At 56.6% G+C, this 115,343-nt stretch carries 108 protein-coding genes, 2 pseudogenes and 1 riboswitch (2 of these 111 only partly in view); of the genes and pseudogenes, 35 read left to right on the forward strand and 75 right to left on the reverse strand.

The genetic code is table 11. The features are described from left to right. The 37 genes from ACEPLT_RS13150 to ACEPLT_RS13330 form a co-directional block, all read right to left on the reverse strand. On the reverse strand, positions 1–3,210 hold the 5' portion of the coding sequence (locus ACEPLT_RS13150; RefSeq protein ID WP_232927519.1) for an RHS repeat-associated core domain-containing protein. It extends 1,224 nt beyond the left edge of the window; 3,210 of the gene's 4,434 nt are visible here — the first part of the coding sequence; the start codon lies at positions 3,208–3,210; its stop codon lies beyond the left edge, outside the window. 3 nt (positions 3,211–3,213) lie between these two features. Beyond that, entirely contained in the window at positions 3,214–3,654 is a 441-nt protein-coding gene (locus ACEPLT_RS13155; protein ID WP_232927518.1) for a DcrB-related protein, read from the reverse strand. A 75-nt stretch (positions 3,655–3,729) separates the two neighbouring features. Beyond that, entirely contained in the window at positions 3,730–4,806 is a 1,077-nt protein-coding gene (locus ACEPLT_RS13160; RefSeq protein WP_232927517.1) for a hypothetical protein, read from the reverse strand. 3 nt (positions 4,807–4,809) lie between these two features. Then, the gene (locus tag ACEPLT_RS13165; RefSeq protein WP_224162624.1) at positions 4,810–5,364 is read right to left on the reverse strand and encodes a hypothetical protein; all 555 of its coding nucleotides are present in this window, start codon (positions 5,362–5,364) and stop codon (positions 4,810–4,812) included. Between the two features lie 75 nt (positions 5,365–5,439). After that, a complete protein-coding gene (locus ACEPLT_RS13170) occupies positions 5,440–5,937 on the reverse strand; it encodes a hypothetical protein (RefSeq protein WP_232927516.1) in 498 nt (165 codons plus the stop codon). Further along, complete coding sequence (locus tag ACEPLT_RS13175; protein ID WP_447088265.1) at positions 5,930–7,852, reverse strand: type VI secretion system Vgr family protein; 1,923 nt, start codon at positions 7,850–7,852, stop codon at positions 5,930–5,932. The genes ACEPLT_RS13170 and ACEPLT_RS13175 overlap by 8 nt, the downstream gene beginning before the upstream one ends. 59 nt (positions 7,853–7,911) lie before the next feature. Further along, positions 7,912–8,346, reverse strand: a complete 435-nt coding sequence (locus ACEPLT_RS13180) for a hypothetical protein (RefSeq protein WP_023325462.1) — start codon at positions 8,344–8,346, stop codon at positions 7,912–7,914. Positions 8,347–8,451: 105 nt separating this feature from the next. Next, entirely contained in the window at positions 8,452–8,805 is a 354-nt protein-coding gene (locus ACEPLT_RS13185) for an immunity protein Tsi6 family protein (protein ID WP_045410452.1), read from the reverse strand. Positions 8,806–9,056: 251 nt separating this feature from the next. Beyond that, positions 9,057–10,157 carry an ADP-ribosylarginine hydrolase Tri1 gene (tri1, locus tag ACEPLT_RS13190; protein ID WP_047721884.1) on the reverse strand — a complete coding sequence of 367 codons (1,101 nt, stop codon included), beginning with the start codon at positions 10,155–10,157 and terminating at the stop codon, positions 9,057–9,059. 36 nt (positions 10,158–10,193) lie between these two features. Beyond that, positions 10,194–10,574 (reverse strand): immunity protein Tsi6 family protein, encoded by a 381-nt coding sequence (locus tag ACEPLT_RS13195; protein WP_008503524.1) that lies wholly within the window; start codon positions 10,572–10,574, stop codon positions 10,194–10,196. Continuing rightward, entirely contained in the window at positions 10,567–11,829 is a 1,263-nt protein-coding gene (locus ACEPLT_RS13200) for a polymorphic toxin type 46 domain-containing protein (RefSeq protein WP_008503525.1), read from the reverse strand. The genes ACEPLT_RS13195 and ACEPLT_RS13200 overlap by 8 nt, the downstream gene beginning before the upstream one ends. A gap of 2 nt (positions 11,830–11,831) precedes the next feature. Next, positions 11,832–12,626: a DcrB-related protein gene (locus tag ACEPLT_RS13205; RefSeq protein ID WP_008503526.1), complete on the reverse strand. Its 795-nt coding sequence runs from the start codon at positions 12,624–12,626 to the stop codon at positions 11,832–11,834. A gap of 11 nt (positions 12,627–12,637) precedes the next feature. Further along, positions 12,638–14,566 carry a type VI secretion system Vgr family protein gene (locus ACEPLT_RS13210; protein WP_447088266.1) on the reverse strand — a complete coding sequence of 643 codons (1,929 nt, stop codon included), beginning with the start codon at positions 14,564–14,566 and terminating at the stop codon, positions 12,638–12,640. Positions 14,567–14,631: 65 nt separating this feature from the next. After that, positions 14,632–15,042, reverse strand: coding sequence for a hypothetical protein (locus tag ACEPLT_RS13215; RefSeq protein WP_223825724.1), 411 nt, complete (start codon positions 15,040–15,042; stop codon positions 14,632–14,634). Positions 15,043–15,275: 233 nt separating this feature from the next. Beyond that, on the reverse strand, positions 15,276–16,694 hold the full coding sequence (locus ACEPLT_RS13220) for a serine/threonine protein kinase (protein ID WP_232927514.1): 1,419 nt from the start codon (positions 16,692–16,694) through the stop codon (positions 15,276–15,278). 24 nt (positions 16,695–16,718) lie between these two features. Then, entirely contained in the window at positions 16,719–19,334 is a 2,616-nt protein-coding gene (gene tssH / locus ACEPLT_RS13225) for a type VI secretion system ATPase TssH (protein WP_232927512.1), read from the reverse strand. A gap of 38 nt (positions 19,335–19,372) precedes the next feature. Then, positions 19,373–20,416 (reverse strand): type VI secretion system baseplate subunit TssG, encoded by a 1,044-nt coding sequence (gene tssG / locus ACEPLT_RS13230; protein WP_070533150.1) that lies wholly within the window; start codon positions 20,414–20,416, stop codon positions 19,373–19,375. Then, the gene (gene tssF / locus ACEPLT_RS13235; RefSeq protein WP_070533152.1) at positions 20,413–22,284 is read right to left on the reverse strand and encodes a type VI secretion system baseplate subunit TssF; all 1,872 of its coding nucleotides are present in this window, start codon (positions 22,282–22,284) and stop codon (positions 20,413–20,415) included. Before tssF ends, tssG begins: the two co-directional genes overlap by 4 nt. 2 nt (positions 22,285–22,286) lie before the next feature. Next, positions 22,287–22,850: a type VI secretion system baseplate subunit TssE gene (tssE, locus tag ACEPLT_RS13240; protein WP_024909842.1), complete on the reverse strand. Its 564-nt coding sequence runs from the start codon at positions 22,848–22,850 to the stop codon at positions 22,287–22,289. After that, positions 22,843–23,655: a type VI secretion system accessory protein TagJ gene (locus ACEPLT_RS13245; protein ID WP_070533154.1), complete on the reverse strand. Its 813-nt coding sequence runs from the start codon at positions 23,653–23,655 to the stop codon at positions 22,843–22,845. The genes tssE and ACEPLT_RS13245 overlap by 8 nt, the downstream gene beginning before the upstream one ends. 9 nt (positions 23,656–23,664) lie before the next feature. Further along, complete coding sequence (locus ACEPLT_RS13250) at positions 23,665–24,663, reverse strand: hypothetical protein (protein ID WP_232927509.1); 999 nt, start codon at positions 24,661–24,663, stop codon at positions 23,665–23,667. A 16-nt stretch (positions 24,664–24,679) separates the two neighbouring features. Further along, positions 24,680–25,477 carry a PP2C family protein-serine/threonine phosphatase gene (locus ACEPLT_RS13255; protein WP_232927508.1) on the reverse strand — a complete coding sequence of 266 codons (798 nt, stop codon included), beginning with the start codon at positions 25,475–25,477 and terminating at the stop codon, positions 24,680–24,682. After that, positions 25,474–27,234, reverse strand: a complete 1,761-nt coding sequence (gene tagH / locus ACEPLT_RS13260) for a type VI secretion system-associated FHA domain protein TagH (protein WP_008502638.1) — start codon at positions 27,232–27,234, stop codon at positions 25,474–25,476. Before tagH ends, ACEPLT_RS13255 begins: the two co-directional genes overlap by 4 nt. Positions 27,235–27,316: 82 nt before the next feature. Continuing rightward, positions 27,317–27,724 (reverse strand): putative T6SS immunity periplasmic lipoprotein, encoded by a 408-nt coding sequence (locus ACEPLT_RS13265; RefSeq protein ID WP_023344386.1) that lies wholly within the window; start codon positions 27,722–27,724, stop codon positions 27,317–27,319. A 67-nt stretch (positions 27,725–27,791) separates the two neighbouring features. Beyond that, positions 27,792–28,274, reverse strand: a complete 483-nt coding sequence (locus ACEPLT_RS13270; RefSeq protein ID WP_008502640.1) for an Hcp family type VI secretion system effector — start codon at positions 28,272–28,274, stop codon at positions 27,792–27,794. Positions 28,275–28,454: 180 nt separating this feature from the next. Further along, positions 28,455–28,904, reverse strand: coding sequence for a T6SS amidase immunity protein Tai4 family protein (locus ACEPLT_RS13275; RefSeq protein ID WP_232927506.1), 450 nt, complete (start codon positions 28,902–28,904; stop codon positions 28,455–28,457). After that, on the reverse strand, positions 28,889–29,383 hold the full coding sequence (locus ACEPLT_RS13280; protein WP_021240383.1) for a T6SS effector amidase Tae4 family protein: 495 nt from the start codon (positions 29,381–29,383) through the stop codon (positions 28,889–28,891). Before ACEPLT_RS13280 ends, ACEPLT_RS13275 begins: the two co-directional genes overlap by 16 nt. Further along, positions 29,380–29,811, reverse strand: coding sequence for a Rap1a/Tai family immunity protein (locus tag ACEPLT_RS13285; protein WP_232927505.1), 432 nt, complete (start codon positions 29,809–29,811; stop codon positions 29,380–29,382). Before ACEPLT_RS13285 ends, ACEPLT_RS13280 begins: the two co-directional genes overlap by 4 nt. 79 nt (positions 29,812–29,890) lie before the next feature. Next, positions 29,891–31,390 carry a type VI secretion system contractile sheath large subunit gene (gene tssC / locus ACEPLT_RS13290; protein ID WP_021240385.1) on the reverse strand — a complete coding sequence of 500 codons (1,500 nt, stop codon included), beginning with the start codon at positions 31,388–31,390 and terminating at the stop codon, positions 29,891–29,893. Between the two features lie 3 nt (positions 31,391–31,393). Further along, positions 31,394–31,918 carry a type VI secretion system contractile sheath small subunit gene (gene tssB / locus ACEPLT_RS13295; RefSeq protein ID WP_008502644.1) on the reverse strand — a complete coding sequence of 175 codons (525 nt, stop codon included), beginning with the start codon at positions 31,916–31,918 and terminating at the stop codon, positions 31,394–31,396. 75 nt (positions 31,919–31,993) lie between these two features. Then, complete coding sequence (gene tssA / locus ACEPLT_RS13300) at positions 31,994–33,010, reverse strand: type VI secretion system protein TssA (protein ID WP_021240386.1); 1,017 nt, start codon at positions 33,008–33,010, stop codon at positions 31,994–31,996. A gap of 11 nt (positions 33,011–33,021) precedes the next feature. Further along, positions 33,022–33,738 carry a type VI secretion system-associated protein TagF gene (gene tagF / locus ACEPLT_RS13305; protein WP_008502646.1) on the reverse strand — a complete coding sequence of 239 codons (717 nt, stop codon included), beginning with the start codon at positions 33,736–33,738 and terminating at the stop codon, positions 33,022–33,024. 16 nt (positions 33,739–33,754) lie between these two features. Beyond that, complete coding sequence (gene tssM, locus ACEPLT_RS13310) at positions 33,755–37,375, reverse strand: type VI secretion system membrane subunit TssM (protein ID WP_232927503.1); 3,621 nt, start codon at positions 37,373–37,375, stop codon at positions 33,755–33,757. 3 nt (positions 37,376–37,378) lie between these two features. Next, entirely contained in the window at positions 37,379–38,617 is a 1,239-nt protein-coding gene (locus tag ACEPLT_RS13315; protein WP_447088267.1) for a DotU family type VI secretion system protein, read from the reverse strand. Between the two features lie 17 nt (positions 38,618–38,634). Continuing rightward, positions 38,635–39,978: a type VI secretion system baseplate subunit TssK gene (gene tssK / locus ACEPLT_RS13320; RefSeq protein WP_032675004.1), complete on the reverse strand. Its 1,344-nt coding sequence runs from the start codon at positions 39,976–39,978 to the stop codon at positions 38,635–38,637. A gap of 28 nt (positions 39,979–40,006) precedes the next feature. After that, positions 40,007–40,510 carry a type VI secretion system lipoprotein TssJ gene (gene tssJ, locus ACEPLT_RS13325; protein WP_023344389.1) on the reverse strand — a complete coding sequence of 168 codons (504 nt, stop codon included), beginning with the start codon at positions 40,508–40,510 and terminating at the stop codon, positions 40,007–40,009. Positions 40,511–40,533: 23 nt separating this feature from the next. Beyond that, positions 40,534–41,028: a hypothetical protein gene (locus ACEPLT_RS13330; protein WP_023293804.1), complete on the reverse strand. Its 495-nt coding sequence runs from the start codon at positions 41,026–41,028 to the stop codon at positions 40,534–40,536. Positions 41,029–42,032: 1,004 nt separating this feature from the next. Between ACEPLT_RS13330 and ACEPLT_RS13335 the strand changes: the two genes are divergently transcribed. Both ACEPLT_RS13335 and ACEPLT_RS13340 read left to right on the forward strand, forming a co-directional pair. After that, positions 42,033–44,321, forward strand: coding sequence for an FdhF/YdeP family oxidoreductase (locus ACEPLT_RS13335; RefSeq protein WP_032675005.1), 2,289 nt, complete (start codon positions 42,033–42,035; stop codon positions 44,319–44,321). A gap of 22 nt (positions 44,322–44,343) precedes the next feature. Further along, positions 44,344–45,240, forward strand: a complete 897-nt coding sequence (locus ACEPLT_RS13340; RefSeq protein WP_032675006.1) for a LysR family transcriptional regulator — start codon at positions 44,344–44,346, stop codon at positions 45,238–45,240. Here the strand turns inward: ACEPLT_RS13340 and ACEPLT_RS13345 are convergent. Both ACEPLT_RS13345 and ACEPLT_RS13350 read right to left on the reverse strand, forming a co-directional pair. Continuing rightward, positions 45,219–45,977 (reverse strand): phosphate/phosphite/phosphonate ABC transporter substrate-binding protein, encoded by a 759-nt coding sequence (locus tag ACEPLT_RS13345; RefSeq protein ID WP_196351748.1) that lies wholly within the window; start codon positions 45,975–45,977, stop codon positions 45,219–45,221. The genes ACEPLT_RS13340 and ACEPLT_RS13345 overlap by 22 nt on opposite strands. After that, positions 45,970–46,941 (reverse strand): fatty acid desaturase, encoded by a 972-nt coding sequence (locus tag ACEPLT_RS13350; protein WP_032675008.1) that lies wholly within the window; start codon positions 46,939–46,941, stop codon positions 45,970–45,972. Before ACEPLT_RS13350 ends, ACEPLT_RS13345 begins: the two co-directional genes overlap by 8 nt. Positions 46,942–47,090: 149 nt before the next feature. On the opposite strand from ACEPLT_RS13350, the gene ACEPLT_RS13355 reads away from it, so the two are divergent. After that, a complete protein-coding gene (locus ACEPLT_RS13355; RefSeq protein WP_032675009.1) occupies positions 47,091–48,071 on the forward strand; it encodes a GlxA family transcriptional regulator in 981 nt (326 codons plus the stop codon). Between the two features lie 79 nt (positions 48,072–48,150). Further along, complete coding sequence (gene gap / locus ACEPLT_RS13360) at positions 48,151–49,161, forward strand: type I glyceraldehyde-3-phosphate dehydrogenase (RefSeq protein ID WP_063621966.1); 1,011 nt, start codon at positions 48,151–48,153, stop codon at positions 49,159–49,161. Positions 49,162–49,202: 41 nt separating this feature from the next. On the opposite strand, the gene ACEPLT_RS13365 is transcribed toward gap, so the two are convergent. Further along, positions 49,203–50,390: an MFS transporter gene (locus ACEPLT_RS13365; protein ID WP_032675011.1), complete on the reverse strand. Its 1,188-nt coding sequence runs from the start codon at positions 50,388–50,390 to the stop codon at positions 49,203–49,205. 115 nt (positions 50,391–50,505) lie between these two features. On the opposite strand from ACEPLT_RS13365, the gene ACEPLT_RS13370 reads away from it, so the two are divergent. Together ACEPLT_RS13370 and ACEPLT_RS13375 are read left to right on the forward strand one after the other, a co-directional pair. Next, positions 50,506–51,462: an AraC family transcriptional regulator gene (locus tag ACEPLT_RS13370; RefSeq protein WP_008502659.1), complete on the forward strand. Its 957-nt coding sequence runs from the start codon at positions 50,506–50,508 to the stop codon at positions 51,460–51,462. Positions 51,463–51,564: 102 nt separating this feature from the next. Next, the gene (locus ACEPLT_RS13375) at positions 51,565–53,250 is read left to right on the forward strand and encodes an alpha,alpha-trehalase (RefSeq protein WP_032675012.1); all 1,686 of its coding nucleotides are present in this window, start codon (positions 51,565–51,567) and stop codon (positions 53,248–53,250) included. Between the two features lie 64 nt (positions 53,251–53,314). Here ACEPLT_RS13375 and ACEPLT_RS13380 read toward each other — a convergent pair whose 3' ends face one another. Together ACEPLT_RS13380 and ACEPLT_RS13385 are read right to left on the reverse strand one after the other, a co-directional pair. After that, positions 53,315–55,417, reverse strand: coding sequence for a TonB-dependent siderophore receptor (locus ACEPLT_RS13380; protein ID WP_032675013.1), 2,103 nt, complete (start codon positions 55,415–55,417; stop codon positions 53,315–53,317). A 112-nt stretch (positions 55,418–55,529) separates the two neighbouring features. Continuing rightward, on the reverse strand, positions 55,530–55,784 hold the full coding sequence (locus tag ACEPLT_RS13385) for a GlsB/YeaQ/YmgE family stress response membrane protein (RefSeq protein WP_023293926.1): 255 nt from the start codon (positions 55,782–55,784) through the stop codon (positions 55,530–55,532). Positions 55,785–55,992: 208 nt separating this feature from the next. Here ACEPLT_RS13385 and ycgR point away from each other — a divergent pair, with 208 nt between their 5' ends. Continuing rightward, positions 55,993–56,724 carry a flagellar brake protein YcgR gene (gene ycgR / locus ACEPLT_RS13390; RefSeq protein WP_008502663.1) on the forward strand — a complete coding sequence of 244 codons (732 nt, stop codon included), beginning with the start codon at positions 55,993–55,995 and terminating at the stop codon, positions 56,722–56,724. A 38-nt stretch (positions 56,725–56,762) separates the two neighbouring features. Here ycgR and emtA read toward each other — a convergent pair whose 3' ends face one another. Next, a complete protein-coding gene (gene emtA, locus ACEPLT_RS13395; RefSeq protein ID WP_008502664.1) occupies positions 56,763–57,374 on the reverse strand; it encodes a membrane-bound lytic murein transglycosylase EmtA in 612 nt (203 codons plus the stop codon). Between the two features lie 107 nt (positions 57,375–57,481). On the opposite strand from emtA, the gene ldcA reads away from it, so the two are divergent. Further along, entirely contained in the window at positions 57,482–58,396 is a 915-nt protein-coding gene (gene ldcA, locus ACEPLT_RS13400; protein ID WP_032675015.1) for a muramoyltetrapeptide carboxypeptidase, read from the forward strand. A gap of 97 nt (positions 58,397–58,493) precedes the next feature. After that, the gene (locus ACEPLT_RS13405) at positions 58,494–60,227 is read left to right on the forward strand and encodes a potassium/proton antiporter (protein ID WP_032675016.1); all 1,734 of its coding nucleotides are present in this window, start codon (positions 58,494–58,496) and stop codon (positions 60,225–60,227) included. On the opposite strand, the pseudogene ACEPLT_RS13410 reads toward ACEPLT_RS13405, so the two are convergent. The 3 genes and pseudogenes from ACEPLT_RS13410 to ACEPLT_RS13420 all read right to left on the reverse strand — a co-directional run. After that, positions 60,162–60,362, reverse strand: a pseudogene (locus ACEPLT_RS13410) (hypothetical protein); the annotation flags it as partial. The gene ACEPLT_RS13405 and the pseudogene ACEPLT_RS13410 overlap by 66 nt on opposite strands. After that, complete coding sequence (gene dadX, locus ACEPLT_RS13415; protein ID WP_008500515.1) at positions 60,323–61,393, reverse strand: catabolic alanine racemase DadX; 1,071 nt, start codon at positions 61,391–61,393, stop codon at positions 60,323–60,325. The pseudogene ACEPLT_RS13410 and the gene dadX, both read right to left, overlap by 40 nt. A gap of 9 nt (positions 61,394–61,402) precedes the next feature. Beyond that, the gene (locus tag ACEPLT_RS13420; protein WP_021240402.1) at positions 61,403–62,701 is read right to left on the reverse strand and encodes a D-amino acid dehydrogenase; all 1,299 of its coding nucleotides are present in this window, start codon (positions 62,699–62,701) and stop codon (positions 61,403–61,405) included. A 321-nt stretch (positions 62,702–63,022) separates the two neighbouring features. Between ACEPLT_RS13420 and ACEPLT_RS13425 the strand changes: the two genes are divergently transcribed. Beyond that, on the forward strand, positions 63,023–64,555 hold the full coding sequence (locus ACEPLT_RS13425) for a SpoVR family protein (RefSeq protein WP_023293929.1): 1,533 nt from the start codon (positions 63,023–63,025) through the stop codon (positions 64,553–64,555). Positions 64,556–64,664: 109 nt separating this feature from the next. Here the strand turns inward: ACEPLT_RS13425 and fadR are convergent, their stop codons facing one another. Beyond that, entirely contained in the window at positions 64,665–65,384 is a 720-nt protein-coding gene (gene fadR / locus ACEPLT_RS13430) for a fatty acid metabolism transcriptional regulator FadR (protein WP_008500512.1), read from the reverse strand. A 201-nt stretch (positions 65,385–65,585) separates the two neighbouring features. Here fadR and nhaB point away from each other — a divergent pair, with 201 nt between their 5' ends. Continuing rightward, entirely contained in the window at positions 65,586–67,124 is a 1,539-nt protein-coding gene (gene nhaB / locus ACEPLT_RS13435; RefSeq protein ID WP_023293930.1) for a Na(+)/H(+) antiporter NhaB, read from the forward strand. Between the two features lie 143 nt (positions 67,125–67,267). Beyond that, entirely contained in the window at positions 67,268–67,798 is a 531-nt protein-coding gene (dsbB, locus tag ACEPLT_RS13440) for a disulfide bond formation protein DsbB (protein WP_028015880.1), read from the forward strand. 115 nt (positions 67,799–67,913) lie between these two features. Here the strand turns inward: dsbB and ACEPLT_RS13445 are convergent, their stop codons facing one another. The 3 genes from ACEPLT_RS13445 to ACEPLT_RS13455 form a co-directional block, all read right to left on the reverse strand. After that, positions 67,914–68,354 carry a YcgN family cysteine cluster protein gene (locus ACEPLT_RS13445; RefSeq protein ID WP_008500509.1) on the reverse strand — a complete coding sequence of 147 codons (441 nt, stop codon included), beginning with the start codon at positions 68,352–68,354 and terminating at the stop codon, positions 67,914–67,916. 93 nt (positions 68,355–68,447) lie between these two features. Continuing rightward, a complete protein-coding gene (locus ACEPLT_RS13450) occupies positions 68,448–69,107 on the reverse strand; it encodes a fumarylacetoacetate hydrolase family protein (RefSeq protein ID WP_021240407.1) in 660 nt (219 codons plus the stop codon). Positions 69,108–69,154: 47 nt separating this feature from the next. After that, positions 69,155–69,430: a YcgL domain-containing protein gene (locus ACEPLT_RS13455; RefSeq protein ID WP_008500507.1), complete on the reverse strand. Its 276-nt coding sequence runs from the start codon at positions 69,428–69,430 to the stop codon at positions 69,155–69,157. A gap of 123 nt (positions 69,431–69,553) precedes the next feature. On the opposite strand from ACEPLT_RS13455, the gene minC reads away from it, so the two are divergent. Genes minC through minE form a run of 3 tightly spaced genes read left to right on the forward strand, consistent with a single transcriptional unit; the run spans position 69,554 to position 71,370 of the window. Then, entirely contained in the window at positions 69,554–70,261 is a 708-nt protein-coding gene (gene minC, locus ACEPLT_RS13460) for a septum site-determining protein MinC (protein WP_008500506.1), read from the forward strand. Positions 70,262–70,284: 23 nt separating this feature from the next. Further along, entirely contained in the window at positions 70,285–71,097 is an 813-nt protein-coding gene (gene minD / locus ACEPLT_RS13465) for a septum site-determining protein MinD (protein WP_008500505.1), read from the forward strand. Positions 71,098–71,100: 3 nt separating this feature from the next. Continuing rightward, the gene (gene minE, locus ACEPLT_RS13470) at positions 71,101–71,370 is read left to right on the forward strand and encodes a cell division topological specificity factor MinE (RefSeq protein WP_008500504.1); all 270 of its coding nucleotides are present in this window, start codon (positions 71,101–71,103) and stop codon (positions 71,368–71,370) included. A gap of 73 nt (positions 71,371–71,443) precedes the next feature. On the opposite strand, the gene rnd is transcribed toward minE, so the two are convergent. From rnd to ACEPLT_RS13495, 5 genes are all read right to left on the reverse strand, one after another. Further along, a complete protein-coding gene (gene rnd, locus ACEPLT_RS13475) occupies positions 71,444–72,559 on the reverse strand; it encodes a ribonuclease D (protein ID WP_126325547.1) in 1,116 nt (371 codons plus the stop codon). Positions 72,560–72,642: 83 nt separating this feature from the next. Then, positions 72,643–74,328 carry a long-chain-fatty-acid--CoA ligase FadD gene (gene fadD, locus ACEPLT_RS13480; protein ID WP_232927501.1) on the reverse strand — a complete coding sequence of 562 codons (1,686 nt, stop codon included), beginning with the start codon at positions 74,326–74,328 and terminating at the stop codon, positions 72,643–72,645. 203 nt (positions 74,329–74,531) lie between these two features. After that, positions 74,532–75,113 (reverse strand): Slp family lipoprotein, encoded by a 582-nt coding sequence (locus ACEPLT_RS13485; RefSeq protein ID WP_023293933.1) that lies wholly within the window; start codon positions 75,111–75,113, stop codon positions 74,532–74,534. 37 nt (positions 75,114–75,150) lie between these two features. After that, positions 75,151–75,846, reverse strand: a complete 696-nt coding sequence (gene tsaB / locus ACEPLT_RS13490; RefSeq protein ID WP_008500500.1) for a tRNA (adenosine(37)-N6)-threonylcarbamoyltransferase complex dimerization subunit type 1 TsaB — start codon at positions 75,844–75,846, stop codon at positions 75,151–75,153. Positions 75,847–75,912: 66 nt separating this feature from the next. Next, on the reverse strand, positions 75,913–77,823 hold the full coding sequence (locus ACEPLT_RS13495; RefSeq protein WP_023325496.1) for an ATP-dependent DNA helicase: 1,911 nt from the start codon (positions 77,821–77,823) through the stop codon (positions 75,913–75,915). 133 nt (positions 77,824–77,956) lie between these two features. Between ACEPLT_RS13495 and ACEPLT_RS13500 the strand changes: the two genes are divergently transcribed. Then, positions 77,957–78,301, forward strand: a complete 345-nt coding sequence (locus ACEPLT_RS13500) for a RidA family protein (RefSeq protein WP_008500498.1) — start codon at positions 77,957–77,959, stop codon at positions 78,299–78,301. Between the two features lie 6 nt (positions 78,302–78,307). On the opposite strand, the gene ACEPLT_RS13505 is transcribed toward ACEPLT_RS13500, so the two are convergent. Then, entirely contained in the window at positions 78,308–78,490 is a 183-nt protein-coding gene (locus tag ACEPLT_RS13505; RefSeq protein ID WP_008500497.1) for a YoaH family protein, read from the reverse strand. A gap of 61 nt (positions 78,491–78,551) precedes the next feature. Here ACEPLT_RS13505 and pabB point away from each other — a divergent pair, with 61 nt between their 5' ends. From pabB to ACEPLT_RS13525, 4 genes are all read left to right on the forward strand, one after another. Further along, on the forward strand, positions 78,552–79,877 hold the full coding sequence (gene pabB, locus ACEPLT_RS13510; RefSeq protein ID WP_032675020.1) for an aminodeoxychorismate synthase component 1: 1,326 nt from the start codon (positions 78,552–78,554) through the stop codon (positions 79,875–79,877). A gap of 6 nt (positions 79,878–79,883) precedes the next feature. Next, positions 79,884–80,462 carry a CoA pyrophosphatase gene (locus tag ACEPLT_RS13515; RefSeq protein WP_032675022.1) on the forward strand — a complete coding sequence of 193 codons (579 nt, stop codon included), beginning with the start codon at positions 79,884–79,886 and terminating at the stop codon, positions 80,460–80,462. Positions 80,463–80,647: 185 nt separating this feature from the next. Further along, positions 80,648–82,012 carry an L-serine ammonia-lyase gene (sdaA, locus tag ACEPLT_RS13520; protein WP_032675023.1) on the forward strand — a complete coding sequence of 455 codons (1,365 nt, stop codon included), beginning with the start codon at positions 80,648–80,650 and terminating at the stop codon, positions 82,010–82,012. A gap of 130 nt (positions 82,013–82,142) precedes the next feature. Next, positions 82,143–83,741 (forward strand): EAL domain-containing protein, encoded by a 1,599-nt coding sequence (locus ACEPLT_RS13525; RefSeq protein ID WP_032675024.1) that lies wholly within the window; start codon positions 82,143–82,145, stop codon positions 83,739–83,741. A gap of 6 nt (positions 83,742–83,747) precedes the next feature. On the opposite strand, the gene yoaE is transcribed toward ACEPLT_RS13525, so the two are convergent. Together yoaE and ACEPLT_RS13535 are read right to left on the reverse strand one after the other, a co-directional pair. Next, positions 83,748–85,307: a CNNM family cation transport protein YoaE gene (gene yoaE / locus ACEPLT_RS13530; protein WP_008500492.1), complete on the reverse strand. Its 1,560-nt coding sequence runs from the start codon at positions 85,305–85,307 to the stop codon at positions 83,748–83,750. After that, positions 85,295–85,504, reverse strand: a complete 210-nt coding sequence (locus tag ACEPLT_RS13535) for a protein YoaL (RefSeq protein WP_071530947.1) — start codon at positions 85,502–85,504, stop codon at positions 85,295–85,297. The genes yoaE and ACEPLT_RS13535 overlap by 13 nt, the downstream gene beginning before the upstream one ends. Positions 85,505–85,768: 264 nt before the next feature. Between ACEPLT_RS13535 and manX the strand changes: the two genes are divergently transcribed. The 5 genes from manX (at position 85,769) to mntP (ending at position 89,924) form a co-directional block, all read left to right on the forward strand. Further along, positions 85,769–86,734 carry a PTS mannose transporter subunit IIAB gene (manX, locus tag ACEPLT_RS13540; RefSeq protein ID WP_008500491.1) on the forward strand — a complete coding sequence of 322 codons (966 nt, stop codon included), beginning with the start codon at positions 85,769–85,771 and terminating at the stop codon, positions 86,732–86,734. 46 nt (positions 86,735–86,780) lie between these two features. Next, positions 86,781–87,581, forward strand: coding sequence for a PTS mannose transporter subunit IIC (gene manY, locus ACEPLT_RS13545; RefSeq protein ID WP_008500490.1), 801 nt, complete (start codon positions 86,781–86,783; stop codon positions 87,579–87,581). Positions 87,582–87,593: 12 nt separating this feature from the next. After that, entirely contained in the window at positions 87,594–88,445 is an 852-nt protein-coding gene (locus ACEPLT_RS13550; protein WP_006810994.1) for a PTS mannose transporter subunit IID, read from the forward strand. Positions 88,446–88,500: 55 nt separating this feature from the next. Beyond that, positions 88,501–88,959 carry a DUF986 family protein gene (locus ACEPLT_RS13555; protein WP_021240416.1) on the forward strand — a complete coding sequence of 153 codons (459 nt, stop codon included), beginning with the start codon at positions 88,501–88,503 and terminating at the stop codon, positions 88,957–88,959. A 198-nt stretch (positions 88,960–89,157) separates the two neighbouring features. Beyond that, positions 89,158–89,348, forward strand: a riboswitch (yybP-ykoY riboswitch). Between the two features lie 9 nt (positions 89,349–89,357). Further along, a complete protein-coding gene (gene mntP, locus ACEPLT_RS13560; RefSeq protein ID WP_023293941.1) occupies positions 89,358–89,924 on the forward strand; it encodes a manganese efflux pump MntP in 567 nt (188 codons plus the stop codon). Here mntP and rlmA read toward each other — a convergent pair. The 7 genes and pseudogenes from rlmA to mgrB all read right to left on the reverse strand — a co-directional run bounded on the left by rlmA (position 89,921) and on the right by mgrB (position 95,155). Next, the gene (gene rlmA / locus ACEPLT_RS13565; RefSeq protein ID WP_032675027.1) at positions 89,921–90,736 is read right to left on the reverse strand and encodes a 23S rRNA (guanine(745)-N(1))-methyltransferase; all 816 of its coding nucleotides are present in this window, start codon (positions 90,734–90,736) and stop codon (positions 89,921–89,923) included. The two genes, mntP and rlmA, sit on opposite strands and share 4 nt — an antisense overlap. A 65-nt stretch (positions 90,737–90,801) precedes the next feature. Beyond that, positions 90,802–92,520 (reverse strand): peptidoglycan glycosyltransferase FtsI, encoded by a 1,719-nt coding sequence (gene ftsI, locus ACEPLT_RS13570; protein ID WP_032675028.1) that lies wholly within the window; start codon positions 92,518–92,520, stop codon positions 90,802–90,804. 219 nt (positions 92,521–92,739) lie between these two features. Beyond that, positions 92,740–92,949, reverse strand: a complete 210-nt coding sequence (cspE, locus tag ACEPLT_RS13575) for a transcription antiterminator/RNA stability regulator CspE (protein WP_001062678.1) — start codon at positions 92,947–92,949, stop codon at positions 92,740–92,742. A 13-nt stretch (positions 92,950–92,962) separates the two neighbouring features. After that, positions 92,963–93,107 (reverse strand): annotated as a pseudogene (locus ACEPLT_RS13580) (DUF2627 domain-containing protein). A 525-nt stretch (positions 93,108–93,632) separates the two neighbouring features. Continuing rightward, positions 93,633–94,622 (reverse strand): MBL fold metallo-hydrolase, encoded by a 990-nt coding sequence (locus tag ACEPLT_RS13585; protein ID WP_074165698.1) that lies wholly within the window; start codon positions 94,620–94,622, stop codon positions 93,633–93,635. A gap of 24 nt (positions 94,623–94,646) precedes the next feature. Continuing rightward, on the reverse strand, positions 94,647–94,937 hold the full coding sequence (locus ACEPLT_RS13590) for a YebO family protein (RefSeq protein WP_008500484.1): 291 nt from the start codon (positions 94,935–94,937) through the stop codon (positions 94,647–94,649). 74 nt (positions 94,938–95,011) lie between these two features. Beyond that, the gene (gene mgrB, locus ACEPLT_RS13595) at positions 95,012–95,155 is read right to left on the reverse strand and encodes a PhoP/PhoQ regulator MgrB (RefSeq protein WP_006175995.1); all 144 of its coding nucleotides are present in this window, start codon (positions 95,153–95,155) and stop codon (positions 95,012–95,014) included. Between the two features lie 159 nt (positions 95,156–95,314). Between mgrB and ACEPLT_RS13600 the strand changes: the two genes are divergently transcribed. Next, on the forward strand, positions 95,315–95,554 hold the full coding sequence (locus ACEPLT_RS13600) for a YobH family protein (RefSeq protein WP_008500483.1): 240 nt from the start codon (positions 95,315–95,317) through the stop codon (positions 95,552–95,554). 66 nt (positions 95,555–95,620) lie between these two features. Here ACEPLT_RS13600 and kdgR read toward each other — a convergent pair whose 3' ends face one another. Beyond that, positions 95,621–96,412, reverse strand: a complete 792-nt coding sequence (kdgR, locus tag ACEPLT_RS13605; protein WP_008500482.1) for a DNA-binding transcriptional regulator KdgR — start codon at positions 96,410–96,412, stop codon at positions 95,621–95,623. Positions 96,413–96,590: 178 nt separating this feature from the next. On the opposite strand from kdgR, the gene ACEPLT_RS13610 reads away from it, so the two are divergent. Continuing rightward, positions 96,591–97,964 (forward strand): MFS transporter, encoded by a 1,374-nt coding sequence (locus ACEPLT_RS13610; RefSeq protein WP_032675029.1) that lies wholly within the window; start codon positions 96,591–96,593, stop codon positions 97,962–97,964. A 50-nt stretch (positions 97,965–98,014) separates the two neighbouring features. On the opposite strand, the gene htpX is transcribed toward ACEPLT_RS13610, so the two are convergent. The 4 genes from htpX to ACEPLT_RS13630 form a co-directional block, all read right to left on the reverse strand. Next, the gene (htpX, locus tag ACEPLT_RS13615) at positions 98,015–98,896 is read right to left on the reverse strand and encodes a protease HtpX (RefSeq protein WP_447088268.1); all 882 of its coding nucleotides are present in this window, start codon (positions 98,894–98,896) and stop codon (positions 98,015–98,017) included. Positions 98,897–99,089: 193 nt separating this feature from the next. Beyond that, positions 99,090–101,138 carry a carboxy terminal-processing peptidase gene (prc, locus tag ACEPLT_RS13620; protein WP_008500478.1) on the reverse strand — a complete coding sequence of 683 codons (2,049 nt, stop codon included), beginning with the start codon at positions 101,136–101,138 and terminating at the stop codon, positions 99,090–99,092. A gap of 19 nt (positions 101,139–101,157) precedes the next feature. Continuing rightward, positions 101,158–101,844, reverse strand: a complete 687-nt coding sequence (gene proQ, locus ACEPLT_RS13625) for an RNA chaperone ProQ (RefSeq protein ID WP_014884292.1) — start codon at positions 101,842–101,844, stop codon at positions 101,158–101,160. A 96-nt stretch (positions 101,845–101,940) separates the two neighbouring features. Next, positions 101,941–102,438: a GAF domain-containing protein gene (locus ACEPLT_RS13630; RefSeq protein WP_008500476.1), complete on the reverse strand. Its 498-nt coding sequence runs from the start codon at positions 102,436–102,438 to the stop codon at positions 101,941–101,943. 132 nt (positions 102,439–102,570) lie between these two features. Here ACEPLT_RS13630 and yebS point away from each other — a divergent pair, with 132 nt between their 5' ends. From yebS to ACEPLT_RS13650, 4 genes are all read left to right on the forward strand, one after another. Beyond that, positions 102,571–103,854 (forward strand): membrane integrity lipid transport subunit YebS, encoded by a 1,284-nt coding sequence (yebS, locus tag ACEPLT_RS13635; protein ID WP_021240425.1) that lies wholly within the window; start codon positions 102,571–102,573, stop codon positions 103,852–103,854. Then, positions 103,823–106,456 (forward strand): PqiB family protein, encoded by a 2,634-nt coding sequence (locus ACEPLT_RS13640; protein WP_023325508.1) that lies wholly within the window; start codon positions 103,823–103,825, stop codon positions 106,454–106,456. Before yebS ends, ACEPLT_RS13640 begins: the two co-directional genes overlap by 32 nt. A 77-nt stretch (positions 106,457–106,533) precedes the next feature. Next, positions 106,534–107,976: a 16S rRNA (cytosine(1407)-C(5))-methyltransferase RsmF gene (gene rsmF / locus ACEPLT_RS13645; protein WP_232928637.1), complete on the forward strand. Its 1,443-nt coding sequence runs from the start codon at positions 106,534–106,536 to the stop codon at positions 107,974–107,976. A 107-nt stretch (positions 107,977–108,083) separates the two neighbouring features. Next, the gene (locus ACEPLT_RS13650; RefSeq protein ID WP_008500472.1) at positions 108,084–108,323 is read left to right on the forward strand and encodes a YebV family protein; all 240 of its coding nucleotides are present in this window, start codon (positions 108,084–108,086) and stop codon (positions 108,321–108,323) included. Between the two features lie 34 nt (positions 108,324–108,357). Here ACEPLT_RS13650 and pphA read toward each other — a convergent pair whose 3' ends face one another. Then, entirely contained in the window at positions 108,358–109,002 is a 645-nt protein-coding gene (gene pphA, locus ACEPLT_RS13655; RefSeq protein ID WP_232928639.1) for a protein-serine/threonine phosphatase, read from the reverse strand. Between the two features lie 166 nt (positions 109,003–109,168). On the opposite strand from pphA, the gene ACEPLT_RS13660 reads away from it, so the two are divergent. Next, positions 109,169–110,110: a VirK/YbjX family protein gene (locus ACEPLT_RS13660; RefSeq protein WP_021240429.1), complete on the forward strand. Its 942-nt coding sequence runs from the start codon at positions 109,169–109,171 to the stop codon at positions 110,108–110,110. Between the two features lie 405 nt (positions 110,111–110,515). Here ACEPLT_RS13660 and ACEPLT_RS13665 read toward each other — a convergent pair whose 3' ends face one another. Genes ACEPLT_RS13665 through yobA form a run of 3 tightly spaced genes read right to left on the reverse strand, consistent with a single transcriptional unit; the run spans position 110,516 to position 112,113 of the window. Next, positions 110,516–110,854 (reverse strand): YebY family protein, encoded by a 339-nt coding sequence (locus ACEPLT_RS13665; RefSeq protein WP_008500468.1) that lies wholly within the window; start codon positions 110,852–110,854, stop codon positions 110,516–110,518. A 16-nt stretch (positions 110,855–110,870) separates the two neighbouring features. Continuing rightward, positions 110,871–111,740 (reverse strand): copper homeostasis membrane protein CopD, encoded by an 870-nt coding sequence (copD, locus tag ACEPLT_RS13670; RefSeq protein ID WP_008500467.1) that lies wholly within the window; start codon positions 111,738–111,740, stop codon positions 110,871–110,873. Between the two features lies 1 nt (position 111,741). Continuing rightward, positions 111,742–112,113 (reverse strand): CopC domain-containing protein YobA, encoded by a 372-nt coding sequence (gene yobA, locus ACEPLT_RS13675; protein WP_008500466.1) that lies wholly within the window; start codon positions 112,111–112,113, stop codon positions 111,742–111,744. 137 nt (positions 112,114–112,250) lie between these two features. On the opposite strand from yobA, the gene ACEPLT_RS13680 reads away from it, so the two are divergent. The 3 genes from ACEPLT_RS13680 (at position 112,251) to exoX (ending at position 113,929) form a co-directional block, all read left to right on the forward strand. Continuing rightward, positions 112,251–112,481, forward strand: coding sequence for a DNA polymerase III subunit theta (locus tag ACEPLT_RS13680; protein ID WP_008500465.1), 231 nt, complete (start codon positions 112,251–112,253; stop codon positions 112,479–112,481). Positions 112,482–112,591: 110 nt separating this feature from the next. Next, a complete protein-coding gene (locus tag ACEPLT_RS13685; RefSeq protein WP_008500464.1) occupies positions 112,592–113,242 on the forward strand; it encodes a carbon-nitrogen hydrolase family protein in 651 nt (216 codons plus the stop codon). Positions 113,243–113,266: 24 nt separating this feature from the next. After that, entirely contained in the window at positions 113,267–113,929 is a 663-nt protein-coding gene (gene exoX / locus ACEPLT_RS13690) for an exodeoxyribonuclease X (RefSeq protein WP_232928641.1), read from the forward strand. Here exoX and ptrB read toward each other — a convergent pair. After that, positions 113,926–115,343, reverse strand: the 3' portion of a protein-coding gene (gene ptrB, locus ACEPLT_RS13695; RefSeq protein WP_232928643.1) for an oligopeptidase B. 643 nt of this gene lie beyond the right edge of the window; the window shows 1,418 of its 2,061 coding nt (coding positions 644–2,061); its start codon lies beyond the right edge, outside the window; it ends in the stop codon at positions 113,926–113,928. The two genes, exoX and ptrB, sit on opposite strands and share 4 nt — an antisense overlap.

The following is a 115,343-nucleotide window of genomic DNA, read 5'->3' on the forward strand; positions in this document are numbered from 1 at the left end:
AGGCAGCGTGCCGTCCTGAACGAGCAGGCGCCCGGCGCTGTCGTACTGCCAGCGGTACCAGCTGAACGGGTTATCGTCCCGCTCTTCGCGCACCAGGTTATTGCGGTAGTCATAATCCCAGCGGCGGGACCAGCGGCGCGGCGACGGGCGCTGGGCATTGCCGGTAAAGACGTCCCGGCGGTGCAGTCGGCCGAGGCGGTCGTATTCGCTGCGGGTGATCAACAGCCCCTGGGTGCGGCTGGTCTCGCGGTGAAGCTCGTCGCGGGTAAAGTCGGAAACCGAGAGCTTATCAAGAGCAATGCTGAGCAGATGCCCGCTGCCGTAGTAGAACTGCTTCAGCTCGCGACCATCGGGCAGCGTGACGGAGGTGCGGTTGCCCAGCGCGTCATACTCCCACGCCAGCTCGCCGTGCTCGCCCGCTTCGCGCGTGACGCGACCGAGTGCGTCATACTCAAAGGCAAGCTCCTGCTCTGCCTCGGTGGTCCACGCGTCGGCTGAAAGCGCAGGATGCAGCCCAATCCGGCTTAATAGCCCGGACGGCGTGTAATGGTAGCGGGTCTGCCCTTCCGGCGTGGTGCGGGCGACCAGCTGGCCGCTCGCGCTCCAGGCGAAGGCGTGGGTGATGGCCTCCGGATGGCCGGCGGCAAAGGTGCGCGCAATCGTGCGCCCGGAGGCATCATAGCGATACTGCGAGGCCACGCCATCGAGCCCCACCTCTTCCAGCAGCAGCGAGTCTGGCCCCCAGCGGAACTGATACGCTTCGCCGTTCTCGTTTTCCAGGGCAATCAGACGCCCGCGGCTGTCCCAGCGGCGTCGCACTTCTTCACCCTGCGTATTACGGGTGGCGGTTAAACGCCCCGCCTCGTCGTATCTGAACTCACTTTCTTTCCCGTCAGCACCCGCATGCTTCACCGGCAGGCCACGTTCGTTCCATTTGAGCGATTCCGTCCAGCCTTCCGGGCGATCGAGCTGCACCGGACGCCCTGCGGCGTCGTAGCGGTAGCGCGTCTCTTCACCGTCGGCGCCAGTCTCAGCCACCAGCCAGCCCAGCGGATGATAGCGATAGCGGGTAATACGCCCGGAACAGTCCGTCGAACGGACAATCTGCCCGGCCTCGTTGTACTCCTGGTAGCGGCTGTTGCCAGCGGCATCGACCTCTTCCACGACCTGGCCAAACTCGTCCCGGCGCAGCTGCGTCGTCTGCCCCATCGGGTCCACCACGCGCTTCAGCCCGTGATGTTCGTCGTACCAGAACCGGGTGGCGCTGCCGTCGGCTTCGATAATGGCCGCGGGAAGCGCGCGGTGCTCCAGCCAGGTGGTGGTGCGGGTATTGCCGTCGGCATCGGTCTCCTGCACCCGGTTGCCCATCTCGTCGTAGACGAAGGTGACGGCGTTGCCGAGCGGATCGATGCGACGCGTGAGAAGCTCGTTATCATCCCACTCGTAGCGCCAGTTTTCACCGCGCTCGTCTACGTAGCGGACAATCAGATTCTGCACGTTCCAGTAGTGGCGGCGCGTCTGACCATCGTAGTGCTCGACGGTCGTCAGCCCGGCGGCTAAATCATAGCTAAAGCGGCAGCCGTCGCCGGTGCTGGTGCGGTTTTCCACCACGCGCCAGTGGTCGAATTTTTGCCAGCGGTATTCGCTCTCCAGCCCGCCCGGCATCCGGTGCCAGACCATCAGGCCGTGGTCGTTGTAACGGTATTCACGCGTCACCACGCCGGAGGCATCCGTCGCGCTCGCCAGCTGGCCGCGCGCATCGTAGCCCCACTGCATCAGCGGCCAGGTTTGGTTGCCGTCGAAATGGCTGGCAGCGGTAACGCGCTGCGGGAATCGTTCATCTTCATAGCGCAGGGAGACGTCGATGGCCCGCGGCTCATCATGGATACCAACCAGCCTGCCGTGTTCGTCCCACGCCGTCAGCAGCGCATTGCCGTACTCGTCGCTGAGGGAGGCCAGACGCAGGATTGAGGGGTTCGCCCGGGTGGGTTTATACAGACGCCACACCGCGCCGTCATCGTCGGCAATCGCCACGTCGCCGCTCTCATTGCGGCGGATAATGATGCCTTCGCTGATGCTGTAAAACGCGCGGTCGACAGGCGGCAGTTCAAAGCTCAGCTCGCGCCCGGTTTCATCGAACCAGGTCGCATTGTTATCTTCCAGCGAGAGATAGCTGTCAAAGGTCGTTGCCCAGCCCAGGCCGAACAGCCCTTCGCGGGTGGTCAGGCTGTTGTAGCTGCGCTGCCAGCGAAGCGGGAAGCGCCCCGGCAGCGAGAAGTCGAGCTCGTCGTCGTCGTTCAGCACCTTCACGCCGGTGGCGGCATGGACCGGATGCGAGGAGCCAAACACGGCGTTGACCGCCATATCCGCCAGCATCCCGCCACCGGCCGCCGCTAGCGCGCAGGGCATGTTTTTCAGGATCTTGCCCGGACGCCCGCGCAGCAGGGAGAGCGCAATCATCCCCAGCGCCAGACCCGGCGTTTTACCGCTTTTGATATCGCGGACCGTAAGCGTGTCCCCGCCGATGATCACGTTCGGGGAGACGTCGTCGGAAACGGTGCCTTCGCAGGTGGTGCGATCTTTCGCACGCACCGCGGGCTGCCCGTTGATAAAGACGCTTTTGGAGCCTTCCGCCAGATACTGCGGCCCGGAGTGCTTTTCACACGCCACCTTGTCCTCTTCCAGCGGCGAGGTTCCCGCGGCGGCTGAGGCCACGCTCGGCTGCCACATTTCGCTGCCAAACTGTCCGGCGGCGGAAAGCAGCATGCCCGCATAATCGGCAAAGCTGCCCGGCGACTGCGGCTCAGGGGACGGGGTATCGGCGGGCGTGAGCGTGCCTGCCGCGCGGGCGGCGGGGATTGCGTTGGTCAGAACGTTATTTGAACCGGTGGTGATTTTACCCGCAGGCGACGGCGGGAAAAGCGCATTGCCTAACCCTTCCGCGGCGTTGCTGATATCGTCGGTGATCCCCGCCACGTTCGCCAGCACGCCGCCAACGATGCCGCTTAACAGACAGCTGGACCCAATCGCCGCCACGCCCGCTGCGGCGGCTCCGGCACCGAGGAGTGGCGCGGCGGCCGTAGCCGCCAGCCCCACTGCCGCACCGATCACCGCATAGGCGGCACCTTCCGCCACAATGCTGGTGATATCAGCAAAAATGCTGGAGTGAATAATCTCGTCGCCCTTACGGGCCGCGTTGTTATCGCTCATGCCTTACACATTCCGGTTGTCGTTTAGCGTCAAACTCTGCTTAAGCGCGCTCCAGCGCACCTCGTCCTCTTCGGTAAAGGCTCTTAATGCCGAGAGGGTAAAAATCATCAATACCGGTTTGCCCGGCGTCTGCACGGCCAGCTGTTTTTGCCACAGGCGCTGTCCGTTACGGTCAAAGGTGGTCTCGACTTCCAGTCCGCTAATTTTTCCGTCAGGCCCGGCGTTTACGCTCCGGAATTCGCTCTGGGCAATTTCGCCCATCTGTGGACGCAACACATCCCACTGGCGGTGAAACTCTTGTTCGTAGTCGCTGCCATCGGGAATCACGCCGCGGCTGACCACCACGGACAGCCCGCTTTCGTCATCGCGAATAATGTTCATGCTGTTATCCTGCCAGGCAGCAGGAAAAAGGGAAAATGAACCTTCCTGGAGGGTGTATTTCATAAGTGAACTCGGGATGATTAATATTGAGAGAAACAAAAAGGCCAATCCATGTTGGCCCTTTGGCTGGCTGTTTTATTATTTACGCCATTGACCTGATTGTTCGACTAAAACATGGCTGCCTTTGCTGACAACCAATTTCACGGGTGCATACGTCACGGTATAAGCGATCTCGCCATTCTTGTAGGTTGAGCCGATTATTTTACCTGCGGGGTCGTGTAATGTTTTCCCCTTTAAGGAGATCGTACTGTTATCGCTTTTGCGCACGCCGAGATAAACCATCTGGTCACATTCACCCTCGAAACGCCCGCACTTGTTTATCAGAGAAATAGTGAACTTTTCGGTGTCCAGTTTTCTGGTTTCAGCGTGATGAACCGAAGCGGCTTTGCGTAACGTATAACGCAGCGGAGCATAATCATTTCCTTTTTGCGGAGGCGTTACCAGACGCCATTCCATTTCACTCTCTTTTATTTCCAGAACAGCCCGTCCGCCTGCGCCGCCAAACGATGAGTTGAACTCTACGTTCGCACGGTTTCCCGCGACCGTACCGCTAAGATTATGCTCATCATCTTCCGGGCAGTCGATGCGGTTTCCTCTCCGGGAGATATAGCAATAAGACCCGGTGATACGGTTGCCTGATTCAGCTAACTGCAGGGTTAACGTCGAGTCATTGCCAACCCCGCCTGCCCAAACCCCGTCAAACGCAGGTCTCGATTGGCTGTTCGCTGCAAACTGCATCGTATTGAACCTGGCGGCCCATTGCTGAATATCGGCATTAATCGGCTGACTATTATCAGATGACTGGTAATGGATAACGTTTGATTCTGGAACCACCCAGGCCGCGAAGATTTTGCCGTCAGGATTGATAACCAGCGCTGAGGCATTTTCCTGGTAGAGATCCTTTAGCCAGCCCTCAACAAACAATCCTCCACCTGGAGTGGTATGCGGTTCACCGAAGACATCAAAGTTATCAATAAAGGCCTGGTAATGATTTCCCAGCGTTTTCCTGAGAATGTCTGTCACTTCGCTATCATTAACGATGCGACTTACCGTATTGAGCTTATTGTATTGCGATAATTCAAGTGCCGTGGAGGTTTCAACGACGCCAGCCAATAAAGCCGCGCACAATGCGGATGCTAAAAGTTTATTGGACATAATTTACTCTGAAGAACCATTATCGTAATTCATTGTTATTTTCACAACGTTGCCGCCCTTCATCTCAAAAGAGAGTACTTTTTTACCCAACGCATAGGAAACCCACTGGGTCCCGGAATCATTTTCAACAAGGCCATTGCCGTATGCGTTGTTCAGCTCTCTGGTTGTTGAACCCACATGGACACCCCGCGGCGTTGCGAAGTCTTCGGCAGTCAGCGTAATCTGCGACACGATATAATCATCAACGCTTCGTTCAGCTTTATCCCACCAGAGATTGGAACTGAATATTTCTAACCCAGCCCTTTGATGCTGGTAGAATTTATAGTTCGTTCCGTCAAAAGGAACCTCACCGACAAAGTTGCCTTCCCACGGCACATCAATTTTACCGGCACTATCAGGAGACCATCGGTCGCCCAATGCGACAGGCTGGTCTTTGATCTGCACAGAAAAATCCCGTTTTGTCAGAACGGGAGGCATCACCTGAGCCAAAACCACATTGCTGCCGAGACAGGTAAACATCAGGGCAGAAAAAAGAAATGTCGGCGTGTGTTTTTTCACGTTAATCGTCATTTATTGAATGTGTATTGCTATTATCATCCAGAAGAAACCGCCAGGACATGAGTGCAGTATTTCTTAGTCTGCGCTAATGACGACTGAACCCAGACAGTGAGGATTTTTCACGGTGAAACTGAAGCTCACCTTTTGTCCATTCATATCTTTTCGGGCTGTATAGCTGGTCACTTCGTTCTCCGAACGGCCGCGCGGATAATCAGTTAACCTCAGCTGCGGATAGCGCTTTTTAATGGTATCAAGCGTTATGCATTGACCTGAGGAAGGTGAAAAATTCAGTAAAGGCGCCATGCCGTCGTTTTGTTTGCTTAAACGTAACCCAATTGCGGTTATGTTCGTTCCATCAGCGAGTTTGATATCGTCGGCATTGTAGAAATTGATATATTCATTTTGCCTGGTCATCTTAAACGATAACGGCGCATTACTAAGGGTTGTAACGGATAACGTCTTAAGCGATGCGCTCATCCCGGAAATAAACATCCAAAGATCCTTTTTCTGAGCGTCTCCTTCAGCCATTCCCGTCGTTAATAATGCGATAAGTACCGCACCGGCCTTACTCATCTTTTGGCGTAAATTTCGCCTGCACCGCCGCATCAATATCCCCTTTATGCCCCGATCCCGGCGCCGTCGTGCCCGGCTTGGTTCCCGACGTGTTCAGATGAAGCTTACCGCCCGTGGTGATATAACCATCCCCTTCGACAAAGAAGTTAAACTCTTTGCCGATCAGGTTAATCTTGCCGTTAGCATTCAGCTCAATGGCACTCTCACCGGAGACCAGCCGCAGCTTCGTCCCGGAAGCAATGACGTACTGCTCCACCGCCGCATCCAGCTTGCCTTTCCCCGTCAGGATCTCGGTGCCACCTTTCACGGCCTGAGTCTGATTCGCTTCCACGCGATGCAGTTCATTTTTCTTCACGTAATGGCTGCGCGCTCCGCCGACGCTGTGCGTTTCATCATTTTTAACGCTGGTGTCCATGTTGCGCTCGGCCTGGATCCATACCTGCTCTGCGCCAGCCTTGTCCTCAAACCGCAGGGCGTTGGCATTGTCCACGGAACCGTCTTTTGTGCGGCTCATAAAGCCCATCTGCGTCGCCGCAGCCGGCAGCGCCCACGGCGGCATGCTCGCGTCGTTGTACACGCGCCCGGTAATAATCGGCCGGTCCGGGTCGCCGTTGATAAAGTCCACCACCACCTCATCGCCCACGCGCGGGATCTGCACCCCGCCGTAGCCCTGGCCCGCCCACGCGCTCGACACGCGCACCCAGCAGGAGCTGGTGTCATCGCCTTTCGCCAGACGGTCCCAGTGGAACTTCACCTTCACGCGACCGTATTTGTCCGTCCAGATACTCTCGCCCTTCGGCCCCACCACTTTCGCCGTCTGCGGGCCGTAGGTGCGCGGCCACGCCGTGGTCTGCGCCGGACGGTAGGCCACCGCCGACGGGATGACCGTAAAATCGGTCCGGTGAATGGTCTCCCCCTCGCCGCTGGCATAGCGGTTCTCTTCGAGGTGGTAACCCGCGGCAGTGACCAGATACTCTCCGTTGTCGCTGAAGAACGGCGCGTTGGTTAAGGTGAAGGTGTGCCCGGGCGCAATCCCCGCCGCCGTGGCGGTGGCCTGAATCTGCTGGTGCTCAACCTGCCAGCGCTCCTGACGGATACGGGCATAGAACTCCCCGTGCCCCTTGTCCACAAAGCGCCCCGGCCAGTCGTACACGTCAATGCTGCCCGGCGTCGGCGACGCCGGGTTCTGCTGGGCCTGGAACAACCACGCGTTCGGCTTGCGGAAGTCATAGTCGTCGAGGCTGTAAATCCCCGGCGTCACGCTGTCCTCCAGCGCCCACTGGCTGATGCCCTCTTCATCCGTACTGCCGCCGGACGGCGTCTGGTGGTAAGGAATAACCTCATAGCCGCTGAACGGCTGGTACTGCGTGGCGGCGTCGGTGAGCACCAGGGTGTGCTTGTCCGCCTCATGGCGGAAGTGATACGCAATCCCCTCCAGCTCCATCAGACGGCTGATGAAGTCCAGGCTCGACTCCTGATACTGCACGCAGTAGTCCCACACCCGGTAGCTGCCGGTGAGTTTGTCCTCAACGTTGACCTGATGCTCACCCAGCAGGGTTTTCACAATCTGCGGCACCGTCTGGCCCTGGAAAATACGCAGGTTACGGTCGCGCTTCATTGGCCACAGGTCCGGCTCCACCGTCAGCTGGTACACCGCATAGCGGGTCCCCGTCAGCTCAACGGCGCTGACCGCCACGCGGGTAATCTTGCCGTTAATATAGCGGGACGTCAGCAGGCTCTGCGTCGGGATGGTCACGGTGACCGGCTGGCCCAGCAGCTTACTGCGGTCAATGCGCGCGTCCGTGCCGAGCGCGGTCAGCGTCAGCGCGAACGACTCGGACATCGCCTCGCGGCCCGTCAGTTTCCAGAACAGAAGCCCCTCCACCGGGAGCTGAACGGTAATTCGGTTGAGCATAATCTTTATTCCACTATGGACTAATCTCGGTGTTCATTGAGATATTTTTTAAATCGTGCTTATTTAAGCCATAAACCTGAAAACATAAGGACGCTCCCCAGGGAAACTACGCTTTTAGCAACGATAAGTAGGCAAGGCGCAACGACGCGTGTTATAGACGATATTGCTTCATAATTTTCAGCATTGTATTTTTTGTGCCCTCCTGTAATCCCGGAAAAGATCGTGCAGAGCAGCACAACGGTAACTTTTAGTCCCCATACGCACAGGAAAGACATGGAAAAGATAATCGAATAGTGTTTCGCCGTTGCGACGGAGAATAATGACATTGACTGAGCGAGCCATTTCAACGTAAAACCAATAACAACCGTAACCACTAGCACCAGAACGAACATCAACCCAGCAAGGAACCATTGTTTTTTACTGAATAAGTCTTTTCCATTCCAGATATAAACCAAAGTGATGAAAATGAAAAATATACAACCAATCCATTTCACCTTTCATTCTCCACTATTTTTATTTGTGACCATACAAACAGTAAAACAAATCAACCAGGACCTGGATGTTCACATCTTATCAGATATAAAAACAAAAAAAATTAATCAATTGCGATATCTTTTTTGTCTTTTCAAATACTCCAAATCTTGTTCATGCGGAAGAATAATCTTTAATCCTTGTCCCATCTGCGAAGCTATATAATTAGCATTAGATAAATGTTCAGCAAGTTCGGCATCTGTTGTATCAAATTCTTTGGACGCGAGTGCTCCTAAGTTCAATGCATGTAATTTACTTTTATCTTTTTCAGCACCGATTAAAAGAGATTTAATATAATCCAACTGACACTTCACCATAACATATAGTGAAAAATCAGGTTTTATTTCCAATCGTTGATTGATTATATCAATGGCATCATTAATGTAATCCAGACCGGTATAGCTTTCTTTATTCTTGTGCAATCTTACACCGATTTCATCTTGAAAAATACTCTATCCTTCCATCTTTTTGCTGGCGAGGTCGTTTTTTAACCGAAAATATAGGGTGCGAGAAAACAACATTACCTAATAGTTGTATTTTATTGCTGAGCAATTCAATATATTTTCAGTGCTGGCTAGGTGAGTTTTTTCTCACATATAACTTCACATTAACACAACATTTTCTGTTCAACTGAATGGCACGCTACAATAGCCGTGCCATAGGAATTATTCGATTATAATAAATTGTCCTCAGGTGCTCTATCGAATAACTCACCTGCCATTGTGGCGATACGTTCGTGTTGCACGAGTTTATCTTTCCAGTCCTGCGGAATACCGGAATAACCATATAATGCCCCCGCGATTTGACCCGCCGTCGCTGCAACGCTGTCAGCATCATCGGCAAGGTTAGCTGCCAGTAGAATGGCATCACGGAAATTATCAGTATTCCATACGGACCACATCGCGGCCTCAAGCGTATCGATAACATAACCACTTGAACGAATCTGATCGCGAGTTTTTTGCTTATACTCACCCGCGTTGATTATCATTACACGTGGCTGAAGCGGCATGACGTGCGGAGAAAAAACAAAAGCTTTATTGCTACCGTTAATCATATGCACAAGCAAATGACTTAAATACTGTGTACTATTTATTGCTTCCGCGGCACCGTGTGTTGCGATACTTTGTTTTTTAGCTTCATAAAACGCTTTGCTTAATGATTTTCTAAAAAAAATAGAGACAGGTGCTTGCCTGATAATGGAAGCATTACCTGCAGTTTCTGGTGCTGTATTACCGATCCACCCAGGACCAACAGTTAAATATTGCTCTAAAGCAAACCGAGTTGTATTTCCTATATCAAAACAGATGCCATTTGAACTGTTATAACCATGCCGATGCCATTCCAGAAGCTTATTCCTGAAGCATATAGTATCAGCATCACCTTTCTCAAGAAGCGTTTCCGCAAGACATAATGCCATGGATGTATCATCCGTCCATTCACCTGCGCGGAGTCGAAATGGCCCACCACCTATCATATCTTTGACATGTGCTTTGTCACGAGGTAAAAATTCGAGCGTCGTACCTACAGCATCTCCAACAGCAAGACCTATAAGCGCACCGACAGCACGATCCCGTGATTCCGCGAGTGAGATGTTACATTGTGGTGTTAAGTCCCATTGTTTTTGTGCATCGCAATCAAAAGATGATTCTAATAGTTTATCATTATATTTATACTGCATCTTCTGCTGGACTGAAAGACTGCTAACAGGTAAGTACTTACGATATATATCTACATATTTTAACAATACATTCAAATTAGCATGTAAGTCTATCACCATTCACCCATAATAAAATATTTTTAATATCAAACCCTAAAATTCACCAGGATATTTCATTTTAAGATTATGTTGTTTCATTTTGTAATTGGCATCAACCTCATGCGGCAGTCTAACCTTTAACCCTCGGCGGATTTGATCCACAATAAACCAGGCATCCGACAACCTTTCAAAAAACAACTCATCAGAATTATCAAACTCCTTTGCTGCATACATACCGAAAGTCATTTTCCATAATTTTGCTTTATCCTTTTCCTTGCCTTCGATTAAATCCCGTAGAAATATTAATTGTTGTACAATAGAATCGTACATTTGTAAAAGTGGGGAGTGGGGGTTGAGATGTTTTACCTCAGCATATCTCTTTTCTGCTAAAGTTAATGCTTTTTCAACATAATTTAGAGCTGTCATGTTATTCATTATATGGAGTCCAAATATCACGCTTAGTGGTAAACCATTGTATCCCACCGCCTTCTGTCTGGAAAGGTTTGTCTGGTACAGACCAGGTGTCCAAGGCTGGTGTGGCACTACTTCGAAGCATCTCAACTTTTTGTTGCGCTTGATAAGCTTTTACTTCTTTAGGAACAATTAACCCCGTATCCCTGACCTGTCCCTCTGGGTTAATGCCTAGTTTTGTGGCAGGGGTCGATTCGTCAAGAGAATACCAGTTTCCTTGCCAATTCCCTGGGGATTGATTCTGATAAGCTATTTTGCCTTTATTGATTGTTTCAATTGTCACTCTCTGTTCAAGATCTATACCGCTGCGATAAGCTGGTATTTTACTTTCTTCAACACCCTGAGAACGCATAAAATCATCAACAATTTTTTGATTTGCACGGATATTAATATCTCTATTAAGATCGCCCGTGCGTCCAAATTTTTCATTAAGTTCAGCTCTTCGGGCCGAAATATTTGGCTTAACCGGTTCGAGAACAGGCTTACCAGCCCGCCACGCATCAAACCTTGCCCCGCCTTTCATGCCAGCCCCGCCGCCAATAACCGAGCCGATCAGCATCCCCCATTTCTGACCGTCGCTACCTTCGCCAAACAGCATTCCCCCCGCATAACTACCGACTGTCCCACCGCCCATCGCACCGAGGGTACTCAGAAGTGCGATTGCCGGACTGGCCAGCACCGCCATGGCTCCGGCACCAACGGCGAGCATCGTCCAGTTCACCCATTCCGGGATTTCAGGACTTATTTCATCGGTCTGAACTTTGCTTCCACCGATAATAACATTACGCGATCCCTGACTAATCTCAGCGCTGCATGTCAATTTATCGCCTGTGCGAGAGGCGGGAAAGTTGTTGATGTAAACTTTTATCGAACCTTCCGCAACCCGTTGCAGGCTACCGCTGTGCTCATCACACTCTCCGGCTGACAGGTGAGCGCGGATCGCCTTTCGGCTGTTGATAAAAACATTGGGTGAACCTTCTTTTAGCGTACCGGTAGTATGGCGTGGAGCCCATGACATACTGCCGAGGAGCTCACCCAACCCACCCGCAGCGCATGCCCCAGCCGCAACGGCAGAAACAGCAACCAGCGCGGTCCCTCCGGTGACGACAACGGCAGCTGCGCCCAGAATGGCCCCGCCCACCAATCCTGCAATCATCCAGCCTTTTGAGGCTGTATGTGCAATCTCATCATCTACGCGAGCAGCCTGACATTCGGACATGGCTATTCGGCTCGCTGTGCCATCAGATACTTACGGATCCGGTCGGCTGTATCAAGCGGGTCAGAACCAGACACCTGGCGGCATACGGAAAGCTGTGAAAGTAGGTGATGTGATTTGTCTGCGAAAGTCGTCCACAGCGCGTAACGAAGGGGTTGGCTCCCCGGAACGGGTGCAATACTGAGTGGTTTACCCTGTTTTTCAAAAAGCAAATATTGCCCCTCTTTCGCCCGCTGAAGCGAAAGATGTCCATACAGTTCCTGAATGTTTTCAAAGACACTCAATTCCTTACTCTCACTATCAAGCGCAAAAAATGGCCCCTGGCTGTCGGCAGCGAGCATTTCTCTAGTTTCAGTCTGAGCCGGTTTGTGGAACTTAATACTGCGGATAATTTCCTGATATTGATTATGATAATAATCGCTAAACTCGCCCGGGCAAGTACCGATATAACACACCATCTTTTGGCCGCCAGGATGGTCACCGAGCAAAATAACGGTCTGCCTCTGGAAAATGATCGCATTATCATTTTTGAATTGATAAAAAAGCTCAACCGCCGGGAGACCATCAACAGAGGTCATCTGCGAGGATTCGAGACGAAAGTCGGGCACCGTAATTTCCAGTTCACGTACCAAACGAGTTGCCGCATCATGGACTTTATCTTCGTTTTTAGCACTCGCACGAGAAACAACAAAAGTAAACTCGCTGGCTCCGTTATCACTCAGGGTAAATAAATTCATGGTTCTGTCTTTAAATACATCGGGTAAGGCAAGGGATGCTTCCTGAAGAATATATTCAGCCATTCGGGTTACTCTTACTTATTGCCATTAATAACAAAAAAACTATCCACTTCCTGCTGGATTTCACCCTGAAGGGATGCGCCAGGCGGATCGATGACATTTTGTCCATCATCAGGGTTCAAATGTAATTCGCCAGAAAGCGTATTAATTTGCGCATTCTGTTTCGCAGTAAAGTTAAAGTTATTACCAATGATATGGACGCTGCCGTCTTTTGATAGCTCGATGGCGCTTTCACCACATTCCAGTCTCAGCGTATTTCCTGCGGAAAGTATAAAATTATTAACGACTTTATCGTTTCGACTGTTCCCCGTCAGGCATACCACATCGCCTTTAATCCCTGATTTCTGATTTTTCGCTACCCGTAAGGTTTCATCTTCGCCAACAAACTGGGTTCGATTTTTTTCAGTAGAATGTGTTTCGTCGTTTTTGACGTTAATATCAAGATTGCGCTCGGCCTGGATCCATACCTGCTCTGCGCCCGCTTTATCCTCAAACCGCAGGGCGTTGGCATTGTCCACGGAACCGTCTTTCGTGCGGCTCATAAAACCCATCTGCGTCGCCGCAGCCGGCAGCGCCCACGGCGGCATGCTCGCGTCGTTGTACACGCGCCCGGTAATGATCGGACGGTCCGGGTCGCCGTTGATAAAGTCCACCACCACCTCATCGCCCACGCGCGGGATCTGCACCCCGCCGTAGCCCTGGCCCGCCCACGCGCTCGACACGCGCACCCAGCAGGAGCTGGTGTCATCGCCTTTCGCCAGACGGTCCCAGTGGAACTTCACCTTCACGCGACCGTATTTGTCCGTCCAGATACTCTCGCCCTTCGGCCCTACCACTTTCGCCGTCTGCGGGCCGTAGGTGCGCGGCCACGCCGTGGTCTGCGCCGGACGGTAGGCCACCGCCGACGGGATGACCGTAAAATCGGTACGGTGAATGGTCTCCCCCTCGCCGCTGGCATAGCGGTTCTCTTCGAGGTGGTAACCCGCGGCAGTGACCAGATACTCTCCGTTGTCGCTGAAGAACGGCGCGTTGGTTAAGGTGAAGGTGTGCCCGGGCGCAATCCCCGCCGCCGTGGCGGTGGCCTGAATCTGCTGGTGCTCAACCTGCCAGCGCTCCTGACGGATACGGGCATAGAACTCCCCGTGCCCTTTGTCCACAAAGCGCCCCGGCCAGTCGTACACGTCGATGCTGCCCGGCTTCGGCGATGCCGGGTTCTGCTGGGCCTGGAACAGCCACGCGTTCGGCTTGCGGAAGTCATAGTCGTCGAGGCTGTAAATCCCCGGCGTCACGCTGTCCTCCAGCGCCCACTGGCTGATGCCCTCTTCATCCGTACTGCCGCCGGACGGCGTCTGGTGGTAAGGAATAACCTCATAGCCGCTGAACGGCTGGTATTGCGTGGCGGCATCGGTCAGCACCAGGGTGTGCTTGTCCGCCTCATGGCGGAAGTGATACGCAATCCCCTCCAGCTCCATCAGGCGGCTGATGAAGTCCAGGCTCGACTCCTGATACTGCACGCAGTAGTCCCACACCCGGTAGCTGCCGGTGAGTTTGTCCTCAACGTTGACCTGATGCTCACCCAGCAGGGTTTTCACAATCTGCGGCACCGTCTGGCCCTGGAAAATACGCAGGTTACGGTCGCGCTTCATCGGCCACAGGTCCGGCTCCACCGTCAGCTGGTACACCGCATAGCGGGTGCCCGTCAGCTCAACGGCGCTGACCGCCACCCGGGTAATCTTGCCGTTTATATAGCGGGACGTCAGCAGATTCTGCGTCGGGATAGCCACCGTGACCGGCTGGCCCAGCAGCTTACTGCGGTCAATGCGCGCGTCCGTGCCGAGCACGGTCAGCGTCAGCGCGAACGACTCGGACATCGCCTCGCGGCCCGTCAGTTTCCAGAACAGAAGCCCCTCCACCGGGAGCTGAACGGTAATTCGGTTGAGCATAATCTTTATTCCATCTAGCTTATGCGATGCAGATAAGAGGTTCTGCATCTGTGATAAAGCGTCATTCAAGAAAGGGGCTTTTCCCTCTTGATCATCCAAAAAACAAGAGAGTAGATTTTCAGTGACTCTGATGTGACAAATAAACCTACATTCAACCAGATGTTTGAAAAATCAAACATACTTACTAAAAGAGGGAACAATGAGACCGAACATCTGAATGAAATCAAGCGAAATAATTCCTGAGCGAGTGCAAGTTTAACCGCTCCGATCTTTCGCTTGAAGAATAAACAGGCCGAAGTACACAAAGAGAGTAATAAAAGTAAGTCAAGCACAAAAAAAAGCATGACCAAAATGCTGAAACCATCACCTGCATAATAATGCAACGAATCACTAAACGCTTTTGCGTCAGAAATGAATGGAATTCTGTGCTGGCGAACTGAATTCACGCAATAAAGCAATATTGCGAGAAGATCCATACTTCCCCAGAAATACCATAGATGGCTATTTAAATGAGCGAGGTTGTTTTGTGTACGCCCGATATTATTATTTACAAAAATGGGGAGGCACATGTTGGCTTCAACTCAACTCTCCAGATTAGGGTTAAATTCAAAACGCATAAACAGGAGAGACAACCTTCTCACATTCCTTTGGATGTGAAGCCTCTGGCTTCGAAGATTGTACACTTCCATAGTATCTCCTGTTTATATTCCTACGGATTCACCAGCCAGGTGCCCGGCTTGGCAATATCCAGCGTCTGGCCACGCGTTCTTCCGTTGCCCTGCAGTTCAATCTTCGCCTCACCGGCTGGCAGCTTGAGCGATGCATAGCCGTTGGTTCCCGGGCGCAGCGCTTTTGGCTCGCCGTTTACTTTCAGCGTTTCGCCGTCGAGGATGCGGATATAGACCAACGCAACAGGGCTCGCGACAGGCGGTGGCGTCTGCTGTGCCGTCGCCGGTTCGCTTACCTTTGTCGTTTCTGGCTTCACATCTGGCGTGTTCGCGGCGGTTTCGGTTGGACGCGTCTCTGCCGGTGCCTGCGCAGCCTGCTCAGGCGCATCGTTACCGCCGCTGAACAGCATCGCGCCAGCGACAACGCCGACCAGCACGCCTGCGGCAACCATGCCCGGGATCCTGTAGCGACGCCAGTCGAGCAGCGACGCCGGTTTTTCGTCTTCCACCGGTACCAGCATCGTGCCGGGCTTTTTCGCCGTCAGCACGTCGTTAATCCCGGCGACCGGCATCTCTATCAGCGCGGCGAACTCATCGATGGACTGTGGACGGTCCTCCATGTGCAGCGCCAGCGCGCGGTCAATGGCCTGCAGCAGCGGAATGGAATAGCCCTGCGGCATGATTTCCACCAGCGGTTTGCAGGTATCCTGAATAGAACGCACCACGCTGACCGGCGGCGGAGAACCCACAATCAGGGTACGCAGCACGGCGCCGAGGGCGTAAATGTCCGTCCACGGGCCCTGCTCGCTTTCGTTGTCATCGGTGTACTGCTCAATCGGCGCAAAGCCCGGACGCAGCATGGTTTCCGTTTCGTCGGAAAGGTTACCAATGGTGCGGCGCGCGGAGCCGAAATCGAGCAGCACCGGCAGGCCGTTATCCTGGATCTGGATGTTATCCAGAGAGATGTCGCGGTGCAGGTAGCCTTCGTCGTGGATGGTCTTGATCGCGCCAAACAGCATCGGCAGCGTGCGGCGGATCCAGGCTTCGTTGATCAGCTCCGGCTTTTCTTCACGCAGGCGCGAAAGCGTGGTGCCGCTGTAAAACAGCGTCCCCATGTAGGCCGTGTCGTTTTGCACCCAGAAGCGCAGGACGTGCAGCAGGTTCGGGTGGTTAAAGCGCGCCAGCAGACGCGCTTCCTGAATGAAGCTGTTCAGGCCCGCGGAGAACGCTTTGCCAAAGCGCTCGCTGCGGAGCACCAGGGTCATGTCGTCGCCGCGTACGGCGAGCGAGGAAGGCATAAATTCTTTGATAGCGATAGTGCGTTCGAGCTGGTGATCCCACGCGCGATAGACAATGCCAAAACCGCCGCCGCCGATCACCTCTTTGATTTCAAACTCGTTGAAGCGGTACCCGACCGGGAGCGCGTTTGGGACAGTCCGATTGTTATCATTATCCGTCATCTTTTACAGTTCTCTTGATGATTATTACGCGGCAAACTGACAGTGAAACTCGCCCTGCTCGCAGGTGACGTGCAGACGTCGGTACTGTTCGTCGCTGCGGCTGGCGGTAAGTAAGATCTGGCTCATCTGAGGCAGCAGGGTGTTGGTCAGAATAGCATCCACCATGCGGCCGCCGGACTCCACCTCGGTGCAGCGCTGAACAATCTGTTCCACCACGCTGTCGTCAAACTCAGAAATAATGCTGTGATTCTCCTCCAGACGACGCTGAATACGCTTAAGCTGCAGGCGAACAATCTGCCCCAGCATCTCGTCGCTGAGCGGGTAGTACGGCACCACCAGCAGGCGGCCCAGCAGCGCCGGTGGGAACACCTCCAGCAGCGGCTGGCGCAGCGCGCCGCTTAAGGCCTCAGGCTCCGGCATGAGGTCCGGATCGGCGCACATGGCGCTAATCAGCTCGGTGCCGACGTTGGAGGTCAGAATAATAATGGTGTTGCGGAAATCAATGTGGCGCCCCTCGCCGTCTTCCATCCAGCCTTTGTCGAAGACCTGGAAGAAGATCTCGTGGACGTCCGGGTGCGCTTTCTCAATTTCGTCCAGCAGCACGACGCTGTATGGGCGGCGGCGGACGGCCTCGGTTAATACCCCGCCTTCACCATACCCTACGTACCCCGGAGGCGCACCTTTTAAGGTGGAGACGGTGTGCGCTTCCTGGAACTCGCTCATGTTGATGGTAATGACGTTCTGCTCGCCGCCGTACAGAGATTCGGCGAGCGCCAGCGCGGTTTCGGTTTTACCAACGCCGGACGGGCCGCACAGCATAAAGACGCCCACCGGCTTGTTCGGGTCGTCCAGCTTCGCCCGCGAAGTTTTCACGCGGCGGGCAATCAGGTCCAGACCGTGACGCTGGCCGATAACGCGCTGGTTCAGCGTGTCGGCAAGGTTGAGTACCGCGTCGATCTCGTTTTTCACCATCCGGCCCAGCGGGATCCCGGTCCAGTCAGAGACCACCGCAGCAACCACGTTTTCATCCACCGCGGCAAAGAGCAGCGGCTCGTCACCCTGTAAGGCGTTCAGCGCTAGCTGCTGTTCCGCCAGCTGGCCGCGCAGCTCGGCGGTATCTTCTTCGCCCGCCGCGAACAGCGCGGCGCGCAGGCGGATAATCTCCTGCACCAGGCTGCGCTCTTCTTCCCAGCGCCGGGACAGGGCTTCGCGTTTTGTCTCATACGCGTCTCGTTCGGCGCGTAATGCCGTGACGCGATCGGCATCACCGGCCCCCACGCGCGCTTCGCGTTCGGCAATCTCAATTTCCACATCCAGCGCGGCAAGATGGCGCAAGCAGTCTTCCAGCTGCGCAGGCGGTGCGCTCTGGCTGACCGCGACGCGGGCGCAGGCGGTGTCGAGCAGGGCCACGGCTTTGTCCGGCAGCTGACGCGCCGGAATGTAGCGATGAGACAGCTTCACCGCCGCGCTGACCGCTTCGTCGAGCAGCAACACCTGGTGATGCGTCTCCAGCGGCGACACGGTGCTGCGCAGCATCAGAATGGCTTTCGCTTCGTCCGGCTCGTGCACCTGCACCGTCTGGAAACGACGGGTCAGCGCCGGATCTTTCTCAATGTACTTTTTGTATTCTGCCCAGGTGGTGGCGCCGATGGTGCGCAGCTGGCCGCGCGCCAGGGCTGGCTTCAGCAGGTTCGCCGCATCGCCGGTCCCCTGCTGGCCGCCTGCGCCAATCAGGGTGTGGATCTCATCGATAAACAAAATGATCGGCGTGACGCTGGACTGGACTTCGTTAATGAGCGCCTGCAGACGGGCTTCAAACTCGCCTTTCATGCCTGCACCGGCCTGCAGCATACCGATATCCAGCAGCCACAGCTGAATGTTCTGCAGCGGCTCCGGCACGTCGCCGTCGGCGATACGCAGCGCCAACCCTTCCACCACCGCCGTTTTCCCGACTCCGGCTTCCCCGGTCAGCAGCGGGTTGTTCTGACGACGGCGCATCAGGATATCGACCATCTGGCGGATCTCCTCGTCGCGCCCGACGACCGGGTCAATCTTCCCTTCCCGGGCGCGGGCGGTCAGGTCCTGGCCATACTGGGCCAGCGTCCCCTGAGCAGCCGGTACTGCACCCGCCGGTGCGTCGACAGCGGCAGCGGCCTGCTGCGTCTCTTTGCTGTTGGCGCAGATGGTATCGAACTGCTCAATCAGCACCTCGACGTTAAGGCGGGTGAACTGCGCCGAAATGCTTTTCAGCACGTTGGCCAGGTTCCAGGTTTTGAGTATGCCGATCAGCAAATGGCCGCCGCGAATGCGGCTGACGCCAAACTTCAGCGAGCCGAAGACCCAGGCGCGCTCCACGGCGCTGTCGATATGCTCGGAGAGATCGGAAACGGAACTCGCCCCGCGCGGAAGCACATCCAGCGCGGCAATGATATCGCGCGTCAGCTGCTGCTCGTCGAGGGCAAAGTGGCGGATGACCTGCTGCAGATCGCCATCCTGCTGCTGCATCAGCTGATGCAGCCAGTGCACCAGCTCAACATAGGGGTTGCCGCGCAGCTTGCAGAACGCAGTGGCGCTTTCCAGAGAGGTAAATAACAGCGTATCCAGTTTGCCGAAAAGCACGGCACGGCTAATTTCTGACATGTTAGTTTCCATTAACAATGATTCGGTATACGGAAGGATTACCGCTCTGCGCGATACACCAGATCGCCGCGCGGGACAGGCTGCGGCTGAAGGCCCAGCCAGGTGTTATAGCCTAATCGCCCATGACTGCCGAGCGTGGCGCCCTGCACCGCGTCTGCGCGCAGGATCACCCGCGTTTCCCATTCAAACTCCACGCCGGCGTACTGACGCACCCAGTCGCGCAGCTCGGTGACCCACGCTTCACCCGGCAGAAAGCGGTTGTACTCCTCCGCGCTCAGCGGGCCAATCTCGATGCGAAACTTATGCTGCACGTCGCGGACGGCGACGCCGAGAAAGGCGGACTCACCCATGCGCGGCATGCGGCGTCCTTCCCCAAGCTGCGCCTGCTCGCGCGTGGAGAGCGGCATCCACTGCGGCACGTTGCTGACCAGTTTGACCGGCGCCTTAAAATAGCTGCGCAGGATCTTCTCCAGCCCCTCCGGATCCCGCCCGTGACGGGTCAGGTGCCCGGCGTGGGTAAAGCGCGCGTGTGAGCTCAGGCTGCCGTTGTCCATCTGACCCGGCTGGCCCATACCAATCAGCGACGCCAGATAGCCCTCAAAGCGCTTGTTATCGGCACGGTCCAGCGAGACGGTGGGCTGCGCATCCGCCCAGGCGCGGTAAAACAGCAGCGCCAGACGATGGTGGAACAGATCGGCAAACGCGCTCAGGCTGGTGTCCTGATGATGATAAATACGCTCGCGGGCGTACTCGGTCATGTGGACCGGCAGCGGGCCGTTCGGGCCAAACAGGCCGAAACTGAGGATAGAGACCTCATGCAGCCCGCTCTCTTCCCGCTGACGCACCCTGGCCAGCGTCGACGGGGCAAAACTCATCGACGGCTGCTGGCCGATGCGCAGCGGTTCAAATTTTGGCAGCGGCGCGCGGCCCAGCGGATAGCGCTCGCCGCCCTGGGCATCAATGCGCCTTAACAGCTGAAACAGATCGTAGCGCCAGGGCGTCTCACAAACGCCGTGCCAGAACGCATCCGGCAGCTTCGTCAGGCGATGCACGCGCAGCGGTGCAGTGGCGGCGTCACTCATATCAGCGCCCTTTTACCCATGCGCGGCGCCCAGTAGCCAATCTCGCCGCGCTGCTGACTTTTCAGGGTGAACTCGGTGAAGCTGTTGATAGAGACCAGACGGGCAAAGAGGCGCTCCATCACGCTGCCGAAGAGCCACGGACTGGCCCCCGAAAAGGCTCGCTCATCCACCGTCAGGGTAATGCCGATCCCGCGGGCGAACACCACCGGGCCGGGTTCAGGCACGCGGCGGTGAACCGGCTCCAGCACGCAGTGGCGAACGCCCTCCACCTGACGCGCCACGGGCGTTTCGGCCAGGTTGGCGTACAGCCCTAACAGCTGGCGCAGCGCGGCAGCCCCCTCCTCATTGTCACTGTCCATCAGGCTGAGGTAGTTCATCTGCAGCTGGCTGATAAGCCGCCAGGTGCTGAACCCTTCTGCCAGCGCCGGACGCGGCGGCGTCGGCCCTTTACGCAGGGTGAGGGATTTCACCGGCATGGAGTCAGCCATAATGAACTCCCCGAGCTCCTGCTGCAGCATCAGCGGCAGGTCACGGCTGGTGCAGAGCACCTCCGCAGAGATATAGCGCAGATTTTCCTGCCACGGCGCGTGCTGTTCATCCACCAGCGAGACGAAGACCTCCGAGCCGATATAGCCGGTACGGGTGCCGTAGCGCAGCGCGTGCTCGGACAGCACGCGCTGCTCGCGTCGCAGGGAAAAATAGGCCCCGTAGTTGCCCGCATCGCCGCTCCAGGTGCTCCAGAACGGACGAAACGTCTGGTCATCACGCTGGCCGTCCGCGCTGCCATAGATTTTTTTTACCGCGTAGATTTCATAATCCAGCGGACGGATGTTATCGACCACCAGATGGTATTCATGCTGACCGTCATTTAGCTTCTGCCGCGCCGCAACTTTCGGGAACAGGTTGATGACCGGCGTGCAGTGCAGCGCCAGATGGCTGGCATCGACCACGCGCTCCAGCTGTTCATCCGACTTATCCAGCAGGATGAAGATGTCGAAGGCTTTTTCACCTTCACAGCGCTGGATGAGCGTGCTCAGGCCGCTGAGGCTAATGAAGCGGAAACGGGCCGGAAACGCGAAATACTCCTGCAGCAGGCGATAGCCGTCAAAGTTACGCAGATCGTCCGGCAGCAGCGCCTGGTCAGGCTCAAATCCCTCCTGGCGCAGCGCATCCGTTGCCAGCAGCTGCCGCTGCGGCTGCGGGCTGACCGTCTGACAGACGATCCCGGCGTGGTGCTCCATCACCAGCTCCAGCAGCTTCAGCGCCTCGATATCCGGACCGGCGAGGAAAAACTCAAGACGGTCAAAATCCAGGTGCCCGAGATGTTGCGGGCCGTCGCAGGCGATGCGGATCCGCAGGGCGCTGCCGATCCCCCGCTGGCTCAAACCCAGCTGTGCGAGCGGCAAATCGGCGGGGACTCCGCCCAGCTCGACCTTGTCGATTTTCAGCGGCAGCAGGTTGACCTCGTGCGCCGTGGTATAGCTGCAGGTCACGCCGGTTTTTTTCAGCGCCAGGCTGTCCATCATGGTGCCGCGCGGCACGATGAAGCCCTTGCTCAGGTCGCCCCGGCTGCTGTCGGGCTGAATCTCCGCAATCGCCATCGACGGCGTGGGCGCAAGATAGTTTGGCGCAATCATCTCCAGCAGACGCTGGGAGAAGCGCGGAAACTCCGCGTCCATTTTCATCTGCACGCGGGAGGTCAGGAAGGCGAACCCTTCCATCAGACGTTCGGTATATGGGTCCGCCACGTCGATGCCGCGCATGCCCAGCCGTCCGGCGACTTTCGGGTAGCGTTCGGCAAACTCGGCCCCCATTTCGCGCAGGTAGGCCAGCTCACGGTTGTAGTATTCGAGCAGTTTACTTTCCATGATTACCCCGCATCTTTCAGTTCAAAATGGCCGTTTTCCAGATCGACATCGGTGCGAAACAGAAACTCCAGCGGGTACGGCACGCACCATAAACGCCCTTTGATCTCGATGGAGAGCACGTTGTGCAGATCCAGCGAGGAGGTATCCGACACGCAGCGGACCTGCAGCCCCTGCGGCAAAATGCGTGGTTCAAAATTGATGATGGCCTCGGTGAGCTTGCGCTGAATGTCGTGCCATTCGATGTCCGACATTCTTTTCCCGGCCAGGGGCGCGACGCCGAAGTTAACCACCGAGCGGCTCACGTGCGGTAGCGCGCTTAAATCGCCGGAGGCATCGTGGTTGATGGTATTAAACAGCCACTGCAAATCGCGCAGCACATTGCGGCGCAGGGCGGCGTGGGTGATCAGATTGCTGTTGGCCGACTCACGCTTTTTTTCCGGGTCGTTATCAGTGAGGCGATCGAGCAGCGAGGGCTGCATTTTGTCGCGCGCCCCCACCTTCTCCTGCTTGCTGCGGGCTTGCCAGCCGCTGCGCAGCAGATCGCCTTCGCCAGCGGGATTACTCATCGGCTCCATCCGTCGCAAACGTCACGAGGCTTAAGGACAGCAGCGGGCTTTCGCTTTGCTCGCTCAGCCAGGCCTTCTGGCCCTGGCCTTCATAGAGCGTGCCGTCAGTATCGAGCGGGTGCCAGTCGGTGGTCCGCCCCAGTTTGACCGCATCGGAAGCATCGGCGGCAAACGGGTAACGCGCCGGGATCTGGCACACCTGCTCCGTCCCGTCCGTCAGGCGCACCAGCGCGTGACGCCAGACCAGGTCGGTCACGCTGGCAGGTGCCTGGAAACGGATCTCCGCGATAGCGTTAAACGGCAGCCAGAAATAGCGGCCGTTGACGATGGTTTCGCATACCGGGCCGAGACGGGCATCGCCGTCCATCAGCCAGTCAAAAGCCTGCGTCTCCTCGTTTTCGAGGGTAATCTGGCCGGGGGTGGCCTGCGCCTGTTCAAGGGCTTCCAGACGCAGCGCCTGCGCGCGCTCACCCTCCTCGCTCAGCGCCGCCGCAAGGGTGGTTAGCCACGGCCACTGGGTTTCAGGCATCGCCGGACGCGCCTGTCCCGCCATCACCTGCGCGCGCTGCAGCTCGCCCTGAATGGACTGCTCCAGCAGCGTGACGGTGGGTTTCGCCTGCGGCTTCAGCGCCAGCCAGCTTTTCAGCTGGGTCAGTGCGCGCGTCCAGTTGCCGCTCAGGGTTAAAAACTGCACGAACGCGGCGCGGAGGTCGGCATCCGCCGGACGAGATTTGATGTCTGCTTCCAGACGCGCGAGCGCGTCGTTGAGCGACTCACCCGCCAGGTGTTGATAGAGCGTATTCATCGCCATTCCTTAATTTGCCGCGCGCCATGCGCCAACGGCCGGATCGCGCAGCTGAGGACGCAGGGTGTCAATCAGCACGATATTCAGCGGGGTGCCGGGTGCCACCCAGGCGCTCCAGGTTTTTTTCACCGCCGCGATACGCGCCTGCAGTTTTGCATCGTCGCTGGCGGTTTCACGGGAGATCTCCACCGCGACGGTGCCGTTGCTCTTCCAGCTGTTCAGGGCGCTGTCGTAAGGCAGGATCATCCAGCTCTGGTCGCTGTTTGGGGTGCTGAATACCATGCGCTCTTTGTTGACGGAGGTGATCAGCGCGTTTTCCGGGTCGGCGCTCTGATTCAGCCCGGTGACCGGGAAGCCATGAATATACGTTACCGCCATCTCTTTCTGCCCGCCGTTGCGGGACTGCGACACAACGGTGTGTCCGCTCAGCCAACTGCCGTTGCCGCAGCGGGTGGTGTCAGAATCCGGAATGAAAAGCGCCGGTGCAGAGGCGCCCCCTTCCCAGAAGGTGCGCAGGTGGCAGCCGTCCTGCAGGGTAAACTCCTGCCACGGCGTACGGTCGGCGGCAACGGTGCGGGAAGCCACGTTCTGATCGGGCGGCAGTAACGCGCCGCTGGCTGGGGTGGCGGTGACGGTCGTAGCAGGCGCGGCCTGCTCCTGTTTCACCACCAGCGCCCAGTCCTGCGCTTTGCCTGCCGTGCCCTGTGCCAGCGTGGTACCCGCCGGATCGTTGAGCGTCCAGCTGAGTTTATTGACTTTGCTGCACTGGTGTTCCAGCAGCGCGCCAAGACGCGGCACAAAGTTCTCCAGCACGGAGACGTCTTTCTTGCCGTTCGCCACAATGCGCAGCGCCACCTCAGGCTTACACCAGCTCTGCGGCGTGTTGTCTTTGATGTTGTCGATCCAGATATCCAGCTTCTGCGCAGGAGACTGCACGATGCGGAAATTTTCAGCCTGCGCGGTAGAGGTCGCCGCCAGAAGTGCCAAACCCGATAGCCAAAGTTTCATATCGTTCCTTGTGTGTCTAATCAGTTCCGCAGGGAAGAAATTGTGCTGCGTCAGAGAGGGTGTGCAGCAAAGTGGTGTCCTGAGGGTTGCCCATCCATACCGCCAGGGCAGTATAGTTATCCTGGGCATTCCCCTCCTGCTCGCCATTCTTTTGAATGATTTGGTTCATTAAGGTCAGCCACTCCTGCGGCGTATTCACCATATGCAGCGACTGCTTCATTTGCTCTTCGCTGACGCCGTGCCAGAACCCGTCGGTGCAGAGTAAAAAGGCATCACCGTCTTCAACCTGCACCACGTCGCTATAGCTCGCTTCCGGCCCGCCGTTTTCAATTCCCAGCGCCAGATAGAGCAAATTGCTGTTCAGGTTGTCGGTCTGGTGCCCGGCATCTTTCATCTGCTGCACCAGGCTGTGGTCGGTGGTCACATGCCACAGCCATCCCCGGCGGAACAGGTACAGGCGGCTGTCTCCGGCATGGGCCCAGTAGGCCAGCCCGTAATCACGGTCAATGAACAGGCTAACCAGCGTCGTGCCCATCCGGCGATAGTCCTGAACGGCCTGCTGTTCGTTGAGAATAGTGCGATTCGCCGTCTGCACGTAGTCGCGAATATGCTGCGCATTAAGATGTTTGTCGCCATCAAAGCGGGAGATAATGCTGTTGCGGGCCAGCGCGGCGGCCACTTCGCCGCCCGGCAGCCCCGCGATGCCGTCGCAGACGACAAAGCAGGCTGAACGTTCCCCAATGGTTTCTCCCGTCTGATCCTGGTTGCTGGCGCGCGTCCCCTGGCGGGAGAGAGAAGCCGTTGCGATATTCATTTGTCTTCCGATCCGCTCTGTGAGTCTTTGTACTGATTGACCTCCATGTCATACGCATGAAGGAAGGCCTCGCCGAACAGGGTGTGGAAGTCGTCCTCAATCTCGCCCGCCGTCTCGCCATAGCTGCGAACAAAGTAGTCCCACAGGGCGGCTTTGCGGCTGCCCGGCAGCGCCAGACGCGAGGTCATGCCGTTCTGCTTCGCCTGCTCTTCCAGCTGTTCCGGGTTAAAGGACTGCAGCATCGCGGCAATAATGGCGCGGATGCCGGAGATCATGCCCAGCTGGTGCGCCTGCAGGTCGATCAGCGCGTCGCGCACGGATTTGGTTGGCGGCATAAAGCCCGGCATCGGGGTGCCGAACATCTGGATTAACACGGTTTTGCCGGTCGGCAACAGCTTGAACGGGTTGTTGGCATCGTCCAGCACCATGGTCATGTCGGCTTTTACGCCGCGCTTGAGAATGGAGCGCGAGGAGAGCAGCGCCACGGTCCCCTGAGAGAACATGCCGAGGATCTGCCCCAGCTGACGCATATTTTCACGGTCAAACTGCGGAACGGGCTGCATTTCGCTGAGTCCCATCCCCTCCAGCAGCGCCTCCAGCAGCTCGCCCTGCAGCACTTCGCCCTTCTCACCGCTGTTTGCCGTGGCGGCTGGGGCGGCGGCGTTATTGACCGGATCGATGCGCAGGCGGCCCTTCGGGGCCTGAGCGCTGCTGCGCGCAACGGCCTGTGGCGTCGGCATCGTGAAGCCAGCGTAATCCGGTCGCGCGGGTTCTTCTTCAGCACGCGGTTCCTCCTGCGGCTCAGGGGCGAACAGCGGAGAATCGGCCAGCGCGTCCTCTTCCTGCTCAGGTTCCGGCACGGGGGCTGGCTTCTCGTTAATCACGTCATCCGGATGGGTTAACGGCGCGCCGCCCATCAGCCCGAGCGGGTCGTCATTACGCGCGGCTGGCGCGCTGGACTTACCGCCAAACAGGGCCAGCGGATCGAGCTCATCCGTCCCCTCTTCGTTCGGGGCTGGCTGGGTCTCAACCGGTGGCACCAGCGTGGAAGGCGTAACGTCGTCAAAAATGCTCTCTTTTTTAAACAGCGCTTCGTCGCTGAACAGCGAGTCCGGATCGACATGCTTACGTTCGAGCGTGGGATCGCTGTCGTTGAACATCGCCAGCGGATCTTCGGCGTTACGCTCCGGGGCTGCAGGCTGGGAGAACGGATCGTGCGATGCCGCAGGCTGCGGTTTTGTACGGTTGCTGGAGATGCTGTCGGAGATGGAAAACTCCTGCATCAGGCTATCCCAGATCTCCGTTGGCACGGCGGTCGGCTCGGCTTTTCCACGGGGTGCGGCACTCGCCGGTTTCGGCTGCTGCGCAGGCGCAGGAGCCACGGTCGGACGCGCCTGCTGGTGCAGGCTGGCCGCCATGCGGCTCACGGGCTGGGTATCGTGGATCAGCTCGGTCACTTCGATACGGTAGTCATCAATACCGAGAATGTCGCCATCCTGCAGCTCAACCTGGCGTCCTCGCTCCAGCGGAATGTCATTTAATACCACGCGGGTAACGCTGCCACGGTTGGTGACGCGGCATTCGCCCTGAGCGTCCACGTGAACAATGGCCTGCAGACGAGAGATGGTGCGGTCATTGTCCGGCAATACCAGATTGTTATCCGTACCGCGCCCAATGGTGCCGCCCGGGGCGTAAAAATCACAGCTGCTTTGCGGCGGCTGATGACCGGGTTTCGTAGAAATAATCGTGAATCGCATGGCGTATTCCTGCTGGTATGATTAGCGCTCAAACGCTGCCGCTCTCGGGGCGAGAACGGCGGCGTTTGGGTGATAACACATTCTATTCGGTCTGAGAGATCGTAAATTGGCCCGAAGCATTTTCTTCCAGAGTGAATCGCGCGGCATAACGAACAGAATCGTTTTTAGCCGACACTGTCTGTGCCACATCATATTCTCCGGTTTGCCACGCGATACCACGCCACTGGTTGCACTGCTGAGTATTTAACGTCACTACAGGGCTATATGTTGACGGCGGCGATATCGTTTTCCATTCATTTCCCGCTCGTTTCATAATGGTGGGTGAATGGCTGGTGACCGGCGCTTCTAACCCGGAATTAGCAGGGATAGCAAAGCAGGGTTCATTATTTTTCAGCGTTACCGAAAGCGACTGATATTGTTCTGGATGAGACAAACAGGCGCTGACCATTAACGTGACTGCAAACACACCGAATAACTTTTGCATAATCATGCCCGCCAATCCTGAGGGCTCTTGAGGTTGATAATGACCGGGGAAAACTCCCCGGCCACATGCGCAATTACGCTTCTTTGTTCTCTTTGATGTTCCAGCCAGCGCTGCTTTCAGCACCTTTACCACCCGACGTGGTCTGCTCCCAGTACTGCTGTTTCACTTTCGCAGCCTGGAATGCATAGGTCACACCAACGGTATCGCCGTTGTCAGCACCGGTATACTGCACAGAGGTCACCAGCACATCTTCCAGCGTGATGCGGGAGTATTCCACCTGCTGGCCGCCCGCTTTACAAACGGACAGCTCAACTTTGGTCAGGTGTTTACCGCTGGCGCAGTGTTTCAGGATAGCGGTGGTGGATTTGTCGATCAGCGCGTTAACGTGCAGGTCGTTAAAGTTAACTTTACCGGCACCGCCGCCACCGCCAACGCTCATATTACCTGGCTGGGAAGCGCCCCAGGAGAAGGAGGTAATATCAGTCCAGCCGGTGTGGTTAGAATCTTTAGATTCGCCCGTAACACCCTCGACCTTCAGAAACATATCAATAGCCATAATATCTACTCTTCGTGGATGAACAATATTGCTTTCGAAAAAGCACTTATATGGCAAACAGGAAAGCATGGGGCTGAATAAAACCGTCCATATTTTACCTCTGCCTCACATCAAATGACCCGTGTCATTTGACAGTCTTACATTCCCCCGGAATAAATGGAAAGAATGTGAAGTCTTTTACTATTGTGGATTATCCTGAATCCAGGTGCGGTCAGGATTTCCGATGATTAATTGAGGAACAAGTTTATTAAGTTCGTTACTATGATAAAGACGCAGACAATTTAACGTGACACCTTTTACGTCGGGCTTTCGCTCAGCATGAAACCCGTTAATGTGATCTTTATATTTTCCAATGAGCGCATCCATTTTCTCAGTGCCATTTTCAGCATCAAAAGGTATCCACTCAATGAATGCACTCGCAATGCGAGCGGCGTCAGCAGAAAACTGGCTGCCTTTATCTGCCACCTGCGCAAGGCAGCGCGCAAGGACAAAATCTTTAACTACCTGCCGGTATGTTTGCTGCTGATAAAAATCAACGTATGGGTTATCGCCGCGAGCAGAAAAACATAAGCAAGCGAGCAAAAGAAATGCTGTCTTTAGCTGCCTGGATGAAATTATTTTAATTCCCAAAACCAGATTTCCTGACAGTACGGAAAGCAATCGGAGTTACATATAAACGAATTATTACTCAGAGGCTCGATAAGGTCGATATGACCACCGCCATACCCATCAATTTTATTGAAGAAAACAACGCCTTTTCGGCCCAACATCGATCGCGCACCCGCCTCGCGATCGGTAAAGATTTCTGCCTTGCCAAACACATGTGATTTATAAAGTTGATCTGCAAGTAATTTTGCGCCGGGTTCGATTGTTTTTCCTTTATAGGGGCCCGACTTTATGGGTAAACGCCCTGTGAATTCAACATTACATTTTAACAATGCCAGACTCATTCTTACCGCACAGGTATTTTCGTATGCCGGTTGCTGCTTGATAATCGTTGAATAATCATAGCCAATTTCTGAGAAGACCTGTTCACCCGAGGCAAAACCCGCACGGGTATGATTTGAAGAGTAATGCTGACGTTTTAGTTGTTCGTATAATGGTCTCATTTATCACTCTCCTTTTTGCACGGGCGTAATTCTTTCATTCCGTCAATGATGATTTTTGAAGCGCGTTCCTCGCCTTGCTGTTTCGATAAGTTCGCAAAACGAGAATAGAGAAACTCATGTAGCGTATTTGGCAAAAAAGGCCTGCCCTTGCACCATGCCGTGCCCTCAGACGCGTCGACTACGCCGAGAAGATACATATTTGCCTTGATGCGTTCACGTTCATTCGTTTTCGACAGCCAGGCTTTAGCGAAACGATCTGCACTCAAATTTAAATCGTATCCCGTTAACAACGTCGGATCGCGTTGGAAGTTTGATGTGTCATCCTGAGGCAACGCTTCAGCTTGAGGGTATTTATAATTTCCGACGTCCGCGCTTGCCAGAGTAGAAACTGCCAGCAAACTGGTTGCGATCAAAAGTCTATGTTTCACCGTATATCCTTATTCACTGACAGAAATAAGTTAAGCTTTTACGCACAAATGGCCGGCCCCTGCGGGCCGGCAATTATTATCACGCGTCTTTCGTCTTCAGCGACGGCAGTTTAGATACCAGGCGCAGAGAAACGGTCAGACCTTCCAGCTGGTAGTGCGGACGCAGGAAGAACTTCGCGGCGTAGTAGCCCGGGTTGTCCTCAATCTCCTGCACCTGCACTTCCGCAGCCGCCAGCGGTTTGCGGGACTTGGTCTCCTGGGAGGAGTTCGCCGGGTCACCGTCGACGTAGTTCATGACCCAGTCGTTCAGCCAGCGTTCCATCTCTTCGCGCTCACGGAAGGAGCCGATTTTGTCGCGCACGATGCACTTCAGGTAGTGAGCAAAACGGCAGCAGGCGAACAGGTACGGCAGACGTGATGCCAGGCGCGCGTTAGCGGTCGCATCCGGATCGTGGTACTCCGCCGGTTTTTGCAGGGACTGCGCGCCGATGAAGGCGGCAAAGTCGGAGTTTTTGCGGTGAACCAGCGGCATAAAGCCGTTTTTCGCCAGCTCGGCTTCACGACGATCGCTGATGGCAATCTCGGTCGGGCACTTCATGTCCACGCCGCCGTCATCGCTCGGGAAGGTGTGGCACGGCAGGTTTTCCACCGCCCCGCCGGACTCCACGCCGCGAATCGAGGTGCACCAGCCGTACTCTTTGAAAGAGCGGTTGATGTTGGCGGCCATCGCGTACGCGGCGTTCGCCCACGAGTAGCTGTTGTGGTTCGCGCCGTCGGTCTGCTCTTCAAAGTCAAAGCTGTCGACCGGGTTGGTGCGAATGCCATACGGCAGGCGCGACAGGAAGCGCGGCATCACCAGGCCCAGATAGCGGGCATCTTCCGATTCACGCAGCGAACGCCAGGCGGCGTATTCGGTATTCTGGAAGATCTTGGTCAGGTCGCGCGGGTTAGCAAGCTCCTGCCAGGACTCCATCTGCATCACGCCCGGTGCGGTACCGGTAATGAACGGACAGTGCGCCGCAGAACCGATGCGCGCCATTTCCCCCAGCAGTTCAACATCCTGCGGGCTGTGGTCGAAGTAGTAGTCGCCGACGATGCAGCCAAACGGCTCGCCGCCGAACTGACCGTACTCCTGCTCGTAGATCTTCTTGAAGATCGGGCTCTGGTCCCAGCCCACGCCCTTGTAGCGTTTCAGGGTGCGGCCCAGCTCCTGCTTGGAGATGCTCATAAAGCGGATCTTCAGCATCTCGTCCGTTTCAGTGTTGTTCACCAGGTAGCTCAGACCGCGCCAGGCGCTCTCCAGCTTCTGAAACTCTTCGTGGTGAATGATCTGGTTCACCTGCTGCGACAGCTGCTCGTCAATACCGGCAATCAGGTTCTGAATAGTGCGGTAGGTATCGTTCGAGAAGGTGACGGTATTTTCCAGCGCCTGTTGCGCCAGGGTTTTGACCGCGCTTTCGACGGCGGAACGCGCCTGGTCGGTTTTCGGGCGGAACTCTTTGTTCAGCAGCGCGCTGAATTCATCCTGGCTGAACGCCTGACCCGCCTGCTGCTCGTGTTGTTGAGTCTGGTTGCTCATCGATTATTCCTCGCTACCTTTCGCGCTTTCGTCATTTTTCGGCAACTGGCTCAGGGATTTGAGCAGCGTCGGATCCTGCAGAATTTTTGCGATCAGCTCTTCCGCACCGTTTTTACCGTCCATATAGGTCAGCAGGTTGGAGAGCTGGGTGCGCGCTTCCAGCAGCTTGTTCAGCGGTTCGACCTTGCGGGCCACCGCGTCCGGCAGGAAGTCGTCCATGCTGTCGAAGGTCAGATCGACGTTGAGCTTACCTTCGCCGGTCAGGGTGTTGTCCACCTGGAACGCCACGCGCGGCTTCAGCGCCTTCATGCGTTCGTCAAAGTTGTCGATGTCAATTTCGAGGAATTTACGCTCGTCGACGGCCGGCAGGTTTTCCACCGGTTTGCCGACCAGATCGGCCATAACGCCCATCACAAACGGCAGCTGAATTTTACGTTCTGCACCGTAGATCTCTACGTCATACTCGATCTGCACGCGGGGGGCACGGTTACGTGCGATGAATTTCTGCCCACTGTTACTCATTGCCATGATGTTCTCCATCAAAGATGCGCGGTGAAGGTGAAACGCCAGGCTCCATGCCTGACGTCATAATGCCTGGACGCGCTATTCGCGGCGCCCAAAGATGTTTTCCAGTTGGTTAACGCCGTCTGGCGCCAGGTCGCGAATAATGTCCATAAAGTTAAGTTCTGACAGCCGCTGCACCCGTTCAATCATCAGCGGTGCGGGGTGGCTCGGTTCGTACTGCGCAAAATACTGCTTCGCTTTTTCCAGCATCAGCTGGGCGTCGGCGCGGCTGGTGACCTGCACGCTGCGCCAGTCGGTCACCGGCTGAACGGGCTGCGTAGCCGTCGGCTGCTGCTCAGCCTGGGGTTCAGCCTGCGCATCACGGTTCGGCAGCAGCTTGCTGATGTCGGTCACCTGACAGGCGCTGGCCACCAGCCCCACGGTTTTCAGCAGCTGCTCCATCTCCGGTACGCCGCTTTCACCGAGATGCCCGATGAGCAGCTCGCGGATGGCCAGCAGACGTTCGTTAATGACGATAACCGCGGCGGTCCCCGGCTGGTCGCCGCGAGCCAGCTCGTCAATCAGCCGCGGGCGCCCGCCGGGATAGTCCGGGCATTCGGTTTTACTGCCGTCCAGCAGCGCCTGGGCATCCCGCAGCGAAATTTCATCGCCGTTTGAACGCAGCAGCGAGGCGTTACGTACCGCGACCGTCAGGTCGGATTTATCACTCAGCCCGGCGAGAGCGTTGATGCGGTAGAACGGGTCGGTTTCGCCATACTCTTCGAGCAGCGGATAGAGCGGCTCCCAGTAGCGGGCGATCGCCTCCTGCACCAGCAGTAATCCGTCCGCGTAGCCTGCCAGCCCGCGACGGCGGGTCCAGGCATGGGTTAACGCCAGCAGGACGCGAAGATCTTTGGTGCGGGTCAGCAGGCTGGTGGCGTATTTTTCGACCGTGTTCCAGTCAGCAGGCTCCGCCGGGATGATGGTGTCGCCAAACTGCTGTTCCGCTTTCCCAAGGCTCGCCTGGTTCATCGCCTGGAAGTCAGCGTCGTACTCCAGGTTTTCGCCGCAGGGGTTGTCGGGGCTTATGGGCGCGAGAAATTCTTCGATATTCATGAGATCCCTGCTTATTCAAACATAGGCGGATAGAGACCGTGACGGCCCGGACGGGCGCCCCCTGCCGGATCGAACAGCAGGGTGAAAAGCTGCCCGGTAAAGTTGCCGCTGTGCACGTGGGTGTAGAGCGGGTATCCGTCGCAGCGGTTGGTCCACCAGTAGCTGGTCTGACGCAGCGGGTCAAAGCACTCTGCCGCCTGAGGCCAGCCCAGCGTGCTCTGGCCGTCCTCATCGTAGCCAATCACATCCAGGATGTCGGAGCGCTTTTGCGGCTCGACCGGCTGCGGCGCCGGAATGGACATCAGCATCTCGTCGAGCTGCGAGGCGGAAAAACTGTTGCGCACCGCGTGCAGCCCCAGACGACCAATCTGCTGATACCAGCTTTCGGCCTGGCTGAGCAGGCTGGTCGACCACTCTGACGGGGCGAAGCTCAGCTGAATGCAAACCGGGTATTGTCGGCCGACGCTGTCGCGCCCGGGCAGCAGACAGCCCATCTGGATCATCTGGCTGCCCAGCATGGGCGGTACCACAAAATTCCAGACGGGTGCTTTCTGAAACGGGCGCTCGCCGCTGCGCTGCTCTTCCTGCTGCCAGGCCAGCAGACCGACCTGGAACCAGTGCGACCACTGGCGCTGTAAGGTGTCAGGAAAGCGGCGCTGCAAAAAATCTCCGGCGCTGGGTAACTTGCCATACCAGCTGTAGCGGTTCATCGCAGGGGTATTCGTCATACGGCTGTCCTTGCGGTTATGGGCATGAGAAACGGGGAAGCTGGAACGGGTTGCGAATGCTGTTTGGCGCAAACTCCAGCGTGACCTGATGTCCGTCGACGTTGAAGGTGGCCTGACGGCTGAGGCTACCCGCCCCCGGGCTGGTGCTCGCTTTATCAAAGAAGCGGTTCAGCGCCCAGGAACCGTTGGTCACCAGCGTCGCCGTGCTGCCGTTCGCCAGACCCAGCTGCATGCGGACCTGGTTGGTGCCGCCCGGCCCCGGCCAGTTCATGATCTGCACCGCCTGCGGCCCGTGGCTGTAGCGCAGCAGCTGACCGTCCACGTCCAGGGTCAGGTTCAGAATGGTGTTATCCATTCGCACGGTGCGAACCGTCACCTTGAAGGATGGCGTGGTTGCGCCGTTAGCAAAGAAGGCGTCGCGAATCGACTGGGCCTGCTGGAACGGTCTCAGCAGCCCTTCGCTTCCCGGCAGCGTTTTCCCGTCGATGCCCGGCATAAAGCGCCAGTTGGCCTGGGTGGTGTCCACTTTGCTGGTCAGGTTATCGCGAAAGAAGGTATCCATCAGTCCGGTCCCCGGCGCAAACATGCGCGCGAGATCGTCAGGGGTGACCTCGGTGCTGGCGCTGCGCACCAGCGGGTAGCGACCGGCAATCGCCTGACGGCAGAACCCGCCCACCTCAACGTTAATGCGCTTACGCACGTTTTCCAGATCGCGACGCTGGGTATCGCTGCTGGCGCCTACCGCCATGTTGCTGAACATGGTTTGCAGCCCGCCCGGCAGACGACCGGCGCTGGCCTGCAGGCGGCTGATCGCCTCCCCGCCCGGCGCAGGCATGCCGCTGTTGGCCGCATCCTGAACGGCAGTCAGGTAGCGATAGAGTTCATCCACTTGCTTGAGAAAATCATCAAACACGATGGTCTTTCCGCCCTTCTCCAGCGGCTGCGCCAGCTCAATCATCGGCGCATAGTGGTCGGTCACCAGCTGTTCCGGAGCCTGCGTAACCACCGCGGCCTGCGTCGGTGCAGCGTCGTTGTTGCTGAACAGGGCTTCCAGCGTACGGGTGGCGCGGTTGCTTTGATCCTGCGCTTTACCCGCATCTTCCGGCGCTGGCGCATTGCGTGACAGCGTCAGGACCTGGCTCAGGTTCTGCACCAGACGGCGCAGCGGCGAGTTGGCGCCGGAGAGCAGGCGCGCGGTGTTGATGCGCTGGGAAAGGTCGGCGCTGTTATTGAGCTGGATGTCGGCGAGGAAGCGATCCCAGTTGGCGATAAAGTCGCGCATATAGAGCTGGCGCACGGCGTTATCGATCTGCTGCTTATCTTCCTGCGCGGTGGCGGCCCCCAGCACCCAGGCGTCGTCCTCGTGCAGCGCCGTAGTGACGCTGTCAATCTGGCCGTTAAAGCTTTTCCAGTAGCCGTCCGGCGTATAGAGACCCGGTACGCCCTCGCTCACCGGCTTGCCGCTTTTGCGCGAAAACACCAGCTCGCTCTGCGGTCCGCCAAGGTCGGAAAGGGAGACCGGCTTCAGGTTGTCATCATGTTCCAGCAGGCGCTTGAGGCGGCCATAGACGCGCGTGGAAAGCGGCTGCTGGTTGATCATCGCTCTTTCGCGTGCGACCAGGGATTCGTCCTGCGCGTACGGCGAGGCCTGAATCTTCGGCTCCAGCAGCTGCGTCAGATGCCATTCAAGCTGCTGCAGCTGCGCCTTCGTGACGTTCTGCGGCAGGTTACGCTGCAGGTTGAGCATCACCCATGAATGCAGGAATTTGCCGTCATAGTGTTTCGGCTGATACAGCATCTGATAGGCTTTCAGCGCTTCATAGCTGTATTCCACATCGCTGCCGTTGTCGTTGCGCAGCCAGGTGGTGATGTGCATGGCGACGGCAGGCAGCAGCATCTGATCCAGCGCTTTCTGGTACAGGGACTGGGAGGCGTCGCTAACGTCATCCCCGCGATAAAGCCCCATGCGGCGGGAGATCGGCGGATCGTTGACATCAAAGGCGTCGCTTTTCGGCAGATCCACCAGGCTATTCAGCAGCGGCAGCAGTTCGAACAGGTCACGCTGGGTCTGGTTCTGTAAGGCCTTGCTCTGCTGGTCGAGCAGCGGAACCTTCGCATCCACTTCTTCCAGGTAGGCCTTGTTTTTGGCATAGCTGGTGAGCCACAGTCCACCCAGGATCGCGAGCAGAGCCAGCAGCGCCGCATAGCCAGACCAGATCACGGCCCGGTTGCGCAGCTCCCACCAGCGGTTTTCTCCGGCGATCCCGGCTTCCTGGAAGATGACGTTTTGCAGCAGGTTCTTGATGAAGAAACTCTGGCCTTTTGCGCCCGGGATTGGCGATTCTTTGCTGACCGAATCCCAGTTATCGCTCTCTGCCCCTTCCGGCAGCGACAGCGCGCGGTTCAGTTCGCCCATCACGCGGTCGAACGGCATGCCTTCCTGCGTCCCGCTGGCGAAGTAGATCCCGCGCGGAGAGAACTCGGTTTCGAAGTTCGAGCGGGCGAAGACCGTGCTCAGGTAATCTGCCAGCAGCGGACGCAGCGCGGCGAACTCCTGCGGGAAAAGATACGCTTCGGCGCGGGTCTTCGCGTCATGCTCTTTGAGCATGGTTTCCGGCAGCCCGGCGTCGAGGCGCTGCTGCAGCAGAGAAAACTCCTGCTGGAAATTGCCCATCAGGTCGTAATCGGCGTGTTTGGTTTGTTCCCACGGCAGCGTGAAGCCCCAGATCTGGTCGCGCTGCGCTTTATCGTAGTCGGCAAACCAGGCGCGGAAGCCTTTGAGCAGGTCGGCCTTGGTCACCATCACGTAGACCGGGAAGCGAATCCCCAGCTGTTCATGCAGCTCGGACAGACGCTGGCGCAGGTTCACCGCCTGCTGGCGGGACGCCTCGGCGGACTGGGTGAGCAGGTCAGAAATGCTGATGGTGACGATCACACCGTTGATCGGCTGGCGGCGGCGATACTTGCGCAGTAACCCCATGAACTGCAGCCATTCCCCGGCGTCCTGCACCTGCTCGCTCTCCTGGGTGGTATAGCGACCCGCGGTGTCCAGCAGCACGGCCTCGTTGGTAAACCACCAGTCGCAGTTACGCGTGCCGCCAATGCCGCGCAGGGCGGTCTTACCGAAACGGTCGGCCAGCGGGAACTGCAGCCCGGAGTTGACCAGCGCCGTGGTTTTACCGGAACCCGGCGCGCCGATAATGACGTACCACGGCAGCTGATAGAGATATTGCGTGCTGAAGCGCTGCGTCCACTGGGCGCCCTGTCCCGCCTTGCTGAAGTGCGCTTTTTTCAGCATCTGCGCGGCTTCATCAAAACGGCTGGCGAGGATCTGCTCCTCGTTGTTCAGTCGCTTCTGCGGATCCGCCGCTTCCGGGCTGGTGGTGTTCTCATTGAGCTTGTCCATCAGCTTGCGGTTCAGCCAGGCGTTATAAAGACGCGGCAGAATGTGGCCCTGCGCCCACAACAGATAGACCACGGCGATACTGATGATGCGGTTCTGTTCAGATTCAAGCGGCCGGGTGTCCACGATGGACAACAGCGGGCCAATCATCCAGATCACCGCCGCCAGCGCCGTGACGCCGAGGAAGCTCCACAGAATGCGGTTAGTCAGTATGGAAAGAAGAGTCGTCAGCATTCCTTAGTTTCCTTGCGGCAATCCGTTCAGCTCGGCCTGGGTATTTTCAGGCGACACCAGCAGAGTAATTTCCACACGGCGGTTACGGGCGCGGTTTTCAGGCGTCGTGTTCGGCGCCACCGGGTTAATCTCGCCCCGCCCTTCCGCTTTCACGCGGCCAGGCTGAGAGAGGCTTCCCTGCAGCATTTTCTGTACCGAGCGGGCGCGTTCCAGAGAGAGTTCATAGTTAGAGGCAAAGCGCGCGCTGCGGATCGGCACGTTGTCGCTGTAGCCCACCACCAGAATTTTGCCGCTCACGTTATTCATTGCCTGCGCGATGCGGTGGATGACCGGTTCATAGCGGTCGCGCACGACGGTCGAGGCAGAGGCAAACAGCCCGTCGCCTTTCAGGATAACCACGCTGCGATCCGCTTCGTCTTTCACCGCGACGAGGCCAGCCTCGATCTCCGGCTTCAGGAAGCCGCGCAGGTTTAGCACTGCCGGAAGCTGACGCGCCGGTTGCTGAATAGTGGTTTCCGGCAGCTGGGACTGGTAAATCTTCGCCAGCACCGGGTTGGTGCTGTCGCCAAGACGCCAGTTGAGCACGATATAAAACAGACAGGCGATAAACCCGGCCAGCGCCACGCAGGCCCAGAGAGGAACCATCGGCCGCCAGAGCTTGCGCAGCACCGGGCGATCTTCCGGATGGGGAGAAAGCGGCGCCGGATAGCTGCCGCGCACGCCGCGGATCATCTGCCACAGCCGCTGCTTGATGGTCTCAAGATGGGTGCGGCCATTGTCCAGCACCCGATAGCGTCCTTCGAAGCCGAGCAGCAGGCAGTAGTTGATCATCTCCAGCAGCAGAATGTGCTCGCGCGGGTTTTGCGACAGGCGCGCCAGCAGCTGGAAGAACTTCTCGCCGCCCCAGGTTTCGTTATGGAACGTCACCAGCAGGCCGTTGCTCGACCAGACCCCGCTGCTGCCCCAGGGGGTGAGCGCGGCGGCTTCATCAAGCGCCGTACAGAGGCAGTAGCGTGCCCCGACGATCACTTCGTAGGGCAGCCCCGCCTGCTGACAGCGGACTTCGAAACGGCGAATTTCATCGATCAGGCGCTGGCGTAACGCCACCTGATCGTCGTGCGATACCGAATGACGGATCTGCGGAATCGCATTGAGCAGCGGATTGGCGGCCGCCACCAGCTGATTGTTGCTACTGGCCCCGGTGAACGCGGCATCGCTGCCGGTATCCTGTCGTTCCTGCATATTAAGCGCTCGCTTTATTATTCTGTCGGGCTACGGATGGCCCAAAACTCCATATCCAGCCCCGGGAACTCCCCCGCAAGGTGCAGGGCGAATGCGCCGGACTTATCCATCTCGTGCCACAGCTCGCTGCCCTTCTCGAGCTCAAAGTAGCTGTAGCCGGCATGCCACGGGATCTGCGGCGGTGCAACCGGCATGGCGCGCAGCATAATGCCCGGCAGCTGAAGCTGAACCAGATCGCGGATTTTCGACACCGGTGCGACCTTCATCTGCGCCGGGAAATGGGTTTGCAGGTGTTCGCCCGGCACGTTGGCTTTGACCGCCAGCACGAAGCCGAACTCACGCACCATGCTGGTTTCAGGCACCGTGGCGATGTTGAGGCCGTGAGAGCGCTCGTTAAGCGGCAGCTGGATAGCGTGGTCTTCCATCACCAGCGACAGCCCCTGACGCAGCATCAGCATCAGCTTGCTGAAGCAGTTCGCCAGATCGTCATGATCGTAAATCGGCAGCACGCTTTCGGCGGTACGCTGCGACGTCCAGGTGGCGAGCTCGGTGGCAAACGGCAGCCAGCTGCGCCAGAGGGTTTCCGGGTGCAGCAGCGGGAGGGTTTTTAAATGAGACACCTCGCCCAGATGACGGTTAACCAGCGACAGCAGCGTAAACTCGATCAGTTCAGAGGTGTTAAAGCGGCCGGGCTGGCGCAAACGGCCGCCAATCTGCTGGCTGCGCTGCACCAGTAAGCCGTGCAGATCGTTGATCATGCTGTAGATCTGCGGGCTGTTATTGGCATTGAGCATCGGCGGGATGTAGGTGTTGTCGAGCCGCACGTGGTTGTCGTTACGCTTCTCGGTCACAAACGCCACGCCGATGGCGGTCCACTCCGCCGTGAGGTCTTTTTCGAGCATCAGGGTCAGACGCAGGCGGCCAAACTGGACGGTAGCATCCCCCACCGACATGGCGTTATCGTCCTCCACCTCCTGCTCGAACGCGATAAAGCGCGCCAGCGAGGATGGCTCTTCGCTGAAAATCACCTCTTCTCTCTCGCCACGACGAACCGGCAGTGCGAGCACCACCTTTTCGTTGGTGAGATTGTCAGGAATTTTCAGCGGTACAGGACCGTTGCGCCCGTTGCGCACCTGGAAAAAGGTGCCGTCCGGCAGCAGCCCACTGCAGTAGCTCAGGGCAATGCATCCCTGACGAAGCATCGCTTCATCCAGTTCAACGTCGAGAAAGCCCCAGAGATACGATCGCTGCAGCGCGCCCCATTCACGAACATGGTTGAGCAGATAGCTTTCAGTCCGCTGAAAATGGTGTGGACGCAGGAACATGCCTTCGGTCCAGACGACCTTTTCTGCTTTCGTCATGATGATGTGTTTCCTGTTTAGAAGCGCGTTACTGGCTGATGACCCGAATGCCGTTCACGTCGAGAAAAACGTTGGCCTGAAGTTCATCGGCGGACCATTTCCAGAACTGGTAGATATGATTTTCGCCAGGCACGGGCAGAGGGAGTGAAACGCGCCATTTTTTGCCATCCAGCACCTGGTACTCCGCCATCACGCCGATGTAGCGAGCCTCCGGCGAGCTTTGCCCGCTGAGAGTTTTTGACAGCTGTCCCGGCATCAGGAAGAACACATCGCTGTTCAGCAGATTCGCGCCAAGCGTGGCTGACGCGTTGTTCTGCAGGGAGTAGAAGTCGCTGGACATGAAATCCGCATCGGATTTCAGCAACAGCACCCGAACCTTAAGCGGCGCAGATTCATTGATTTGTGGATGAGCCTGAAACTGCAGATTGTAGCGGGAGGGGTCGCTGTGTGAAGACGACGAACAACCACCGATCAGCGCGAAAATCATCGCGTAAAAGAATAACCACAGCCTATGAAAATTTTTATTATTCATAAAAATGCGCTCATGAAAGCCGTTTAGTTCAGGATCCAGGTACCGTTAGCGCTGTCTTTGCAGGCTTTGCTGTTGCCGTCGACATCGACACAGGTCGCTTTTTTACGCGTCTTATGGCGAATGGCCTGTTTACGCACGGCGGCATCGTACTGGTCGGCCTTGATAACGGCGCGCATCGGAACGTAACCAATCAGCTGCTCGTTGCCTTCATCGGCAAGCGCCATCCAGTAGTGTTCAACCTGACCCAGCACCACGTACGTTTTTCCGGTATCAAGAGTGCGGATAACTTTACCGCCGAAGTCAGGACGGCTCATCAGAGAGGCCGGATACATGGCACGATACGGCTCGTTAACCGGCGTGAACTCCGTCGGCGCCGTCACGGCGTGACGGTGGGTTAAGGTGACGCCGTTGACCTGGCTGGTCTCGATCGTATCGTCGTTAATCACAGGTTTCTGCGGTGCTTTACAGCCCGCCACCGCCATTACAAACAGAAGTGAAAACAGTACGCGCATTTTCATATGCTTTTCCGTAGCGATATTTCGATGATGGAGATAAGGGGATGAAGTTTGACTTAAGTGCTATTGTTAAAATAGCCAGGATATTTTCGGGGCGTTACTACTTTAAGGGCATAGCTACCGCACGAGCCTTTAAGAATAAGGCCCAGTGTCTTCCTGACATATTTTGACAAACGGTAAACAAGTTTACATGAGCTTCGTATCAATTCAATATTTACCGCCGCGTAACTGTTGGTAAATGAAGCAGTCGGAAAATTATAGGATTAATCCTATGATAAAAAACGATATGGCCCACCCTTTCTTATTTCTCCACCACAAAACTACATAACATCATGTTTTATCTATTAAAAAACACAAAAGAGAACCACTTTCATTAACGCAATCACGCTATTATCGCCACTACCATAATTAGTAGAATTCGCGTTTTTTTGATGTCAAATGAATATATCCCTGATGAATTATTTGTTGCACTAACAGGGTATCTTTAATATTGAAGACGCTTCATCGCCTGGGTGCGAATATTTCACTTATGCAGAAAAATGTTAATTTCATGCCGCAAAAAAAGCGTATATTTTAGGCCGTAATAATTCCACTGCCAGGTATACCTTATATCTATTATTCATTAAGCGTGAGTAAACCTTCCTGCCATTCTCTCAAATGAAAAATGCCTCCAGCAGCCCGCGAGCCGCGAATCGTGGCGATATCTCCAGCGCAACAGCTTCATTCGATGTTTTACTGGCGCTACATACTTTCCTGCTCACTGCCATCTATCTCGCCTACCGGACGATAGATAAGATTTATTATTAAAATGATAAATATTCGTTATAATTTCTTTAAATATTTAAACACCAGACCAGATAAATTACTGTAATAAAAAGAGTTTGCGTTAAGGCATTTTCCCGTTCCGTATGTGCGTTACCATCCGGCCGTCATTGCTTTCACCTATTGCTCTCGTCAGTGATTTTTTGAGCTCAGGCGTTGTGTGATCGAACAAATCAGGAGTGGGTATGAACAAGAAAAGACGCTCGGTGCCAGGCATCAGACACTATGACGGCCCTGCCGGCGGTTGGGGCGCATTGAAAGCGACGGCCATTGCGGTACGCACCCAAATGGATACCTTTGACGCCCCGGCGACGCTGCTGCGCACCAACCAGCCTGACGGCTTTGACTGCCCGGGCTGCGCGTGGCCTGATAAAGAACACAAATCGACGTTCCAGTTCTGCGAGAACGGCGCCAAAGCGGTGACCTGGGAAGCGACCAGCAAACGCGTCACCCCCGCGTTTCTGGCCGCAAACACTGTCTCCTCGCTGCTGGCAAAATCGGACTTTGAGCTGGAAGGCTACGGGCGGCTGACGCATCCCCTGCGCTATGACCGTGCGAGCGACACCTTCCGTCCCGTCGACTGGGACGAGGCGTTTCAACGCATCGGCGAAGTACTGCGCGGGCTCAAACCGGACCAGGTCGAGTTCTATACCTCCGGACGCGCCTCTAACGAAGCGGCGTATCTGTTCCAGCTGTTCGCCCGCGAATACGGCACCAATAACTTCCCCGACTGCTCAAATATGTGTCACGAGGCCACCAGCGTCGGTTTGCCCCGTTCGATTGGCATCGGGAAAGGGACCGTCTCGCTGGACGACTTCGACAAGACGGAGCTGGTGATCTCCATCGGCCATAACCCCGGTACGAACCATCCGCGAATGATGGGGACCCTCCATGAGCTGGCCCGCCGCAACGTGCCGATTATCGTCTTTAACCCGCTGCGCGAGCGCGCGCTGGAACGTTTTGCGGACCCGCAAAGCGTGATTGAAATGGCGACCTACGGCTCCACGGATATCGCTTCGACCTATTTCCAGGTGAAGGCCGGGGGCGATGCCGCCGCGCTGAAAGGGATTGCCAAACACCTGCTGGAAATGGAGTCCGAACGCGGGGACGTGCTCGATCGCGCGTTTATTGCCGAACACACCCAGGGCTTTGAGGACTTTGCCGCCGATATCGCGCAAACCCGCTGGGACGAGATCGAACGCGAGTCAGGTCTCAGTCAGGCGGCGCTCAAGCAGGTGGCAGAGGCGTATGCGAAATCGAATGCCACCATCATCACCTACGGGATGGGCATTACCCAGCACAACAAAGGGACGGCCAACGTCCGCCTGATCGCTGATCTGCTGCTGATGCGCGGGAATATCGGCAAGCCCGGCGCGGGAATATGCCCGCTGCGCGGTCACTCAAACGTGCAGGGGAACCGTACCGTCGGGATTAGCGAGAAACCCACGCCGGCCTTCCTGAACAGTCTGAAGGATGTATTCGGCTTTGAGCCACCGTCTCACCACGGCCATGACGCGGTGCAGGCCACGCAGGCGATGATCGACGGCCGCGCAAAAGCGCTCATTTGCCTCGGCGGTAATTTTGCGGTGGCGATGCCCGATCATGAACGTGGCTTTCCGGCCATGGGCTCCCTCGATTTGAGCGTTCACGTCGGGACCAAGCTGAACCGTACTCATCTGCTGGTGGGCAAAGAGACCTTTATTTTCCCGTGTCTTGGCCGTACCGAGCTGGATGTTCAGGCCACCGGCCGCCAGTCCATTACCGTCGAAGACTCGATGTCGATGGTCCATGCCTCATCCGGCAAGCTAAAACCCGCCTCGCCGTTGCTTCGGTCAGAACCCGCTATCGTCGCGGGCATGGCGAAAGCCACCCTGCCGGATACCCGCGTAGACTGGATGACGCTGGTTGAGGATTACGACCGCATCCGCGATCTGATCGAGCAGACCATTCCGGGCTTTGAGAACTACAACGCGCGGATCCGCGTTCCCGGCGGCTTCCGTATGCCGCTGCCGCCAACGCAACGTCTCTGGCCAACGGCGACGGGAAAAGCGATGTTCTCGGTCTTCGACGGCGTACACGAGAACGTCAGCGGTGAAGGTGAGCACGTTCTGCGCCTGATCACGCTGCGCAGCCACGACCAGTACAACACCACCATTTACGCCCTGGATGACCGCTACCGTGGCGTGTTTGGCCGTCGCGACGTGCTGTTTATGAACGAAGACGATATGGCGCAGTCAGGGCTGGAACACGGCGACCGCGTGGATATCGAAACCGCCCTGCCCGGCAACGGACAGCGTCTGGAAGACATTACCGTGGTGGCGTACAACATCGCGCCGGGGACCGTCGGGGCCTATTATCCGGAAGCCAACGTGCTGGTACCGCTTGATTATCTGGATAAGGACAGCGGTACGCCGTCGTATAAATCCGTTCCGGTTCGCATCACCCTGCGCTCAAAAGAGATCCGCATGCTGTAAGGCTGTTCGCGCAGAGAAAAAGATGGATATTAAACAGTTAAAATATTTAATCGCGCTCGACGAGACCCGCCATTTTGGCAAGGCGGCCTCGCAGTGCAACATCACCCAGCCGACCCTCTCCATGCGCATCCGCAGCCTGGAAGAGGAGCTGGGGCTGGTGCTGATTGTGCGCGGGCAGCGCTTTGAAGGGTTTACGCCGGAGGGTGAACGCATCCTCGCATGGGCCCGCGCGCTGCTGGCCGCGCATGACGGGCTACAGGCGGAAGCCGCGCTGTGCAAAGGCCAGGTGGTGGGAGAACTCCGTCTGGGGATGGTGCCGCTGGCGAGTGTGGATCCGATGATCTTTATTCGCCTGCTGACGCAAAAATACCCGGAGCTGACCTATAGCCTCTATTCCATGTCCTCCGCGCAGATTGCCGACGGCGTCAGCCGCAATCAGCTTGAACTGGGGATTTGCTATCTCAACAGCATCGACACCAGCCAGTTCGATATTATCCAGCTTCCTAAAACGAAGATGGGCCTGCTGCACGACGTCCGCCATTTCCAGTTCGGCCAGGAGAGATTGACCTGGCGCGACCTGACGGATTTTCCGCTGGGGTTCCTGACCAAAGGGATGCATTACCGGGCGCATATGGAGGCCAGCTTTAAGTCTGCTGGCATTGAACCGAGGTCCGTTTTCGAGAGCGACTCCACGTTCCAGATCATTCAGGCGGTGCAAAGCGGCGTATGCTGCGCCGTGATGCCGCTGAACAACGGACTGGAAGATCTGAACAGCCATTTCAGGATTGTCCCCATCGCCGATGCGAACATTGAGGCCCCTGTCGGCCTGATTATGCGCAGGCAAAAACCGGTCTCCTCGCTGGCGCTGCGCTGCTTTACCGACGCGCAGGAGATTTATCACGCCAGCAATGAGGCGTAGGCCTGACGCGTCACGACGCTAAACCCCTCAATCAGTACCGCGTCGCAAACGGCCCGGTGTTCCGGCAAACTCACCAGCGCGTGGAGCGCATCGCGAAGGGCGTTCAGGGTGTCAGGCGAAGTGTGGGGCGAGGTAATGAGCGGCAGCCCTGGCGTCAGCGGGGTACGGTCAATGACAGCCAGCCCCGTCAGACCTTCCGGTTCGTGACGCTGCAGCAGTGCCCAGGTGACACAGTCGATGGCCGCGATATCCCCTGCTCCGCGTTTGACATCCTTCAGCGACTGGCGATGGCTGCCGCTAAAGGACGTTTGCGCGAAAAACGGACCGTCCGCCGCCAGAGCCGCTATTTTTTTTCGCAGCGCATTGTAGCCGGACTGCGAGTCCGCAGAGTTACAGACCGCCCGTCGGCCGCGAAAATCCGCCAGCGTGAGATGCCGATCCGCCTCCCGCACCACCAGAAAGCTGCGGTACTGGATCCCTTCGCAGCCCGGGGCCGCGTAGTGAAAACAGCCGACAACCTGCACGTCCGGAAGCTGCGTGACCAGCGGGTAACCGCAGGTCTGGCTGAGGATAAGCCCGGGCTGTTGCCAGTGCGTGAGCAGATCGGACTCCGGCCCGTCGGGGACATCATCGACGGGCACACCGCGTGCGGCCAGCAGCCCCTTTACCGCCAGCCAGAGCGCGCGCGTGTCGGCGCGATCCACCGCATACATGGGAAACGCCAGCAGGTTACTCATACCCTTCCCCCTGTTGCTTTCCGGGGTGAACGGTGACGTCGACGGGACTGCTCCAGAACCGGCGCAGCCATTCACCGTAGCCCCTGACCAGAAAACCGCGGTTTCGCTCCCGGTACGCCTCCCGGTTTTGCTGGTAGATCGCCTTCAGTCCGTACCACGGCACGCCCGGTAGATCATGATGTACTGAATGATAGTTGAGATTTAAAAACAAGATCCGCCAGAACAGCCCGGCCTCGTTAATGACGGAGCGCGCCAGCGGATCGTCCGCCGCACGATGTTCGAAAAACGATCGTACCTTGGTCAGCGCCAGCGCCGGATAGCTGACCGCCAGCACAAACCAGACGGGTGAAAAACCGACGTGCGTCATCCAGGCGAAGAGTGCCGCCAGCAGCGTGATGTGAACCAGCCACATCGTCATCGCCCGCAGGTGAAGATGACGAAACGCCGCCACGGCGCTGCCCAGCGTCTGGACGATATCCAGCAGCGGCGCCAGCAGAAGCCGCCCGGCAAAGGTATTACGGGCCCGAATCAGGCGCTTCTGCCAGGGGGGAAAGCGCGCCCAGCTTGCCTCGGTAAAATAGTACGACTCCGGGTCATCCACCGGATGGGTCAGGCTATCGTACCGATGGTGGGCCAGATGGGAATCCCGGTACAGGCCGTACGGGTACCAGACCGCCAGCGGGAGCGTGCCGAACAGCTGGTTAAGCCAGGCAAAACGGGTGGGATGCCCGTGGATCAGCTCATGCTGCAACGACATATACCAGGCGGTAAACCCGATGAGCAGCAGCGTGGCGGGCAGCAGGCCGAGCGTTTGCCAGAACGCCAGCGTGGCAAACCAGCCCGCATAAATCGTGAACATTAACAGCCAGGTGGGCAGTTCGCTTCGCCACAAGAAACCCGACGCGAGGCGGTGGATTTGATTGCGTTGTTGTGGATGTAAATAGAGGGAGCTTCGTTTACCCATTCCTTCAGACGCCGTTTCGCCAGAGACAGAGCCCTGAAGATCGGGGATAACGCCTGAAATAACAAAGAACTTAAATCGCTTTGCTTTGCCAGAAACACAGAGCGCACGCGTCGCTTGACTTATTATGTATTAAAGGTACTTTTCAGGACATGAAGAAGATCCTGATTATCGTTCCCGACGGCGGCATGCTGTTTGAAGCCGCCGGTATCGCCGACATTCTGATGCAGGCCAACCGGCTGCATCCGGAAGGGCTTGCGCAGCCCCGCTACCGGATTATCATCGCCACCACGCAGCCTCACCAGGTGATCCACGGCCAGTCCGGTCTGAACCTGCTGGCGGACTATCGGCTTCCGGAGCTGGATCCGCGCGAACCGCTGGACACCATTATCATCACCGGACGCGGTATGAACGAGCAGGAGAGCATAGCCGTAGTCGACTGGCTGCACCTCGCTGCGCCGCACGCCCGACGGATCGCCTCTATCTGCGGCGGCGCGATGCTGCTGGCCCAGACCGGCTTGCTGGACGGTCGTCGCGCCACCACCCACTGGCGGCTGCTGGAGACCATGCAAGCCCAGTACCCGTCAATCCAGGTTGAAGGCGGCCCACTCTACATTCAGGACGGCCCCATCTGGACCTCCGGCGGCGTGAGTTCCGGGTTCGACCTGACCCTGGCGCTGGTGGAGGACGACTACGGATTTACCCTCGCACGCGACGTGGCGCAGGATATGGTGATGTATCTGCGACGTCCCGGCGGACAGCTGCAGTTCAGCCGCTACAGCCTGCAGCAGCCCGGCACAGCAGGGCCGATAGGCGAGGTGCAAAGCTGGATCCTGCAGAACCTCACCGCCGATCTGTGCGTGGAGAACCTGGCCGAGAAAGCGGCGATGAGCCCGCGTAACTTCACCCGCGTGTTTACCCGCGAGGCCGGGGTCTCGCCTGCCCGCTACGTGACCGAAGCGCGTCTGGCCGCCGCCCGCCAACTGCTTGAACAGACCCGCGATCCCCTTGAACGCGTTGCTGAGCAAAGCGGCTTTGGCACCAGCATTAACTTGCGCCGCATCTTTGAGAAACAGCTTCACCTCACGCCCGGCGAATACCGCCAGCGCTTTCATTGCCGCAAGATGGCGTAATCTGATCCTTTTTTGTCGTTTACGCCAACCGGCCCGACGCCTACAGTGACTCCAGACAACAGAAGATAAGGAGTGCACCATGGTTAAGGTCGGTATTAACGGTTTCGGCCGTATCGGACGTAATGTCCTGCGCGCGGCGCTGGGCAACCCGGCGCTTCAGATTGTGGCCATCAACGATCTGACAGACAGTAAAACCCTCGCCCATCTGCTGAAACATGATTCCCTTCTGGGCAAGCTGCCCGCGCCCGTTGAAGCGGCTGACGGCGCGCTGCAGGTAGACGGCCAGCGGATCGCCGTATTTAGCGAACGCGATCCGGCGAATATCCCGTGGCGTGATGCCGGGGTAGACGTGGTGATTGAAGCTACCGGCTTCTTCACTGAACGGGAGAAAGCGGCGGTGCATATCACCCACGGCGGCGCTAAGCGCGTCATCATTTCCGCTCCCGCGAAAAACGACGACCTGACGATTGTGATGGGCGTCAACCATGACCAGTACGATCCCGCCCGGCACGCGGTGGTGAGCAACGGGAGTTGCACCACGAACGGTCTGGCACCAGCCGCTCAGGTGCTGCACCAGCAGTTCGGGATTGAGCATGGCCTGATGAACACGACGCACGCCTACACCAACAGCCAGGCGCTGCACGATCAGCCAGAAAAAGATCTGCGCGGTGCACGCGCGGCGGCGCTGTCGATTGTGCCCTACTCCAGCGGCGCGGCGAAAGCGCTGGGGAAAGTGATCCCCTCCCTGGACGGCAAGCTGACCGGGTACTCCCTGCGCGTGCCGGTGCCGGTGGTATCGATTGTCGATTTAACCGTGACGCTGAGCCGCAACGTGACCGCCGAAGAGGTGAATGACGCGTTCCGCAACGCGGCCGCCAGCGGCCCCCTGAAAGATATCCTGGGCTATAGCGATGAACCGCTGGTCTCCAGCGATTACCAGGGCGACCCGCGTTCGTCAATTATCGACGGGCTTTCCACGCTGGTCATTGGCGGAAACATGGTGAAGATCCTGGCGTGGTATGACAACGAATGGGGCTTCTCTAACCGCCTGGTGGATCTGGCGGTGCTGATGGATAAGAAAGGGCTGTAAGCCTGAGGCCGGGTGGCGCGAACGCTCACCCGGCTAAAAAATCACTCCGCTTTCACTTTCACACCCATGAACACAATCACCATCGCCGTCACCAGCAGGAAACCGCTGCCCGCGAACACGCCGCTGGCACCGTTAAGATCAAACACTGCCCCACCTCCGGCCGCACCGGCGCTTATCGCCAGCTGGATTGAGGCCACCAGCAGCCCCCCTGCACTTTCGGCTTCATCCGGAACGGTGGTCGCAAGCCAGGTGGACCAGCCCACCGGAACCAGGCCAAATGCGAAGCCCCACAGCGCAACCAGCAGCCCGTCCAGCATGGCCAGATGACCAAAGGCGACCATCATGAGCGCGAGAACGCCCATCGCAAACGGCACCAGCGCCAGCGTCAGGCGCAGATTACGTGCCAGCAGATGCCCGGCCACGGAGGTGCCCACAAAGTTGGCGATACCAAAGCCCAGCAGGATCAGTGAAATGGTCTCCACGCTCGCCTGGCCCACCGTCTCCAGGAACGGACGCAGGTAGGTAAAGAAAGCGAAATGGCCGCTGAAGATCAGGATGGTTGCCAGCATGCCGCCGATCATCCCCGGACGGCGCAGCACGCGGAACAGCGTACTCAGGCTACCGCTGCTCTCCGGCTTCATGGACGGCAGCACCCAGAGCTGCCACAGCAGCGCCAGCATGCTCGGCAGAATGCAGAGTACAAAGACGTTGCGCCAGCCGATCAGGCTGCCCAGATAGCTGCCCAGCGGCGCCGCGACTACCGTGGCAATCGATACGCTGGAGAAGATCACCGCCAGCGCTTTCGGCACTTTATCTGCCGGAACCAGACGCATCGTCGTGGCCGTCGACATCGCCCAGAATCCCCCGATCGCTATCCCCAGAAGCAGGCGCCCCATCAGCAGGACGTGCAGATTGGGCGCAAAGGCCACCAGCAGGCTGGAGATAATTTGCAGAACCGAGAAAAACATCAGAACCCAGCGGCGGTCGATACTCTTGGTTGCCGGGGTGATCAGCAGTCCGGTGACCAGCGCCACCAGCGCGGTGGCGGTGACAGCTTGTCCAGCCATCCCCTCGGTAACGCCCAGGCTCGCGGCCATGGGGGTTAACAAGCTGGCGGGCAGAAATTCGGCCGTAATCAAACCAAATACCCCCAACCCCAGTGAATAGACGGCCCGCCAGGCGGGTTTTGCAGGCGCTACCGCCTCGCTCGCCGCGACACATGAACTCATCTGTTGATCTCCCGTTATAAAAATGTGACTAGTGTCGCAAAAGAATAGAAGGTTCACCCTGGACGATCTATGACATATAATCTCCACTTATTGATTATTCGTCCGGAGTTGCGCCATGACCGTACAGTCACCCGATTTGATCAGCGAACTTTTACGCGGCATGCGCCTGTCAGGCGTGAAATACCGGCGGATTGAAGCCAGTGCGCCATTTGGCGTCGCGTTTCATCAGGCTCCCGGCAGGGCGCAGTTTCATTTTGTGAGCCACGGTAGCGCCCTGTTGCGCATGGAGAGCGGTGCAACGTTCGAACTGAGCGGTGGCGACGCCCTCTTTATTCCCGGCGGGAATTCCCATGCCCTGCTCTCTGACGAACAGGCCACCCTTACTCCTGTCAACGCCTTTCCGAGCGAGCCTATCTGCAGCTCGGTCTGTGCTATCACCTGCGAGCCCTGCCCGGAGAGCGAGAACACCCTTATCTTTAGCGGATGCATGGATTTTGAGCTGGGCGGCATGCAGCCGCTGATCAAGGCGATGCCGGAAGTGATGATGGTCAGCCGGCTGATGTCCACCTGGCCGGAAATTCATCCGCTGCTGGCGGCGATGGAGCGGGAATCCGCGGCGCGTCAGGCCGGGTATGCCGGGATCCTTGCGCGGCTGGCCGACGTGGTGGCGGCATTAATTGTGCGGGGCTGGGTTGAAGGCGGCTGTGGCAAAGCCACCGGCTGGGTGCAGGTGCTGCGCGACCCGCGCCTGAGCCGGGCCATTTACGCCATGCACCAGCAGCCAGGCCTGAACTGGAGCGTGGCGGATCTGGCAAAAGAAGCCGGGACTTCCCGATCCGTTTTCGCGGAACGGTTTCTCGCGGCGACGGGAACGACCCCGGCAAAATATCTCAGCGAGCTGAGAATGCGGCTGGCCATTCAGTATATTCGTCATGAAAACCAGCCCATTGAAACGGTCGCGCTGCGGCTGGGATATGGCTCTCTGGCGGCATTTAGCCGGGCGTTTAAGCGCATCATTGGCCATGCGCCGGGCACGCTGCGGGAAGCCAGCCAGACCGCGGAAGAGGTCTGAAAGCGCGGCAATATTTAACGCGAAGCGGGCAATATTCGTCTAAGGTTTTCAGGTGATTGACAACAGCGGTCACGCTGTTTAGTGAAGACAGGAGACGAACTGATGATAAGACCTCGTACACTACGCCCCGCGTTTTTGCCCCTTGCGTTAGGCGGCGCGCTGCTCGGCGTAACGACACTGGGCTATGCCGACGATAACCCCGCAACCCAGACAACCTCACCCGATATTTTACTTGGCCCTCTGTTTAACGATGTGCAGAGCGCCAAACTGTTTCCCGATCAGAAAACCTTTGCGGATGCTGTCCCCAAAAGCGACCCGCTGATGATTCTGGCGGACTACCGGATGCAGCATACGCAGTCCAGCTTTGACTTACGCCACTTTGTCGAGATGAACTTTACGCTCCCTGCGGAAGGGGAAAAATACGTTCCGCCTGCTGGACAAAGTTTACGTGAGCACATTGACGATCTCTGGCCCGTACTGACGCGCACTACCGATAAAGCCAGCAACAAATGGGATTCCCTTCTGCCGTTACCGAAGCCCTACGTTGTGCCCGGCGGACGTTTCCGCGAGGTCTACTACTGGGACAGCTATTTCACCATGCTGGGCCTGGCTGAGAGCGATCATTGGGACAAAATCAGCGACATGGTGGATAACTTTGCGTATGAGATCGACACCTTCGGCCACATTCCCAACGGCAACCGCAGCTATTACCTGAGCCGCTCCCAGCCGCCGTTTTTCTCACTGATGGTTGAACTGCTGGCGACCCATGACAGCGACGCGCTGAAGAAGTATCGTCCGCAGATGGAGAAAGAGTATGCCTACTGGATGGACGGCGTCGACGCCCTTCAACCGGGCCAGGCCAACAAACGCGTGGTGAAGCTGGATGACGGCGCGATCCTCAACCGCTACTGGGACGACCGCGATACGCCGCGCCCGGAGTCCTGGCTTGACGATGTGAATACCGCGAAAAGTAACCCTAACCGACCGGCAACCGAGATCTACCGTGATTTGCGTTCCGCCGCGGCCTCGGGCTGGGACTTTAGCTCCCGCTGGATGGACGATCCGCAAAAACTCGGCACCATTCGGACCACCAGCATTGTGCCCGTGGACCTGAACGCCCTGATGTTCAAGATGGAAAAACTGCTGGCCCGGGCAAGCCAGGAGAGCGGCGATGCCGCCAGCGCAAGCAAGTATGAGACGCTGGCCACCGCGCGCCAGAAAGCCATCGAGAGCCACCTGTGGAATGATAAAGAGGGCTGGTACGCCGATTACGACCTGAAGAGCAAGAAGGTACGCAATCAGCTCACGGCGGCGGCCCTGTTCCCGCTTTACGTCAAGGCGGCGGCACAGGATCGTGCCGAAAAAGTCGCCGCGGCAACCTCCTCTCGTCTGTTGAAGCCGGGCGGGATAGCGACCACCACCGTCAACAGCGGCCAGCAGTGGGATGCGCCAAACGGCTGGGCTCCGCTGCAATGGGTGGCGGCGGAAGGGTTGCAGAATTACGGGCAAGAGAAGGTCTCGATGGATGTGACCTGGCGCTTCCTGAAGAACGTTCAGCATACCTATGACCGGGAAAAGAAACTGGTCGAGAAGTATGACGTGTCGACCACCGGTACGGGCGGCGGCGGCGGTGAGTATCCGCTGCAGGACGGCTTCGGCTGGAGCAACGGCGTGACGCTGAAGATGCTGGACCGGGTCTGCCCGAAAGAGAAACCGTGCGACAGCGTGCCGGAGAATCGGCCTGCGGCGAATGATGAGGTGGCGCCGGTGAAAGCATCGGCGCAGTAAGGGAGTATTGCCGGGTGGCGGCTACGCCTTACCCGGCCTACTTTTTGCCCTCACAGGGCCTTGCTCAGAAACTGTAACTTGCCCCAAGCTGATACGTTCTGTCCCGCCCAATCCAGCAGTTGGTCGCGTCGTAGCAGGTCAGCGTCTCTTTGTTGGTGATGTTCTGCGCGCTGGCCTTAAGCGTCAGCCCGGCCAGCGAAGGCAGAATTTCACCCATCCGGTAGGATGCCGACAAATCGTACTGCGTGCTGCCCCCCAGTTTACCCGCATTGTTAGCCGGTGAGATTTCCATTGGCCCGGTGTAGCGTGCGCCCGCGCCCAGCATCAGCCCTTTCAGCGGTGTGTTTTCAAAGGTGTAATCCCCCCAAAGGTTGAAGGCATTCTCCGGCACCTGCGTTGGACGTTTACCTTTGTACTTGTCATCTTCCGTATTGATCGCGTGGGTGTAGGCGTAGTTGGCAATCAGCGTCAGGTTGTCCGTCGGGCGGCTGATGGCAGACAGTTCCGCCCCTTTGGATTCCACTTCCCCGGTCTGACGATAGTTCAGGAAGCCCGGATCGGAGGTAACGACATTTTTCTGGCGGATGTTAAACACCGAGGCGGTAAAGGTGGTGGCGTAATCCGCCAGCAGATATTTTACCCCACCTTCCACCTGCTTGCTGGTGGTCGGTTTGACGTCTTTCGCCACGAGCGTGCCCTGCGGCGACACCGGCGCAAAACCTTCGGAATAGCTGATAAACGGCGAAATCCCGTTATCAAAGGCGTAAAGCGCGCCCAGACGTTTGGTGACGCGATCCTGCGATAGCCAGGCCTTATCACCGTTTTGCAGATAATTGGTGGTGACGGAGCGATAATCATCGTAACGCAGGCTGGCCAGCAGATTTAACCCGCCAAACTCCACCTGATCCTGCAGGTAATAGCCGTTCTGCTGATAGCTCAGACGGTTTTTCTGAGCGATATACAGCCCTAATGCGCTTTCGCTGATTTGCGAATAGTCAGGATTGCGCATATCCATGCCCGGCGTGGTCGACGCGTAACGGTAGTGGAAATGGGCGTTCAGCTTCTGATAGTCAAACCCGGCCAGCAGATGGTGTTGCCAGTCACCCAGCGCCACGGTTTTGGTGACCTGGTTATCGATGTTGAAGCTCTGCAGATCTTCATCGGTGGTGTAGGCAAAACGGTTGAGCTGATAAACCTCGCTTCCCGTGCCCGTTGCATAGACGCTGCGCTGATGCGTGTCGACGTCGAAATAGCGCGCCTTCTGGTTAAAGCCCCAGCCGCTGTCAAACTCATGCTCAAAGCTGTAGCCCAGCATCCACTGACGCTGCTTAAACCCGCTCCACTCATCACCGGCGTAATCGCGCTTGCCCGCGTATGTCGAGCGCAGGTAGGCGATCGGAAGCGGGTTAGACGGCGTCAGGCTCGGGGAGTTCTGCGCCAGCGCATCCAGGGTGAGGCGGGTTTTGCTGTCGGGTTGCCAGGTGACGGACGGGGCAACCAGGTAGTTTTCATACCGGGTGGTGTGCGGCTGATCGTCATTTTCCGTCGCTTTACCCAGCAGACGGTAGTTCCAGTCGCTGTTGGCAATCTGCCCGGTTGAGTCGAGATAGCCCTCTTTCAGGTTGCGGTTGCCGGTGTTAAAACCGAATTCGGTTCGCGCTTCCCGCTGCGGCTTTTTACTCTGGATATTCACCAGCCCGCCCGGCGAGCCGCCGCCGTAGAGAACCGATGAGGGGCCTTTCAGGATATCAACGCTGTCAATCAACAGCGGATCGATGCGCGCTTTGGTATTGCCGGTGACGTTATAGGGTAACTGCAGCCCGTTGTAGAACTCCTGGTCGACGGTAAAGCCACGAATTTTATATTCGCTCATGTAGGAGGTATTTCCCCGCACTTCGGTTGAAACGCCCGGCGCATAGCGGAGGATTTCATTAACGGAATTCGCATGGCGCTTGTCAATTTCCGGCGCAGAGAGGGTCGTGATGACCTGCGGCGTTTTACTTTCAGCTACGGCCGATTTCGTGGCGCTGTTCGTCCAGGCCGGCAGCGCGCTGCCCTGCTCTGCGCCCGTGACGACGATAGTGGATTCTTCGGCGAATGCCGGAGCGTGCAGTGCGAGCGTGATGGCGCCTGCCAGGGCGCAAAGCGTAAAACGTGAGGGAGTCATAATGTCGTCTTGTTGTTAGATGCAATACTGAACGACAATTATTATCATTTACATTAACAAATCAATACTCAGGTAAAAAAACGGCCCTCCGCAGAGAGCCGTTTACGTTATCTTATGCTCGTCGCAGTAACCTGAATACGCCCAGCACCACAATGGCGCCCACGACAGCGACCAGAAAACTGTGCAGGTCAAAACCACTTATGTTGCCTCCGAAGCCAAACATCGTCGCCAGCCAGCCGCCCACAACCGCACCAACGACCCCGAGTACGCAGGTCAAAATAAAGCCGCCGCCATCGTTTCCCGGCATGATCAATTTCGCGATAGCGCCAGCAATAAGACCAAAGATAATCCAGGCGATGATACCCATAGCGATGCCCTCTTGCAGGTTTAACGCATGTGCAGAAAACCATCTGCACAGCTAACTTAAGTATAGGTCATCGCCGGAAAATCATTTTCTTGTCACCGACTTATCTTTGCCTAAACAGGCAAAAAAAACTCACCGGTTTGTATTAAGTTTCATTGCAGATTGCCGATAACGCTAAGACAGTCTGTCATCTATCAAGGAGCCATCCGGCGTGAGTCATTACAGTGAGCAGTTCCTCAAGCAAAATCCGCTGGCTGTATTAGGGGTATTACGCGACCTGCAAAAAGGTGAAGTGCCGCTGCGCATCAGCTGGTCGAATAATCAGTTCATTAGTAAGATCCTTGACGCCTCGCAGGAGCGGCTGGTGATTGATTTAGGCAGTCAGGAGTATGAAAACCGCGCGGCGCTGAAGGCGGAGAATATCGCCGTGATGGCCGAAACGCAGGGCGCCAAAGTGGAGTTTGTCCTGTCGCGACTGGAACTGAGCGAATACCAGGGGCTGCCGGCCTTTGTGACCCCGCTTCCCACTAATCTTTGGTTTGTCCAGCGTCGTGAATATTTCCGCATCAGCGCCCCGCTTCACCCTGCCTACTTCTGCAAGGCCAAAATGCCGGACAAAAAAGAGATTCGCTTCCGTCTCTTCGATCTGTCGCTGGGCGGTATGGGCGCGCTGATGGATACGCCGAAGCCTGACGGACTGGTAGAGGGCATGCGGTTCACGCAAATCGAGCTGGATATGGGGGGCTGGGGGCGCTTTTATTTCGATGCACAGCTGATTGCCATCAGCGAACGCACCGTCGTGGACAGCAAAAATGAAACGATCACCACGCCGCGTCTGAGCTTCCGTTTCCTCAACGTCGGACCTGGCGCTGAGCGCGAACTGCAGCGCATTATCTACTCCCTGGAGCGGGAGGCGCGCGAACGCGCAAATAAAGTTCTGTAAAAAACATCGGGCAGCGTGACCGCCGCCCGTCTGCGGCATTACATGGCATCCATCGCTTTCTGCACTTTCCAGATATAACGAGGCGCCTGTGGTGCCGGGTGATTTTTCACCACATGCTCAAAGAATTCGTCTTTGTCCATGCCGTTAATCTCTTCTATCGCCTCTTTGCGGTCAGAGGAGAAGGTTCTCAGCAACGCGCCGGCGCCGTTAACGTAAGACACCACCAGCGCGTACTGCATGACCTCCGGATCCTGAATCCCCTTCAGCACGCCATGCTCCATGATGCTCAGATAGGCCGTGCCCATTGAAATGTTGCGTTCCGGGTTCTTCAGTTCGCTGGTCGACGGCTGGCCGCTCCAGCCCATGTAGCGGTATACCTCTCTCCCCGCCGTTGACGCTTTAAGCTGCATCAGCCCCACCGCGTTCGACTTGCTGACAAGCGTGGGGTTACCGCCGGACTCCACCGCAATGATCGCCGTGATGAGACGCGGACTGACGCCCCAGGCTTTCCCGGCTTGTTCACTGATCGGCATCCACTGCATCGCCCGCTTCACCGGCACTTCCGGGTTCCAGGGCGGGTTTTGATAATCATGTTTTGAACTACAGCCAGCGAGCAACACAATCAAAAAAGCAAACCATCTCAATTTCACGTCATCTATCCTTATAGCCGGTCATCGCGGTGCGCCGCCCCTTGAAGCAGGCGGCGTATACGCGGCATGATATAGACAATTAGTTTCTCATTCAGCAAGGAATTGCCATGTCTCAGATTCATCTCATCGCGCCGTCGGGCTACTGCATTAACCAGGACGCGGCGCAGCGGGGCGTTCAGCGTTTGCTGGAATCGGGCCACCAGGTAGAAAATCAGACGATTATCCCCCGCCGCCAGCAGCGTTTTGCCGGTACCGAAGCGCAGCGGCTGAATGATATCAACAGCCTGGTGAACCTGAAGGGTGAAAACCGGATAGTGCTGGCGGTGCGCGGCGGATATGGCGCGAGCCGGCTGCTGGAGAGCATTGACTGGCAGGGCCTGGCGGAGCGTCAGCAGCAGGATCCGCTGCTGATATGCGGCCACAGCGATTTCACCGTCATCCAGCTTGGGCTGCTGGCGCTGCATAACGTCATCACCTTCAGCGGCCCGATGCTGGCCGGTAACTTCGGCGCGCCGGAGCTGGAAGCGTTCACCGTGGAACATTTCTGGCGCGCGCTGCGTAATCCCACCTACAGCGTCGAGTGGCAGGGGAATGGACCGCACCGGGAATGCGAAGGTCAGCTCTGGGGCGGCAACCTGGCGATGCTGGTTTCGCTCATCGGCACCCCGTGGATGCCGAACATTGAAAACGGCATTCTGGTGCTGGAAGATATCAACGAACATCCGTTCCGCGTCGAACGCATGCTGTTGCAGCTCTATCATGCCGGTATTCTTGAGCGCCAGTCCGCGATTGTGCTGGGCAGCTTCAGCGGCTCTGAGCCGAATGACTATGACGCGGGTTACTCCCTGGAAACCATGGTTGAGTTCATTCGCTCGCGGCTGGATATTCCGGTGATCGCCGGTCTGGACTTCGGTCATGAGCAGCGCACCGTGACCCTGGCGCTGGGGGCGCACGCCTCCCTGATCCACAATGATTCCGGCTCCCGGCTGACCATCAGCGGCCATCCTGTCATAAAGGCATAAAAAAGCCGTTATACCCCCTTAATAAAACGCTGTTGCCGTCGTTAATATGTTAGGGTTTTAGTAACAGCGTTAACATTGAGGTGGGAGTAAGAGAACATTGGATGCCGCAGCGATAATCAGCCTTTTCATTCTGGGTTCGGTCCTTGTAACCAGCAGTATTTTATTAAGTTCATTTTCATCGCGTCTCGGCATACCTATTCTTGTTATTTTCCTCGCCATCGGCATGCTGGCCGGCATTGATGGCATTGGCGGTATCCCATTCGATAACTACCCTTTCGCCTACATGGTGAGTAACCTGGCGCTGGCGGTGATCCTGCTGGACGGCGGCATGCGCACCCAGGCGAGCTCCTTCCGCGTGGCCTTAGGGCCTGCGCTGTCGCTCGCCACGGTTGGCGTGTTGATTACCTCCGGTCTGACCGGGATGATGGCCGCGTGGCTTTTCCATCTCAATATCATGGAAGGGTTGCTGATAGGCGCCATCGTGGGCTCAACCGATGCGGCTGCGGTGTTTTCCCTGCTCGGCGGAAAAGGGCTTAACGAACGCGTTGGCTCCACGCTTGAGATTGAATCCGGCAGCAACGACCCGATGGCGGTGTTTCTCACCATCACGCTGATTGAGATGATCCAGCAGCACGAGACGGGGCTCAGCTGGATGTTTGCGTGGCATATCCTGCAGCAGTTCGGGCTGGGGATTGTTATTGGCCTGGCGGGGGGATACCTCTTACAGCAGATGATCAACCGCATCTCGCTGCCCTCGGGGCTTTACCCGCTGCTGGCCTTGAGCGGCGGCATTCTCATTTTTGCCGTTACCACGGCGCTGGACGGCAGCGGCATTCTCGCCGTCTACCTCTGCGGGTTCCTGATGGGCAACCGCCCTATTCGCAACCGCCATGCCATTTTGCAGAACTTCGACGGCCTGGCATGGCTGGCGCAGATCGGCATGTTCCTGGTGCTCGGTCTTCTGGTTACCCCATCGGACCTGCTGCCCATCGCCGTTCCGGCGCTGCTGTTGTCTGCGTGGATGATCTTCTTCGCCCGTCCGCTGTCGGTATTTGCTGGCCTGCTGCCGTTTCGCGGCTTCAACCTGCGCGAGCGCGTCTTTATCAGCTGGGTGGGTCTGCGCGGCGCGGTTCCGATTATTCTTGCGGTCTTTCCGATGATGGCCGGTCTGGATAACGCCCGGCTGTTCTTTAACGTGGCCTTCTTCGTGGTGCTGATTTCGCTGCTGTTCCAGGGAACGTCCCTCGGGTGGGCGGCAAAAAAAGCCAAAGTGGTGGTACCTCCCGTGGGCTGGCCGGTGTCGCGGGTGGGGCTCGACATTCATCCGGAAAACCCGTGGGAGCAGTTCGTCTACCAGCTGAGCGCCGACAAATGGTGCGTGGGCGCTTCGCTCCGCGATTTGCACATGCCGGCCGAAACGCGCATTGCCGCCCTGTTCCGCGACAATGTCCTGTTGCACCCTACCGGCAGCACCCGCCTGCGCGAAGGGGATATTCTCTGCGTGATTGGCCGCGAGCGTGACCTGCCCGCGCTGGGCAAGCTGTTCAGCCAGTCGCCGCCGGTGGCGCTGGACCAGCGTTTCTTCGGCGATTTTATTTTGGAAGCCAGCGCCAGGTTTGCCGATGTGGCGCTGATTTACGGCCTGGATGAAGGTGCTGAAGACGGAGATAGCCAGCAAACGCTGGGCGAAATCATCCAGCAGCGGCTTGGCGCTGCCCCGGTCGTGGGCGATCAGGTAGAGTTTGCCGGGATGATCTGGACGGTAGCAGAGAAAGAAGATAACGCGGTAAGGAAAGTCGGTTTGAGGCCGATGGAAGAGGAAGCGGAGTAACGGTTTTTTTGCCGGGTGGCGGCTTCGCCTTACCCGGCCTACAAAACCCTCGAACGTAGGCCGGGTTAGCGTTAGCGCCACCCGGCGAACATACGTTACACCGTCACAACCGGCACCCTCGGTGCCAGGGCACACATCAGTTCATACCCTACCGTGCCCGCCGCGGCCGCCACGTCATCAATTTTGATTTCGTTACCCCACAGCTCGACCGGGGAACCGATACCCGCCTGCGGGCAGGGCGTCAGGTCAACGGCCAGCATATCCATTGATACGGTGCCTACCGTTCCCGTGCGGACTCCATCTACCCACACAGGCGTACCGGTCGGCGCAATGCGCGGGTAGCCGTCGGCATAGCCGCCCGCCACGATACCAATCCGCTGCTCGCCCTTTGCCCGATAGCGGCTACCGTAGCCCACCGTGTCGCCAGCTTTCAGGGTCTGCACGCCAATGATTTCGCTGCGCAGGGTCATAACCGGCTTCAGGCCGCTGTTGGCGATATCCTGCCACTGGCCCGAGGGCGACGCGCCGTACAGAACGATCCCCGGACGCACCCAGTTGTAATGCGCCTCGGGATGCCACAGCGTGGCCGCCGAGTTGGACAGCGAGCGCGGGCAGTCCAGCCCTTCTGCCGCCTGCTCAATGCGGACCATGGCATCGGCGATACCGTCCGGTTTTTCCGCGTCGGCAAAGTGCGCCATCAGCGTCATTTCACCCACGTTCTTCAGGGCGCGCAGCTGCTGCCAGACCGTATGCACCCGCTCAGGCTGGAAGCCCAGGCGGTTCATGCCGCTGTTGACCTTGAGATAGATATCCAGCGGCGCGTGGAGCTTCGCATCCTGAATCGCTTTGATCTGCCAGTTGCTATGAACGCTGGTGGTCAGCCGGTACTTATCCAGCAGCGGCAGATCGTCGGCGTGGAAGAAGCCCTCCAGCAGCAGTATGGGCCCTTTCCAGCCGCGCTCGCGCAGCAGAATGGCCTCTTCAAGATTGAGTAACGCAAAGCCATCGGTGGCGCTCAGCGCGCTCCAGATACGGTCAATGCCGTGGCCGTAGGCATTCGCTTTCACCACCGACCACACGCGTGCGCCAGGTGCTGCCCGACGAACAATCTGCAGGTTATCCTTCAGGGCCTGCAGGTTCAGCTGAGCGAGAACAGGACGGGACATGACAGCTCCTTAGTTATGCGCGCCGTGCAGGTGCTGTGGACGCGACGGCGTAAACCCCGATTGATAGCGCGCGACACTGAGATCGTCAAACGGAATGGCCGGCGTGCGTCCGGAAATCAGGTCGCTCAGCAGCTGTCCGGAGCCGCAGGCCATCGTCCAGCCAAGCGTACCGTGTCCGGTATTGGTCCACAGGTTTTTGAACGGCGTGCGCCCCACAATCGGCGTGCCGTCCGGCGTCATCGGACGCAGGCCGGTCCAGAAGGTCGCCTGCTCGACAAAACCACCGCGCGGGAAGAGGTCCCCCACCACCATCTCCAGCGTTTCACGACGCGGTTTCAGCAGTTCGGTGTTGAAGCCGACAATCTCCGCCATGCCGCCTACGCGGATGCGGTTATCGAAGCGGGTAATGGCGATTTTATAGGTTTCATCCAGAATGGTAGAAACCGGTGCGCCGCTCTCCTCTTTTACCGGAATGGTCAGCGAGTAGCCTTTTAGCGGGTAGACCGGAATATCGAGAATGCCCTTCAGCATCGCGGTGGAGTACGAACCAAACGCCATGACGTAGGCATCCGCTTTGATCACCTCTTCGCCACACTTCACGCCGTAAATTTTTTCCCCTTCCGACAGCAGCTTGTCGACAGAGGTGTTAAAGCGGAATTTCACCCCCGCCTGCTCGCACATCTGCGCCAGACGCTGCGTAAAGAGCTGGCAGTCGCCGGTTTCGTCATTCGGCAGGCGCAGGCCGCCCGTCAGCTTATGCGCCACTTCCGCCAGCGCAGGTTCAACCTGACCAAGCTGGCTGGCTTCCAGCAGCTGATACGGTACGCCAGCATCTTCCAGCACGGCGATATCGCGGGTGGCGTTTTCATACTGTTGTTCGGTGCGGAACAGTTGGAGCGTTCCGCCCTGACGGCCTTCGTACTCAATCCCGGTTGAGGCGCGCAGCGCTTTCAGGCAGTCGCGGCTGTATTCCGCCAGGCGCACCATGCGCCCTTTGTTCTCCATGTAGTGGCGGGTGTCGCAGTTGCGCAGCATCTGCCACATCCACTTCAGCTGGAACTGCGTGCCGTCAAGGCTGATGGCCAGCGGCGCGTGGCGCTGGAACATCCATTTAATCGCTTTCAGCGGAACGCCCGGTGCTGCCCACGGTGCCGCATAGCCCGGAGAGATTTGCCCGGCGTTCGCCGCGCTGGTTTCCAGCGCGGGGCCTGACTCACGATCGATAACGGTGACGTCATGTCCCGCCTGACTTAAATACCAGGCGCTGGTTACCCCAACGACACCACTTCCCAGTATGACAACACGCATAGCCACTCCATTATGTGCAAAAGAACAATCTTCTAATTACAGATTGATAACCTAGTTGAAAATATTATTCAACATATGACTTTTTTATGGTGACTTACCTCACACATCCCCCAGCATCAGGGGGTAGTGCTAATTTGGGATCTCCTGCTGCGCGTTATTTTTAACCAGCATAAAATGCTGAGAGACACCGTTTTTTTGCCGTATCAAAAACGCGAAATCGCAAAGAAAAAATTTCTGCCCCAGCACGCTTTTTAACACGTTGATCTATGCTTGAAAGGAGGCTCTCCAGACAGAGAGAGCACCCACAACGAGGGCGCGCTAATGGCTACTATTGATTCCCTGAACAAGGACAACACACGTCTGAGCGATGGACCCGACTGGACCTTCGAGCTGCTGGATGTTTACCTCGCCGAGATCGACCGGGTCGCAAAACTGTATCGCCTGGATACCTACCCCCATCAGATTGAAGTCATTACGTCCGAACAGATGATGGACGCCTACTCCAGCGTCGGGATGCCGATTAACTATCCGCACTGGTCGTTTGGTAAGAAATTTATCGAAACGGAGCGGCTGTATAAGCACGGCCAGCAGGGTCTGGCGTATGAGATCGTCATTAACTCCAATCCGTGTATCGCCTATTTAATGGAAGAGAACACCATTACCATGCAGGCGCTGGTGATGGCGCACGCCTGCTACGGGCACAACTCCTTTTTCAAGAATAACTACCTGTTCCGCAGCTGGACGGATGCCAGCTCCATCGTCGATTACCTGATCTTCGCCCGTAAATACATTACCGACTGCGAAGAACGCTACGGCGTGGATGAAGTGGAAAAACTGCTCGACTCCTGTCACGCTCTGATGAACTACGGCGTTGACCGCTACAAACGTCCGCAGAAAATCTCCCTGCAGGAGGAGAAGGCCCGGCAGAAAAGCCGCGAAGAGTATCTGCAAAGCCAGGTGAACATGCTGTGGCGCACCCTGCCGAAGCGTGAGGAAGAAAAAACGATCGCCGAAGCGCGGCGCTATCCGTCCGAGCCACAGGAAAACCTGCTCTATTTTATGGAGAAGAACGCCCCGCTGCTGGAGCCGTGGCAGCGTGAGATCCTGCGCATCGTGCGCAAGGTGAGCCAGTATTTCTACCCGCAAAAACAGACGCAGGTGATGAACGAAGGCTGGGCGACCTTCTGGCACTACACCATCCTCAACCACCTGTACGACGAGGGGAAAGTCACAGAGCGGTTCATGATGGAGTTCCTCCACAGCCATACCAACGTGGTGTTCCAGCCGCCCTATAACAGCCCGTGGTACAGCGGAATTAACCCGTATGCCCTTGGCTTCGCCATGTTTCAGGACATTAAGCGTATCTGTCAGTCGCCGACGGAAGAAGACAAGTACTGGTTCCCGGATATCGCCGGATCTGACTGGCTGGAAACGCTGCACTTTGCGATGCGCGACTTTAAGGATGAGAGCTTCATCAGCCAGTTTATGTCGCCGAAGATCATGCGTGACTTCCGCTTCTTCACCGTGCTGGACGACGACCGCAACAACTATCTGGAGATCTCCGCAATCCACAACGAGGAGGGTTACCGTGAGATCCGCTCTCGCCTCTCTTCCCAGTACAACCTGAGCAATCTTGAACCCAACATTCAGGTGTGGAACGTGGATTTGCGCGGTGACCGCTCCCTGACGCTGCGCTATATCCCGCACAATCGCGCGCCGCTGGATAAAGGGCGTAAAGAGGTGCTGAAGCACGTGCATCGCCTGTGGGGCTTTGATGTTCAGCTGGAGCAGCAGAATGAAGACGGGAGCGTCGAGCTGCTTGAACGCTGCCCGGCGCGGTTGAATACGCTGTAGTTTTTTGCCGGGTGGCGGCTACGCCTTACCCGGCCTACGGGTTTTGTAGGCCCGGTAAGCGAAGCGCCACCGGGCGAAAAAAAACCTCTCACACGAGAGGTTTTTTATTTCAGCGGCTCTGAATCGCCAAATCACCCGGCAGCGTTTTCTGCATACGGTGCCAGATTTCACCGGAATCGTGACCGTAGCGGCGCACCGTCTCATACACCTGATCGTGCAGACCTTCGGAGCACAGCTTGCTCAGCTTATGGTAAAAGCCCAGCGCCAGGCTGCGGGCTTCGGGATTGGCAAAGTAGTGGCGGCCAATGCGGGTGTAGAGTCCCTTCATACCGTTGAGGATCAGACCATACACCGGGTTGCCGGAGGCAAACGCCAGCCCACGGAAGACGTTGTAATCGAGGGTGGCGAACGCGTCGGCGTGATCTTCCACCTCGTTGGCACTGGCCAGCACCGCAAGCGCATCTTCCGGATGCTGGCGGAAAGCCGTACGAATAAAGATCGTCGCGATGTTGGTGCGAACGGAGAGCAGATTATCAATGAGCTGCGGCACGCTTTCATGATCGAGACGCGCCAGCGTTTCAAGAATGTTCAGCCCGGAGGTTTCCCAGAAGTTGTTCACTTTTGTTGGCTTGCCGTGCTGGATCGTCAACCAGCCATCGCGCGCCAGTCGCTGAAGCACTTCACGCAGCGTGGTGCGAGTGACGCCAATCAGTTCAGAGAGTTCGCGTTCAGCCGGAAGAATGGACCCCGCAGGGAAACGATTATTCCAGATGCTTTCAATGATGTACTCTTCCGCGAAACCCGCCGGGCTCTGCGCCTTAATGACCATAGTGAGATTTCCATTACACAGCTTTAGCAAATTGGACTCATCATACCAGAGGCGTGCAGTGGCAGGTAGCGCGGCAAAGAGAGAAAAGAGGGATCGCCGTTTCATTTTTATGAAATTTACAATGCAGTCTTATCCGCGTCTGGACCGTGAATTTTGCGTATACTGATGTTTTGTCTTACTTGACGGGGAAGGACGTCTGTCGTGGAAATTTCTTTTGGGCGCGCTCTGTGGCGCAATTTTTTAGGCCAGTCTCCTGACTGGTACAAACTGATACTGCTGGTGTTCCTGGTCGTTAACCCTCTCCTCTTTTACGTGAACCCGTTCGTTGCCGGGTGGCTGCTGGTCGCGGAGTTTATCTTCACCCTGGCGATGGCGCTGAAATGCTATCCCCTGTTGCCGGGCGGATTGCTGGCGTTTGAAGCGGTAGTGATTGGCATGACCTCTGCCGAGCATGTCAAAGCAGAGCTGGCTTCAAATCTTGAAGTGCTTCTGCTGCTGATGTTTATGGTGGCGGGCATCTACTTTATGAAACAGCTGCTGCTGTTTATCTTTACGCGCCTGCTGCTCAGCATTCCGTCGAAAATGGTTCTCTCGCTGGCGTTTTGCCTTGCGGCGGCCTTCCTGTCAGCCTTCCTGGACGCGCTGACGGTCGTCGCGGTGGTGATAAGCGTCGCGGTGGGGTTTTACGGTATTTATCACCGCGTGGCCTCCTCTCGTCCGGGTGAGGATCTGCAGGATGACAGCCATGTCGATGCGCATAACCGCGAGGTACTGGAACAGTTTCGCGCCTTCCTGCGCAGCCTGATGATGCATGCCGGGGTGGGTACCGCCCTGGGGGGCGTGATGACGATGGTGGGCGAGCCGCAAAACCTGATCATTGCGAAAGCGGCGGGCTGGCACTTCGGTGATTTCTTCCTGAGAATGGCCCCGGTGAGCGTGCCGGTGCTGATCTGCGGTCTGGCGACCTGTTTGCTGGTGGAGAAGTTTCGCCTCTTTGGTTACGGGGCACAACTCCCGGAGCCGGTACGTCAGGAGCTGCATAAATTCGATCTGCAGAGCCGACGCCAGCGGACGCGCCAGGAGACGCTGCGCCTGATTGCACAGGGGATCATCGGCGTCTGGCTTATCGCCGCGCTGGCGTTCCATCTTGCTGAAGTGGGGCTGATTGGTCTGTCCGTGATTATTCTCGCCACGACCTTTACCGGCGTGACGGATGAGCATGCCATCGGCAAAGCCTTTACCGAAGCGCTGCCGTTTACCGCCCTGCTGGCGGTGTTCTTTGCGGTCGTGGCGGTGATAATCGACCAGCACCTGTTCGCGCCGATTATTGCCTTTGTCTTACGGGCATCGCCGGATGCTCAGCTGTCGCTGTTTTACCTGTTTAACGGCCTGCTCTCGTCAATCTCAGATAACGTCTTTGTCGGGACGGTTTACATTAACGAGGCTAAGACCGCGATGGAGCAAGGCGTGATCAGCGCCGGACAGTTTGAACTGCTGGCCGTGGCGATCAACACCGGTACCAACCTGCCGTCGGTGGCGACACCCAATGGCCAGGCCGCCTTCCTGTTCCTGCTGACCTCCGCCCTTGCGCCACTCATACGTCTTTCTTATGGAAGAATGGTCTGGATGGCCCTGCCCTATACGCTGGTGCTTACGATCGTGGGATTGCTTTGCGTCAAAATTACCCTTATTCCCTGTACGCAATGGTTGATACAAGCGGGTATACTTGCGGCGCAGTAAACACTGCAACTCGGGCAGTTCGCTGCCCGTTTGCCTTTTCGCACGATAAACATCCAATTACGTTTTATTTCGCCAGGTACAGGTGGCGCGAAAAACGAATTCGTTTACACTGCGCTTTCTAAGCATGTTCCAGGGAAATGATTATGTTGAGATTTTTAAACCAGTGCTCCCGCGGTCGCGGAGCATGGTTGTTAATGGCCCTGACCGCCTTTGCGCTGGAAATGGTCGCGCTGTGGTTCCAGCACGTAATGGGACTCAAACCATGCGTGCTCTGTATTTACGAACGCTGCGCGCTGTTCGGCATTATGGGGGCTGGCCTGGTCGGCGCGATTGCGCCGAAGTCGCCGCTTCGCTATGCCGGGATCGCAATCTGGCTCTACAGCGCCTGGAAAGGCATTGAACTCTCCTGGCAGCACACGATGATGCAGCTGCATCCGTCACCGTTTATGACCTGCGATTTTGCCGCCCGCTTCCCGAGCTGGCTGCCGCTGGACAAATGGCTGCCGCAGGTGTTCGTTGCCTCCGGTGACTGCTCCGTTCGCCAGTGGGAATTCCTGACGCTGGAGATGCCGCAGTGGTTGGTGGGCATTTTTGCCGCCTACTTCGTCGTGGCGCTGCTGGTGTTGATCGCTCAGCCGTTCAAACCGAAGAAACGCGATTTGTTCGGACGCTAATTCGCCCGGCGGCGCTTCGCTTGCGCGGGCCTACGGTTTTGTAGGTCGGATAAGCGCAGCGCCACCCGACACATCAGCGCACAATAAAAAACCCGCTTCGGCGGGTTTTTTAATCTCAACGGGTCGGGTGGTTCATGATGTGATCTTCCCAGTCCCGCACCTCGGACTCTTTCACCGCAATGTGGCGCACGGAGATACGTTCGCCGTGCATCGCCGCTTTTGAACCGGTCAGCAGGGGGTGCCAGTCAGGCAGACCTTTCCCCTCCGCCAGCAGGCGATACGCGCAGGTATGCGGCAGCCATTCAAAGGTGGGCAGATTCTCACGGGTTAATTTAATGCAGTCTGGCTCGAACTCGAAGCGGCGCTCGTAGTTGCGGCACTGGCAGGTTTTGATGTTCAGCTGCTTGCAGGCCACGTTGGTGAAGTAGATTTCGTCCGTGTCTTCATCCATCAGCTTGTGCAGGCAGCACTGACCACAGCCGTCGCATAAGGATTCCCATTCCGCGTCGGTCATGTCGTCGAGAGTTTTGCTTTGCCAGAAAGGGATGTCGTTCATCAGGATGTCCACACGTCAAAAGAAAGCGCACCTTATAACGAGTCTGGCACGTCGTTGCAAGTTTTGCCGCCCTTTTCAGGCGGCAAGAGGAGGTTACAGCACGCGGGTTTTCAGCGACAGGCCGTTAAAACCAACTTCAAGTTCATCACCGCTCGCGAGCGGACCAACGCCTTCCGGCGTGCCGGTCAGGATCACATCACCCGGCTTCAGGGTAAAGAAGCGGCTCATATAGGCGATCAGCGGCACAATCTTATGGATCATGTCTGCCGTGGTGCCCTGCTGGCGGATTTCACCATTAACCTTCAGGCTGAGCGGCGTATCCTGCGGATCGCCGGTGAATTCGCTCACCGGCACAAACGCCGAAATCGGGCAGGAATTATCAAACCCTTTGGCTTTTTCCCACGGCTGCCCCGCTTTCTTCATTTTACCCTGCACGTCGCGTAGCGTCAGATCCAGCGCCACGCCGTATCCGGCAATCGCTTTTTGCACATGCTCTTCGGAGGCCTGACGCAGCGTTGCGCCGATCAGCACGGCGAGTTCCACTTCGTGGTGCACCGAGCCGAGCCCCTGCGGCAGGGCCAGCGGCTGGCGAATATCGCAAAGCGCCGTTTCAGGCTTAATGAACAGAACCGGCTCTTCTGGCGTCGCACTGCCCATCTCCTGAATATGTTTTGCATAGTTGCTGCCCACGCAAACCACTTTGCTGACGGGATAATCCAGTAATGCACCTTGCCAGTTATGATGTTGATACATGGTCGACCCCTAAACGGTTGATGTGTTGTGCTCAAAAACAGTTGAGACTATTTTTTACCGTTCGCCTCAAGATGCTGTTTTAATAAATTCTCGGGTGGCGGCGGAAGCTGTAAATAATAGCCCTGCTCGGCTAATGCCGTTTTCACTTTCTCCAGATCGGCATTCACCAGTTTCTTGCGACCATCAAGCGGCAGCAGCATCGCCATCTGCGGTCGGCCAAAGCTCTTCATTAATTCTTCAGGCACGCGTGAAAAATCGTCTTTCTTTTCGACATAAAGATAGGTCTGGTCACGGGTTGTACTTCTGTAGATCACACAAAACATGTTTTTACTCTGAATTAATGGGTGGTTGCTTGCCTCAATATACTCCTGACTATAACATGCCTGATACTCTTCGGAATATCGCAGCGAGTGGTTGCGGTTAATAGCAAATTGAGTAAGGCCAGGATGTCAAACACGCCCATCGAGCTTAAAGGCAGTAGCTTCACCTTATCAGTGGTACATTTGCATGATGCAAAACCCGAGGTTATTCGTCAGGCGTTAGAAGACAAAATCGCCCAGGCTCCCGCCTTCCTGAAGCACGCCCCTGTTGTGATCAACGTCAGCGGTCTTGAAGCGCCGGTTAACTGGAAACGTCTCCAGCAGGCCGTCTCCTCGACCGGACTGCGTATTGTCGGCATCAGCGGCTGCAAAGATACTGAACTGAAAGCGGAAATTGACCGTGCGGGGCTGCCGCTTCTGAATGAAGGCAAAGAAAAAGCCCCGCGTGCGGCACCCGTTGCCGTCGAAACGCCCCCTCCTGCGGCGCAAAACGTTACAAACATCACAAAAACGCGAATGATTGATGTGCCGGTTCGTTCCGGTCAGCGCATTTATGCACCAAACTGTGATCTGATTGTTACAAGCCACGTCAGTGCTGGCGCTGAGCTGATTGCAGATGGCAATATTCACGTTTACGGTATGATGCGTGGACGTGCGCTCGCAGGTGCAAGTGGCGATCGGGACGCGCAAATATTTTGTACTCACCTGACGGCGGAACTGGTGTCCATCGCAGGTGAATATTGGCTGAGCGACAAGATCCCAGCCGAATTTTATGGCAAAGCGGCTCGCCTGCTTCTGGCAGACGACGCGTTGACCGTTCAACCGTTGAATTGATCCCTTTTTAACAAGGAATTTCTATGGCACGCATTATTGTTGTTACTTCGGGTAAAGGAGGCGTTGGCAAGACCACCTCCAGCGCGGCCATCGCTACTGGTTTGGCCCAGAAGGGAAAGAAAACCGTCGTTATCGACTTCGATATCGGCCTACGTAACCTCGACCTCATCATGGGATGTGAGCGTCGCGTCGTGTATGACTTTGTGAACGTCATTCAGGGCGATGCCACGCTGAACCAGGCGCTGATTAAAGACAAGCGCACCGAGAACCTCTACATTCTCCCGGCTTCTCAGACGCGTGACAAAGACGCCCTGACCCGTGAAGGGGTAGAAAAGGTGCTCGACGAGCTGAAAAAAATGGAGTTCGACTTCATCGTCTGTGACTCCCCTGCCGGCATCGAAACCGGTGCTCTGATGGCGCTCTACTTCGCTGATGAAGCGATCATCACCACCAACCCTGAAGTTTCATCCGTGCGTGACTCAGACCGCATTCTCGGGATCCTCGCCTCTAAATCCCGTCGTGCGGAAAATGGCGAAGACCCGATTAAAGAACACCTGCTGCTCACCCGCTACAACCCGGGCCGCGTGAACAAAGGTGACATGCTGAGCATGGAAGACGTGCTGGAGATCCTGCGCATTAAGCTGGTGGGCGTTATCCCGGAAGATCAGTCCGTGTTACGTGCCTCTAACCAGGGCGAGCCAGTGATCCTTGATACAATGGCAGATGCAGGTAAAGCTTACGCCGATACCGTTGACCGTCTGCTGGGAGAAGAACGTCCTTTCCGCTTCATTGAAGAAGAGAAGAAAGGTTTCCTCAAACGCCTGTTCGGAGGATAAGTTATGGCATTACTGGACTTTTTTCTCTCGCGGAAAAAGAACACCGCCAACATCGCAAAAGAACGTCTGCAAATTATCGTTGCGGAGCGTCGTCGTAGCGACGCCGAGCCTCACTACCTGCCGCAGCTGCGCAAGGACATCCTGGAAGTGATCTGTAAGTACGTGCAGATTGACCCGGAGATGGTGACAGTGCAGCTGGAACAAAAAGACGGGGATATTTCGATTCTGGAGCTGAACGTGACGCTCCCGGAAGCGGAAGAGTCACGTCCGTAGGTTTGTGATTTCGTCGCCCCGGTAAGCGCAGCGCCACCGGGGAAATATGCCGGGTTTATCACCCGGCATATTTTTATCGCGGATAACCTTCCAGCAGCGTATTCAGGCGATCGGCCATCAATTCCCCGCGCCATCCCGCCATCATTTCCGGCATGCCATTCTGCGGCTTCAGCTTCCAGTGCCAGTTAAGCAGCTGGTTAATCTGACGGCGTGAAGCGAGCAGTTCCGCGCTCAGCTTGCTTTCCGTAGCCACCGCCTGCACCAGCGCTTTGATGTCCTTAAACGCTTTGCGATAGCCCGGCATATCCATCAGGTTCAGCAGCGGTTCCGGCAGCGCCTCTTCCGGTAACGCCTGCGCTTTTGCGACCAGCGCCAGCAGGGTTTTGCCGTGGAAACGGATTTCGCTGCCCGAAAGCCCAATGCTGTCCAGCTCGCCGAGGCTGCCCGGCATATAGCGCGCAACCGCCCAGAGATGCTCTTCGCGAACCACAAAGTTAACGGCCAGATCGCGCTCGCGCGCTTTACGCAAGCGCCAGTCTGCCAGCAGCTGCAGGCACGCCAGCTGACGCGTACGCAGCTGCCAGGCGTTGCTGATGTCGCGCCAGGCCTCTTTCGGATCCACCACTTCCTGACGACGCAGCTGGGTCATACGGCACTCGTCCAGCGCGGCGGACAGCCAGCCGGATGCCTCGGCTTCTTGCATCAGCTGTCCGGCGATCGGCAGCAGGTAAAACACATCAGCCGCCGCATACTCCAGCTGGCGCGCGGTAAGCGGACGGGCCAGCCAGTCGGTACGGGATTCGCTTTTATCCAGCGTCAGGCCCGTATACTCCTCCACCATGGCGGCAAAGCCCCAGGAGAGCGGTCGCCCGCTGAACGCCGCAAGGATCTGCGTATCAATCAGCGGCTGAGGCATGATGCCAAAGGTGTTCAGAAAGACTTCCAGATCTTCACTGCCTGCGTGCAGGTATTTCGTGACGGCGGTATCGAGCAGCAGATCGCGCATCGGCGTCCAGTCGGTAATGCCGAGAGGGTCGATCAGCGACACGTGTTTACCGTCGTACATCTGAATCAACCCCAGCTGCGGGTAGTACGTCCGGGTACGGACAAACTCGGTATCCAGGGCAATGGCAGGAAAGTCGCGCGTCACTTCGCACAGCGAAGCCAGCTCGTCGTTGGTCGTGATCATCTGGTAATTCAAATCGGATTCTCTTTTGTTTGCGCCCATAAAAAACGCCGGCTTAACCGGCGTCTGGACGATTAACGTGAAGCTCAGGCCTTATTGTCTACTTTGGCACGGGCTTCGTCACGTAATTCTCGTCGTAATATCTTCCCGACGTTGGATTTCGGCAGCTCGTCGCGGAATTCCACCAGCTTCGGCACTTTATAGCCCGTCAGCTGACGACGACAAAACGTTATCAGCGCTTCCTCGGTGAGAGAAGGATCTTTCTTGACCACAAATATCTTCACCGCTTCACCGCTGCTGCCGGAAGGCACGCCGACCGCTGCCACTTCGAGTACGCCGCTGTGCTGCATGACCACGTCTTCGATCTCATTCGGATAGACGTTGAAGCCGGAGACCAGGATCATATCTTTCTTGCGATCGACAATGCGCAGGAAGCCCTCGTCATCCATCACCGCGATATCCCCGGTATGCAGCCAGCCGTCTTTGATGATTTCGTCGGTCGCGTCGGGACGCTGCCAGTAACCCAGCATGACCTGTGGACCTTTGACGCACAGCTCACCCGGCTCACCCGGCGCGACTTCGTTATCATTATCATCGACCAGTTTCGCTTCAGTGGAAGGAACGGGCAGTCCAATGCTTCCGCTGTGGTAGTCGATGTCATGCGGGTTAACGCTGACCAGCGGCGCGCACTCCGTCAGGCCATAGCCCTCCAGCAGATACTGGCCGGTAAGCTTCACCCAGCGCTCGGCCACCGCCTGCTGAACCGGCATGCCGCCGCCCGCAGAGAGATGGAGCGTGGAGAAGTCCAGCTGCTGGAACTCTTTGTTATTAAGCAGCGCGTTAAACAGGGTATTTACCCCGGTCATGGCGGTGAACGGGTATTTTGCCAGCTCTTTCACCAGCCCCGGTATATCACGCGGGTTAGTAATCAGCACGTTTTGACCGCCGAGCTCAATAAACAGCAGGCAGTTCATGGTCAGTGCGAAAATGTGGTACAGCGGCAGCGCCGTAATGACCAGCTCTTTGCCGGGATGCAGCAGCGGCCCGTAGGTTGCATTGACCTGCTCAAGGTTCGCCAGCATGTTGCGGTGGGTCAGCATTGCGCCTTTCGCCACGCCGGTGGTCCCACCGGTATACTGCAGGAACGCGAGATCTTCTGAGACCACTTCCGGCTTAACGTACTGCATACGATAGCCCGCATGCAGCGCGCGGCGGAAGGAGATAGCGTCCGGCAGGTGATATTTTGGCACCAGACGTTTGACGTATTTGACGACAAAGTTAACCAGCGTGCCTTTGGCGGTGGAGAGTTGATCCCCCATGCGCGTCAGGATGACGTGTTTCACCTGGGTTTTGTCGACCACTTTTTCCAGCGTATGGGCAAAGTTGGACACAATGACAATCGCAACCGCGCCGCTGTCGTTCAGCTGATGCTCCAGCTCGCGCGGGGTGTACAGCGGGTTGACGTTAACGACAATCATCCCGGCACGCAGGATACCGAACAGCGCCACCGGGTATTGCAGCAGGTTCGGCATCATCAGCGCGACGCGGTCCCCTTTTTGCAGCCCCAGCCCTTCCTGCAGGTACGCCGCAAACGCCCGGCTGCGCTCCTCCAGCTTACGGAACGTCATCACCTCGCCCATATTCAAAAATGCGGGCTGGTCCGCGTAGCGCCTTACCGAGTGTTCAAATAATTCCACCAGGGATTGATAACGGTCAGGATTGATCTCAGCAGGAACATCTGCGGGATAACGGTTAAGCCAAACCTTCTTCAATGCATCACCTCTGAAATGAGTGTTCGTCGTCATCACAACCCCGATAATAAACAGTTTGTTAACATTATATTAACTCAGCGTACCAGTTTATTAATTGTTCAGATTTAAGGTTGCGAAGCGCGTCACTCTTTTTTTTCGTTTTATCCGTAAAAAAACAGAGACAGCGGCTGAGCCGCTGTCTCTTTTCTAGCAATAACAGTAAGTTACTCAGTAACGATCGTCTGTACCTGTGCAGGACCCGGGTTATACCAGCCCCAGCCCGGGTAGCCGTAACGATAAGGATGTGGACCCCACATCCACGGATCGATCGGCTGAGGCGGCATGATCACCTGCTGTGCCAGCCGCCAGCGCTTGTAGCCGTTGACCTGCATGGTCATAAATTTATACGGCGTGCTGCCGATTTTGCCCTGTACGGCGCCGGTAATCGGCCCGACAACGGTCACCAGCTGTCCGCGGAAATCGACCGGGTCCAGGAACCCACTGACGTCCGCATAGATACGTCCCCGGGAGGCCTCGCCCAGTACAGGCCGCGCGCCGCTGTCGAGCGGTACCGTGGCGATCTCCAGGCGGGTTTTCCCCTGCTGGTTCTGCACGTCGATCACTTTCCCACCAAAGCGCGCTTCCTGGCCGACGTACAGCTCAGGCGCATTCATCACCCGAACCAAATCCTGCTGTGGCGTCGGGCTGCTGCCCTTAATCGCATCAGGAACGGAAACGCATCCGCTCAGTGCTATGGCAACCGCGCCTGCCATAATAAGGCGTACTACTTTAGTCTGAACCGCCATGATGCGACTCCTTTTTCTCAGTTCCTGTTACTGAGAGTCACTCGCGGCCCGGAAGTTTCTTCCACGCGACGGTGTTTCGCAAATAAACCGGTTCCGCGTGTTCAACGGCCACGGTTTTGCCTGCTGCGAGCAGCTGGCTGGCAATCGGAAGCATATCTTCCGCAGCCGGCAGAAGCATGTTGCCGTCCACCAGCGTCAGCCCGGTGCCGTTCGCCATCTCAGGCCACGCCTGCCAGCCCGTACCGACGGTCGCCCACTCGCCAGACAGCTGCTTCAGCCGTTCCGTCACCGCTTCCGGCTTAAGCACGGCCTCCGTCTCTTCACCGTGCCACACGCCCTGCTCGTCGCGGGTGTATTCGGCCCAGTAGACTTCGCCCATGCGGGCATCAATCGCTGCCAGGACGCGCGTTGCCCCGGTCATGCGCCATGCGCCCTGTGCCATGGTGGCGAGGGTAGAGACGCCGATCATCGGCAGTTCGGCGCCCAGCGCCAGCCCCTGCGCAATGCCAATCCCGATGCGTACGCCCGTAAAGCTGCCGGGGCCGCGGCCAAAGGCCAGCGCGTCGAGGTCGGTTAAGGAGGTGTTGCCCTGGGTTAAAATGGCTTTTACCAGGGGCAGAATGCGTTGGGTGTGTTCCCGTGGGCACTCTTCGAAATGGGCAGAAACAGCACCGTCGTTCAACAGAGCAACAGAGCAAGCCTCTGTCGCGGTATCAATAGCCAGAATTCGCATCAGTCGTCGCGCTCTCGCAAGGGTCAGTCACAAAATGGCGCGCATCTTAGCACACTCCGGGGTAAATTACTCCGCCGTTGGGTTTGCCAGGAAACGCACCGCGCGTTTTATGTCCCGCGTCCGCGGTGCGGGCGGCAGGCTTGCAAGGAAGGTTGCCCCGTAAGGACGCATCACCAGCCGGTTATCGCAGATGACCAGCACGCCGCGATCGGTGACGTCACGGATTAAGCGCCCTACACCTTGCTTAAGCGTAATGACCGCATCCGGCAGTTGAACCTCGTCAAACGGATCGCCGCCGCGCAGGCGGCAGTCTTCCATCCGTGCCTTCAGCAGCGGATCGTCCGGGGAGGTAAACGGCAGCTTATCAATGATCACCAGCGAAAGCGTGTCGCCGCGCACGTCCACCCCTTCCCAGAAGCTGCTGGTTGCGACCAGCAGGGCGTTACCGGCGCTAACGAACTGCTGCAGCAGCTGGCCTTTGCTGGTTTCGCCCTGCAGCAGCACCGGTAGCGTCATGGTGGCACGGAACTGCTCGGCGAGGTCGCGCATCATGGCGTGGGAGGTGCAGAGCATAAAGCAGCGGCCGTTATTGGCCTCGATCATCGGCTTCAGCATCGCTGCCAGCAGCCGGGCCGCACCCGGCTGGTTGGGAAGCGGCAAATTGCGCGGCACGCAGAGCAGCGCCTGCTTTTCGTAATCGAACGGGCTGGGCAGAAGCAGCGATTCCGCCTGCTCAATGCCGAGGCGCTCGGTGAAGTGGTGCAGATCGTCATTCACCGACAGGGTTGCCGACGTAAAGATCCAGCTGCCCGGCTTTTGCGCCATCACCTCTTTAAATTTATCCGCCACCGTCAGCGGCGTAAGCGCAAGGGTAAAGTGGCGCGAGGTGCATTCATACCAGTAGCTGTAACCCGGCTGGTTAATCTCTTTCAGCCGTTTCAGCCGCCCGCGATAGAGCGTGGCGCGTTCGAAGGCCGCGTCCAGCAGCGCGGAACGGCCGAGCGACAGTTTCGCCACGTCGTAGCAGAGCTCAAGCGCATCATCGAGCAGCAGCAGCGCGCGCTGGATGTTTTTGTCCGCCAGCAGCTCGCGCAGGTTGCCGCGATAGCCCGGCTCGCCAAGCTGTAAACGAAAATCCTGCGCGCTCTGCGCCAGACGGTCGGCGCACTTCTGCAGCTGCTGGGTATCTTTGAGTTCGGTCCGGTAAGCAATGGTGAAATCTTTCGCCAGATCCTGCAGCTGACGGCTGGAGAGCGACTGCCCAAAATACTGGCTGGCGATGTCCGGCAGCTGGTGGGCTTCGTCGAAGATCATCACGTCCGCTTCCGGGATCAGCTCACCAAAGCCGCTGTCCTTGACGACCATATCCGCGAGAAACAGATGGTGGTTCACCACCACGACATCCGCATCCATCGCCGTTTTGCGCGCTTTCACTACAAAGCAGTCTTTATACAGCGGACAGTCGCTGCCGAGGCAGTTGTCGTTAGTGCTGGTCACCAGCGGCCAGGCCGGGGAATCTTCCGGCACGCTCGCGCAGGTGCTGATATCGCCCTCTTCCGTCTGGTTCGCCCAGGCGCGAAGGATAATGACGTCGCTCAGGGTTTGCACCGGCAGGTCACCGCCCGCCAGCGCCTGCTGCTCAAGGCGCTCCAGGCAGAGATAGTTGGAGCGCCCCTTCAGCAGGGCCAGACGGCCTTTGTATTTCAGCGCCTTTGCCACCGTGGGCAAATCGCGGCTGTAGAGCTGGTCCTGCAGGGCTTTCGAACCGGTCGAGATAATCACCTTTTTTTTCGCCCGCAGCGCCGGCGCAAGGTAAGCATAGGTTTTACCCGTGCCGGTACCCGCTTCGACCACCAGCGGCTGAGCCTTATCGATGGCGCGTGCAACGGCGTGCGCCATCTGTCGCTGAGGCTCACGGGGTTTGAAGCCGGGGATAGCCTGCGCTAATTGACCTTCAGGGGAAAAATCGTCTGCCACGGTGCTCTCTCACTGTATTTTTGCACAGGGATTATGTCAGCCCATCCTCTCCTGTGCCACCCCAAATAGTGACGACACGAGAACAATATGGCAGTCTTGCCGCCTGACGACGAAAAATAACGAGGAAACGTTTATGACAATTGTGCGCATTGATGCCGAAGCCCGCTGGTCTGATGTGGTGATCCACAACCAGACGCTCTACTACACCGGCGTCCCGGCGAACCTTGACGCGGATGCGTTTGAGCAGACGGCCAATACCCTGGCGCAGATTGACGCGGTGCTGGAAAAACAGGGCAGCGACAAATCCCGCATTCTGGATGCGACGATTTTCCTGGCGAACAAAGATGACTTCGCGGCGATGAACAAAGCCTGGGATGCGTGGGTGGTGGCGGGTCACGCGCCTGTACGCTGCACCGTACAGGCCACGCTGATGAAACCGGAATACAAGGTAGAGATTAAGATTATCGCGGCGGTTTAAGCCCGATTACTCTTCATCTTCATCCTCGAAACGCGCCACGATCCGCTCGCCGGTATGCGTGGCGCGCAGTTCTTCCGCCACCTGGGAAATCGCCTGTCCGCTGCTCATCCCCTGGGACATCAGTTCCTGAATTCGCTCAACCGCTTTCTGCTGCTGTTCATGGCTCAGAGAAGGTAAACCTGCAAACATCGTCAACTCCTGCTAAATTATTCGCGCTAATTATTTCACGCTGCCCGGTAGTATGCCACACATGAACATGCGCTTCCCCACTGTTATTACCCTGCCCTGGCGGACAGACGCCGCTGAATACTGGTTTTCCCGCCTGAGCCATCTTCCGTTTGCGATGCTGCTGCACTCCGGCCATGCGGACCATCCCTACAGCCGCTTTGATATTCTGGTCGCCGATCCGCTGAAGACGCTGACAACCGATGACCTATCGCTGACGGACGATCCGCTGGCGCAGCTTCAGCACGATATTAACGCGCTGGGCTTATCCGCTACGCCAAACCCGGACCTTCCCTTTCAGGGAGGCGCGCTGGGCCTGTTTGGCTATGATTTGGGCCGCCGTTTTGAAACGCTGCCCGAGCGTGCGCAGGCTGATATTTCCCTGCCAGATATGGCCGTGGGGCTGTATGACTGGGCGTTAATCGTCGATCACCTCAAAAAAACGGTTTCCCTGCTGAGCCATCGTGACGTCCAGGCGCGTCTGGACTGGCTTGAGGCGCAACAGGCTGCACCCGCAGAGACGTTCACGCTGACCTCCGGCTGGCGCTCCAACATGAGCGCTGCGGAATATGCCGAAAAATTCGCGCGCGTTCAGGCGTATCTGCAAAGCGGCGACTGCTACCAGGTTAACCTCGCCCAGCGCTTCCAGGCGACCTATCGGGGAGATGAATGGCAGGCGTTTACCCGCCTAAATGCCAGCAATAAGGCGCCGTTCAGCGCATTTGTCCGTCTGGAACAGGGGGCGATCCTCAGCCTGTCGCCCGAGCGTTTTATTCATCTGGCCGAGGGCACGATTCAAACCCGTCCGATTAAAGGCACGCTGCCACGCCTTGCCGATCCCGACGCCGACCGCAAGCAGGCGGAAAAACTCGCCGCCTCGCCGAAAGACCGCGCCGAAAACCTGATGATTGTCGATCTGATGCGTAACGACATTGGCCGGGTGGCCGTGCCGGGCAGCGTCCGCGTGCCGGAACTGTTTGTCGTTGAGCCTTTCCCGGCGGTGCATCATCTGGTCAGCACCATTACCGCGCGGCTGCCTGACTCGCGCACGGCCTGCGACCTGCTGCGCGCCGCGTTCCCGGGCGGCTCCATCACCGGTGCGCCGAAGGTGCGGGCAATGGAGATCATTGATGAACTGGAGCCCCACCGGCGCAATGCCTGGTGCGGCAGCATCGGCTATATCAGCCTGTGCGGCACGCTGGATACCAGCATTACCATCCGCACGCTGACCGCCTGCAACGGAAACCTTTACTGTTCGGCCGGGGGCGGGATTGTTGCCGATAGTGAGGTCGATGCGGAATATCAGGAAACCTTTGATAAAGTTAACCGTATCCTGAAACTACTGGAGTAATCACGGGTGGAAAAAGAGAACCTGACGCTGGATGACTTTTTATCGCGTTTTCAGCTACTAAGACCGCAGGTCAACCGCGAAGCGCTGAATCAGCGTCAGGCGGCCGTGCTGATCCCGGTCGTGCGTCGCGCGAAGCCGGGCCTGCTGCTCACCCAGCGTTCCGCCCATTTACGCAAGCATGCCGGTCAGGTCGCTTTTCCGGGGGGCGCGGTAGACAGCTCCGACGCCTCGCTGATTGCCGCCGCGCTGCGCGAAGCGCAGGAAGAGGTGGCCATTCCGCCGGAGGCCGTTGAGGTCATCGGCGTGCTGCCGCCCGTCGACAGCGTTACCGGTTTCCAGGTCACGCCGGTGGTGGGCATTATCCCGCCGGGCCTGCAGTATCACGCCAGCGTCGATGAAGTCTCTGCGGTGTTTGAAATGCCGCTGGATGAAGCCCTTCGACTGAGTCGTTATCACCCACTGGATATTCAGCGTCGCGGGCATAACCATCGGGTCTGGTTGTCCTGGTATCAGCATTATTTTGTCTGGGGCATGACGGCGGGCATCATTCGTGAACTGGCGCTGCAGATCGGCCTGAAACCTTGACTATACTTTACATTCCGCCCTCTTCTGCCAGGTTTGCGATCTGCGTCGCGCTATTAGCAAAACCCATCGTTAACCATTAGTTTAATTCATGTGAATAGTTAAGCCGAGGTCGGTGTTCCCTCTTACACTATGCGCAGTTATAACATCGTTACTGGAACCCCGGTAACCCTGTCAGGAGTGTGAAAGTGATTAGTATATTCGACATGTTCAAAGTGGGAATTGGCCCTTCGTCTTCCCATACTGTTGGCCCGATGAAGGCCGGTAAACAGTTCGTCGATGATCTGGTCGAAAAAGGATTACTGGAAAGCGTTACCCGTGTGGCCGTGGATGTTTACGGCTCGCTGTCATTAACGGGTAAAGGCCACCACACCGATATCGCCATTATTATGGGTCTGGCAGGCAATATGCCGGATACCGTTGATATTGATGCCATTCCGGCATTCATCCGCGACGTGGAAACACGCGGCCGCCTGCTGCTGGCAAACGGCCAGCAGGAAGTCGATTTCCCGCAGGATGACGGCATGCGTTTTCGCAGCGACAACCTGCCGCTGCATGAAAACGGCATGACCATTCACGCATATAGCGGTGAAAAAGAGATTTACAGCAAAACGTACTACTCCATCGGCGGTGGCTTCATCGTGGATGAAGAGCATTTTGGCAAGGACAGCGTCGGCGACGTCAGCGTACCGTACCCGTTCAAATCGGCTACTGAAATGCTGGGCTACTGCAAACAGACCGGTCTTTCCCTGTCCGGCATGGTGATGCAGAACGAACTGGCCCTGCACAGCAAAAAAGAGATTGAAGACTATTTTGCCAACGTCTGGCAAACCATGCGCGCCTGTATCGATCGCGGGATGAACACCGAAGGCGTTCTGCCGGGTCCACTGCGCGTGCCGCGTCGTGCCTCCGCCCTGCGCCGTATGCTGGTGACCACGGACAAGTTCTCCAACGACCCGATGAACGTGGTCGACTGGGTAAACATGTTTGCCCTGGCGGTTAACGAAGAGAACGCCGCCGGGGGCCGCGTCGTAACGGCGCCAACCAACGGCGCGTGCGGCATTGTTCCTGCGGTGCTGGCGTATTACGACCACTTTATTGAGCCCGTAACGCCGGACATCTATATCCGTTATTTCCTGGCGGCAGGTGCCATCGGCGCGCTGTACAAGATGAATGCCTCCATCTCCGGTGCGGAAGTGGGCTGTCAGGGTGAAGTCGGCGTGGCCTGCTCCATGGCGGCGGCGGGTCTGGCAGAGCTGCTGGGTGCAAGCCCTGAGCAGGTCTGCGTGGCGGCTGAAATCGGTATGGAACATAACCTCGGTCTGACCTGCGACCCGGTCGCGGGCCAGGTGCAGGTGCCGTGCATTGAGCGTAACGCGATTGCCTCGGTGAAAGCCATCAACGCCTCTCGTATGGCGATGCGCCGTACCAGCGAACCTCGCGTATCGCTGGATAAGGTGATTGAAACCATGTACGAAACGGGCAAAGACATGAACGCGAAATACCGCGAGACGTCCCGTGGTGGCCTGGCCATTAAGGTGCAGTGCGACTAATACTGCCTTTCGCCCATCTGCAACGGATGGGCGAATTTCCCTCTTCTTCCTCGTCTCCTTCTGCTTTCCCCACTACACTTTCACTGTTGCGTCCGGCTTTTGTGGCTGGTGGCTTATCAGGCGACCGTTCATGCAAACTGCACAAACGATCATTAAAAACTATCGCCGAAAACGCGTTATCGTCTGTGTGACGGTTGCGCTCCTCACGCTCATCCTGACGCTAGGCATTCGCTTTATCTCCCAGCGCAACGTTAACCAACAGCGGATCCTCGATTTTACCAGCCATACCGTTCGCGCCCTTGATAACGTTCTGCTTTCCCTGGAAAACCACCGCAACGTGCTGCAGCCGCTGGTGGGGCAGCCCTGCCCGCAGGTGCAGCTGGCGCTGCGGCAGCAGGCAGCCATTTTGCAGACGGTACGCTCCATTGCCCTGATCGAAGACGGTATCCTGTACTGTTCGAGTATTTTCGGCAACCGCAGCGAGCCTGTGCGTGACGTCCTTCAGGAGCTCCCCGCCAGCACGGCGAAGCTGATTTTATCGACCGACCAGTGGCTGCTTAAGGGCAGCCCTGTTTTGATCCAGTGGTATCCCGTCTCTCAGGACGGTGAAGATGGCGTCGTCGAGATTATCAATATCGACCTGATCGCCAGAATGATCCTCGAGCCCCAGCGTCCGCTCATCAGTGACGTGGTGCTGACAGTCGGCAATCGCTTTTTACGCTACGGTCAACGCGTCACCGACAGCCTGACGTTTGATGAGGAGAGCGCCCTTTTCCAGCAGTCTTCAACCCAAAATCCTTTCAAGATTACGGTCGGCGGACCTGGCCCCGGAGAGTTAGCCTTAAAAAGCCTGCCCGCCCAGCTGCCGCTGGGACTGATGCTCAGCCTGCTGCTGGGCTATCTCGCCTGGCTGGCGACGGCAAACCGGATGAGCTTTACGTGGGAGATCGATATGGGCATTGCGGCGCGGGAATTTGAGCTTTTCTGCCAGCCGCTGGTGAATGCCCGCACCCAGGCGTGCACTGGCGTGGAGATCCTGCTGCGCTGGAATAACCCCCGTCAGGGTTGGATCACCCCGGAGGTGTTTATCCCTCTGGCAGAAGAACATAACCAGATTGTCCCCCTGACCCGCTACGTCATCGCCGAAACGGTGCGCCAGATAGGCTACTTCCCATCCAGCCCCGGTTTTCACATCGGCATTAACGTCGCCGCCAGCCATTTCCGCCACGCAGTATTGATACAGGATCTGAACCGTCTCTGGTTCAGCGCCTGTCCGCGCCAACAGCTGGTAATTGAACTCACGGAACGGGATGCGCTGCTGGACGCGGATTATCGCATCGTGCGTGAACTGCATCGCAAAGGCGTGAAGCTTGCTATCGACGATTTCGGCACCGGGAACAGCTCCCTCTCCTGGCTTGAAAAGCTGCACCCGGACGTTCTGAAGATTGACCAGTCTTTTACGACCGCCATCGGCACCGACGCCGTGAATTCAACGGTGACGGATATGATTATTGCGCTGGGCCAGCGGCTGAATATCGAGCTGGTGGCGGAAGGGGTTGAGACTGAGGAGCAGGCGCGCTATTTACGCCGTCACGGCGTACCTGTGCTGCAGGGATTTTTCTATGCGCGGCCGATGCCGCTGCGGGACTTTCCAGACTGGCTGGCGGGAAGTGCTCCCCCGCCAGCGCGTCATAACGGGCACATCGTGCCCTTAATGCCGCTGCGTTAAGCAGACTTACTCATCTTCATCGTGGGCAGATTGTTCTTTAACAATGCGGACCATATCAACGCGATAGTCGTTGGCTTCGACAATGGTAATGTGCAGCGGCGGCAGCTCAATCACATCGCCGACGCGCGGGATCTGCCCGTTCACGGCGATAACCAGACCGGCAACGGTCGCGATGTCTTCTTCATCGTTGACCACGTTTTCCAGCCCCAGCGTGTGCGAGAGCGCGTGCAGGTCGGTCGTACCTTTAACCAGCCAGCCTTCGCCGTCGGCAACAATTTCCGGCGTTTCGTCTTCATCCGGGAATTCACCGGCGATCGCTTCCAGCACGTCCAGCGGCGTCACCAGCCCCTGCACCACGCCAAACTCGTTGGTGACGATAACAAAGCTACCGCGCGCGCGGCGCAGCACACCGAGCAGGTTGATCGGATCCAGCGTTTCCGGCACCACAATCGCAGGCGATGCAGCAGCAACGGCTTCGACGTTAACGCCTTCTTCCAGAGCGACCAGCATCTCTTTTGCCCTGACCACGCCGATGATCTCATCCAGCTCGCCGCGACACACCGGGAACAGGCTGTGCGGTGAAGAGAGCAGCTGCTGGCGAATTTCATCCACGCTCAGGTTAGCATCGACCCAGCTGATCTCCCCGCGCGGCGTCATGATGCCACGCAGCGAACGGGAGGCCAGGGAGAGCACGCCGTTAATCATGTAGCGTTCCTGTTCCACAAACGCCCCTTCCGGCACCGGAACCGGGTTGTGGTTTTCGGAATCAGACTGAACGTTCACCTGACGACGACCGCCCATCAGACGCAGAATGGCATCCGCGGTACGGGCGCGCAGCGGCTGGTTTGACTGCTGCTTAATAAAGTTACGACGCGCAATCTGGTTGAACAGCTCGATCAGGATCGAGAAGCCAATCGCAGCGTACAGGTAGCCTTTCGGAATATGGAAGCCAAAGCCTTCCGCCACCAGGCTCAGACCAATCATCAGCAGGAAGCTCAGACACAGCACCACCACCGTCGGATGCTGGTTCACGAAACGCGTCAGCGGTTTCGACGCCAGCAGCATGACCGCCATCGCAATAACCACCGCCGCCATCATGACCGGCAGGTGGTTCACCATGCCGACCGCCGTGATCACCGCATCCAGCGAGAAGACCGCATCCAGCACCACGATCTGCAGCACCACTACCCAGAAGCTGGCATACCCTTTACCGTGACCATCATCGTGCTGCCGGTTTTCCAGCCGCTCATGGAGCTCTGTCGTCGCTTTGAAGAGCAGGAATATCCCCCCGATCAGCATGATCAAATCACGGCCGGAGAAGGTGTAATCCATGACGGAGAACAACGGTTTGGTCAGCGTGACCATCCACGAGATAACGGAGAGCAGACCCAGTCGCATGACCAGCGCCAGCGAGAGACCAATCAGACGCGCTTTATCACGCTGTTTTGGCGGCAGCTTATCCGCAAGGATGGCGATAAACACCAGGTTATCGATGCCGAGAACAATCTCCAGCACCACCAGCGTGAGCAATCCTACCCAGATTGACGGGTCCATTAAGAATTCCATGACAGGCTCCTGCTAAAGGAATGACGAAACGGTGCCCCACTCAACGTGGGCAAAACAGAGGCAGACAGAGTCGATACGTGGCGAGGATCGCCGGTGAAAAAGGCGCGAAATGGCCTGAAAGATGACTGACGTCGGTGACGGTCCATATAGTGGGCTGTAGCCCTATACTCCTGAACAATTAAACGGAGGCTAAACATATCAGACACAATGCATTTTTAGCAAAGATTTACGTTCCTTTGCAAAGATCTGTAACACAGTGGCTGTACCCTTAAGATAAATCTGTCGCGCGTGGCTAAATTACGGATCTTCATCACATAAATTATTTTTTCACTATCTAAAATAATTCGCGGAAGTCTTAGTTTTTGAACTCTAACCCTTATCTGAATCGATTCGGTTCGCCAATACGATTCTCAGTACGACTGCCCGGCAGGCGTATTAATGATAATAAAAGGAGGTAGCAAGTGACCATTGCTATTGTCATAGGCACACATGGTTGGGCTGCTGAGCAGCTACTCAAAACGGCAGAGATGCTGTTGGGCGAGCAGGAAAACGTCGGCTGGATCGATTTCGTTCCCGGTGAAAACGCCGAGACGCTGATTGAGAAGTACAACGCTCAACTCGCGAAGCTGGATACCAGCAAGGGCGTGCTGTTTCTCGTTGATACATGGGGCGGCAGCCCGTTCAATGCTGCCAGCCGCATTGTCGTCGATAAAGAGCACTATGAAGTTGTCGCCGGGGTCAATATCCCCATGCTGGTGGAAACCTTCATGGCGCGCGACGACAATCCGTCTTTCGACGAGCTGGTGGCCCTGGCCGTTGAAACGGGCCGTGAAGGGGTGAAAGCCCTGAAAGCACAGCCGGTGGAAAAACCTGCCCCTGCGCCCGCAGCGGCACCGAAAGCGGCAGCGCCGGCAAAACCGATGGGTCCGAATGATTACATGGTGATTGGCCTTGCGCGTATTGATGACCGCCTCATCCACGGTCAGGTTGCCACGCGCTGGACCAAAGAGACCAACGTTCAACGCATTATCGTGGTCAGCGACGAAGTGGCCGCCGACACCGTTCGTAAAACCCTTCTGACACAGGTTGCTCCGCCTGGCGTTACCGCGCACGTCGTGGATGTCGCCAAGATGATCCGCGTTTACAACAACCCGAAATATGCGGGCGAACGCGTAATGCTCCTGTTCACTAACCCGACAGACGTTGAGCGCATTGTTGAAGGCGGCGTGAAAATCACCTCCGTTAACATTGGTGGTATGGCCTTCCGTCAGGGCAAAACGCAGGTCAACAACGCCATTTCAGTTGATGCGAAAGATATCGAGGCATTCAACAAGCTGAATGCGCGCGGTATTGAGCTGGAAGCCCGTAAGGTTTCCACGGATCAAAAACTGAAAATGATGGATTTGATCGGCAAAGTTGGGAAATAAGCCCGCGCCGGTTCTCACATAAAGTTTATGTAATAGGAGAAGTGCAATGGAGATTACCACTCTTCAGATTGTACTGGTGTTCGTCGTCGCATGTATTGCGGGTATGGAATCCGTACTTGATGAATTTCAGTTCCACCGCCCTCTGGTGGCCTGTACGCTGATTGGGGCCGTTCTGGGTGACATGAAAACCGGTATCATCATCGGTGGTACCCTGGAAATGATCGCCCTGGGCTGGATGAACATCGGTGCGGCAGTTGCGCCTGATGCCGCGCTGGCCTCTATCATTTCGACCGTTCTGGTTATTGCCGGTCACCAGAGTATTGGTGCAGGTATCGCCCTGGCGATCCCGCTGGCAGCCGCAGGCCAGGTTCTGACCATCATTGTTCGTACTATCACCGTAGCCTTCCAGCACGCAGCGGATAAGGCCGCCGAAAACGGCAACCTCACGGCACTGTCGTGGATCCACGTTTCTTCCCTGTTCCTGCAGGCGATGCGTATCGCGATCCCGGCGGTTATCGTTGCGATCTCCGTCGGTACCAGTGAAGTCCAGAGCATGCTGAACGCCATTCCTGAAGTGGTCACCGGCGGTCTGAACATCGCGGGCGGCATGATCGTGGTCGTTGGTTATGCGATGGTCATCAACATGATGCGCGCAGGCTACCTGATGCCGTTCTTCTACCTCGGCTTCGTGACCGCGGCATTCACCAACTTCAACCTGGTTGCACTGGGTGTGATTGGTGCGGTAATGGCGATTCTCTACATCCAGCTCAGCCCGAAATATAACCGCGTCGCGGGTGCCCCAGCGCAGGCTGCTGGTAACAACGATCTCGATAACGAACTGGACTAACAGGTGAGCGACATGGTTGATATGACAAAAACTACCACCGAGAAAAAACTCACTCCGGGTGATATTCGTGGCGTGTTCATCCGTTCTAACCTGTTTCAGGGTTCATGGAACTTCGAACGTATGCAGGCGCTGGGTTTCTGCTTCTCCATGGTACCGGCGATCAAACGCCTGTATCCGGAAAATAACGAAGCGCGCCGTCAGGCCATCAAGCGTCACCTGGAATTCTTTAACACCCATCCTTACGTTGCGGCGCCCGTTCTGGGCGTAACGCTGGCGATGGAAGAGCAGCGTGCGAACGGCGCAGAGATTGACGACGGTGCCATCAACGGTATCAAAGTCGGCCTGATGGGCCCGTTGGCTGGCGTCGGTGACCCGATCTTCTGGGGTACCGTGCGTCCGGTCTTCGCCGCACTGGGCGCCGGTATTGCGATGAGCGGCAGCCTGCTTGGCCCTCTGCTGTTCTTCATCCTGTTCAACGCCGTGCGTCTGCTGACCCGTTACTACGGCGTGGCCTACGGCTACCGTAAAGGGGTGGACATCGTTAAGGACATGGGCGGCGGCTTCCTACAGAAACTGACTGAGGGGGCGTCAATCCTCGGCCTGTTTGTCATGGGGGCACTGGTTAACAAGTGGACGCACGTGAACATCCCGCTGGTGGTATCGACCATCACCGGACAGGATGGTCAGACCCGCGTCACCACCGTACAGACGATTCTGGACCAGCTGATGCCGGGCCTGGTCCCGCTGCTGTTGACCTTCGCCTGTATGTGGCTGCTGCGTAAGAAAGTGAACCCGCTGTGGATTATCGTTGGCTTCTTCGTCATCGGTATTGCGGGTTACGCCGTCGGCCTGCTGGGTCTGTAAGTATCAATGCTATAGGCCGGGGGCTTGCCCCCGGTTTTTTTTATCTGGAGGATTAATGACTGCCACGGACATCGTACTGGTTTTATTTATTATTGCCCTTCTGGCTTATGCGATCTATGACGAGTTCATCATGCCGCGCCGTCACGGCGAGACGCTGCTCTCCCTTCCCCTGCTACGACGCGGGCGCGTGGATGCCTTTATCTTCGTGGGCCTCATCGCCATTCTTATTTACAATAACGTCACCAGCCATGGTGCATTATTAACCACATGGTTATTATGTGCGCTGGCATTAATGGCGATTTATCTGTTCTGGATCCGCACGCCGAAAATCATTTTTAAATCCCACGGATTCTTCTTCGCCAATGTATGGATAGAATATAACCGTATTAAAGAGATGAATTTATCCGAGGACGGCGTACTGGTGATGCAATTAGAACAACGCCGCCTGCTTATTCGGGTGAAGAATATTGATGACCTGGAAAAGATATACAAGTTACTTGTTAAAACTCAATGACTTAGCTATATAGCAATGGCTATATCCTGTGTTTATTTTGCGCAAGCAATATAGCCAAAGCTATATCCCCACCGCTAATTTGAACGCTATTTGTTAACGATATTTTCACGCTTAAAGACAAATGAAAATCGTTATCAACAAACGATTTAAATAATGCCTTTTCATTGTTGTTTTATATTCTCAAAATATGTTAAGGTTGCGCCCGTCGTTGGGGAGTAGCCGATTTCCTGTTCGCAGGAAATGTACGTGTCAACATACTCGTTGAAAAACGTGGCACGTACGGATCGCTTACCGCATGTCTTATGTGCGTTGCGATCAGGCGAGACCATAGATACATCAACTGCTGTTTACTGGGGGCAGTGATGTGTCATATGGATATCCCCGGTCTGGACGCTGTTATGAATATCTCCGCTACGATCCTTCTCGCTTTTGGCATGTCCATGGACGCGTTTGCTGCTTCCATCGGAAAAGGCGCCACGCTCCACAAACCTAAATTCTCAGAAGCCCTGCGTACCGGCCTGATTTTTGGCGCTATCGAAACGCTGACCCCGCTTCTCGGCTGGGGACTTGGCATGCTCGCCAGCCAGTTCGTGCTGGAGTGGAACCACTGGATTGCCTTCGTCCTGCTGGTGTTTCTCGGTGGCCGAATGGTCATTGAAGGTTTTCGCGGCGGCGATGATGAAGACGAGGAGCCGCAGCACCGCCACGGCTTCTGGCTGCTGGTCACCACGGCCATTGCCACCAGCCTTGATGCGATGGCCGTCGGCGTCGGTCTGGCATTTTTGCAGGTCAATATTATCGCCACCGCGCTGGCTATTGGCTGTGCAACCCTGATTATGTCCACGCTGGGCATGATGGTCGGACGGTTTATCGGCCCGCTGCTGGGTAAACGCGCCGAGATCCTCGGGGGGATTGTGCTGATTGGCATTGGTGCCCAGATCCTCTGGGCACACTTCGCCGGTTAATCTTCGCGCTGCCAGACGTGGATGCTGAAGTCCGTCTGGCAGCGAAATGTTGAGTGTGCCGCTAACGTTTCCCATACTTCAGGTTTTGCCCGCCACGCGAACGGCGTCATCTGCAATAACGCGACGGCCTCTTCCCCTTTCAGCATCATTTCGTACGCCACCGATTCCGCCTGCTTCAGGGTAAAACCGGCCAGCTGTTCAGAATGAGGGGCATGGAGACGCACTTCGTCGTAGATCAGCCCTTTCAGCTCCATCAGATGACGCGGACCTGGCGTCACGGTGACCACCCATCCGCCCGGTTTCACGACGCGCGCCAGCTCCTCCGCCTTACACGGCGCGTAGATGCGGATAACCGCGTCCATGCTGGCATCGTCAAACGGCAGCCGGTGGCTGGACGCCACGCAGAACGTCACGTCGGTATAACGCTTCGCCGCCGCGCGAATGGCCACTTTCGACACGTCCAGACCGAATGTCTGTGCGCCCTTCTCACGAGCAACCTCCGCAAACCGTGCGGTGTAGTACCCTTCCCCACAGCCGATATCGAGCATGGCGGTGGCGGAAGCCGGCAGAATGTCATTCAGCCTCTGCGCGACGGTCTCCCGCAGCGGCAGATAGTGCCCGGCATCGAGAAACGCGCGGCGCGCCCGCATCATCTCTGCACTGTCGCCAGGATCGCGCGAGCGCTTATGCTGCACCGGCAGAAGATTCACGTAGCCTTCTTTTGCCTGGTCAAACTGATGCCCCTGCGGACAGGTATAACGTTTATCTGAGTACGTCAGGGGGGCGTGGCAAAGGGGACAGCTGAAGGACATGGCAACTCCGGAGCATAATCAAAGGGCGAAGTGTACCGCTATTCGCCCCTGTTATAAACGCCCGGTTAGCGCATGACGATAAGGTGATCGGACCCCGCCGGTAATCCGTCAGGTTTGATATTCTCCAGACGCAGCACGTTACCCATAATCTCGCTGAAGACAGGCGCAGAGACGGCACCGCCGTAGTAGGCCCCATTTTGCGGATCGTTAATCACCACCACCAGAGCAAAACGCGGATTGCTGGCAGGCGCAACGCCCGCGGTGTAGGCGACGTATTTATCGACATACTTCCCGCTATCGTCAATTTTCTTCGCCGTGCCGGTTTTCACCGCCACCCGGTAATCACGCACGGCAGCCTTAACGCCACCGCCGCCCGGCAGCGCAACGCTCTCCATCATGTGCTCCACTTCGTGCGCAATCTCTTCCGGCATGACGCGGTGCCCGATAACGGGGGGATCGATGCGGGTGATGGAGAGAGGACGCTCAAGCCCGAACCCGCCAATCGTGGCGTAGACGTGGGCCAGCTGGAGCGGCGTGACCATCAGCCCGTAGCCGAAGGCAAAGGTCGCGCGATCGAGCTGGCTCCAGTATTTACGCTGTGGCAACAGCCCTGAACTTTCCCCCGTTAAGCCAAGCCCCGTATTGGTGCCAAAACCAAAGTTTCGATAGGTATCAATAAGGTGCTGAACGGGCATCGCCAGAGAAAGCCGGGAAACGCCGGTGTCGCTCGATTTTTGCAGGATCCCGGTCATCGTCAGCTCAGGGTAATAGCCCACGTCGCGAATGCGATGCCCGTCAAGGGTATACGGATGGGTGTCAATCACGCTGTCCGGCTGGACCAGGCCCTGCTGCAGGGCCGTCATCAGCACCAGCGGCTTGACGGTCGAACCGGGTTCGAACGTATCGCTGATCGCGCGGTTGCGGAAATCATTTATCGTCGCGCCTTCCCGATTATTGGGATTGAAATCCGGATAGCTCGCCATCGCGAGTATTTCCCCGGTTGGGATATCAATTAATACCGATGCCCCCGACTCGGCCTTGTTCCAGGCCACGGCATTGTCGAGCGCATCTTCGGTGATGGTTTGCAGCCGCTCGTCAATACTTAACTGAATGTTATGCGCCGGTGAGGGCGCGATTTCAGTCAGGTTTTCAACCACGCGCCCATAGCGATCTTCCCTCACCTGACGCACGCCCGGCTTGCCGGTGAGTTGGGCGTTGAAGCTCTTTTCCACACCTTCAATGCCCTGCCCGTCAATATTGGTGAAACCAATCAGGTTCGCTGCCACATGGCCAGCAGGATAAAAACGGCGGGACTCGTCGCGTAAATTGATGCCGGGCAGATTCAGTTTATCGATCCACTTTGCCTGTGCCGGATCGACCTGGCGGGCAAGGTAAATAAAACGACCCTGCGGGTTGGCGTTGATGCGTGCCGAGAGCGTGCCGAGGGAGAGATGCAGCGCGCTGGCCAGCGCCTGCCAGCGCTCATCAAGGCTGACGCCCCCTTTTGCCAGCACCGTCTTAGGATCGGCCCAGACGGCCTGGACAGGCACGCTCACCGCCAGAGGGCGGCCCTCGCGATCCATTATCATGCCGCGCGGCGCATCAATCGCCAGCTGGCGGAGGGATCGCATATCTTCCTGCTTCACCAGATTGTCAGGCTTAATGATTTGCAGCCAGGCAACGCGGCCCAGCAGAAAAGCCAGACTACAAAAAATAGCTAAACAGAGCAGCACAAAACGCGCCGGCGTGAAATTTCCGACGGTCGCTATCGATTTCTTCTTCACCTGAACCCCAGGACTGTAAAACAACGCACTGATTTAACGGGAAAAGATGGGTTTAGGGTGGCAAAACAGTGCTACTAACCTCGCAGCTTTGCAACAAGTTACTAACAAGACCGTGGATGGTAATATTTTGAAAGATAAGGGACATAAAAAAGCCCCGCGACAGGCGAGGCTTTATGTCTGAGAGTGAAGTGCCGGGCACTTCAGTCAGCAGCGGTTCGATCAGATAGCAGTTACGTTAACTGCAGCTGGGCCTTTCTGGCCGTCCTGAATTTCGAACTCAACGTTCTGGCCTTCAGCCAGAGTTTTGAAGCCGTTACCCTGGATTGCAGAGAAGTGTACGAACACGTCTTTGCTGCCGTCAGCAGGAGTAATGAAACCAAAACCTTTAGACTCGTTGAACCACTTAACTTGACCTTTAATCTTTGCCATTTTGCAAAATTCCTTAGAGTGTTTTCTTAGCCCGCAGGCATTAACTGAGATAAAACTGAGACATTACTGCATGAGGCACTAATATAAGGTTCGGCAGAGAAGCGGTATTCAACGACAACGTGTTTACTCAGGACTTCTTTACTGAAAATGCCACACATAAACAGAACTGTACCTCGTTTGACCCAAAACGTGTTATCACACACTATGTTTAATATGGCAAGCCATTTTTAAACATGTCTCGATCCGCCGCACAAATTCGAACAGTGCCTGTCAGGTTTTGCACAATTATGCGCATCGCGTACAGACAGCCCTGCTGCGTAACAAAGACCCAGCATTGCTTGCACAACCGCTGTAATCTAAGACTTTTTTAACATAGCTCATTCATTACGAACCGTCCAGCAACCAGGAAAAGAAATCTTTCGTCCTGATTGAGTTAGAACAATTTGTGAAAAGTTATGCTTAAATCATTGTAACGCGACCAAATTGTTTCAGAGAAAAAACACTGTTAAAAACCCGCTTCCATCTGTATTAAAATGCACCAGCGAATAAACAGCGTTATGCACCAAAATAATGAAATTTTTATGACTCTGCATCAAAAGAAGGCAAGCAAAACGTTTCGATAAAAATAAAACATTCCCAGGCGCGTTTACATCAAGAATATATGCAACAATTTATCGCTTCGTTTAGAAGGATAAATATTCACCAATTTTCAGTATCCTGAAAGAATGATTAACTGGTGCTAAATTATCGAGCGCGTCAGTTAACTCCTGCACAGGTTCATCTAAAGCTTCATCTGCCAGTTCAAACACGCCCCAGTGAATTGGAAACGCCAGAGGGCAACCCAACTGCTGCCACAATGCCACCGCTGATTGCGGATCCATATGATGAACAGCCATGAACCATCGTGGGGCATAGGCACCAATCGGCAACGCGGCGGCATCTATCTGGCCCAGGCGTTCAGGAATCAACAACAGCTCAGGCGAATAGCCGGTATCACCGCTGAACCAGAAACGGTGATGCCGTCCTTCCATCACCCAGCCGCACCATAAGGAACGATTGCGGTTCCATGGCGTGCGCATGCTCCAGTGCTGTGCCGGCACGGCGGTCAGCGTCATCCCCTGCCAGGTTAAACTCTGCCACCAGTCGAGTTCGACCACGCGTTTTGCTCCCCGGCGACGAAACCAGTCGGCCAGGCCCAACGGAACGAAACAACAGACGTCGGGAAAGCGCTTGAGGATCCTGCGAATGGTTGCGTCATCAAGATGATCGTAATGATTATGGGAGATGACAACCGCATCAAGCTGATGAAGTTGCTCGACAGACAGTACGGGAGGCGTTTTGCGCTGGGGTCCCAGGAAAGGCAGCGGAGAAGCGCGTCGAGAAAACACCGGATCGGTAAGGATGATATTGCCGTCCAGCTGCAGCAACACACTCGCGTGTCCGAGCCACCACACCCCATCTTCATGAGATGCCGCAAGCTCAACCGGTTGCCACCACTGGCGGATGAAATCGTCATAACCCAGCGCGGGCGGCTTCGGTAAACCGGCCTCTTTGCGCGCTTTACGCCAACGGTCAAGGTCACCGGGTTGATGTCCGACAGGAAGGGTATTACGAAAACCGTTCGGGGTATGATGTTTCAGGGAGGGGTCATACCAGGGATTTTTCCAGACCACAGCCACCTCCCAGGACAAAAAAGATTAACGCTCAGCCACCAGGCGGATAAAGTCGTCTTCGTCTTTGTTATCTTCAGCGACCGCGTCTTTCGGCGCGTCTTTCTCTTCCGGTTCGTTAGCCTCGCAAAGACGGCGTAGCAATGCATTCTGGCGTTTTTGCTGATCGAGCAGTGCTTCCAGCAGTTCGATCTGCTCATTTGTACGCGAACTGGCCCGATTCACGAAAAACCAGATGACCAGCCCCACAAGCAGAACCACCAAAGAAATCATCAGGGATGCCATATTCAGCAGCCCTGAATTCAGTAACTCACCCATTTCACCACCTCAATAAAAACGTCTATTTTACCACTGGCGTGAAGGAAGGAAATCACGTTGAGAAAAAATGTGTATTACCACGGAATAAATTTGTTGATTGCGCAAACGCCGCTAAAAAACTGTACATCCTGATCGCACATCACATTGATCGTCTGCGTCCATAACACCACGCACGCTATCAGTACGATAATCAGAATTACCCAGCGTATTTTTTTCACTCCACACTCCGTCTAAGGACCTGATGTAACGAGATTATCACGCTTATCTTAAACAAGGACTAACTGCGCCTCCATCGCGGTTTTTAAGAATGCTGCACTTGTTTCATTGCGTAGACACGTTACGCTAGCATTACGATAACAACGATAAAAGAGGTAATAATGCGATTCATCATTCGAACAATTATTGCACTGGCCCTTGTCTGGATTGGCCTCCTGTTAACGGGCTATGGTGTGCTTGTGGGGAGCACCGAAAACGCAGCCGGGTTAGGCATTCAGTGTAAATACCTAACCGCACAAGGAATGAGCACCGCCCAGTATCTGCATACTGACAGCGGGATCATTGGCTTAACCCAATGTCCTGTACTGCGTAAAACATCCGTCGTGATTGATAACGGCTAATCAGCCAGGTTCATGAGGCATAAAAAACGCCGCATCAGATGCGGCGTTTTTTCATTTCAGCAGGGATTAAAACGGGTAGTCGTGATAGCCCATCTGTTCAGAAATTTTACGTGCGGCAGTGTGCAGAATAGTCACATACTCATGCAGACGCTCTTCGGAGAAGCGTAAGGTTGGGAAAGAGATACTTAAGCCTGCAATCACCACCCCAAAGCGGTCAAATACCGGGACGCCGATACAGCGCAGCCCCTCTTCCTGCTCTTCGTTATCTTCGCCATACCCTTGCTCGCGCACGCGGTCGAGCACCGTCAGCAGCGCTTCCGTACTGGTAATGGTTCGTTCCGTGCTGCGCTTGTATTCCACGCCTTCGAGGATCTGCTCCACTTCCTCGCGATCGCGCCACGCCAGCAGAACCTTACCAATCGCGGTACTGTAGAGCGGGTTGCGGCGCCCAATGCGCGAATACATGCGCAGATTGTACATGGAGTCGATTTTATGGATGTAAACGATGCTGTCTTCATCCAGCGCACCGAGATGAATGGTCTCTTTGGTCAGGCGAGAGATTTCACGCATCTGAATGTCCGCGCTGCGGATCAGGTCAACGTTTTGTAGCGCACGCGCCCCCAGTTCAAACAGCTTCAGCGTCAGAGAATATTTTTCAGACTCGCCTTCCTGCGCAACGTAACCCAGTGACTTCATGGTTTGCAAAAAGCGATAAACGGTGCTTTTTGACATCATCACGCGCTGTGACAGCTCTGTAATACCTATTTCACGCTCTTCTCCAAGCGCCTGTAAGATGCCAAACACCTTCAGCACGGAAGAAACAGAATCTGGTTGTTTATCCAAATCCGCAATAGCCATTTACCACCTCATAGCGAGTGTTTTATAAAAATCAGAACTGGTTTTTATTATAAGTTCCCGTCATGTCAGCTGCAATCAATCCGCGTTTACTTCGTTACAAATCTGCGACATATCGCGGCTGTAACAATGCTAAAATAGTTACCCTGAGAATAATTTCACGCTGAGCTTTTTACTCCTGATGGACAAGAATCTTTCCGATGGCCTGCCCTTACCCCAGCGGTATGGCGCAATAGCGACCATCATTATCGGTATCTCCATGGCCGTCCTTGACGGCGCGATTGCGAACGTTGCCCTGCCAACCATCGCCAGCGACCTGCATGCCTCACCCGCCAGTTCGATTTGGATTGTTAACGCCTACCAGATTGCGATTGTGGTTTCACTGCTCTCGTTCTCTTTCCTGGGCGATATGTTCGGCTATCGCCGGGTGTATCAGTGTGGCCTGGTGGTTTTCACGTTTACCTCCCTGTTCTGCGCCCTTTCAGATTCACTGCATACCCTGACGCTTGCGCGCATCGCCCAGGGCTTTGGCGGCGCGGCGCTGATGAGCGTAAACACGGCGCTGATCCGTTTGATTTATCCGCAGCGCCATCTGGGGCGCGGGATGGGGATAAACTCATTTATTGTGGCCGTCTCTTCAGCCGCAGGGCCAACCATTGCGGCGGCGATCCTTTCCGTCGCGTCATGGCAATGGCTGTTCGCCATTAACGTGCCGCTGGGTATCCTCGCCATCTTCTTTGCCCTGCGCTTTCTTCCCGCTAACGGTCCCAAAATCAGCATGCCGCGCTTCGACGTGACGAGTGCGGTGATGAATGCCCTGACCTTCGGCCTGCTGATTACGGCGCTGAGCGGCTTTGCGCAAGGACAATCGCTGATGCTTACCGGCGCGGAGCTCATCGCCCTGCTGGCGATCGGCTTCTTCTTTGTTCGCCGCCAGCTCACCCTCCCCGCGCCTTTGCTGCCCGTTGATCTGCTGCGTATTCCTCTCTTTTCACTCTCCATTTGCACGTCCGTCTGCTCGTTTTGCGCCCAGATGCTGGCTCTGGTTTCTCTGCCCTTCTTTCTGCAGAGCGTGGTAGGCCGGTCAGAAGTGGAGACCGGACTGCTGCTCACCCCCTGGCCGCTGGCGACCATGGTGATGGCCCCGCTGGCAGGGTACTTAATTGAACGCGTTCACGCCGGTTTACTCGGGGCGCTGGGGCTGGCGGTAATGGCGACAGGCCTTTTCGCACTGGCATTGCTGCCCTCGTCGCCTTCCGATCTGGACATCATCTGGCGCATGATCCTCTGCGGCGCGGGGTTTGGGCTTTTCCAGTCCCCCAATAACCACACCATTATCACCTCAGCACCGCGCCATCGTAGCGGAGGGGCCAGCGGCATGTTGGGAACCGCGCGTCTGCTTGGGCAAAGCACCGGTGCAGCGCTGGTCGCCCTGATGTTTAACCTCGCAGGCCAGAACGGCAACCATGTTGCCCTCCTCACCGCCGGTGTACTTGCCACCCTCGCGGCTATCGTCAGCGGCCTGCGGGTGACCCAGCCTAGGGTTCAGGCATAAAAAAAGCCGGGCGGAGTGTTCTCCTGCCCGGCTTATTGTGTTTTGTTGCGTTACTTCAGGTATTCCCCACTGCGCAGCGCTTCAATACGTTTATCCAGCGGCGGGTGAGACATAAACAGCTCGCTCAGCGATTTGGATTTACCGTTAATGCAGAAGGCCATCATGCTGTTCGCTTCCTGCGGCTCGTAGGAGGTTTTCAGACGCTGCAGCGCGGCAATCATCTTCTCGCGACCAACCAGCTTCGCAGAACCGGCATCCGCGTGGAATTCACGGTGGCGGGAGAACCACATCGTGATGATGCTCGCCAGAATACCGAATACCAGTTCCAGCACCATCGACACGGCAAAATAGATCAGCGGGTTGCCGTTGCTCTCTTCGCCTTCGTCACGGTTGCCGCCAATGAAGCCAGCGGCAATCTGCGCCAGAATACGGGAGATAAAGATCACGAAGGTGTTTACCACGCCCTGAATCAGGGTCATGGTCACCATGTCACCGTTTGCGATATGGCTGATTTCGTGGGCGATAACCGCTTCGGCTTCGTCACGGCTCATGTTCTGCAGCAGTCCGGTGCTAACAGCGACCAGTGACGCATCGCGACGGGCACCCGTGGCGAACGCGTTGATGTCCGGAGCATGGTAAATGGCCACCTGCGGCATGGCGATCCCGGCCTGACGGGACTGCTGAGCCACCGTATTCATCAGCCACTGTTCCATATCGTTACGCGGCTGTTCAATAACCTCACCCCCTACCGATTTCAATGCCATCCACTTTGACATCAGCAGGGAGATGAACGAGCCACCAAAACCAAACAGCAGCGCCATAATCAACAGACCCTGAACGCTGCTCGACTGAATTCCTGTCAGGCTTAGCACGAGCCCGAAAACCACCATCACCGCCAGGTTGGTGAGCAGGAAGAGCGCGATTCGCATCATAATTTTCTTTTTACCTCAGTTTAACAAAACGCACTATGCGATTACCCACATCGTATGGGTATTGCGGCTATTTTCAAGCATCCGGCGGGCGTAAGTCACCAGAAAGACACAACTTTACACAATTGAAAATCTGGCTGACGGAAGGATGAAGAACAAAAAGAAACAGGCACAATCTCTTGTGCCTGTTGGGAGGTTATTTTGCCGGAGCGGGCTGTACGGCAGGTTTCTCTTTTTCCTGATTCGCCAGGTCGAGCGCGATATGCACCGTCTCGTCGAGATACGGATCCGGCTCCTGGTAATCTTTTGGCAGATCGTCCAGTTTCTTGAGCAGAGGTTTACCTTCGCGCTTGAAGCGATCGTTGATACGCGCCAGGCGGGTTGCATCGTCTTCGTTGTTCTCTTTTTCACGCTGAGCGTAGTTCAGAGAAACGATATTCCGCTTATCTTTCAGGGCATTGAATCGGGCAATATCCTTCAGGATGTACTGGAACTCCGGATCTTTCGCGATGCGGTCGTTATGCGCCTTCAGCAGCTCAGGGCCAAATTGCGTCATATCACCCGCTTTCACGTAGGTCGCGGCATTGATGCTGTCCCACGGCAACGCGTTATCTTCAAACTTCTCGCCAGTTTCCGTCTCCTGAGTGCCTGTCGGCATGATGATATCCGGCGTGACACCCTTACGCTGCGTACTGCCGCCGTTTACGCGGTAGAATTTCTGAATGGTGTACTGAACCGAGCCCAGTGCAGGCCATTCCGGACGCAGCATTTGATCGTAAATCCGATTCAGAGAGCGGTACTGCTGAACGGTGCCTTTACCGAAGGTTGGCTCACCGACGATCAGCGCGCGGCCGTAGTCCTGCATGGCAGCGGCGAAGATCTCAGATGCAGATGCACTGAAGCGGTCAACCAGAACCACCAGCGGGCCTTTGTAGTAGACCACACCGTCATTGTCCGCATCTTCGCGCACTTTACCGTTGTTATCGCGCACCTGAACCACCGGGCCAGATGGGATGAACAGGCCAGAGAGTGAAACCGCTTCCGTCAGCGCCCCGCCGCCGTTACTGCGCAGGTCGATGATGATGCTGCTGACGTTCTGCTTTTCAAGTTTCTGCAGTTGAACTTTCACATCGTCAGTCAACCCGACGTAGAAGCCAGGAATATCCAGGACACCCACCTTCTCTTTACCCACGGTTTTCACCGACATTTTCACCGCGCGATCTTCCAGACGGATACGCTCACGGGTCAGGGTAACGATACGGGTTTTGGTACCTTTTCCGGCTGGCAGAATTTCCAGACGAACCTTGCTGCCCTTCGGACCTTTGATCAGCGCAACCACGTCATCAAGACGCCAGCCGATCACATCGACCATGTTCTGGCCGGTTTGTCCCACACCCACAATGCGATCGCCTACGCTAATGGCTTTGCTTTTGGATGCCGGACCACCCGCGACCATCGAATTGATCACCGTATAATCATCGTCCATCTGCAGCACCGCGCCGATACCTTCCAGAGACAGGCTCATTTCGGTATTAAACTGCTCGGTGTTGCGAGGTGAGAGATAATTGGTGTGCGGATCGATTTCGTGCGCAAAGGCCGTCATGGCCAGTGAGAAAACATCCTCACTGTTGGTCTGTGCCAGGCGACGAATGGCAAATTTGTAACGACGCGTCAGCGTGTCACGGATCTCTTTTTCGTCTTTGCCGGTGAGCTTAAGGCTCAGCTCGTCGTATTTCACTTTGCCGTCCCACAGCGCATTCAGCTCGGCTTCATCTTTTGGCCAGGGCGCTTTGCTGCGGTCCAGATTGAAGGTGTCGTTGCCGGTGAAGTCCATCGGACGTTCCAGCACTTTCAGCGCGTACTGATAGCGTTCGAAGCGGCGCTTTTGCGACAGGTTGTAGAGATCGTAGAAGAGATCCAGCTTGCCTGAACGCAACTCGTCACCCACCTCGGATTTCCGCTTAGCGAACTGCTCGACATCGCTGGCGAGCAAAACGTTATGGCTGTAATCCAGCAAGTTCAGATAGCGGTCAAAGATTTTGGCCGAAAAGGCCTGATCGAGATCGAACTGACGATAGTGCGAACGGGTGAAACGTGAGGTCACGCGCTCGCTCACCGTCGCGTGCTGCGTCTCTTCCTTGAGTACCGGAATTTGATCAACACGCGTGATATCGTCCACTGCAAAGGCGTGACCTGTTATAGCAAACAGGCCCGCCAGCGCGGTGAGCTTAAAAAAAGTGTTCATGCCAGGCTTGGCCTCCGTTTCAGAACAACAAGTGTTCTGCGCGTACAATCATTGACATACCAGAAGTCAGCTGTACACGAACGCCATCTTTGGTGATTTCCAGTACGGTGGCGTCCATAGCATTGTTACCCGCTTTTACCTTCAGTGCCTGACCCACGCTCAGGGCGTTGATGTCAGAAACCGGGGTATGGCGCGGCTCTTCACGAGGCGCACGCGGGGCTTTTGCTGCTGGTTTGTCTGCACGCGGTTTGCGATCGTTATTATCGTGACGACGCGGCGCAGGGCGTGGTTTACGCTCACGACGAGGCGCTTCTTCCTGGCCGTTTGCCGCGGCGGCTTCGCGTTTTTTCGCTTGCTGTTCTGCACGTTGTGCCTGAACGCGTGCTTTGGCTTCTTCCAGCTGCTTGCGCGCGTGCTCAACGTGCTGCTCGTCCAGCTCACCGCAAGGGTTGCCGTCGAGATCCACGCGGGTCGCGCCAGGTTTGATACCGTACAGGTAACGCCAGCTCGAAGTATAAAGACGTAAGGCGGAACGCAGCTGAGTTTTGCTGAGGTTCATTTCCCCTTCAACACGCGCCACCAGATCCTGAAAAATACCGACTTTCAGGGGACGAGCTTCGCCTTCCGCGCTGAAGCACTGCGGGAAACGCTCGGCCAGAAATGCGATAACTTCTTTACTGCTATTCAACTTAGGTTGATTTTCCATGAAATTTCCTGATTACAACGGACGTTGCCAACAAGCGCAGGCATGAACAGGCGTCATTATAATGACGCTATCAGTAAATGCTACGTTATCCGTTGATTATCCTGCGACGCTCGCAAAGAATTTTTGATAATCGGTTGCTGCGAGTACGTTTTCCAGATTCGCCACCAGCTCGCGCAGCCCCTGTTCGTCCTCGGTTGTAAAGCGACTGAAGACCGTACTGTCGATGTCCAGAACGCCAATAATCTGATTTTTGACCACCAGCGGCAGAACGATTTCAGAATTACTGGCGGCATCACAGGCGATGTGCCCGTCAAACGCATGAACGTCTTCCACACGCTGGACCTGATTCTCGGCCACCGCCGTGCCGCATACGCCACGCCCTACCGGAATACGCACGCAGGCCAGTTTGCCCTGGAACGGACCGAGCACCAGCGTTTCACCTTCCAGAAGGTAAAAGCCCGCCCAGTTCACGTCAGAGAGACGTTCAAACAGCAATGCGCTAGTATTTGCCAGAGTGGCTAAGAAGCTGGTCTCACCCGCCATCAATGCCTTAAAATCGCGGTTCAGATCCGCGTAGAATTCTGTTTTGTTCATTATTCAATCACTTAGTTGTCTTACAAAATTACCGCATAGCCTATTAAAATAAGCATTAAATGCGCTCATGCTCAAGATGAATCCGTTCATGAGTTATTATAACTTTCAACAATACTTATTTGTGCGCAGCTGATGGCCTTAAAAACAACCAAAATTACGCCGACGAGAAAGATAACTGTCCATACGGTAAGCGAAGCTTTGCCTCGTGCACATTATCAGCGTTGCCCCCAGTGCGATACGCTTTTTATGTTGCCGAAGATGAAATCGCACCAAAGTGCCTTCTGCCCCCGCTGTGACGCCAAAATTCGCGATGGCCGCGACTGGTCGTTGACCCGCCTCGCCGCCATGGCCGTTACCATGCTGCTGCTGATGCCCTTCGCCTGGAGTGAGCCGCTGCTAAAACTCTACCTGCTCGGCGTGCGCATTGACGCCAACGTGCTGCAGGGCATCTGGCAGATGACCCGTCAGGGCGATCCCATCACCGCCGCGATGGTGCTGTTCTGCACCGTCGGCGCACCCCTGGTGCTGGTTGCCGCCATTGCCTATCTCTGGTTTGGCAACATTCTTGGCATGAACCTTCGCCCGGTGCTGCTGATGCTGGATAAGCTCAAAGAGTGGGTCATGCTGGATATTTATCTGGTAGGCGTGGGGGTTGCGTCAATAAAGGTGCAGGACTACGCCTTTTTGCAGCCCGGCGTCGGACTCTTTGCCTTCATCTGTCTGGTATTGCTGAGCATCCTGACGCTGATCCACCTGAACGTTGAGCAGCTCTGGGAGCGATTCTACCCTCAGCGCCCCGCCACGCGTCCCGATGAAAATCTGCGCGTCTGTCTGGGTTGCCACTATACCGGGTTACCCGACACGCGCGGACGCTGCCCGCGGTGCCACATTCCGTTGAGACTGCGGCGCAATAACAGCCTGCAAAAATGCTGGGCGGCGCTGATCGCCTCCCTGGTGTTCCTGATCCCCGCCAATATGCTGCCGATTTCCATCATTTACGTGAATGGTGGACGTCAGGAGGATACTATCCTCTCCGGGATTATCTCCCTTGCGCACAGCAATGTCGGGGTGGCGGCAATCGTCTTTATTGCCAGTATCCTGGTTCCCTTTACCAAAGTGGTGGTGATGATTACCCTGCTCATCAGCATTCACTTAAAGTGTGAACAAGGTTTACGGACCCGCATTTTGCTTCTGCGATTCGTCACCTGGATTGGCCGCTGGTCAATGTTAGATCTGTTCGTGATTTCGCTGATGATGTCGCTCATCAATCGCGATCAGTTACTTGCTTTTACAATGGGACCCGCGGCTTTTTATTTCGGCTCTGCGGTGATATTGACTATTCTTGCTGTGGAATGGCTGGATAGCCGCTTACTTTGGGATGCACATGAGTCAGGAAACCCCCGCTTCGCCGACTGAAGCGAGAATTAAAACAAAACGCCGCATTTCGCCATTCTGGTTGCTGCCCGTCATCGCCCTGATGATTGCAGGCTGGCTTATCTGGACAAGCTATGAGGATCGCGGCAGTACCGTCACCATTGATTTCCAGACCGCCGACGGCATCGTCGCCGGGCGAACCCCCGTTCGCTTCCAGGGGGTTGAAGTGGGTACGGTTCAGGATATCTCCCTTGGAAAAGGGCTGAACAAGATTCAGGTGCGGGTCAGCATTAAATCTGACATGCAGGATGCCCTGCGCAGCGAAACGCAGTTCTGGCTGGTGACGCCAAAAGCCTCGCTGGCCGGTGTTTCCGGTCTGGATGCGCTCGTCGGCGGTAACTATATCGGCATGATGCCCGGCAAAGGCGAACCGCAGGATCACTTTGTGGCTCTGGATACGCAGCCCAAATACCGCCTCAATAACGGCGATTTGATGATTCATCTCCAGGCGCCGGACCTCGGTTCCCTGAACAGCGGCTCCCTGGTCTATTTTCGTAAGATCCCGGTTGGCCGCGTGTACGATTATGCGATTAACCCGAATAAACAGGGCGTCACCATTGATGTGCTGATCGAGCGCCGCTTCACCAATCTGGTGAAAAAGGGCAGCCGCTTCTGGAACGTGTCCGGCGTGGATGCCGACCTCAGCCTGAGCGGTGCAAAAGTGAAGCTGGAGAGTCTGGCCGCACTGGTGAACGGCGCCATCGCCTTTGACTCCCCGGAAAACTCAAGCCCTGCCACGGCTGATGACACGTTCGGATTGTACGCCGATCTGGCGCACAGCCAGCGCGGCGTGATCGTCAAACTCGCCCTTCCCGATGCTAAAGGACTAAAAGCGGGTTCAACGCCGCTGATGTATCAGGGTCTGCAGGTCGGCCAGCTCACCAAAATGACGCTCAACCCGGGCGGTTCGGTCACTGGCGAAATGACGGTCGATCCGAGCGTGGTCGATCTCCTGCGCGAGAAAACGCGCATCGAAATGCGCAGTCCAAAGATCTCCCTGAACGATACCAGCCTCAGCACGCTGCTGACCGGCAATACCTTTGAGCTGATCCCCGGGGAAGGTCAGCCCAGCAATAGCTTCGTGATTGCCCCGGCGGATAAAGCCCTGCTGCAAAAGCCGGGCGTCGTGACGGTTACGCTCAATGCGCCAGAAAGCTATGGGATTGAAGCCGGTCAGCCGTTGATTTTACACGGCGTGCAGGTGGGACAGGTGCTGGAGCGGAAGCTCTCCGCGGATGGGGTGCAATTCTCCGTTGCCATCGACCCGCAATACAGAGACCTGGTACATGGCGACAGTAAATTCGTGGTGAACAGTCGCGTCGACGTGAAGGTAGGTCTGGACGGCGTGGAGTTTCTCGGCGCCAGCGCCAGCGAATGGGTGAACGGCGGCATCCGTATTTTGCCGGGGGATAAAGGCCCCGTGCGCGACAGCTACCCGCTGTATGCCAACCTTGAGAAAGCGATTGAAAACAGCCTGAGCGATCTTCCTACCACCACGCTGACGTTAAGCGCCGAGACCCTGCCGGACGTTCAGGCGGGCTCCGTGGTGCTGTATCGCAAGTTTGAAGTCGGGGAAGTGATCACCGTTCGCCCGCGTGCCGACGCCTTTGATATCGAACTGCACATCAAGCCGGAGTACCGCAAGCTGCTGACGCCGAACAGCGTCTTCTGGGCTGAAGGCGGCGCGAAAGTGCAGCTGAACGGTAATGGACTGACCGTGCAGGCCTCTCCGCTGTCACGCGCGCTGCGCGGGGCGATTAGCTTCGATAACCTCAGCGGAGCGGGCGCGAACCTGCGTAAAGGCGATAAGCGAATTCTCTTCCCGTCCGAGACCGCCGCACGCGCCGTGGGCGGGCAGATTACCCTGCACGCGTTTGACGCCGGCAAGCTGGCGGAAGGCATGCCCATCCGCTACCTGGGCATTGATATCGGGCAGATCCAGAAGCTGACGCTGATCACCTCGCGCAACGAGGTGCAGGCTACCGCCGTGCTCTACCCGGAATATGTGCAGACCTTTGCGCGCGCGGGTTCGCGCTTCTCGGTGGTGACACCGCAGATCTCGGCCGCAGGCGTTGAGCATCTCGACACCATTTTGCAGCCGTACATCAACGTTGAGCCCGGCCAGGGCAATGCCCGTCGTGATTTCGAGCTGCAGGAAGCCACGATCACCGACTCGCGCTACCTTGGTGGCCTGAGCATCGTGGTGGAAGTGCCGGAAGCCGGCTCGCTGAGCATCGGCACGCCGGTCCTGTTCCGCGGCATTGAGGTCGGTACGGTCACGGGCCTGACGCTCGGGACGCTCTCCGACCGCGTGATGGTGGCGCTACGCATCAGCGAACGCTACCAGCACCTGGTGCGTAATAACTCGGTGTTCTGGCTGGCATCCGGCTACTCGCTGGACTTCGGCCTGACGGGAGGCGTGGTGAAAACCGGGACCTTCAACCAGTTCATTCGCGGTGGTATTGCGTTTGCCACACCGCCGGGGACGCCGCTGGCGCCGAAAGCGCAGCCGGGTAAACATTTCCTGCTGCTCGAAAGCGAACCGAAAGAGTGGCGCGAATGGGGAACCGCCCTGCCGCGTTAATCTGCAAGGCTCCGGTGTCAACGCACCGGAGCCTTTATGTTACACTGCGCACCTGAACTTTTCCCTGTGGTGTGCCCGTGGCTCAAAACTCCGTATTTCTTCCTGAACAATTCCTGGCGCAGATGCGCGAGGCGCTTCCTTCTCACCTGTCGTTAGACGATTTTATCGCCGCCTGCCAGCGTCCGTTACGCCGCAGTATTCGCGTCAACACGCTGAAAATCAGCGTCGAGGATTTTCTGGCGCTGGTCGCGCCCTACGGCTGGCAGGTTACGCCGGTACCGTGGTGCGTTGAGGGGTTCTGGATCGAGCGCGATGACGAAGACGCCGTGCCGCTGGGAAGCACCGCTGAACATCTGAGCGGCCTGTTCTATATCCAGGAAGCCAGCTCGATGCTGCCGGTGGCAGCCCTGTTCGCCGATGGCAATTCGCCTGAACGCGTAATGGATGTGGCCGCGGCGCCTGGCTCAAAAACCACGCAGATTGCCGCCCGTATGGGTAACCGGGGCGCGATCCTCGCCAACGAGTTTTCCGCCAGCCGCGTGAAGGTATTGCATGCCAACATCAGCCGCTGCGGTATTCATAACGTTGCCCTGACGCACTTCGACGGCCGCGTGTTTGGCGCCGCCCTGCCGGAAGCCTTCGACGCCATTCTGCTGGACGCTCCCTGCTCCGGTGAAGGGGTGGTGCGTAAAGATCCCGATGCGTTAAAGAACTGGTCCGTGGAAAGCAACCTTGAGATCGCCGCCACGCAGCGGGAGCTGATCGAGAGCGCATTCCATGCCCTTCGCCCAGGCGGCACGCTGGTCTATTCAACGTGTACCTTAAACCGCGATGAAAACGAAGACGTCTGCCTGTGGCTGAAAGCGCAATACCCGGATGCGGTCGAATTCCTGCCGCTTAACGATCTGTTCGCCTCGGCACAGGAGGCGATTACGCCGGAGGGTTTCCTCCACGTATTCCCGCAGATTTACGACTGCGAAGGCTTCTTTGTGGCACGTCTGCGTAAAACGCAGGCGGTTGCTCCCCTGCCCGCACCCAAATTCAAGGTCGGCAACTTCCCGTTTGTCCCCCTCAAAGGTCGCGATGCAGCACAGCTTGTCGCCGCCGCCGAAAAGGTTGGCCTGATCTGGGATGAGAGCCTGCACCTCTGGATCCGTGATAAAGAGGTATGGCTGTTCCCGGCTGAGATCGAACCGCTCATCGGAAAGGTCCGTTTTTCCCGAATTGGGATCCGCCTGGCGGAAGTGCATAATAAAGGCTATCGCTGGCAGCATGAGGCCGTCATCGCCCTTGCCGGGCACGAGAATGCCTTTGCCCTGACGCATCAGGAAGCCGAAGAGTGGTACCGTGGTCGCGATGTCTATCCTGACAGCACGCCATCAGGCGATGAAGTGATCGTGACGTATCAGGGATACCCGCTCGGGCTGGCAAAAAAAGTCGGTTCACGACTGAAAAACAGCTATCCGCGCGAGCTGGTCCGGGATGGACGACTGTTTACCGGTAACGATCGCACGGCCTGAAAAAAAGCGCATTTTTTTTACTGGCGATTTTGCTCTCCTTGTCTACGATCAAAAATGGGTGGCCGTACTGGTCATACCAGATTTTGACAACCGACCCGGAGAGCACTATGACGAAAACCAGCGTGCGTATTGGCGCTTTTGAGATCGACGACGCAGAACTGCGCGGCGAAGCGCAAGGCGATCGAACGTTAAGTATTCCCTGCAAATCCGACCCGGATTTGTGCATGCAGCTCGATGCATGGGATGCAGACACCAGCGTCCCGGCAATACTTGATGGCGAACATTCTGTTCTTTACCGTGAGCATTACGATAGTAAAACCGATGCCTGGGTCATGCGTCTTGCCTGACCTAAAGAGAACCCGCCCGAAGGCGGGTTATTTATTACTGCAGCTGCGCCAGCGTAAAGTAACCGTCAAATACGGCCCCCGTATCAATGTAGTGCAGATTGTCAAAATCATACCTTCTGTCGACGGGCGTATGTCCGAACCAGAAATGATCCGCACCGCTGATGCCCTGCCCTTTACCCACCATAAACCCCATCAACCGATCGCGATCCCATAAAACGCGCTGGGCGCTCACCGGTTTTTGCCAGCGGTATTCCGCTGCCGGATAATCCGCATGGGCAATCACGTTCAGACCGTTCGCACAGGTTATCTCGATGATATGCGGTAAATCGTGACAGGCCTCGAGCAACGATAGCGCAAGCTGTTGCTGGTCCCGGTCAAGTTGCCTGAACCATATTCCGCCATTCATTGTCCAGAGTGAAAAATCGTTATTATCCAGACTGTCGAGCGCCATTTGCTCATGGTTGCCCCGGACGGCACGAAACCATTTTTCATTGATAAGCTGTAATGATTTAACGCTGTCCGGACCGCGATCGATCATATCCCCAACGGAAATAAGCAAATCCTCATACGGATTAAAATGACGGCGTTTAAGCTCATCCATAAGCCGCTGATAACAGCCATGTATATCGCTGACCACCCAGACGTGACGCCACATTCCACCTTCAATTCGCTGATACATAGCCCCTCCTGTTAACAGTATAGCCGCCACAGAAAGGGCAACAGCCGGGCGTGGTCCTCACGAAGTGAAACAAACGGTAAACCAAACAGAAATAAAGATCCTCGCGCTATTAATCCCTTTTTCCTGGCTCTTTAGAATAAGGGTATAAAAAAAGAGGGGTCTTCACGTGTCTAATACGCACCTGCATAACGATGTTTTCTATCCGCATCGCACAAATATTATTTCTGAGCTTGTGAACGGCAAACGCGTCCCGGGGCCGATTTGGCGCAAGCGCGAATATCGCCTGAAGTTCCTGTTACGTTCGCTGGTATTCTGGTCTTCTACCCATCGCATGCTGGAGGCGCTTTCTGGTCGCGACGATTTCGACAGACTTCTGGCCTCTCAAATTACATTGCCGAGCAAAACCCACCGGCAGTACCTGATGCGCGGTTTGACGGCTAACGATCGCGCCGACGCGATCGTTAGCCATTATTACTGGATTGATAGCCTGAAAGAGAGCGGCCTCGCCCTGGCACTGACCAGCCCACAGGAGAAGCCCGTTGCGCAGTTCCATGCAAAAGACGGAGTTATCTATACGGTTAATGCGTCCTCTGCGGGGAAAGCCGAGCGTGAAGGCGAAAGCACGCTTTGGCTTCGCGACAACGAGGATACGCTGCTGGCCAGCCTGACCTTTAGCGTCGCGCGCAGCAATGGGCAACAGGTCATGGTCATCGGTGGGCTTCAGGGCCCCCGCCGCAGCGTAACGCGTGACGTTATTAAACAGGCCACCCGCGCCTGCCACGGTTTGTTCCCTAAGCGCGTGTTGATGGAAGTGCTTTTCCAGCTGGCTGCACAGTCCTCCGTCCGGGCGATTTTTGCCGTCAGCGATGAGGGCCACGTATTCCGTGCGCTGCGCTATCGCCTCAGCAAAGGCCGCCATTTCCACGCCAGCTATGATGAATTTTGGGCCTCTCTGGACGGTAAAAAGCTCTCAGCCTTCTGCTGGCAGCTGCCGCTACAGATGGCGCGTAAATCGCTTGAAGAGATTGCCAGTAAAAAACGCGCTGAATACCGCCGTCGTTTTGAGCTGCTTGATGAAATTGAGGCGTCGGTTAAGTCGCACTTTTAGACCCCGCACGCGCTTTCTTGAATTGCACACGAAAATTTAACAAAACAGGCAAAAAGGGCTGGACTACAGCATGCCGTAGTGTGTTATGTTTTAACCAGACGTACAGGACGTGCGCTGCAGAAGTGAGACAACAAAAGGATTAGTCTTTTACTTTTATGCAGATAAAAAGAGACCGAATACGATTCCTGTATTCGGTCCAGGGAAATGGCTCTTGGGAGAGAGCCGTGCGCTAAAAGTTGGCATTAATGCAGGCTAAGTCGCCTTGCCTTTTAAGAATAGATGACGACGCCAGGTTTTCCAGTCCACAGCTAAAGCGGTCGGAAAAAAAGCGCCAGAGCATCATAAAATGTGAAAAACCGCAGTGCTTTCGCAAGCATCTGCGGTTTTTTATTGGAAACCTGAACGTTAGCAGAGCTTGTCCGCGCGCTCGATAAACGGGGCCAGGCTCATTTTCTGTCCCGGATTCGCCGGGTCATCGATCTGAATGATGCTAATCGGCTGGCCGCTGCTCTTTCCGCTGGCCACCTGCTGCTCGGCGGTTTCATTTAACGGGTATTGCACCAGCGTGCTCGGGTTAATCGCGTACAGCGCATGGCCCGGACGGCAGGTCAGCATCACCTCTTCGCGGTTGAAGGCCCATTTGTCCTTACCCACTTCAAAACGGCTGACGGTGATAACCTGCGGTGCGGCAAACGCGCTCCCCGTGCAGGCCAGCAATATGAGAGAAAGTACTGTCTTTTTCATATGATATTTAACCTTGTCAGAAGGGTTCCCAGGTGGCGAACAGACTGACCGTTGCCAGTACCAGCGCCCCCAGCACCACTTCTGCCTGTGTCATCCTGATAAAAATCTGTTGTGCTCGCCCGGTCTCCGGACGAAACCGTGGCACCAGAAAATACCGATTTGCCAGCGCAATTACCACCATCAACGCCACCAGCGCACATTTGAACAACAAAAACTGCACGTAGTCAGCCTGCCAGGGAATATGGACGCCCAGTATCATGAGTGCATTGATCGCTCCGCTGAGCAGCACGCCCGCGACCGCATAATGGCCCACGCGCGAGAAGCGCATCATGGTATAGATGGCGGCATTCTGCCAGCGCCCTTTCGCCAGACGCATGCAGAACAGCAGGGGCAGTAATCCGCCAAGCCAGGTAGCAGCACAGATCAGGTGAAAAGCGTGATTAAGGCGCTGCAGCGCCCCCATCGGACCGTCGTTCATCGCCGCGTGCCCTACCCCCGCCAGCAGGATAAGCTGCCCCATGGCGAGCAGCAGCAGCCGCGAACCCTTCAGCGGCGCGAGCCATGCTGCAGCGACCGTCATCGCAGCGAGAATCATTTGCCACAGCCAGACGCCGCCAAACTGTGTCCTCATTACGCCGGACCAGACCTGTGGGGCAAATACATCGCCCCAGCCGTTACCCATCTGCCCGCCCTGAAGCATAAACATCAGGAGTGCAGCCGCCAGGCTCACAAAAGCCGCCACTTTCTGCTGCAGCTGGAAACGTCGGGACATCAGCCGCTGGAGAGAGGAAGGCGCAAACCAGACGCTGTAAAGCGCGTTGCCAAAAATCAGCATCAGCGCCCCGAAATGGATAAAGCGCAACCCGATATAACACAGCGCCAGCATGCTATTTCACGCTAAAGTGATAGCTACCTTTGGTTTTATGACCGTCTACAGAGACGACATGCCAGTCTACCTGGTACGTCCCTGGCGTCAGCGTTTGGTCCAGCGGAACGGTGAGCTGCGCCTTGTTCTTTTCGTCGCGCGTGGCGGTTCCCGTTTTGATGACCTGCTTTTGCGCATCCGTCACCACCACACCGCTAAATCCCGGTTCGATGCCTTCTGAAAAATTCAGCGTCAGTGCCTGCGGAGCGCTCACCACGCTGTCCGCTGCCGGGATCGGCTGCTTAAGGTGCGCATGCGCCAGCACGGAGGGGGTCATCATTGTAGAGGCCAGAAAAACCAGTGCGCATACCGCGCGGGAAGCGGAGAAACCCATCGCAATCATTCCTTTTTGTTATGTCTGTATGCTAAAGAATAACGCTGTATAATAAACGAGTCGAGGATCATCCTGCCTCCGCTTGTCATCGTCGTGCAATCGCGGTAACGTTGCCGCCGCATAAAAAGGAGAAGGTAATGAAGATCAATCTGGCCGCCCTTCCACAGGACGAGATGGATAAAGTGAATGTCGATCTCGCTGCCGCTGGCGTCGCGTTTAAAGAGCGTTACAACATGCCTGTCGTGGCTGAAGTCGTTGAACGGGAACAGCCCGCCCATCTGCGCGACTGGTTTCGCGAAAGACTCATCGCCCACCGTCTCGCCTCGGTCAACCTCTCCCGTTTACCGTACGAACCTAAAGTTAAATAAGCTTAACGAGCCGTTACACTTCCTTACGCTGAATCTGGCAGGATAAGAAAACCCTGATAAATTTAGGTGTATTCTTAAATCCCTGCGACTCAGTGTATAAGGAAGTCACGATGTCACATTGGAATATAGCGGCGGCCCAGTATAGCGGGCAGCATCAGAGTGTCGATGACCATATCACGCACCACCTGCGCTTCATCGCCGAAGCAGCACGGCAGGGGTGCGATCTGCTGGTGTTTCCTGAACTGTCATTAACAGGCTCGGGAACGACGACGTTACCTCTCCCACCCGGCGATGCCCAGCTGGAACCGCTGCTCGACGCGGCGCATCGTTACCGGATAACCGTGATTGCCGGGCTCCCCGTGGAGCGGGATGGTCAGCGCCAGAAAGGTCTCGCGCTCTTCACCCCCGCTCGTCAACGCATCCTTCGCTACCCGCAAGGTGGCGGAGCCAGCCTGGTGCCGGGAGAGAAACAGCTCAGCATTATTGATGCGCATGCCGATTCCCCCAATCTCGATCCCAGAGCGTCGCTGTTTACCAGCTGTCAGTCAGTGGAGGATAACCGCTGGCGGCAGTCCATCAGTACCCTGCAGCGCTTTGCGCATAAATATGCCATAGCGGTGCTGATGGCGAACGCCTGCGGCGGTAGCGCGCTGTGGGATGAAAAAGGCCAGCTGATCGTTCGCGCGGATAAGGGCGAGCTGCTGTTGACCGGCACGCTCGGCGGAGAGGGTTGGCAAGGCGATATCATTCCTTTAGGCTAGGCGTTTTAAGCTCAGGAGTGTTCAATGCTGCGCGTCATCGATACCGAAACTTGCGATCTTCAGGGCGGAATTGTGGAAGTGGCCTCTGTCGACGTGGTTGATGGTAAAATCGTCAACCCAATGAGCCATCTGGTGCGTCCTGACCGCCCCATCAGCCCTCAGGCGATGGCTATCCATCGCATTACCGAATCGATGGTGGCGGACAAGCCGTGGATCGAAGAGATCATTCCCCACTATTACGGTAGCCCCTGGTACGTCGCGCATAACGCCAGTTTTGACCGCCGGGTGCTCCCTGAAATGCCGGGGGAATGGATTTGTACCATGAAGCTGGCGCGTCGCCTCTGGCCGGGCATTAAATACAGCAACATGGCGCTGTACAAGTCCCGCAAGCTCAGCGTCCGCACGCCTGAGGGGCTTCATCATCACCGCGCCCTGTACGACTGCTATATCACCGCCGCGCTACTGATTGATATCATGAATACCTCAGGCTGGACGCCGGATGATATGGCGACCATCACCGGCCGTCCCGCACTGCTGACCACGTTTACCTTTGGTAAATACCGGGGCAGTGCGGTGTCGGATATTGCGGATAAAGACCCGGGCTATTTGCGCTGGCTGTATAACAACCTTGACAAAATGAGCCCGGAACTGCGCCTGACGCTAAAGCACTATCTGGGCGAAGCTTAACGCTCTGCACGGCCTGGCAGCGTCTCCTGCGCCAGGCCAATCAGGAAGGCATACTCCAGCGCCACCCCTTCATACGATTTAAATCGTCCCGATTTCCCGCCGTGTCCGGAATCCATGTCGGTACACAGCAGCAGCAGGTTGTCGTCGGTTTTCAGCTCCCGCAGTTTCGCCACCCATTTTGCCGGCTCCCAGTACTGCACCTGAGAGTCATGCAGGCCGGTGGTGACCAGCATGTGGGGATAGGCTTTCGCCTCGACGTTATCGTAAGGGCTGTACGTTTTCATATAGCGGTAGTAAATCTCATCCTGCGGATTCCCCCACTCTTCAAACTCCCCGGTCGTCAGCGGAATGGATTCATCAAGCATGGTCGTCACCACATCGACAAACGGCACCTGCGCGACAATCCCCTTAAAGCGTTCAGGACGCTGGTTGATAACCGCCCCCATCAGCATACCGCCCGCGCTGCCGCCCATGCCAAAGCAGAGCTTCGGATCGCCATAGCCCTGATCAATCAGCGCATCGCAGACGTCGAGGTAGTCATTGAAGGTGTTTTTCTTTTTCAGGAATTTCCCGTCCTCATACCAGTGCTGCCCCAGCTCACCGCCGCCGCGAATATGGGCGATGGCGAAAACAAAGCCGCGGTCGAGCAGGCTTAAACGGCTGCTGCTGAAATCGGCATCCATGCTGGAGCCGTAGGAGCCGTAGCCGTACACCAGGATCGGGTTTTTGCCTTTCTGGAAATGGGCTTTGTGATAGACGAGCGAGACGGGGACCTCGACGCCATCCCGGGCGGTGACCCACAGGTGCTCGCTGCGGTAGTTTTCGGACTCAAACCCTTTAACCTCGGTCTGCTTTATCACCTGACGCTGCCCGGTATCCATGTCCAGCTCAAACAGGGTGTCCGGTGTGGTCATGGATGAGTAGCCGTAGCGCAGCCGCGATGATTCGGGTTCAGGATTGAACCCAATCCACGTCACATAGGCCGGGTCGTCGAACGCGATCCCCACCACTTCCCGCGTTTTGCGGTTGATTTGCCGGATGCTGGTCAGCCCGCGCTGGCGCTCCTCCACCACCAGCCAGTCGGTGAACAGGGTAAACCCTTCCAGCATCACCTGATCCCGCGCGGGGATAAGCACCTCCCACTTGCGCTCATCGCGTACTTTGGTTTTATAGAGGCCAAAGTTTTTACCCTCGCGATTCGAGCGCAGATAAAAGCTGTGCTGGAAGTGATCCAGGCTGTACTCATGATCCTTTCGGCGCGGCAGGAAACAGAGCGGCTGGGCGTCGGGCAGTTCGGCATCCAGCAGCAGGACTTCCGATGTCGTGGCGCTGGCCAGGAAGATAATCACATAATGGCGCGAAGAGGTTTTATGCAGGCTGACATAAAACGTTTCGTCTTTCTCTTCATAGACCA

The organism is Enterobacter sp. fkY84-1 (genome assembly GCF_052974705.1).

Excerpts from the sequence above, each read along its gene's own strand:
- ACEPLT_RS13155 (WP_232927518.1), bottom strand. The coding sequence starts at position 3,654 with ATGAAATACACCCTCCAGGAAGGTTCATTTTCCCTTTTTCCTGCTGCC.
- ACEPLT_RS13160 (WP_232927517.1), bottom strand. The coding sequence starts at position 4,806 with ATGTCCAATAAACTTTTAGCATCCGCATTGTGCGCGGCTTTATTGGCT.
- ACEPLT_RS13170 (WP_232927516.1), bottom strand. The coding sequence starts at position 5,937 with ATGAGTAAGGCCGGTGCGGTACTTATCGCATTATTAACGACGGGAATG.
- ACEPLT_RS13175 (WP_447088265.1), bottom strand. The coding sequence starts at position 7,852 with ATGCTCAACCGAATTACCGTTCAGCTCCCGGTGGAGGGGCTTCTGTTC.
- ACEPLT_RS13195 (WP_008503524.1), bottom strand. The coding sequence starts at position 10,574 with ATGAATAACATGACAGCTCTAAATTATGTTGAAAAAGCATTAACTTTA.
- ACEPLT_RS13200 (WP_008503525.1), bottom strand. The coding sequence starts at position 11,829 with ATGTCCGAATGTCAGGCTGCTCGCGTAGATGATGAGATTGCACATACA.
- ACEPLT_RS13205 (WP_008503526.1), bottom strand. The coding sequence starts at position 12,626 with ATGGCTGAATATATTCTTCAGGAAGCATCCCTTGCCTTACCCGATGTA.
- ACEPLT_RS13210 (WP_447088266.1), bottom strand. The coding sequence starts at position 14,566 with ATGCTCAACCGAATTACCGTTCAGCTCCCGGTGGAGGGGCTTCTGTTC.
- ACEPLT_RS13215 (WP_223825724.1), bottom strand. The coding sequence starts at position 15,042 with ATGGATCTTCTCGCAATATTGCTTTATTGCGTGAATTCAGTTCGCCAG.
- ACEPLT_RS13220 (WP_232927514.1), bottom strand. The coding sequence starts at position 16,694 with ATGACGGATAATGATAACAATCGGACTGTCCCAAACGCGCTCCCGGTC.
- tssH (WP_232927512.1), bottom strand. The coding sequence starts at position 19,334 with ATGTCAGAAATTAGCCGTGCCGTGCTTTTCGGCAAACTGGATACGCTG.
- tssG (WP_070533150.1), bottom strand. The coding sequence starts at position 20,416 with ATGAGTGACGCCGCCACTGCACCGCTGCGCGTGCATCGCCTGACGAAG.
- tssF (WP_070533152.1), bottom strand. The coding sequence starts at position 22,284 with ATGGAAAGTAAACTGCTCGAATACTACAACCGTGAGCTGGCCTACCTG.
- tssE (WP_024909842.1), bottom strand. The coding sequence starts at position 22,850 with ATGAGTAATCCCGCTGGCGAAGGCGATCTGCTGCGCAGCGGCTGGCAA.
- ACEPLT_RS13245 (WP_070533154.1), bottom strand. The coding sequence starts at position 23,655 with ATGAATACGCTCTATCAACACCTGGCGGGTGAGTCGCTCAACGACGCG.
- ACEPLT_RS13250 (WP_232927509.1), bottom strand. The coding sequence starts at position 24,663 with ATGAAACTTTGGCTATCGGGTTTGGCACTTCTGGCGGCGACCTCTACC.
- ACEPLT_RS13255 (WP_232927508.1), bottom strand. The coding sequence starts at position 25,477 with ATGAATATCGCAACGGCTTCTCTCTCCCGCCAGGGGACGCGCGCCAGC.
- tagH (WP_008502638.1), bottom strand. The coding sequence starts at position 27,234 with ATGCGATTCACGATTATTTCTACGAAACCCGGTCATCAGCCGCCGCAA.
- ACEPLT_RS13265 (WP_023344386.1), bottom strand. The coding sequence starts at position 27,724 with ATGATTATGCAAAAGTTATTCGGTGTGTTTGCAGTCACGTTAATGGTC.
- ACEPLT_RS13270 (WP_008502640.1), bottom strand. The coding sequence starts at position 28,274 with ATGGCTATTGATATGTTTCTGAAGGTCGAGGGTGTTACGGGCGAATCT.
- ACEPLT_RS13280 (WP_021240383.1), bottom strand. The coding sequence starts at position 29,383 with ATGAGACCATTATACGAACAACTAAAACGTCAGCATTACTCTTCAAAT.
- tssC (WP_021240385.1), bottom strand. The coding sequence starts at position 31,390 with ATGAGCAACCAGACTCAACAACACGAGCAGCAGGCGGGTCAGGCGTTC.
- tssB (WP_008502644.1), bottom strand. The coding sequence starts at position 31,918 with ATGGCAATGAGTAACAGTGGGCAGAAATTCATCGCACGTAACCGTGCC.
- tssA (WP_021240386.1), bottom strand. The coding sequence starts at position 33,010 with ATGAATATCGAAGAATTTCTCGCGCCCATAAGCCCCGACAACCCCTGC.
- tagF (WP_008502646.1), bottom strand. The coding sequence starts at position 33,738 with ATGACGAATACCCCTGCGATGAACCGCTACAGCTGGTATGGCAAGTTA.
- tssM (WP_232927503.1), bottom strand. The coding sequence starts at position 37,375 with ATGCTGACGACTCTTCTTTCCATACTGACTAACCGCATTCTGTGGAGC.
- ACEPLT_RS13315 (WP_447088267.1), bottom strand. The coding sequence starts at position 38,617 with ATGCAGGAACGACAGGATACCGGCAGCGATGCCGCGTTCACCGGGGCC.
- tssK (WP_032675004.1), bottom strand. The coding sequence starts at position 39,978 with ATGACGAAAGCAGAAAAGGTCGTCTGGACCGAAGGCATGTTCCTGCGT.
- tssJ (WP_023344389.1), bottom strand. The coding sequence starts at position 40,510 with ATGAATAATAAAAATTTTCATAGGCTGTGGTTATTCTTTTACGCGATG.
- ACEPLT_RS13330 (WP_023293804.1), bottom strand. The coding sequence starts at position 41,028 with ATGAAAATGCGCGTACTGTTTTCACTTCTGTTTGTAATGGCGGTGGCG.
- ACEPLT_RS13335 (WP_032675005.1), top strand. The coding sequence starts at position 42,033 with ATGAACAAGAAAAGACGCTCGGTGCCAGGCATCAGACACTATGACGGC.
- ACEPLT_RS13340 (WP_032675006.1), top strand. The coding sequence starts at position 44,344 with ATGGATATTAAACAGTTAAAATATTTAATCGCGCTCGACGAGACCCGC.
- ACEPLT_RS13345 (WP_196351748.1), bottom strand. The coding sequence starts at position 45,977 with ATGAGTAACCTGCTGGCGTTTCCCATGTATGCGGTGGATCGCGCCGAC.
- ACEPLT_RS13350 (WP_032675008.1), bottom strand. The coding sequence starts at position 46,941 with ATGGGTAAACGAAGCTCCCTCTATTTACATCCACAACAACGCAATCAA.
- ACEPLT_RS13355 (WP_032675009.1), top strand. The coding sequence starts at position 47,091 with ATGAAGAAGATCCTGATTATCGTTCCCGACGGCGGCATGCTGTTTGAA.
- gap (WP_063621966.1), top strand. The coding sequence starts at position 48,151 with ATGGTTAAGGTCGGTATTAACGGTTTCGGCCGTATCGGACGTAATGTC.
- ACEPLT_RS13365 (WP_032675011.1), bottom strand. The coding sequence starts at position 50,390 with ATGAGTTCATGTGTCGCGGCGAGCGAGGCGGTAGCGCCTGCAAAACCC.
- ACEPLT_RS13370 (WP_008502659.1), top strand. The coding sequence starts at position 50,506 with ATGACCGTACAGTCACCCGATTTGATCAGCGAACTTTTACGCGGCATG.
- ACEPLT_RS13375 (WP_032675012.1), top strand. The coding sequence starts at position 51,565 with ATGATAAGACCTCGTACACTACGCCCCGCGTTTTTGCCCCTTGCGTTA.
- ACEPLT_RS13380 (WP_032675013.1), bottom strand. The coding sequence starts at position 55,417 with ATGACTCCCTCACGTTTTACGCTTTGCGCCCTGGCAGGCGCCATCACG.
- ACEPLT_RS13385 (WP_023293926.1), bottom strand. The coding sequence starts at position 55,784 with ATGGGTATCATCGCCTGGATTATCTTTGGTCTTATTGCTGGCGCTATC.
- ldcA (WP_032675015.1), top strand. The coding sequence starts at position 57,482 with ATGTCTCAGATTCATCTCATCGCGCCGTCGGGCTACTGCATTAACCAG.
- dadX (WP_008500515.1), bottom strand. The coding sequence starts at position 61,393 with ATGTCCCGTCCTGTTCTCGCTCAGCTGAACCTGCAGGCCCTGAAGGAT.
- ACEPLT_RS13420 (WP_021240402.1), bottom strand. The coding sequence starts at position 62,701 with ATGCGTGTTGTCATACTGGGAAGTGGTGTCGTTGGGGTAACCAGCGCC.
- ACEPLT_RS13425 (WP_023293929.1), top strand. The coding sequence starts at position 63,023 with ATGGCTACTATTGATTCCCTGAACAAGGACAACACACGTCTGAGCGAT.
- fadR (WP_008500512.1), bottom strand. The coding sequence starts at position 65,384 with ATGGTCATTAAGGCGCAGAGCCCGGCGGGTTTCGCGGAAGAGTACATC.
- dsbB (WP_028015880.1), top strand. The coding sequence starts at position 67,268 with ATGTTGAGATTTTTAAACCAGTGCTCCCGCGGTCGCGGAGCATGGTTG.
- ACEPLT_RS13445 (WP_008500509.1), bottom strand. The coding sequence starts at position 68,354 with ATGAACGACATCCCTTTCTGGCAAAGCAAAACTCTCGACGACATGACC.
- ACEPLT_RS13450 (WP_021240407.1), bottom strand. The coding sequence starts at position 69,107 with ATGTATCAACATCATAACTGGCAAGGTGCATTACTGGATTATCCCGTC.
- ACEPLT_RS13455 (WP_008500507.1), bottom strand. The coding sequence starts at position 69,430 with ATGTTTTGTGTGATCTACAGAAGTACAACCCGTGACCAGACCTATCTT.
- minC (WP_008500506.1), top strand. The coding sequence starts at position 69,554 with ATGTCAAACACGCCCATCGAGCTTAAAGGCAGTAGCTTCACCTTATCA.
- minD (WP_008500505.1), top strand. The coding sequence starts at position 70,285 with ATGGCACGCATTATTGTTGTTACTTCGGGTAAAGGAGGCGTTGGCAAG.
- minE (WP_008500504.1), top strand. The coding sequence starts at position 71,101 with ATGGCATTACTGGACTTTTTTCTCTCGCGGAAAAAGAACACCGCCAAC.
- rnd (WP_126325547.1), bottom strand. The coding sequence starts at position 72,559 with ATGATCACGACCAACGACGAGCTGGCTTCGCTGTGCGAAGTGACGCGC.
- ACEPLT_RS13485 (WP_023293933.1), bottom strand. The coding sequence starts at position 75,113 with ATGGCGGTTCAGACTAAAGTAGTACGCCTTATTATGGCAGGCGCGGTT.
- tsaB (WP_008500500.1), bottom strand. The coding sequence starts at position 75,846 with ATGCGAATTCTGGCTATTGATACCGCGACAGAGGCTTGCTCTGTTGCT.
- ACEPLT_RS13500 (WP_008500498.1), top strand. The coding sequence starts at position 77,957 with ATGACAATTGTGCGCATTGATGCCGAAGCCCGCTGGTCTGATGTGGTG.
- ACEPLT_RS13505 (WP_008500497.1), bottom strand. The coding sequence starts at position 78,490 with ATGTTTGCAGGTTTACCTTCTCTGAGCCATGAACAGCAGCAGAAAGCG.
- pabB (WP_032675020.1), top strand. The coding sequence starts at position 78,552 with ATGAACATGCGCTTCCCCACTGTTATTACCCTGCCCTGGCGGACAGAC.
- ACEPLT_RS13525 (WP_032675024.1), top strand. The coding sequence starts at position 82,143 with ATGCAAACTGCACAAACGATCATTAAAAACTATCGCCGAAAACGCGTT.
- yoaE (WP_008500492.1), bottom strand. The coding sequence starts at position 85,307 with ATGGAATTCTTAATGGACCCGTCAATCTGGGTAGGATTGCTCACGCTG.
- ACEPLT_RS13535 (WP_071530947.1), bottom strand. The coding sequence starts at position 85,504 with ATGTTTAGCCTCCGTTTAATTGTTCAGGAGTATAGGGCTACAGCCCAC.
- manY (WP_008500490.1), top strand. The coding sequence starts at position 86,781 with ATGGAGATTACCACTCTTCAGATTGTACTGGTGTTCGTCGTCGCATGT.
- ACEPLT_RS13550 (WP_006810994.1), top strand. The coding sequence starts at position 87,594 with ATGGTTGATATGACAAAAACTACCACCGAGAAAAAACTCACTCCGGGT.
- ACEPLT_RS13555 (WP_021240416.1), top strand. The coding sequence starts at position 88,501 with ATGACTGCCACGGACATCGTACTGGTTTTATTTATTATTGCCCTTCTG.
- mntP (WP_023293941.1), top strand. The coding sequence starts at position 89,358 with ATGAATATCTCCGCTACGATCCTTCTCGCTTTTGGCATGTCCATGGAC.
- rlmA (WP_032675027.1), bottom strand. The coding sequence starts at position 90,736 with ATGTCCTTCAGCTGTCCCCTTTGCCACGCCCCCCTGACGTACTCAGAT.
- cspE (WP_001062678.1), bottom strand. The coding sequence starts at position 92,949 with ATGGCAAAGATTAAAGGTCAAGTTAAGTGGTTCAACGAGTCTAAAGGT.
- ACEPLT_RS13590 (WP_008500484.1), bottom strand. The coding sequence starts at position 94,937 with ATGGGTGAGTTACTGAATTCAGGGCTGCTGAATATGGCATCCCTGATG.
- ACEPLT_RS13600 (WP_008500483.1), top strand. The coding sequence starts at position 95,315 with ATGCGATTCATCATTCGAACAATTATTGCACTGGCCCTTGTCTGGATT.
- kdgR (WP_008500482.1), bottom strand. The coding sequence starts at position 96,412 with ATGGCTATTGCGGATTTGGATAAACAACCAGATTCTGTTTCTTCCGTG.
- ACEPLT_RS13610 (WP_032675029.1), top strand. The coding sequence starts at position 96,591 with ATGGACAAGAATCTTTCCGATGGCCTGCCCTTACCCCAGCGGTATGGC.
- htpX (WP_447088268.1), bottom strand. The coding sequence starts at position 98,896 with ATGATGCGAATCGCGCTCTTCCTGCTCACCAACCTGGCGGTGATGGTG.
- prc (WP_008500478.1), bottom strand. The coding sequence starts at position 101,138 with ATGAACACTTTTTTTAAGCTCACCGCGCTGGCGGGCCTGTTTGCTATA.
- proQ (WP_014884292.1), bottom strand. The coding sequence starts at position 101,844 with ATGGAAAATCAACCTAAGTTGAATAGCAGTAAAGAAGTTATCGCATTT.
- ACEPLT_RS13630 (WP_008500476.1), bottom strand. The coding sequence starts at position 102,438 with ATGAACAAAACAGAATTCTACGCGGATCTGAACCGCGATTTTAAGGCA.
- yebS (WP_021240425.1), top strand. The coding sequence starts at position 102,571 with ATGGCCTTAAAAACAACCAAAATTACGCCGACGAGAAAGATAACTGTC.
- ACEPLT_RS13640 (WP_023325508.1), top strand. The coding sequence starts at position 103,823 with ATGAGTCAGGAAACCCCCGCTTCGCCGACTGAAGCGAGAATTAAAACA.
- ACEPLT_RS13650 (WP_008500472.1), top strand. The coding sequence starts at position 108,084 with ATGACGAAAACCAGCGTGCGTATTGGCGCTTTTGAGATCGACGACGCA.
- pphA (WP_232928639.1), bottom strand. The coding sequence starts at position 109,002 with ATGTATCAGCGAATTGAAGGTGGAATGTGGCGTCACGTCTGGGTGGTC.
- ACEPLT_RS13665 (WP_008500468.1), bottom strand. The coding sequence starts at position 110,854 with ATGAAAAAGACAGTACTTTCTCTCATATTGCTGGCCTGCACGGGGAGC.
- copD (WP_008500467.1), bottom strand. The coding sequence starts at position 111,740 with ATGCTGGCGCTGTGTTATATCGGGTTGCGCTTTATCCATTTCGGGGCG.
- yobA (WP_008500466.1), bottom strand. The coding sequence starts at position 112,113 with ATGGGTTTCTCCGCTTCCCGCGCGGTATGCGCACTGGTTTTTCTGGCC.
- ACEPLT_RS13680 (WP_008500465.1), top strand. The coding sequence starts at position 112,251 with ATGAAGATCAATCTGGCCGCCCTTCCACAGGACGAGATGGATAAAGTG.
- ACEPLT_RS13685 (WP_008500464.1), top strand. The coding sequence starts at position 112,592 with ATGTCACATTGGAATATAGCGGCGGCCCAGTATAGCGGGCAGCATCAG.
- exoX (WP_232928641.1), top strand. The coding sequence starts at position 113,267 with ATGCTGCGCGTCATCGATACCGAAACTTGCGATCTTCAGGGCGGAATT.